Here is a 102453-nt window from a genome sequence, read left to right as displayed (position 1 = left end):
CCCGCACGCCCCGCTTCAGCGAGCCCGAGGCCCCCGGCCCCGAACCCAGTGGCAGCTCCGAGCGTTTCGGCGCCGAGCCCGCCGACGACCTGGTCTGGGGCCGTCACCCGGCCCAGGCCGCCCTGGAGGGCGATCGTCCGATCCACCGCATCTGGTGCACCCCGGAGCTGCGCTTCGCCCCACGCTTCCTGCAGCTGCTGCGCGATGCCAAGGCCAGCGGCGTGCTGGTGGAGGAAGTCACCTGGGCGCGGCTGGGACAGATCAGCGGCGGCGCCGTGCACCAGGGGATCGTGCTGCAGGCGGCGGCGGCGGAAACCCTGGATCTGGCCAGCCTGATCGACGGCTGCAGCTCCATCGGTGAAGCGCCCCTGCTGATGGCGGTGGACGGCCTCACCGATCCCCACAACCTGGGGGCGATCGTGCGCAGCGCCGAAGCCCTCGGCGCCCATGGCCTGGTGCTGCCCCAGCGGCGCAGTGCGGGCCTCACCGGCTCGGTGGCCAAGGTGGCGGCCGGCGCCCTGGAGCACCTGCCCGTGGCCCGGGTGGTGAACCTCAACCGCTCGATCGAGCAGCTCAAGGACGCGGGGTACCGCGTGGTGGGCCTGGCCGAAGAGGGCAACGTCAGCCTGATGGAGGCCGACCTGGCTGGCCCCCTGGTGGTGGTCACCGGCTCGGAGGACCAGGGCCTTTCGATGCTCACCCGCAAGCACTGCGACCAGCTGATCCGCATCCCCCTACGCGGTGCCACCCCCAGCCTGAACGCCTCGGTGGCCACCGCCCTGCTGATCTACGAGATCGCCCGGCGCGGCTGGATGAAGAACATCAGCGGCAACGCCCCGGCACCGCGGCTGGTGCGCCCCCAGGTGCCCACCACCGCCGCCTCCAGCAACAGCAGCAGCAACAGCAACAGCAACAGCAGCAGCAGCAGCAGCAGCACCCAGGCGACCACCGCCAGCGATACCGACGCTGCCGTTGAACCCGACCTGGAGAGCGCAATCCCGGATCTGGAGTTCTCAATGCCGGACGCGGACACCTCAGCTCCGGAGCCGGAAGCCGGCGCCTCGTTCGATCCCCCAGCTCCTGAGGAGAGCAGTGAGCACCAGGCGGTGGTTCAGGACCTCGAGCTGATCGAGGAGACCAGCGAGGAGCAGCTTCAGGCCGGGCTTGAGCAGGCCGAGCTTGAAGGCGAAGCCCAGGGGGGCCATTCAGCAGCGGCTGCCGAGGCCCAAGCTGCTGAAAATCAAGCTGCCGAGAACCAGGATCCTCAAGACCAAGTTGCTGAAGAGCAGGGCCCTGAACTGGAGCTGCAGGTGGCCCTGCCCGAAGAGATCGAGATGGGCTTCACACCCACCACCGGCTCGCCCTTCCAGGGGGACATCCGCCTGTGAAGCCAGGGGCCCTTTGATCGGCACAATGGTGCGGTTCGCCAAGGTTCGATGAACCCCTTGATTCGGCTGCTCAGAGGCATGGCCAACGGTCTTGGGGTCGCCTGGTGGGCCCGGGTGGAAACCCAGGCGCCGCATGTCATCTACTGGTTCGGGCCCTTCGTGCGCCGGGAGCATCTTGAGGCGAAGCTTCCCGTTTTTCTCGGCGATGTCAGCAGCGAGCAGCCGGGCTCGATGGAGCACGAACTGCTGCGGGTCCGCCGCGGTGAACCCCTCACCGAAGTCCTGGACCCTGGCTGATAGCGTCGCTCGATCGAGGGCAAGGGTTGATGGGAATCGCTGAGTGGCGCGGGCAACTGGAGCGCGGCGAGGTGTCTGCCCGGGAGCTCACCGATCAGCATCTGGCCCGGATCGAGGCCGTCGATGGCACCCTCCACTCCTTCCTGGAGGTCACGACGGAGCGGGCCCGAGCCGATGCCGACCGCATCGATGCCGCCCGCGCCGCCGGTGAATCGTTGCCACCCCTCGCCGGCATCCCCCTGGCGATCAAGGACAACCTCTGCACCAAGGGCATCCGCACCACCTGCTCCAGCCGGATGCTGGAGCAGTTCGTACCGCCCTACGAGTCCACCGTCACCGAGCGGCTGTGGCAGGCCGGTGGAGTCCTGATCGGCAAGACCAACCTCGATGAGTTCGCCATGGGCAGCTCCACCGAGACCTCCGCCTTCGGCCCCAGCCGCAACCCCTGGAACCCCGAGCGGGTGCCCGGTGGCAGCTCCGGCGGCAGTGCCGCCGCCGTGGCCGCCGGAGAATGCATTGCCTCCCTCGGCTCCGACACCGGCGGCTCGATCCGCCAGCCGGCCGCCTTCTGCGGGGTGGTGGGCCTCAAGCCCACCTATGGCCGCGTCAGCCGCTGGGGCCTGGTGGCCTTCGCCAGTTCCCTCGATCAGGTGGGGCCGTTAAGCACCAGCGTGGCCGATGCCGCCGAGCTGCTGCAGGTGATCGCCGGTGAGGACCGCCGCGATGGCACCTGCCTCAAAGCCCCCGTTCCCGACTACTGCACCGCCCTGCAGGCACCGGTGAAGGGCCTGCGGGTGGGTCTGGTGAAGGAGTGCTTTGAGGCCGACGGCCTCGATCCCCAGGTGAAGGCCTCGGTGCTGGCGGCCGCCGCCCAGCTGGAGGCCCTCGGCTGCGAGCTGGTGGAGGTGAGTTGTCCCCGCTTCAACGACGGCATCGCCACGTACTACGTGATCGCCCCCTCGGAGGCGTCGGCCAACCTGGCCCGCTACGACGGCGTGAAATATGGCTACCGCTCCGAGCAGGCCGGCAGCCTGGCGGAGATGACGGCCCGCAGCCGCGCCGAGGGCTTCGGAGATGAGGTGCAGCGCCGCATCCTGATCGGCACCTATGCCCTCTCGGCCGGCTACGTGGATGCCTACTACAAGAAGGCCCAGCAGGTGCGCACGTTGATCCGGCGCGATTTCGACGCCGCCTTCACCACGGTCGACGTGCTGCTCACGCCCACTTCCCCCACCACCGCCTTCCGCTTCGGCGCCCACGCCGAGGATCCCCTGGCGATGTACCTGGCCGATCTGCTGACGATCCCGGCGAACATGGCCGGCCTGCCGGCCATCAGCCTGCCCTGCGGCTTCGATGACGGCGGCCTGCCCATCGGTCTGCAGCTGATCACCGGCGTGCTCGAGGAGCCCCGCCTGCTGCAGGTGGCCCACCACTACGAGCAGGCGGCCCGGGTGATGGACAGCCGGCCCGAAGCCGCGCTGGTGGCCTGAGTCAGTCGCCGGCCGACACCACATCTGGTGGCCGGTAACGTGACAACACCCCGTGGTGGCGTCTGACGCCTGAGCCCTTGGCCTTCGTACCCCTCCACAACCACAGCGATTACAGCCTGCTGGATGGCGCCAGCCAGCTGCCGCAGATGGTGGAGCGGGCCGTAGCTCTGGGCATGCCCGCCCTGGCCCTCACCGATCACGGCGTGATGTATGGCGCGATCGAGCTGCTGAAGCTCTGCACCGCAGCCGGCATCAAGCCGATCATCGGCAATGAGATGTACGTGATCAACGGCTCGGTCGATGATCCCTGGGTCAAGGGCGAACGCCGCTATCACCTGGTGGTGCTCGCCAAGAACGACACCGGCTACCGCAACCTGGTGAAGCTCACCAGCCTCAGCCACCTACGCGGCATGCGCGGCCGGGGCATCTTCTCGCGGGCCTGCATCGACAAGCAACTGCTGGAGCAGCACAGCGAGGGGCTGATCCTGGCCACCGCCTGCCTGGGCGGTGAGATCCCCCAGGCGATCCTCAAGGGCCGCCTGGATGTGGCCCGGGATGTGGCCCGCTGGTATCAGCAGCGCTTCTCCGACGACTTCTACCTGGAGATCCAGGACCACGGCTCACCGGAGGACCGGATCGTCAACGTGGAGCTGGTGCGGATCGCCCAGGAGCTGGGCATTCAGCTGATCGCCACCAACGACGCCCACTACCTCAGCAGCGCCGATGTGGAGGCCCACGACGCCCTGCTCTGCGTACTCACCGGCAAGCTCGTCACCGACGTGAAGCGCCTGCGCTACACCGGCACCGAATACATCAAGAGCGAGGCGGAGATGGGCCGCCTATTCGCCGATCACCTCGAGCCGGAGCTGGTGGCCGAAGCGATCGCCAACACCGCGGCGGTGGCGGAGAAGGTGGAGGCCTACGACATCCTCGGTCGTCAGCAGATGCCCCGCTTCCCGATCCCCGACGGGCACACGGCGGTGAGTTATCTGGCGGAGGTGTCTGAGGCGGGGCTGCGCCAGCGGCTGCACCTGGGCAGCGCTGATCCGATCGATCCCCTCTATGGCGAGCGGCTGGCCTTCGAGCTGCAGGTGATGGAGCAGATGGGCTTCCCCACCTACTTCCTGGTGGTGTGGGACTACATCCGCTTCGCCCGCGAGCAGGGCATTCCGGTGGGGCCGGGCCGGGGCTCGGCCGCCGGCTCCCTGGTGGCCTATGCCCTGGGGATCACCAACATCGATCCCGTCAGCAACGGGCTGTTGTTCGAGCGCTTCCTCAACCCCGAGCGCAAGTCGATGCCTGACATCGACACCGACTTCTGCATCGAGCGCCGCGCCGAGGTGATCGAGTACGTCACCCAGCGCTATGGCGAGGACAAGGTGGCACAGATCATCACCTTCAACCGCATGACCTCGAAGGCGGTGCTCAAGGATGTGGCCCGCGTGCTGGACATCCCCTACGGCGATGCCGACCGCCTGGCCAAACTGATCCCTGTGGTGCGGGGCAAACCCGCCAAGCTCAAGGAGATGATCGGCCCCGACTCGCCAGCGCCGGAGTTCCGAGAAAAGTATGAGAAAGATGCCGAGGTGCGCCGCTGGGTGGACATGGCCCGACGCATCGAGGGCACCAACAAGACCTTCGGTGTGCACGCCGCCGGTGTGGTGATCGCGGCTGAACCGCTGGATTCGCTGGTGCCGCTGCAGCGCAACAACGACGGCCAGGTGATCACCCAGTACTTCATGGAGGACGTGGAGGCGATGGGGCTGCTGAAGATGGACTTCCTCGGCCTCAAGAACCTGACGATGATTGACAAGACCCTCGATCTGGTGGAGCAGTGCAGCGGAGAGCGCGTCGATCCCGATGACCTTCCCCCCTGCGATGAGGCCACCTTCGCTCTGCTGGCCCGCGGCGACCTGGAGGGCATCTTCCAGCTCGAATCCAGCGGCATGCGTCAGATCGTGCGCGACCTCAAGCCCTCATCTCTGGAGGACATCTCCTCGATCCTGGCCCTCTACCGGCCGGGCCCGCTCGATGCTGGTCTGATCCCGAAATTCATCAACCGCAAGCATGGCCGCGAAGCGATCGATTTCGCCTGTCCGGCCCTGGAGCCGATCCTGAAGGAGACCTACGGAATCATGGTCTATCAGGAGCAGATCATGCGCATTGCCCAGGACCTGGCCGGCTATTCCCTCGGCGAAGCTGATCTGCTGCGGCGGGCGATGGGCAAGAAAAAGGTGTCGGAGATGGAGAAGCACCGCAGCCAGTTCGTGGAGGGGGCCACGGCGCGAGGCGTCAACGCCACGGTGGCCGAAGCGCTGTTCGAGCAGATGGTGCTGTTCGCCGAATACTGCTTCAACAAGAGCCACTCCACCGCCTACGGCGCCGTCACCTATCAGACGGCCTACCTCAAGGCCCACTACCCCGTGGCCTACATGGCCGCCCTGCTGACGGTCAATGCCAGCAGCACCGACAAGGTGCAGCGTTATATCGCCAATTGCCAGGCGATGGGCATCGAGGTGATGCCCCCCGACCTCAATGCCTCCGGCATCGATTTCACCCCGCAGGGCGAGAAGATCCTCTTTGGTCTCTCGGCGGTGCGCAACCTCGGCGATGGCGCCATCCGCCAGTTGCTGGAGGCCCGCGTCCAAGACGGCCCCTTCGCCTCCCTGGCCGACCTCTGCGATCGCATCCCCACCACATTGATGAACCGGCGGTCGCTGGAATCACTGATCCACTGCGGCGCCCTCGATGGGCTGGAGCCCAACGCCAACCGCGCCCAGCTGATGGCCGACCTGGATCTGGTAATCGACTGGGCCAGCTCCCGCGCCCGGGACCGCCTCAGCGGCCAGGGCAACCTCTTCGATCTCTTCGCCACCCCCGAGGCCGCACCCGCCGCAGCGGGATCAGCCGCCGCCAGTGCCCCGATCATCCCAAGCACCGCCCCGAAGGCCGCGCCGGTGGCCGACTATCCCCCTAAGGAGAAATTGCGCCTGGAGAAGGAGCTGGTGGGCTTCTACCTCTCCGATCACCCGCTGCGCCAGCTGGCGCGGCCGATCCGGATGCTCTCGCCGATTAGCCTCGGGCGGCTGGAGGAGCAGGCTGACAAGGCCAGGGTGAGTGTGGTGGCGATGCTGCCGGAGGTGCGCCAGGTGACCACCCGCAAGGGCGATCGCATGGCCGTACTGCAGCTCGAGGACCTCAGCGGCAGCGCCGAATGCGTGGTGTTCCCCAAGGCCTACGCCCGCCTCAGTGACCACCTGATTGTGGATGCGCGCCTGATGATCTGGGGATCCGTGGATCGCCGCGACGACCGGGTGCAGCTGATCCTCGATGATTGCCGCGCCATCGACGACCTCGATGTGCTGCTGGTGGAGCTGATGGCGGACCAGGCCAGCGACATCACCGTGCAGCACCGCCTGAGGGAGTGTCTGGTGCGTCACCGGCCGGAGCAGGAGGAGGCGGGTGTGCGGGTACCGGTGGTGGCGAAGGTGCTGCTCCACAACCAAGCCCGTTACGTGCGCCTCGGCCACCAGTTCTGCGTACGCGACGGGGCCGCCGCACTCAGCACCCTCACCGCAGCAGCCTTCAGCGCCCAGCTGCATTCAGCGCTCCAGAACACCTAGAACCTGAGCCTGAGCCCTCAGGCGTCGCTGCCGCTGCCCTGGCGGACCGCCTTGATCGAGGCCTTCATGCGGGCCAGGTTGGTGCCGATCTGCTCTGTGCCCAGCAGGCTGCCGGGTTGCTGCTCCCAGCTGGCGGAGAGAACGCCGTAGCTGAGGCCAAGCACCCCCAGCAGAAACAGCCCACCGGAGCCCGCGAGGGTGATCACGGGCGGCACATCCATGATGCCGCGGCTCACCAGCAGATAGCTGCCGATGAACACGCCCATTCCCAGGACAGATGGAATGCCGCTGGCCACCCCGATGCGGCGGGCCATGCGATTGGCCACGGCCGGCGGAATCACCTGAGATCCCCTGGGCTGAGCTTTGGCTTTGGCGGCAGCCTGAACTTTCGCGCCAGCTTTGGGCTGGCGCTCGGGCTTGAACGGCAGGGGCTTGGGCTTGCGCTTGGCCGCCATGGCTGCGCTCAGCCCCGGATGCCGAGTTTGGCGATCAGCTGGCTGTAGCGATCCTCGCTTTCGGCGCGCAGATAACCGAGCAGCCGCTTGCGGCGGCCGATCATCTTCAGCAGCCCCTGACGGGAGGAGAAGTCGTGCTTGTTCTTCTGCAGGTGACCGGTGAGCTGGGTCACCCGCTCGCTCAGCATCGCCACCTGGACCTCAACCGAACCGGTGTCGGTGCCGTGGGTCTGGTGGGAATTGATCAATTCCTGCTTTTTGGTGGTATCGAGCGGCATGCCGGCGTCGGGCCCTGACGGTGCAAACAATCAACCTAATGCCTCAAGGTGCTGGCCACCAAGCAAGCCCTCCCCATCAGGCCGCTTCGCGGGCGAGCCAGCGAAGGCAGGCACTCAGCCAGGCCTCGGCGCCCTGATCCGGATCCAGACCCTCCCGGCCGAGACCGCGCAGGGCCCGGCTGATCTCCAACGGCTCATAGCCCAGGGCCGTGAGCGTGAGCTGCAGCTCTTCACGGGTGGAGGCCGCTGGCCCCGGATCGCCGCTGCGGCCGCCGTCCGCCCCATCGAGGAGGTCGTCATCGCCGGCGGCGGCGGCCGCCCCGAAGCTCTCCGCCAACTTGCCGCGCAGCTCCACCGCCAGGCGCTCGGCCGTGCGCTTGCCCACCCCCGGCGCCCGGCAGAGACGGCGCAGATCGGCCTGAACGATCGCCTGCACCAGCTCCTCGCAGGGCATGGTGCCCAGCAGCGCCAGGGCCATCTGCGGGCCCACACCACTCACGGCCACCAGCAGGCGGAACAGATCGCGCTCGTGGCGGGCGCCGAAGCCGAACAGGGTCCAGCCGTCCTCACGGATCGACTGGTGGGTGTAGAGGCTCAGGAGACTGCCGGCCGGGGGCAGCAGCTCCCAGTGGCGGCGGGTGAGGTGCACTTCGTAGCCCACGCCGGCGCAGGCCAGCAGGAGACCGCAACGGTTGCCCTGCTGCCACGGCTCTGCCACATGGCCTTGCAGCCAACCGATCATGGAGACCACTCCTGAACCGATCCATGCTGCCCGGTCCGCCAACCCCTGCCAGCCGGTCTGTGGCCATCCCCCTCCCAGCGCCCCCGTGGCTGAACGCCCTGCTAGCTCTCCTGCTGAGTGTGGGGCTGCTGGGCCTGGGGGGCTGCCAGGCGGCGGGCCAGCCGCCGAGGGCGGTGCTGCTGCAGGCGCTGGGGCTACAGATCGAGCTCACCCAGCAGGCCATCGCCGATGCCCTGGAGCTGGAGCCCAGCGGCGGGCGACCGCAGGTGAGCCGCGTGCGCGTCGATCACCAGGAGGCCGTGGCGATCGGGCTGGGCGAGGGCCTGCACCTCACCGGCCAGTTCGACTGGCGCCTGGCAGACGATCCCTACCGGGTGGACAGCCCCTTTGAGCTGTATCTGCTGCGGGGGGAGCGGGGCGAGAGCTGGCGGCTGGCCCGACCGATCGGGGCGGCCGAGGACAGCCTCAGCCAGGAGTGGCTGGTGGATCCCCTGCCCCTGGAGCGTGACCGGCCGACCTGATCAGCGGCCACGTCGCCCGGAGAACACCGAAGCCGATCATCGAGTGTCATCGGCCATAAAGTTAACTCACGCAGATTCGCAAGCCAATCAAAGACTTCCAAGCCAGATCTTCATTCCAATCAGCCTTCGGATCTGTCTTCGGATCTGTCTTCGGATCTGTCTTCAGATCACAGCAAAAGTGGTCACAAAGGTCGCTCCTGGGGTCACCACTCCAGCGACGACGACAACTATGCCTTCGCCGATCTCTCCGCCGGAATGCCGAAGCGCCTGTTTCCGGCCAGGGAGAGAGCTCCCAGAGCTGATTATGCCGCCATTCATGATGAGTTAATGCTCGATGGCAACTCCCGCCAGAACCTGGCCAGCTTCTGCCAGACATGGCTGGAGCCGGAAGTTCATCAATTGATGAATGAGTGCATCGACAAGAACATGGAGGGCAAGGACGAATACCCCCAGACTGCTGAGATTGAAGCCCGCTGCGCCCTCATGCTGGCGGACCTCTGGAATGCCCCCTCGATCGATGGGGCGGTCGGCTGCTCCACCCTGGGCTCCAGCGAAGCGCCCATACTCGGCGGCATGACGATGAAACGCCGCTGGGTGGCCCGGCAGCTCCAGCCTGGCAAATCCACCGACCGGCCGAATCTGATCACCGGGCCCCTGCGGATCTGCTGGCACAAGTTCACTCGCTACTGGGATATCGAACACCGCCAAATCCCGATGGAGCCAGGCCGCCTGCTGATGACTCCCGAGCCGATGCAGGAAGTGGCCGCAGTCCTCGATGCCTTCGAGCAGCAAACCGGCCTCGACATCCCGATCCTTGTGAATGGCGCCAGCGGTGGATTCCTCGCCCCCTTCCGCCATCCGGATCTGCTCTGGGATTTCCGCCTGCCCAGGGTGAAGTCGATCAATGCCTCTGGCCATAAGTTCGGCCTGGCGCCGCTGGGAGCCGGCTGGGTGCTGTGGCGGGAATCCAAGGATCTTCCCGGAGATGGTGTTCTGGGTGAATGACCTCGGCGGCAACACGCGCGACATCACCTTGAACTTCTCTAAGCCAGGCGGTCAGATGATCTGCCAGTACTACAACTTCATCCGGCTGGGCCATGAGGGCTACCGCAAGATGCACAACCCCTGCTATTCCAACGCCCAGCATCTGGCGGCAAAAATTGAGGCCCTCGGTCCGTTTGAGATGATCTATGGGGGTGATGCCAAATCGGGCATCCCCTCGGTCTGCTGGGGGATCAAGGACGGTGAAGATCCCGGCTTCAACCTCTTTGAGCTGGCGGATCGCCTGCGGCGATCAGGCGGTACAGCGCATCTTGGTGCGCCATGGCATCAGCCATGACCTTGCCGACCTGCTCCTGGTGGACATCAAGGGAGCCATTGATCATCTCCGGCGCCATCCCGTCAGCACCCCGCTGAGCAGCCAGGAAGCGTCGGGTTTTCATCACTAAGGAGCTCAGAGCCCTCCAGCGGCCGGTGCTGGGCGGGCCCGCAGGCTGAGCAGAGTGGCCAGCAGCACCAGCAGCGCCGAGAGACCGGCCCGGGCAGGCACCGCCTCGCCGAACCACCACACGCCCCACAGCGCCGCCAGCGGCACCTGCACGTAGCTGATGGCGGTGGCCCGGGCGGCCGCCATGCCCATCAATCCGTAGGTGAGGGCGATCTGGCCCAGCTGGGTGAAAACTCCCACCCCCAGCAACCAAGCAAATTCAGGGGCCGTGGGGGCCACCGGCTGCAGCAGCACCAGCGGCAGGCTGAGCGGCAGGGCCATCAACGGGAAATAGAACACCACCACCAGGGGATGCTCGCTGTTGCGCAGGGCGCGCACGCTCACGTAGGCCAGGGCCGAGAGCAGGGCACCGGCCAGGGCGAACAGCAGCGGCAGGGCCGGCAGACCAGCGCCTGCCGCAGCGCCAAAACCGGCACCAACCGCCCCGGCCCCGTCCGGGACCACAAGCACCGCCACCCCCAGAAGACCCAGCAGCACGGCGCCCCACACCCGCCAGCCCGGCCGCTCGGCCAGCAGCGGCCAGGCCAGCAGGGCCGTGAAGGTGGGGTGCAGGTACTGCAGCACCGTGGCCGCTGCCAGCGGCAGACCGGTAAGGGCCAGATACACGCAGTAGAGACCAGCGGTGCCGAGGATGCCGCGGCCCACCAGCAACCCCCGCCGCTGGCCCCAGGGGTTGAGGCCAGCGCACCGCAGCATCCACCAGCTGATCAGCAGGCTCACCACCGCCCGCGCCAGCACCACCTCCGCCACCGGCAGACGGCCGCCCAGGGCCTTGACGCACACCCCCATCAGGCTGAAGGCCAGGGCGCTGGCGACCATCCACAGGCCAGCCCGCCAAGCCGGCGGCTGCCCATGGGCTGAATCGCCCCACTTCTGGTGTGGTGGGGCAGAATGGGGCCCAGAGCGACCCCAGCGGTAGCGCCATCCCTTGAGCCAATCCCAGCCCCACGCCCGCCTCCACCCCCGCACGATCGAAGCGGTGAAAGAGCGCGCGGACATTGTTGATGTGGTGGGCGAGCACGTGGTGCTCAAGAAGAAGGGGCGGGAGTTCGTGGGGATCTGCCCCTTCCACGACGACAAATCGCCGTCGATGACGGTGTCGCCCGCAAAGCAGTTCTACTACTGCTTCTCCTGCGGGGCCGGCGGCAACGCCATCAAGTTCCTGATGGAGCTGCAGCGCACCAGCTTCAGCGAAGTGGTGCTGGACCTGGCGCGCAAGTACCAGCTGCCGGTGGAAACGCTGGATGGGCCGCAGCAGGAGCGGCTGCGCAAGCAGCTCTCCCGCCGTGAGGTGCTGCAGCGCGCCCTGGGCCTGTCGGCGGGCTGGTTCCGCAGCCAGCTGCGCAGCCCCGAAGGCGCCGGTGCCCTGGCCTACCTCACCGAGGAGCGGGGTCTGAGCGAGGGCACGATCGACGCCTTTGACCTGGGCTATGCCCCCGAGCGCTGGGATGGGCTGCTCAACCACCTCGGCCAGGTGGAGAACCTGGCGCCGGAGCTGCTGGAGGCGGCCGGGCTGGTGGTGCCCCGCAAGGGCGGAGATGGCTTCTACGACCGCTTCCGCCACCGGGTGATGGTGCCGATCCGCGACCGCCAGGGCCGGGTGATCGGCTTCGGCGGTCGCAGCCTCGATGGCGGCGAACCGAAATACCTGAACTCCCCGGAAACGGAGGTGTTCGAGAAGGGCAAGCACCTGTTCGGCCTGGATCGAGCCAGCAACGCCATCCGCAAGGACGACCGGGCTGTGGTGGTGGAGGGCTACTTCGATGTGATCGCCCTCCATGCTGCCGGCATCACCAATGCGGTGGCGTCGCTGGGCACGGCCCTGAGCAGCCAGCAGATCACCCAGCTCTGCCGCTGCTGCGACAGCCGCCGCCTGGTGCTCAATTTCGACACCGACGGTGCCGGCGTACGCGCCGCCCAGCGGGCGATCGGCGAGGTGGAGCAGCTGGCGCTCCAGGGCCAGCTGGAGCTGCGGGTGCTGCACCTGCCCGCCGGCAAGGACCCCGATGAGTTCCTGCGGCAGCACGGCGCCGGCGAGTATCGGGCCCTGCTGGATCAGGCGCCCGTCTGGCTCGACTGGCAGATCGAGCAGGCCCTCGACGGCAAGGATCTGGCCCGCTCCGACCAGTTCCAGCAAGCGGTGGCGGCGCTGGTGGAACTGCTGGGCAAGCTGCCCCAGAGCGCCGTGCGCAGCCACTACCTTCAGCAGGTGGCCGAGCGGCTCAGCGGCGGTCAGGCGCGGCTGGCGCAGAAGCTGGAGGAAGACCTGCGCCAGCAGGTGAAGGGCGAGCGCTGGCATGGCCGGGCCAGCCGCTGGGAGCAACCCGGCGAGATCGGCCTGCGTGAGCGCGCCGAAGCGGAGCTGCTGCGCCTCTACCTGCATGCGGGCCGCCACCGCGGCGCCATCCGGCGGGAACTGCGCCAGCGGGAGCTGGAGGATTTCGCCATCGCCCACCACCGCCTGCTCTGGGCGAGCATCAGCGAACTGGAGGAAGACAACCTCGGCGTGGGCCGGCTGGAGGCGATCAACCGGGGCAGTGATCCGGGCGACGATCTGGCCGACCTCGACCTGCCGCGTCTCCTGAGCGACCGGCTGCTGGTGGAGGAAAGCGAGCTGCTGAACAGGCTCACCCCCCTGCTGGAGCCGAGCGAACTGCAACGCATGGCCTTGGCCGAACCCTTGCTGCAGCTGCGCGGCACCACGGCGGTGCTGGAGCGCCAGCGCAGTCTCAAACGCTGCCGCCATCTGCTCGATGCCTGGGGCTCGCAGCGGCTGGAAACGCTGGAGCGCTGCATCGCCAGGCTGCTGGAGGAGAGTGAGGCGGAGGCGTTGGCCTCCGCCTCACTGAGCATGGAGAGCCGGATTGATTCGATGTTCAGCGAACTGAACGGCGATGCCCTGCGCTTCCAGGAGCTGTACTACAACGAACGCCGACACATCAGCCACCTCGACCAGCAACGCTGCGCCGATCCCCTGGCGGCGGCGCGGCTGGCCAGCTGAGCTGCACTCGCCTTCACCCCGTAACCCCATGGCCCCTGGCATTCCGCACTTCCGCATCGGCCCGGCGTCCCTGGGCACCGCTGTCGCCCTGCTGGCGCTGGCCGGAACCCTGCAGAAGGCATCAGCCCAGCTGAGCGGTCCAGCCCCCCGGATCCGTCAGACCGTGGCTCCGATCGCCACACCGAACCGCGTCCTGGAGGAGGCCCTGCGACAGGAGTTGTTTCCCGTATCGGTACCGGACGACCAGGGCCATGGCCCCGACCCGGGTTCAGCCGAATGGCACCAGGCCAAGGCTTTCCAGCGCCGCAACGCCTGCAGCGCAGCTGGCCCCTTGCGCTATGCCTACAACCGCATTGATCTGAACGCAGACCGACAAGACGAGCTGGTGGCCACCTTGATCGGCCCCTACACCTGCGGCACCGGCGGCTGCAACCTCTACGTGTTCCAGAGCGGACCCAAAGGCAAGGGTCTGCACCTCGTCTCCAAGATGTCGCTGTTCAAGCCGCCCCTAGTGGTGAGCGACCAGCGCCACAATGGCTGGAGAGACCTGATCAGCCGGGTACGGATCGATGCGGGCCACGGCTACTACGCCCGTCTGCCCTTCAACGGCCGCGGCTATCCGAGCAACCCTTCAACGCCCCCGGCCGAGCCCCTGCGCCAAGCGGTTTCGGGCGTGGCCCTGCTCGACACCAACGACGACGCCAGCCCCACCCATCCAATTCCCTGCGACAGGCCCGCCATCGCCGCGCCTCCACGCGGCCAGTGATCGTTGCAACGCCTGGCTGAGAACTGCTGGTCGTACATACCCGGACACCGTCTGATCGTGGCCCTGGTCCTGCTGTGGGCCTCCCTGGCCTGGGGGTGTAAACCGCCTGAGAATGGCTGGTGCAGGTCCTCCAAGCGCGAGCAATCAAAATGTGTATGGCACACCTAATCTCTACACATCAAGGCAAGTGAGCCTTGCGCACGAACATCGTCATCGACGACCTGCTGATGCGCGATGCGATGCAGGCCAGCGAAGCCCGCACCAAGCGGGAAGCCGTCGAGATCGGCCTGCGCACCCTCGTGAGGCTGGAACAGCAGAAGCGCATCCAGGCCTTCCGAGGCCGGCTGTCCTGGAAGGGCGACCTGGAGAACCTCCGCCAGGACCTGCCCCCTGCAGAGGCCGAACCAGCGTGATCGTTGTCGATTCGTCGGTCTGGATCGACTTCTTCAATGGCGTCAGCACCCCCGAGGTGGAGCGCCTTGATGGCCTGCTCGGCAGCACGCCGGTGGCGATCGGTGATCTGATCCTGGTGAAGGTGCTGCAGGGCTTCCGTCACGACCGAGATGTCGCCACAGCCCGCCAGTTATTTCGCGCCATGCCCCTGCTGGCGATGCTCGGGCCCCAGAACGCCTACAAGGCGGCGGAGAACTACCGCAGCCTGTGCAGTCGGGGCATCACGGTGCGGAAAACGATCGACGGGATCGTCGCCACTGCCTGCATCCAGGCGACTGTGCCCCTGCTGTTCAGCAATCGCGACTTCCAGCCCTACGAAGAGTATCGACGACATTCTGAGCCAGAGCCTCGTACCCAGAGACATTCTTATCTGTGTTCACTTGGATCTGGATGATGGCTGTCTCAATCGATAGTGGGCGTCATGAGCCCATTTCACCATTAGCTAGATCCATAAAAGATACCAGCCATGGCTTCACATCCCGTACAAGACGCTGCCTTGAATACCCGGACATCCGGAAGAAACAGGCCAGCCAGCGGTCATGGAACTGGAGAGGTAGGCGTCAACTCGGCTGTGGGAGCGTGTTCGAGCACGGTGATCGGCTTCCCCTTCACCCCCGCGTAAACCACCACGATCTCGGCGGGTTCCGTGCCGTTGTTGCTGCCGTAGTGAGGCTGATTCACCATCTCGATCAGCCCTTCCCCCGCCCTCAGCTGCAAGCTGGGGCCCGCCTCGCTGATCACCAACAGCTGCCCGCGGGCCTGACAGCAGCAAGCCGCAGCCGAGCAGGAGCAGGGCCAGCCTTTCGCGGTTCGGTCTACCCCAGAATCATCGGCGAAGGGACATCTCGTCGGCTGAAGCGGTTGTTAGGCATCTTTCCGCGCAATGAACTGAACAACGGAAGCCATACCCGTATGGCCTTCTCCCTCGGAAACTTCCCTTTCAATTTCACGCAAAAGCACTGGCTCGCAATTCGGGAACTCCCTACGGAGCTTATCAACAGTCATTAGCATGTCTAAATCCCTTGGACCGCCTCTATCTCGCGATAGCTGATTCTCAGAGTGGGCTTCCAGAATGATGGTTCCAGCAGGTCGAAGTGAGCGCTCTAGCAATGGATAAAGCCTATTTCGAACTTTGCTCGGAAGATGCGCCGAAATTGAGACCACCGAGCCATAATGGGCTTCTTCTGGCTCAAACGTTTCCAAGTCACAAACCATGGTCGCGATTTCTACGCCGCGCGATTTGGCCAGCTTCTTCGCCTTTTCCAATGCGACCGCCGAAACATCGACACAGACGACCTCTAATCCATGTGATGCCAGAAAAACAGCATTACGACCCTCTCCCTCTGAAAGGGACAAAATAGGCCCACTGAGAAACCTATACTGTTCTGCAAGGAATGAATTCGGCTCTGTACCGTATAGGTAGTCATCGCTGGCGTAGCGCTTGTTCCAGTATGCTTCGTCATACATGATGCTCCTCCTGATGCCTAACGCTGCCCCTGAGTGGCAGGCAAGTAGCTTTTGCTAATGGAGCAGACTAGTCAACGGCCTGTCCACTCCAGGAGCCTGTTCGAAGGTGTCGCATCAGCATAGGCAGCGCTTGTGGGCCTTTGCTTCGCCATCAGTGCTCAGGTCACCTCCTGTCGAATGAACAATCTGGCGCTCAGCTTCAGCCCCAAGGCCATACCGAGCTTGAGAATATTGCTCACGCTCATGGTGCATTTTTCAGACCGTGCTTTCTAGAGTCACTCTCTTGATTCCTCTCCACGGACCTGCTGAGACGATGTGCAACTGATAGGCCTGTCTCTACCGCTCAAACGAAAAGATCTGCTTCCAGTCATTCTTCATGCTGATGACGATCCAGCCTTGTTTCTTGGCCATGTCATACATCGCCTGACTGAATGTGCCGACCTTGGTATCGGGCAGCCCTTGGGCGGGGCCATAGGCATACTCTCGCTTTGCATCATCGTGCAACACTGCCACCGACAACCGTGCCCCCTCACCTGCATTTGTGAACTCCAGCATTTGCTGGTCGTCGGAGGAGGAATTCCCGAACGCTGCATGAGGCCGGTGTCCGTACAACAACCAGAAGTTTTCGAGCTTTCCGGCTTCCATGTTGTTGAGGACCACCTTTGGTTCCCTGGTGAGTATGGGCTGTTGGTTCTTGTCGTAGCCGTACAAGTACGGCTGCGCGGTACCGGCCACCTGCTCGGGCGGAATGCCGTAAACCCGGTCGGAATAAGCTCGCACGAAGCCCGCGCTGCCGCCGGTCGCGATGAAGGTCTTGTAGCCGTTGGCGCGAAGGTACTTCAGCACTTCCTGCATCGGCTGATAGACCAATTCGGTGTAGGGGCGCTTCCAGCGCGGGTCCTTAGCCGTGGCCAGCCACTGGTTCACCTCGGCGCTGAACGCTTGCGGAGTCATCCCGCTCTGGGTGGCGACCACGATCTTGAACAGATCATCGATCGATAGCTTCGCCATTGCCTGGCGGTTGCCGGAGAGCACCGTCTTGAACGGTTCGACGTTGGCCAGTTCTGGCTTCGCCTTGACCAGCGCCGGGACGCGCTCGATGTTGTAAGTCACCTGCGTGTATATCGGATGTTCAACCCAGAGCGTGCCATCCTGGTCGAATGTGGCAATACGCTCCTTGGGCGGCACGAATTTCGGGCTAGATTTATCGGTTGTTACTTTGACGAACTCGACGATCGCCTGTTTAGCAGGGCCGTCGTTCCACGAGGGTAGGGGGTCGCTGGATTGGGCAGTAGCCTTAGCAAATGGTATATAACCACCCAAGACTACAACCAACAGCAGAATGGATAGGGCAAGAAACAGGGTATTTCGCAGGAACTTTTTCATTGATCGATTCCTACATGAGCCTTAGGAAGGGTTTAGACAAGGGCGAACGGCCTTCGCCCTTACAATTGGCAATCAATGAATTTAGGATTCTCTGATCCTATTTAAGATCTCCCGCTGCAGCAAGGGATTGCTTGGCGTTCTTGAAAATGACTACAAGACTCACCCCTGTCATGATCAGATTGATCCCGACCAACAGGCCGAGAAGCGTCAAGGAGTCGAGCGGCCATCTGCTCCAGATCAGAATGCCGAGGATGATGCCGGCAATGCCGTTCAGCAGTGGCCATTTGCGATGCTCCTCTCTCCCTTCAAAGGCATGGATCACCTGGACCGATCCCTGGATGACAAAAAGAATACCGATCACCAGCGTGAGATCCAGGATCGAGAAGACTGGATGGCGCAGGATCCAGAAGCCCACCATCAGATAGAAGATGCCGATCAGGCTGGTCAGCAGATGCTGGCCCAGCCTGGCTTTGCTGAGCTGAAAGCCATGGAACAACTGAAGAAAGCCGAACAACAGCAATACGAAGCCGATTACGTTGAACGTGAAGACCGTGGCGAACAGCGGATAGATAATCGCCAGTACACCCAGCACGATCATCAATACTCCCATTGACCGTGAGGCCTTGAGGCTTTCATCTAGGCCTCGAGTTGGATCGGAAATGAGGTTGGACATGATGACGAATTGTGCTTGGGATAAGAGGCGGGGAAAATGTTGTCTGTCAGTCTCCCTTGGTGCTAGCTGCTTGAACTTGCTTCAGGATGCCATCCAGGTTGTAGGTCTCTGGCGCTTGCAGTGGTGGGAACGTCTTGTAGGACATGAGTTCTTTTTCCCACAACTGCTGACCAATGGGCAGCATATTCCAGTCGTACAGGTAGGCGGTAACCGGGCCGCCCAGCGCGCCGCCAATGCTCATCGCCGACTTTTGATCCGTGCCAACCGCCTGCTCGAAGGGATCGCGTTTGATGTTCTGAACCAGAGTCCAGTGGAAGGGGACCAAGGGCAGGAGCCAGCCATCCGCTCCGGATTGGGACATCGTGTAGTACATCTTCCAGTTCTTGTAGCGCACCGCCGAGGGCGTTGAGCCCGAGTAGTAGAAGAAGACATCCCGCGCGGACTTCTCAGATTTGCCTTCGAGGTAGTCGCGCTGATTGACACCATCGAGCGTCGTCTTGACGATGCCGGGGTAATTTCCGGCTTCGATCTGCTTCTTCAGCGTGTCGCCTTTGGCCCCTCCGGCGATATCCACCAAGGTCGGCAGCCAGTCAAGGGCGGCGAACAGCTGATCTTTCACTGTGCCTGGCTTGATGTGACCGGGCCAGCGGACGACCAACGGCGAGCGGTAGCCGCCTTCCCATGCCTCGCCTTTCTGACCCTTGAAGGGTGTGATGCCGCCATCGGGGAAAGAGATCGTCTCGGCACCGTTGTCGGTGGTCCAAACGATCAGGGTGTTGTCGAGCTGGCCCATGTCATCCAGCTTCTTGAGGACGTAGCCGATGTTGTCATCCATCTGCTTCATGCCGGCTTCGTTGATCCCCCAATCCTTGCCGCCCTTGGCCCCCACCATGTTCATGTACTTATCCGAGAGAACGGTGGTGACGTGCATGCGGGCTGGGTTGTACCAGACGAAGAACGGCTTGTTGGTCTTTTGGGGATCGTTGCGATCGAGGAAGTCGATCACCTTGGCGGAGGTCTCCTCGTCCACCATCTTCGATCGCTCTAGGGTTAATGGACCCTCATCCTTACAGGTCTGATTCTTTTGCGTGCCGTCGGAAGACTTGCACCAAATGACCGGACGCGGAGGGGTGAGGCAGGTGGTGACCTTGGGGTCTACAGCACCGGGAACCGGGGGGAGTCCGGGGACCTGAGTGTTCAGGCAAGGCGGCGCGATTGCCTGCTCGGTCGGACTTTTATTGATGTCGGGGAAGCTTACCCCTTGCATCGCATCTAAGTGATACAGCCAGCCCCAATATTCCTGGAAGCCGTGCGCCGTCGGCAGCGACTCGGGATTGTCACCCAGGTGGTTCTTGCCAAATTCGCCAGTGGTGTAGCCGCGATCACTCAGGAACTTGGCCAGAGCCGGGGTGCCTGGGCGTAACCACGATGGGCTGCCCGGTAACTGCGGCGGGATCATGCCCGTACGCAGCGGGTACATCCCCGTGAAGAAGGCATTGCGGCCGGAGGTGCAACTCTGCATGGCCACGTAGTCCATGAAGATCGCGCCTTCGTTGCCGATGCGATCGATGTTGGGAGTCTCTCCCACCATCAGGCCCCGGTGGTAGATGCCCGGCTGCATCCAGCCGATGTCATCGCCCATGATGAAGAGGATGTTGGGCTTCTCCGCGAATTCCTTGCTGGGCATCCCCATTGCTCGCTCCACCGGCTGGCCGGTGGGCATGGCCGTGGGGTTGGCGGAGGCCTTCGTGAGGTCCGGGCCCTTCTCGCCACAGGCCACCAGGGAGGCGCTCAGAACGAGAGCCAGGAGGAGAGTGGTGAACCGACGGAGCATCGATGCGTGTGGGGCCATTGGGGGGTGTTGGGGACCGTGTGACGGCCCTGGCCCTCAAGGGGTGGAGACCTAAGCCCCCTAATAAACCACTTTTCGGGGGGGGGGTGAGCGGAATTAGTTTTTGTTGGAATCTGTACGAAAAGCAGCCTGCATCGGTTGCAGCGACTACGCCTTGGGCGGGCCCATCCCACCGGTGGCCTCAGCTGGCCCTAAAGGGCCGGAGACCAGACGAAAGCCGATGTGGGCGGTGCCCGTATCCGGTTCCAGGGCTTCCCGGGCTGCCGGCCGGTAGCGACTGCAGTAGTTCTTCGCGCAGAGGTAGGAGCCACCCTTGATCACATGCTTGGCGATTCCCGGTTCGCGGGGATCGAAACTCTGCTCCACCTGGCTCACGGCAGGGTTCACCTGGTTGGCCATCCCCTGGTGGCCAGGCCTGTACCAATCCTGTGTCCACTCCCAGACGTTGCCCGTCATGTCCTGGAGCCCGTAGCCATTGGGAGGAAAGCTTCCCACTGGCGCCGTGCCGAAGTAGCCATCCTTCTCCAGGTTGTGGATGGGGAACTCCCCTTGCCAGGTGTTGGCCTTTTTCACGGAATAGGTGTTGCCCCAGCTGAACACCTGATCCATCAGGCCGCCTCGGGCGGCGAACTCCCACTGGGCTTCGCTAGGAAGCGACTTCCCAGCCCAGGCCGCATAGTCCTCGGCATCCCTGAAGGCGATCTGGACGACCGGATGGTTGTCCTTGCCGTCTAGATCGCTGCCGGGGCCCTGCGGATGTTGCCAGTTTGCCCCGGGAGTCCAGTGCCACCAGCTCAGGTAGGTGACCTCGGCTCCGGCAGCGGGAGACTCGAAGACCAGGGCACCCGGCGCCCGTTGATCCTCGGCCAAACCGGGATACTGGTCTCTGGGGATGGGCCGTTCCGCGATGGTCACATAGCCCGTGTCCTTCACGAACGACGCGAACTCGGCATTGGTGACCTCGTGAGTGGCCATGCAGAAGCCCTCCACCGTCACCGCCTCAGCGGAGAGCTCGTCTGGGTAGTGATCATCCGATCCCATCCGGTACGTGCCGCCGGGGATCCATTGCATTCCGGCCGCACAAACGGGCGATGCCTGCATGGCACCCGCCTCTAACGGCTGGATCAGCAGGCCAAGGATCAGCAGGGCCGTGGCCAACAGGCGCAGGATCATGAGTCTCTCGCTGGGGTGAGTTGAGGCACTCTTGCCATGGTGGGGCAAAGCATCCGGCCATGGCTCCATCGCTGGCTGGTATCGCTTTCGACATGTAGATGGTCAACGACCCATCCGCGTTCTTCTTCATGTCCGGGTAGTCACTCCCCAATACGTACAGACTGATCGGATTGGCGACGGGGTAGTAGTTGGTGGCGTCGAACATCCGCAGCGCCCAGAAAGCGGGCTCGATAAACGGACCCGGGCTCTTGAATGTCTGAGCTTGATGGTAGCGTGTGCATTGCTGTCTAACGCCGCTGAACCGGTTGTTAGCTGGCCTGAGACTTGACGTCACTTTACGATCTCGACGACCGGCGGCTTCCATGTGCCGTCGAGAATGGCCTGCTCGGGCCAATATGCGCGAAGCCAGATTGAGAACTTCCCTGCTGGCGCCGGCAGCCAGTTGGATTCCTTCGTCTTGCCCGGCGACTTGTTGCCGAGGTAGATGGTCAAGCTACCGTCGGAGTTGTTCTTCAGCGTCTTGTTCTTGGTGCCAAGCGCAAACCGGTTCAGGGCATTCGGGGCGAAGTAGTGCTCGGGGTCGTACATCGTCAACGACCAGAAACCCTTCACGGGCGGGAGCTGCCCTTTCGCAAAGGTGACCGCATACGCCGAACCACCCACGAGCTGCTGCCCCTTCGTGTCGTTGTCGGTGTAGAAGTACATTGTCTCGTTGCGCTTGTTGTCGTAGGGATCGGCCTTCACCGCGCCCATGCGGTGGACATAGTCCGTGCCGAACGCACCGTTGTTGGCCGGCGATGTCCAGCCATTGCCCGCCGGCTGGCCGTTGTAGCGCCATTGCATCATCGGGGCGACCAATTCCTGGTCGGCCGAGAGAGCCGTTTCCCGCAGCGTCGTCATGACTTTCGGATCCTTGGCAGCTGCATCGAGCACGCTGCCGATCCACTTGTAGAGCGCCTCTTCGCCGGGCATCGGCGGCACTTCCTTCATGACGACCGGCAGTTGCTCGAAGAACGTCGCCGGGTCTACCCAGGGCGGTTGGGTGGACGAATATCTTGGCTTGGTCTTTGGCGCCGGAAAACTGGGGAGCTTGCTCCAGTCCTTGGTCTTCATCTTGCCGTCGAACTGGCTCAACACGTAGAAGAGCGTCTGGCTGAGTGACGGCTGGATGGCCGCGCGATCCTCAGGGGTGTCAGCGAGGAAGATGCGCGGCATCGCCGTGGCATAGTTGGTGGATGAACGCACAACGCCGGATATACCAGCCGGGGTCGCGCCATTCCAGTTCGGTCCCACGATCATGTAGAAGCCTGGCTTCGTGCCGTATTGCCGGCCGAGCTCGTTGATCTGGTCGGTGCGCCCGTCGTAGACCGGCAGCGTCCAGAAGCGGTCACCGTAGTCGGGCACTTGAACGATCACGGGTTCCTTCTCAAGCGACAAGAAGCCGACCCCGTACACCACGTCCTGGTTCGGGTCTCCGATGAACCTCTCGCCCGGAGAGATGTAGCCCGTCAGCATGGCGACCTGATTCATCGGCGCGATGGGAAGAGCACCGGCGAGCAGACCTGGCTCGGGAGCCTTCGTGAGCTGCGTGCGCTGGTTATGCACATAGACCAGCGGCCAACCCCAGACGTAGGCCATCCGACCCATCATCTGCACATACGCTTGGGTCATCGGGCCGGGCGCCGGGCCGGGAACCTGCGCGGCAGTTTTCGGAATCGGCACCTGCTGTGCGTGCGCGCCGGTCATCAGCAGCAAGCCAACGAGCGCGGCGGCAAAGTACTTCAGCCTGTGTGTGGTTGTCATTGGGGTCTCCTATCTGACGTCGTGAGTCAAAGAAGTCGTGAGTTAAAGAATATGTCATGGCCAGCTAAAAGCCCAAGCTCAGCGACTCGGCCCACGAGGGCGTTTGATTGCAACCGCGACGTGATGGCCCAGTTCGCTACAGCGCATGGTTGGGCGTTGCGGTCATGATTAAACGGAAACCGATTCATACTTCCGAAGCCGACGGTTGGTTGAGGTGCAAGCGGCGGGCAAGCCTTGCCACACGAAGCCCAAGCATCTCCCCGGTCAATTTGTCTTCCGTAGAAGGCATTTCTGATGGTGGTTCAAGTAGTGCACATCCTGCCGCGCCAAAAAAGATGCCAAGCCGATTGAATCCTTCTCCCGTCACCGGAGATTCAGCGACGCCGACCCAGACCATTCCGTGCTGCATAGCGAACATAGAGCACGTAACCAGAGTGTTCAACTTGTCACCGCTTGGCGAGCCGAACACCGTGAAGGCCGCACCAAGCTTATCGACCCATTTTCGCTGCAGGTAGCGGGGACTCGTCGCATCCATGAATGCCTTCAATTGCGCAGAAACGCTGCCCATGTAGGTGGGCGACCCGAAGATAATCGCATCAGACTCATCAAGTTGCTTAAGCACCTCTTCGTTCAGCCAGCGGCTGCCCTTGAAATCTTCGTCCCGAATCAGGTGTTCCGCAACGGAGACCCCTCCAGCGGACAACACACCTTTGGCGACGGCACGTGCCATCGCGGCAGTATGTCCACTGCCAGAGTGGTAGATCATAGAAACTAAAGGCATGGCTTTTAATGACTTGAGTTTGTTCATAATAGGGTACATTCGCGCAGAACCATGGGAGACGCTTGAGCAACGCCTAACCCCTCAATTCAGCGCTCCGCTCCGTCAGGTATTTTGGTACCGATACGAGCTATATCCAGCGCTTCACTGCCTCTGCCGTGTCACTCGGTTTCGTATTGAAGCAGATTCGCGCAGCCGGCGCATGCTCATGAATAATATTAATTAGCTTTTCAAACAGGAGAAAATTAGGAGCGATTGTGCGAACACCTGCACCAATGAGAATACAGTCATAATCCTTCTCACTAAGTTTTTCTCGGATAACCGCCTCTGCTGTTTCGCCGAAGTCGGTAAGGCAAAGCTTCGCGTCGTATCCCATTGTATTCAGACTGAGTTGATCGGCCGTCAGAGCAGCCGTCACTTTGGCCCCATCGAGGCCGGGGAATGCAGCATATGCCGGATCTGAGAAATCAATAAGTTCAGGACGGAGCCCGACGAGAAGGACGCACTTCTTTGCTGTCATGAGTATTTCCTGTTGGTTGGAAGAAAGGTAGAAGCTGGTGAGGGCGTTGGAGGGTTGGAGGGTTGTCTTCTGCAATGCCTAACGCCCAAGATCAGCGGCGGGAAGAAGCCCAGTGCATTCATCAGCCATCTTTGGCGCCGGCCGCTGAATTTTGATGTTGGACAGCCGTTGAGTTCGTCATAGAAGATCTTGCAATTCAGTTCTTGAGAGCTTGACATCACGAAGGATGCTTGCCAAGAGGCCAGGCCCCAAAGTTTCATTCGAATGAACGGGAACAACTGTCGTTCTTCCGTCCAGGTGCTTAAGGAAACGGTGGCTACCTCTTACCCTGATCTCTTCAAACCCAATTCCCTTCAAGGCTGCGATGAGGGTCTTTCCTGAAACCGCAGAATATCTCGTCACACTTCTACGGTAACTCGCTGTACTCCTACAAAGTCAAGTGACTCAGGATCTGTGCCTGCGACCTCAAGGCAAAGCTCAATGGCTTCCTTGATTCGCTCCATTAATTGATCCAGCGATTTAGCTTGCGTATGGCAACCGGGTAGAGCAGGGACGGTCGCCACGAAGAACCCTTCTGAATCCTTTTCGACTACTACATCAAACTGTCTAGACATTGAAGTCACCTCCTCAAGCCACTGTAGCTGCTTAGCCGCGGGCTGGTACAGGGGCCCTGCTTACCGGTCGGTCCAACGCTCCGGTTCAGCGGCGAGATCATGAGTTAGTCCTTCGGCCGGGTCGCGAGCGCTTCCAAGTAGGCTTTCCTAGTCAGGCGCTCGACGACACCGGGCAATACTCTATTGATGGCGATGCGCAATCGACCCCCGAAAGGCGCAACGATCATGCCCTTGTTTTCTTCGATCTGCCTCAACGCATAGTCGACAAACTTGCCGACAGGATAGGGCGGCCCCCCAACTCGAGTCAGGTATGACCGTATGTCGGGGCGCCACGAGGCGCCGAGATCGCGCGAAATATCCGTCTCGAGAAGCGGAGTTTCGATGGCCATCGGACACAGAACGTTCAGCTGAACGCCGTGCTCGGCCGCCTCGAATCTCAGCGCATTGCTCAAGCCGACGACGGCGTGCTTGCTCATTGAGTAGGGTGCCAGTAGGGGCAATCCCAGAAGGCCAGCGGCCGAGGCCGTGTTGACGATAATTCCACCACCCTGCGCTTTCATGTGAGGGAAGGCAGCCATGACGCCGTGGATCACGCCACGAATATTCACGTCGATCGAACGGTTGAAGTGAACCAGGTTCAGCTCGCGAATGTCACCCCCGACACCAATGCCAGCATTGTTGAACACCGCATCGATGCGGCCATGCGCATGCACGACTTGGTCGATATGCGATGCCACGGAGTCCGCGTCGGTGACATCGAGCACGAGGGACTGCGCGTCACGGCCGATCTCGCTGGCGGCTTCAGCTGCGGAGTCGCCGTTGATATCGCTCAGCCAGACCCTGGCACCCCGTTGCGCGAGCCCTGCGCCCAGGGCTTTGCCGATGCCGGAGCCGCCACCCGTGATGACTACGCTCTTGTTCTGCCAGAAGGTCATCGGGCATCCTTCTTCCATTCGTATGAGTACGCGCCAGCGGGATTCAGCAAGACAGCCCGCGTGACGAAGAGCCAATCGATATGGTCATGGCCCTCCGCACATTCGCCAGTCGCTAAGGACTGTGCGCTCCCGTCGCCCAACGCACTCACCGCCAACGACGCGGCGCGACGTACTATCTCAGCGTTCTTGTGCATGAGCTTTTCTCATAACCTCTGTTGAACTGTTGTCTGTGAGCATCACAACCGGGCTTCCTACAACCGCCTAACGCTGAAGATCAGCGGCGGGTGGAAGTTCCATGCGATTAGGAAGCATCACTGCTCCCGCCTGCTGGATCTTGATGTTAGACATCTCTGAATACTTACAAGTAGCCATCGATATCCGACTTGTTTCTCAGCGACAACGACACGCCTCCATCAGTTAAGATAAATCCCTTTTCAACTAATGCTTGAAATGATGATTCGTAAGTCAAGATATTCTGACAGTAGTGATTTCTCAGAGTTTCTGAAGAGACAGTTCTCTTGCCCCAGAGATTCTTTCGAGACAGCGCAAGCAGGATTTGACGAGCGCCAATGTCAAGGTCAACTTTTTGAGAGAACCCAATCAATGATTCTCCGATATCTCCAAGAACAGCATCTCTGTTTTCCACTCCAAAGTAATGACTGTGTGTTTGCCGAACTGTCGCAACATTTGAGGAGCCAAGAAGAACGACTTCGTATCCCATTTCCGAAGAAAACTCTTTCTCATACTTAACATAGATGCCAATTGCTTCACCAGGATCTCTGCTGACACTATCCCAGTAAATGAACGAGCCAGTATTCCAGTCGAATACCAGAATCCAGTTATTAAGTCCCTGTCCAAGCCTTTTCTCTTTTTCAATGAGTGTTTTAATAATCCCTTCGTTGACATGGCTATCGAAGGTTGAACCCCTCTTCGAGGCTCGAATAATCTCCTCACTCTTTTGCTTAAGATCTTCTAGGTCTATGCGATGAGCAGGACTTAGCCTTCTGCCCGACTCAAACTCATAGAATGCGTTGGATAGCTGTTTAAAATAAGTTAGAACTGTTTGATCACCCTCCCCTTCCTTTAGATAGTAACCGTAAATAACTGAGGTTCTTTCTATTGTTTCGGACCAGTAGTGCTGTTGCTTGCTTCGTATCTGTAGTTCAATGGAAAATCCCTCCCTTTCAATCAGAAAATGCACAGCCCTGTAGCCTGTGTCATCTCTCCCCTGGCCTCTGTAGTCGGTTTCTCTCCTAACTTCAAAATTTTGATTTTCACTTACCTTCAGCCGCAGAAACCTCAGAAGTTCATCAACAGAATAATTATTCTCAACAACAATCCGTAGACCAGCAATATCTTGGAGTTGGCTGAGCCTTGTGTTTAGGCGTTTGAGCTTGCGCACAATCTGAGGCTTACGCTTAAGGCGCTGTGCAATACAGTATTCGCCTTCTTCTGCCGCTAGCCAATTCTGTATTTCTAGAGTTGTCAATGACAGCGGAGCTAAATGTAGCTTGCGGTACTCGTCAAATACTTCTTCCAGGTCAAAATATTCTTCTTCAGAGCGGTACTCATCTCTTGCTAGTGCTCTACCTGCTTTATCAATCCTTGTCTTTGAAAAGTTCATGATGTTGGATGCTGATGACCGGCCTTAATCATGTCTAACTTGTCATTGGACGGTTCTGAGAACCACCAGCCACCGTCTCCCTCATTCCGTGAACCACTTGCCTAGCAGCATCGGTGATGCCATGAACTCCTGATGAGGCCTAGGTTTTGTACACCGGTCTCAGAACGGTAGTGGTGGTTCACGGACCCGTGAACCACCTGTTCACTGGGATACATTCCACGCGGCCTGATCATCGGATTACTCCTCCAGGAGGGCCTGCTCGATGCGTCGATCGGGGATGATCCAGATCAGGGCCACGAGCAGGTAGATCGCTTGCGCCAGCCATGGCGCCGCGAAGGCAACGAGCACGGCCAGTACATAGAGCAGTTGCGACAGGCGGCCCTTCCAGTCGCGGCCGATGGCCCGGCGCAGCGGTGAGGTGTCTCCATCGTTGCTGATGATCGCCTGCTGCAGGATCCAGTAGGCCACCGCGGCCAGCAGCAGGTTGACGCCGTAGACCGCGGTGGGCAGGGCGGCGTAGTGGTTTTCGCCGATCCAGCGGGTCGCGAAGGGAACCAGCGACAACCAGAAGAGCAGATGCAGATTGGCCCAGAGCACTCCACTGCTCACCCGCCGGCAGGCCTGCAGCAGGTGGTGATGGTTGTTCCAGTAGATGCCGATGTAGAGGAAGCTCAGCACATAACTGAAGAAGATCGGTGCCAGCGCCAGCAACGCCCCCACACCTTCACCTTCAGGGCTCTTGAGCTCCAACACCATGATCGTGATGATGATGGCGAGCACCCCATCACTGAAAGCTTCGAGGCGGCCGCGACCCATGGTTGAACTCCGGCTGAATCAGTACAACGATGAACAGGTGCTGGTATTGGTGAGCTTCATCAGCGACCACAGCGCGCCGTATTGAGCCTGGGAGAGCGACAGCTCGGTTTGCATGCGCTTGCCCATCGGTGAACCTGGTGCGGCTGTGGCCCCCAGCTCGGCGTTGATCACCGCAAGGCCTTGGCACATCTTCTCGATATCGGGGTTGAGATCGCTGCTGGCCCGAGCAGGGAGGGCAGACAGGACCAGGAACAGGAGGCTGATCACCAGGCCCGCCCATGGAGCCTCTAAACCCGCATGGCGCCGGCTGAACATGCTCATGGGGCTGGTTTGGCCAGGGGCAGAAGGCACTTGTCGGAATCGCAGCCGGCAGGACCAGCTTCCACCAGTTCGCCCTGGTCGTAACGCTGCAGCGCCTCGAAGAAATCAGCCGTGCGGCGGCGGGCGGCCACCTCCTGCTGCAGGCGGGTGTAGGTGGCCAGATCGATCGGCTCGAACGGCAGCCGCGGAAAGGTGGCATTGGCATCGAAGCGGGCCAGCAGCGCCGCTGAGATGTAACCCTCGCCGCCATCGATCGCCTGGTGGATCGCCTCGGCCAGCCCTTCGATCTCGTTCTCGCGGAATTCCACCGTGGCGGAGGTGTTGTGGGCCGTGTAGTGCTTCTGCACCTGCATGTAGAAGTCGAACTGGGCCAGGGCCGAGAAGTTGTTGATCTCCACCGCATCGGCGCCCGGGATGTTCGCCCAGCTCACCTCGGTGGGGATCTCCACCAGCCATTCGCCGCAACGGGGATCAAAGGGATCATCCAGCAGGCGGCCGTTCTCATCCTTGTCCGACTGGCTCGGCACGATCGTGTAGCCGTAGTCCAGGCAGGCCAGGGCCACCGGATCGTTCTTGCGGAAGGTGATGCGGCGGATGAAGCGCTGCGCCTTGGGCGGATGCCAGCCGGGGCTGGCGCCGGTGAGCAGGCTCTTGGTGCCGGCCGGTTGCACGGTGGTGCAGCGGTTGGGACGGCGCAGGCCGTGGCGGTCGCAGTAGTCCCACACCGCCTCGTTCACGATCTGCTTCCAGCGGCCCAGATACTCCGCTTCCTGGGCCTTGAAGGCCAGGCCTTCCTCCGTTTCAGGGCGGCCCTGCTCCCACCAGCGCAGCCAGGGCGTGCCGAAGGCATGCACAAAGAAGTCGAACAGGCCGGTGAAGCTCACCCCCACGATCGGATCCCAGGCGCGGCTCTGGCGGTAGCGCTCCACTTCGAAGTCGTGGTTGAGCAGGCAGGCCACCGCCAGCCCACCGGCCCTGAAGGCATCGGCCTGGGCCTGGTGGTCGGCTGGATCGATCCGGTTCAGGTGGATTTCAGCCAGGTTGCAGTGGAAATCAGCGCCGAGGATCTCGCCGCAGGGGTTGAGCCCGTAGCGCCCCAAGCGGTGCTCCAGCTCGGCGGCGCTGATCTCGGGGTGGTGCAGCTGCAGCCAGCGGCCGGCTTCCTCGCGGCCCTGATCCACATAGATGTCGATGAACTCACTGCGCAGCTCAGGGGTGGGCAGCAGATCGGCATTGGAGCGGGCGATGGCTTCGGGAGCGAACTGGATCGCGCCCTCGCCGCTCTGGAACTGCTTGACCACCGCCTCCAGCACCACCTCCTTGCTGGGGCGGCTGTGGAACACCCGGGTGTGGTTGGCCATCCGCAGCGCATCGCGCTCGGGGTCGATGCTCCAGTTGCCGCTGGCGTCCTGCTGCCAAAGGTTGTCCTTGGCGCCAGCGGCGGAGAGATCCTCGGCGGCGAACTGGCGCATGCCGGCGGAGCGGCGGATGTTGCCGGCCACGATCGTGACCGCCGCCTCATCAATCAGCAGGCAGCATTCCACCGAGGTGAGCCGGCGGCCGATCGCCTTGTTGAGGATCTGGGCCACGCGGCCGTAGAGGTCCCCCAGCTTCACAGGATTGGCCATGCCGCCGAAGCCCTTGAGCGTTTCGCCCACCGGCCGCACATCGGAGAGATCCACGCTCACCGTGATCGGCGTGGCGGCGTCAAAGCGCTCATCACTGCAGAGCTCCAGCAGCAGCTGGTAGCTGTCGACCCAGCCGCGACGGGTGTCACCCACCTTGATCTCGACCCGCTGGCCCTCGACGCTGTGGCTGGTGGCCTCCTGGCGCGCTCCGGCGGGGGTGAGGCCAATGGGCGTGACGCCCTCGATGCGCAGCTGATTGCGCACCAGGGGCAGCCGCTCGATCAGGCGGGGCTCGATGATGGCGCCGGTGCCGCAGCCCATCATCGCCAGGTCCATCATCAGACCGAAGGCTTCCCAGTCGATCAGGTTGGTGGAGGTGCAGTTGTAGGCACCGGAGAAGTTGTGGCGCTGCTGAATCCAGGGGGTTCCGCCGATCCAGAGCCAGCGCCCCGAGGGCAGGGCCTGCTGGTGCTTCTGCATGCGCCGGATCAGCTCCACCTCCGCCCCATTGAGGTGACCCAGCTGGCGCAGACCCTCCAGGTTGCGCTCGGACACCTGGTACCAGCTCTCGCGGCCGGCCTCGGTGCGGCGGGAGTAGGTGCGGTAAAAAACGGGGTTTGCCGCCGGAGCGGTGGGCGGGAAATCGGGCTCCAGCAGGCCATTGGCTCCGATCTGGCCGCCCTGCAGGCGCACGGCCTCAGCCCCTGGGCCCGCGGTCCCGGCGGGATCGATCAGATCGGGGCGCGCTGGGGTGAGGGTCACGGCGGAGGGTGTGGTCAGGTTGTTGAACCATACCGCCACTGGTGGGGGGTGCAAGCGCGCCCGGCCACCAGTGGCAGCGCCCTGGGGTGGCCTGTCAGGCTGAGCCCATGACCAGCAGCAGCACAGGGGCCCCACAGAACGCGGCCGCAGACTCCGAGCAGCAGGCCCTGGCTGAGGCCGTGGCCCGGCGCCGCAATTTCGCGATCATTTCCCACCCCGACGCCGGCAAGACCACCCTCACCGAAAAACTGCTGCTCTATGGCGGTGCGATCCAGCAGGCCGGGGCGGTGAAGGCCAAGGGCGAGCAGCGCAAGGTGACCTCCGACTGGATGGAGCTGGAGAAGCAGCGCGGCATCTCGATCACCTCCACCGTGCTCCAGTTCGACTACGACGGCAGCACGATCAACCTGCTGGACACCCCCGGCCACCAGGACTTCTCCGAAGACACCTACCGCACCCTGGCCGCCGCCGATAACGCGGTGATGCTCGAAGACGCCGCCAAGGGCCTTGAGCCCCAGACCCGCAAGCTGTTCGAGGTCTGCCGCATGCGGCGGATTCCGATCTTCACCTTCATCAACAAGATGGATCGGCCCGGGCGAGAGCCGCTGGAGCTGATCGATGAGATCGAGAGTGAGCTGGGGCTCACCTGCTGGCCGGTGAACTGGCCGATCGGCAGCGGCGACCGCTTCCGCGGTGTGATCGACCGCCGCAGCCGCGATGTGATCCTGTTCACCCGGGCCGAGCGGGGTCGCCAGGCCGCCGAGCAGCGCCTGGCCGCCGGCAGCCCCGAACTGGCCGACCTGGTGGAGCCGGAACTCCTGGCTCAGGCCCTGGAGGAACTGGAGCTGCTGGATGGCGCCGGTGCCGACCTCGACCTGGAGCTGGTGCATGCCGGCGAGCTCAGCCCAGTGTTCTTCGGCTCGGCGATGACCAACTTCGGCGTGCATCCCTTCCTCGATGCCTTTCTGGAGCTGGCCCAGCGCCCCGTGGCCCGCACCAGCCAGGGCGGCCCCATCGATCCGCTACGGCCCGAGTTCAGCGGCTTCGTGTTCAAGCTGCAGGCCAACATGGACCCCCGCCACCGCGACCGCATCGCCTTCGTGCGGGTCTGCTCAGGCCGCTTCGACAAGGACATGAGTGTGCGCCATGCCCGCAGCGGCCGCACCATCCGCCTCTCCCGCCCCCAGAAGCTGTTCGGCCAGGACCGGGAAGTGGTCGAAACCGCCTATCCCGGTGATGTGATCGGCCTGAACAACCCCGGCATGTTCGCCATCGGCGACACCCTTTACGTGGGCCCGAAGGTGGAATACGAGGGAATCCCCTGCTTCAGCCCGGAGATCTTCGCCTGGTTGCGCAACCCCAACCCTTCGGCCTTCAAGAGCTTCCGCAAGGGGGTCAATGAGCTGCGCGAAGAAGGGGCGGTTCAGATCCTCTACGACACCGACGCCAGCAAGCGCGATCCGATCCTGGCGGCGGTCGGTCAGCTGCAGATGGAGGTGGTGCAATACCGGCTGGAGAACGAATACGGGGTGGACACACGCTTGGAGCCCCTCGGCTTCAGCGTGGCGCGCTGGGTGGTGGGCGGCTGGCCGGCGCTGGAGAGCGTCGGGCGCATCTTCAACTGCAAGACCGTGCGTGACGCCTGGGACCGGCCGGTGCTGCTGTTCAAGAACGAGTGGAACCTCAACCAGCTCAAGGAGGATCACCCCGAGCTGGAGCTCAGTGCCGTGGCGCCGGTGGTCAGCGGCGTCGAACCGATCGCGATCTGAGCCACGGCCCGCCGCCGGCCTCGCCAGAATCATTTACAACGAAAGGTCAAGGTAACGGCCATGCCTCAGCCGATCTGGCTGGTTCGCCCCCGCCGGGATGGAGGCTCCGACTACGTGCGTTTCCTGCCCAGCCAGGAAGCCGTGGAAATCCGCGAAGGCAGCCACCTGCCCCCCCAGATGCCCCTGCTCAAAAGCCGCCACTGGCTGGCGATCGACGAAGCGGAGGCCCGGCGCCTCGAGCTGCAGCAGGACGCGGGCTACCACTGCAGCGAGCCCCTGTTCTGAGCCCCGTCGTCAGCTCCGGCAGGTCTCATTCACCACCTCAGGCACAGCCGCAAGCCCTTCGCCTCGATACGCTCGGCGCACGACACAGCCCCACGCACCGGAGGCCATGACCAACGGTTCTGAACCCGCCCCCAACGCCAGCCCCTACGAACGGCTCGGCATCACCCCCGACGCCAGCTTCGATGAGGTGCAGGCCGCGCGCCAGCATCAGCTCGCGGCGGTGGCCACTGATCCCCAGGCCTGCGCCAAGGTGGAGGCCGCCTACGACGCGGTGCTGATGGAGCGCCTGCGCGAGCGACAGCAGGGCAAGGTGAGCAGCGCCGCGGTCACCGCCTCGAAGCGCGAGGAGGTCAAACCGGCGGCAGCAAGGGTTCCCTCGCGGCCGTCCCTGCCCCAGCTGCCCTCCCTGCCCCAGTTCAGCGGCGCCAACAAGCTGCAGGCCCCCAGCCTGTCGATGCCCACCATCGCCCTGGCCGAGGGCCGTGAGCGCTGGTTTCCCCTGGTGGCCGATGGTCTGCTGCTGCTGCTGGTGCTGGTCACCCCGCCCGGCTCGGCGGAGGTGGTGCTGGCCCTGGCCACGGGCGTCACCGTGATCAATCTCAGGCGCCGCAACGGCCGCTTCCTGGCCGCCGTGGGCTGGAGCTTCGCCCTGCTGAGCGTGGGCCTGCTGCTGGGCGGTCTGCTCACCATGGGCCTGGATCCAGCCCTGCCCCTCGGTCTGCCGCTGGCCCTGAATCAGGTGCAGAGCCTGCCGGCCCTGATCCTGCTGCTGCTGGGCGCTCTGCTGATCGCCTGAGCCATCAACTGTGGCTTAGGCCTGAGCCACGGAGAGCTCGGCGATCAGCTCGCGCAGTTCCCCTTCCTCCACCCCGTACACCTCGTTGCAGAAGTGGCAGGTGAGCTCGGCGCGGCCATCTTCCTGCAGGATCGAGGCCAGCTCCTGCTGGCCCAGCAGCCGCAGGGCATTGACGCTGCGGCGGCGGGTGCAGGGGCAGTGGAAGGTCACGTCCTGACGGGCCTCAGCGTCCTCCAGCAGCTGGGGATCGAGGTCGGGGAAGATGTCCTCCAGCAGCAGCTTGAGGTCGTCCTTGCAGGCGGCCAGGCGCGAACTGAAGCCGCTGATCTCCCGGCAGCGCTCCTCCAGCAGCGCCACCAGCGCCGGCTCCTGCGCCGCCTTCGGCAGCACCTGCACCAACACCCCACCGGCGCAGCGCACGCCGCTGCTGTCGATCTGCTCCCCCACGAACAGCGCTGAGGGGGTCTGCTCGGAGTGGAGCAGGTAGGAGGCCACGTCATCGCCGATGCCGCCACTCACCAGCTCCACCGTGCTGCTGAACGGCTCCCCCTTGCCCTGGTCGCGCACCACGTGCAGGTAGCCGGTGCCTGTGGCCTGACGGAAATCGAACTGGTGCTGGCCGTCGGCCTCCTCCAGCAGGTCGAGCTCCAGGCCCGGGTGGCCCACGTAGCCGCGCACACTGCCGTCACGGCCTGCATCCACCATCAGCCCGCGCAGGGGCCCATCCGACTGGATGCGCAGGTTCACCCGCCCGTGGGCCACCTTCATCGAGCTGGCCAGCAGCAGCCCGGCCGTCATCGCCCGCCCCAGCAGCGCCGTGGTGAGGTACGAGAGCCCATGGCGCCGCCGGGCGTAGCGGCTGGTCACCGTGGTGAGCGCCGCCACCAGACGGATTCCCCCATCGGCCGCCGTGGCCCGCACCAACTGATCGGGCATCGCTGCGCCCTCCGCCAACTCAGGGCATCGTACGGAGCGCCGGCAGGGACTGAAGGGCCCCGTCGCTGAGGAGCCAGGCCTGGCCCACCAGGCTGCGGAACAGCTCCGGCTCATGGGTGACCACCAGCAGGGCCCGCTGGCGGCCCAGCTGGGCGATCAGCTGCAGCACCTCATGGCGCACAGACCAATCCAGCCCGGCGGTGGGTTCATCCAGCAGCAGCACCTTCGGGTCCCGCAGCAGCTGCACCGCCAGGGCCAGTCGCCGCTGCTGGCCGCCGCTGAGCCGCTCCGGCGCCTGCTGCAGCGACACCCCCTGCAGGCCCACCTGAGCCAGCACCGCCTCCAGCCGCTCGCTCCCCAGGCGGCGCTGGCCCAGCTTCAGCTCCTGACCCACGCTCAAGCCAAGGAAATGGCGTTCGGGGAACTGGAACACCAGGCCGCTCAGCCAGCGGCGCGCTCGGCCCGTCACCGGCTGGCCCTGCCAGAGGATCGTGCCGCCAGTGGGGTCCGCCAGGCCGCTGATCAGCTCCAGCAGGGTGCTCTTGCCGCTGCCGCTGCGGCCCGCCACCAGCACCGGCTCGCCCACGGGCAGGGTCAGGCTGAGGTCGCGCAGCACCGGCTCAGGGGTGGTGGCCGGGTGATAGCAGACCGATCGGAGCTCCAGCATGGGGGACCACGGACCGCACCAGCTTGCAGCAGCCGCCACCGAGTTTGATAGGGGTCACCAGTCAATTCTGGAAGGAGCAACGCCCATGGACATTCGCTTCCGCGAGGTGGATCCGTTCAACTGCTGGATCTGGCTGCGCTTCCCCGATCACCCCGGCCAGGGGGAGCGGGGCTACGTCGACACCGTCTTCGACAGCTGGTTCTTCCTCGGCAAGCTGGGGGGCTTCAACGCCGAAAGCCTGCAGGTGCATGAAGAGGGCATCGACCTCAGCGCCATGCACTACGACATCGAGGCCGCCGAGGCGACCCTCCCCGCCCTGATGCACAGCATGGGCGAGCCGGAATACCGCGACGCCTGGTGCCGCTGCTGGGTCGACCTGGGCACCAGCGATGGGGTGGCCCTCGATGTGTTGATCAATGCTCTGCGTCAGCTCAACAACGACTTGGTGGAGATCGAGGAGGTGCTGATCGGCGGCGTCAATGAGGACTGGCCGGTGGAGGAGGTGCCCGACGCCCTCTTCCCCCACGGCGCCAACTGAGGCCGGTGGTGCGCGAGCTGCGCCGCCTGCTGATCGCCCCCGAGCGCCTGGCGGCCGGCACCACCCTGGCCCTGGCCCCCGAGGAGAGCCGCTACCTCAGCCGCGTGCTGCGCTACGGCCCCGGAGATCGCTTCGCCGTGATCGACGGGCAGGGCCAGCTCTGGAGTGCGCTGCTGCTCGATGGACCCCAGGCCCGGCTGGAGCAGCCGCTGGATCAGCCCCTGCAGCGCCAGCCGGTCGCCAGCCCCTGGCTGGAGCTGGCGGTGGCCATTCCCCGCCTCGACTTCGACGTGGTGGTGCGCATGGCCTGCGAGCTGGGGGTGGATCGGCTCCAGCCCCTGGTGGCCGAGCACGGCGCGCGGCACGGCAGCTGGAAGACGGCCCGCTGGCAGACGATCCTGCGTGAGGCCTGCGAGCAGTGCGAACGCCTCTGGCTGCCGCAGCTGCTGGAGCCGCTGGCGGCGGTCAGCTATCTCGCTGAAGCGCGCTCCGGCCTGCCACTGCTGGCCAGCACCCGGGAAGAGCAGCTGCCATTGCTGACCGCCGCCCTGGCGCAGTCACCAGCGGCTGCCCTGGCCGGAGCGAGCCCTGGAGTGGCCCTGGCGATCGGCGGGGAGGGTGGCTGGAGCCCAGCGGAAGCCACCGCCGCCGACACGGCCGGCTGGCAGGGGGTGAGCCTCAGCCCCCACATCCTGCGCACCTCCACGGCGGCCGTGGCCGGGCTGGCCACGCTGGTGCAGTGGCGGGCTGCGCTCAGCGGCCGAGCATGCCGGTGGCCATCTGCTTGAACACACCCAGATTGGCGCCTGCCAGGCGGCGGGCGCGGGGCAGCGCACCGGAGGGGATCAGGCACTCAGGCGAGAAGGTAACCACACTGGGGGCCGGGCGATTCTCCTGCTCGCGGCGCAGTTCGGCGGCGATCGCCTCGGCGGTGGTGAGCACCGGGACAGCCGACTCTGACTCGGCACTCGCGGCAGCCGCGCCGCCTGAACCAGCGCTGGTTGGACCGGCGCTGGCTGCGGCCGGTTCAGCCTTCGCAGCCTTGCCCCCCTTGCCCTGGACAGACCTGGCCGCCACGGGAGCCACCACGGCCGGCTTGGCGTCAGCCTCCTTGTCGAGGTTGAGGAAAAACCCCTTGGGCTTGAAAATCATGACGCCGGCCAGCCAGGACGTGTGGGCTGATTATCCGTCGCGACGGCTCCACCACTGCCTGCCCGTTGGGGAGTGCAACAGAGACCTGGGGCGCAGCCGCAGGAGGCAGGGCCCGGGCGCCGGGGAAACTGGTGATCGCCTGCTCCTGCGCCGTGCTGCCCGCCCTGCCCCTTGCACCGCCGCCTGCGGCCCAGTGGCTGCTGGCCGTTCTGGTCAACGCCGTGCTGATCGCCCTGGCTCAGCGGCTGCCGCTGCTCACCAGGGCCGGCTGGGTGCACGCCGGCATCCTCGGCAGCCTGCTCTGGGGCTGCCTGGGCTGGCGCGGCTGGCTGGCGGTGGTGATCTACCTGGCCCTGGGCTCGGCCGTGACTCGGCTCGGGATCCGGCGCAAGCGGGAGCAGGGGCTGGCGGAGGGCCGCGGCGGCCGGCGCGGGCCCGAGAACGTCTGGGGTTCGGCCGCCACCGGTGCCGTGCTGGCCGCGCTCACCACACTGCCCGGTGCCCCTGCTCCGCTGCTGATGCTGGGCTTCGCCGCCAGCTTCGCCGCCAAGCTCGCCGACACCTGCGGCAGTGAGATCGGCAAGCGCTGGGGCCGCACCACCGTGCTGATCACCAACCTGCGGCCGGTGCCCCCGGGCAGTGAAGGGGCCATCAGCCTGGAGGGCACCGCCGCCAGCCTCGGCGGCAGCGCCGTGATGGCCGCTGTTCTGCTGGCCCTCGGTCTGCTGCCTTCCGCCGCCGCGGCCCTGCTGGTGACGGCGGTGGGGCTGGGGGCCACCCTGATCGAGAGCCTGATCGGCGCCACCCTGCAGGGGCGCCTGGCCTGGCTCAGCAATGAACTGGTGAACGGCCTGCAAACCTTGATCGCCGCCCTGCTGGCGATGGGACTGGCCACGCTGCTGGGGCCCTGAGTGCCGGTGCGTGCTGGCGCCGGCGCAGCGGCCAGACCGGCGGCGCCTGGCGGCTCTGCAGCAGCTGATCGATCTCCTCACGCAACAGCAGCACAAGCGCCTCGAAGCGCCGCTGGGCGGCCCGGGCGGTCAGCCCCTGATCGGCCCCCAGCCGCCGCCAGGAGGCGCCCTGCAGCACCCGCTCCAGCACCAGTTGGCGCAGGCTGGGATCAAGGCGCTCCAGCCGGTGCTTCAGCCAACGCTGGTTGTCGCCTTCACAGCACAGCGATTCCCCCTGGTGATCGGCGCGCCAGGGGTGCGGCCGCTCCCGCGCCGGCAGCCGCTCCAGCAGCGTGCCGCCGCGCTCCTCTCCATCAGCGGCGGGGGCATCGAGGCTGCGCAGCCTCAGGGCCTGTTGCAGCTGCTGCGCCTCACACCAGCGCTGCGGCGAGCAGCCCAGCGCGGCCGCCAGCTCCTCCTCCCCCAGCGCGGGCAACTGGTGATGCTGACGCTGCTGCATCAGGGCCTGGCCGCGGCAGTGCAGCTCCCGCAGCTGACGGGAGCAGCGCAGGGGCTGCTCGTGATCGCGCAGGTGGTGCTGCATCGCCCCGCGGATGTAGGGCACCGCAAAGCTGCTCAAGCTGGTGGAGCGGGACGGATCAAAGGCCTCGATCGCGCGGATCAGCCCCAGACAGCCCAGCTGCACCAGATCGTCGAGCGGCAGCCTGGTGCTCGCGCTCTGGCGTGCGGCCACCTGGCGCACCAGGGGCAGATTCAGCTCCACCAGTCGGTTGCGCAGGCGGTGGTCGCCGCTGCGGTGAAAACGCTGCAGCAGCTCGGCATTACGGCTGTGGAGGTCCTGGTCCTGGGAGGGCTGGGGGCGTGGGCTGGGCATGGCGGGGACAGTGGCGGGTCCGTGTTTCCACCCTCAATCGACTGGGCCAGGTCGCGCTTCACCCCAACCGGTGAACTCACCTCCCCCAAATGGGTGAGGGAGCACAAGCGAGGACAACAGGCCGGCGAGCTCAGTGGACCGGTGCGCTCAGTGGGCCGGTGTGCGGGCCAGCCTCGACTCCAGCCCCGCCCAGGCCAGCAGCGCCGGCCACTGGCGCATCAGCTCGTAGATCCGGTCATGGCCGTCGGCATTGAGATGCAGGCCATCGGCGCTGAGCAGCCGGCTCCAGTGGGGATCCTCCAGCAGGGGGTGCAGCAGCGGCAGGAAGGGCACATCGGCCTCCAGGCAGGCCTCCTCCAGCAGCCGCTCGTAGCGGTGCACGCTGGCCTGCTCATACCAGAGGCAGCCGGCGAAGGGCATCACCGCCTCATCCACCGGCGTCAGCCCGATCACCAGCACCGGGGCCAGCCGCACCGCCTCGCGCAACAGCTGCTGCCAGCCGAACAGGAACGCCTCCGGCGCCAGCTGGTGGCGGCCGTCGGACCGCCCGACCCGGGCGGTGTCGTTGAGGCCCACGCTGAGCACGATCCCCTGCGGTGCCTGACGGCGCAGCTCCCCCCGGCAGCCCACCTCCCGATGAAGGCGCGCCGCCAGCCGCTCCAGGCCATCGCCGCGCACGCCGAGGTTGTAGAGCACGGGTCCATCGGGCAGGCCCATCCAATGGCGCCGCAGCCGCTCACACCAGCCACCGCCATCGGGGTCGCCCCAGCCGTACACCCCGCTGTCCCCCAGCACGATCAGCTTGCGCGGTGTCGCGGTCACGGCCATGGGCTCGGGCGTCAGGCCGCCAGCAGGCGCCGGCGGAGGCGGTCGCTGAGATCTTCTCCCATCAGGGTCAGCACCACGTAGACCGCCACCAGGGCGATCAGCTGGTCGATGGCGAAGGAACTGAGGGCCTCCAGCAGCAGGCTGCCCAGTCCGGCGGCACCCACCAGACCCACCACCACCGTCTCGCGCAGGATCACATCGGCGCGGTAGGCGCCGTAGGCCAGATAGGAGCGGGCCAGGGCGCTGAATCGGCCGTAGAGCAGGGCCAGCCGCGGCCCTGCTCCAGCGGCGGCCAGGGCCTCCTCCGCCTGCAGCGGGGCCGCTTCCTCCGCCTCCAGCAGCAGGCGACCCAGGATGCCCAGGTTGTGGAAACCAAGGGCCAGGGCCGCCGTGAGCACCCCGGGCTGCAGCACGAACAGCAGCAGCAGGGCGGTGAGTGGCGGCGGCCAGAGGCGCCCCAGCGCCCAGATGGCCTGCATCAGCGCCCGGCCCCAGGGCCAGGGGGCCATCAACAGCAGCAGCAGCGGTGCACTGCCCACCGCCAGGGCCGCCGCCAGCAGGGTGAGCGCCAGTGTGGAGCCGATCAGCGAGGGCCAGGGCAGCGCCGCCACCGCCGGCCAGTCGGCCGTCCAGGCGGGCAGGGGCTGAAGCTGCCCCAGCTGCAGCGGGTTGACCCCCAGGGCCACGGCCACCAGCACCAGCAGAGGCAGCAGCAGCAGAGCGCCGAGAACCACCTCACGGCCACCGCGCCCCACGGAGCGGCGGCTGAGGCCGAAGCGGGCCGGCATCCCCCAACGCTGGCGCAAAACCCGCAGCAGGGCCTCCAGCACCAGCATCACCAGCAGCAGCATCCACAGTCCGCTCCAGAGCTCACGGAACTGCAGCGACTGAAGCGTGAGCCGCAGATCAGTGCCCAGCCCGCCAAGGCCGAACACCCCCAGCAACGTGGCGCTGCGCAGAGCGCATTCCAGCCGGTAGCCGCCGTAGCTGATCACCCCCGGCTGCAGCGCCGGCCCCAGGGCGGTGAGCAGGGCCGGCCCCGCCGGTGCACCCGCCAGGCGCAGTCCCTCCAGGCCCGCGGTGGGCAGGGCGTCGAGCAGATCACTCACCACGCGTGCCACCAGGGCGGCGTAGGGAATCGTGATCGCCAGCACCGCCACCACCGGCTGCAGGCCCAGCAACTGCAGCAGCAGCAGGCCCCAGAGCAGCTCGTGCACCGCCCGGGGCACCGCCAGCAACCGCCTGATGCACTCCGCCGGCAGGGCACTGCCGGTGGCCGTGCGCCACACCGTGCGCGAGCTGAGCACTCCCCCCACCAGACCCAGCACCAGGCTCAGGGCCCAGCCCAGCAGGGCAATTCCCACCGTGACCCCCAGGCCAGTGAAGGCCGAGCTCAGCACCAGCGGATCCAGCGACGGCTTGAAGGCCGCCCCGGCGAACTGACCGATCAGGTCCCAGCCGCCACCGTGGCTGAGGCCAGGAAGCAGCAGCAGCACCGGCAACCAGACCAGGGCCGGCAGCAGCGGCAGCAGTGGCGGGGCCAGGCGCAGCGCCCTCCAGCTCCAGGCGGAGGCGGCCGTCATGGTTCCGAGCGATAGAGGGCCGCCAGCTGGGGGCCCGCCAGCGCCGTGGGTGCCGCGTCCAGCACCACACGGCCCTGGCGCAGGGCCACCACCCGATCAAAACCATCGAGCAGGTCGGGCCGGTGCAGGCTGAGCAACAGGGCCCGGCGGCCGCTGGCCTGCGCCAGCAGCAGGGCCAGCAGCTCCCGCGCCAGGCGTGGATCCAGGTGGGCCAGGGGTTCATCCGCCAGCAGCAGCAGCGGCTCCTGGCGCAGCAAACGGGCCAGGGCCAGGCGCTGGCGCTGGCCGCCGGAGAGGGCGGTCACCGGTTGCTCCAACAGGTCAGCGCTGAGGTCGACCCGCGCGAGAACAGCGGTGTTGGCGGCGGTCTCGAGCGGCAGCATCAGGTTGAGCAGGGCCCTCGGCCAGCCCCAGCGGGCCAGCCGCGCCGCATTCAGGTTCTGCTGAACGGTCAGCTCCTCGATCAGGCGCAGGTCCTGCCAGAGGGTGCCGATCAGGGCCTGCTGCCGCCGGCGCCGGCGCCTGGAGCGCGCCGGGGCGACACCGTTCCAGAGCACCTCGCCGGCCTCAGGCCTGAGCAGCCCATTGGCCACCGCCAGCAGGCTGCTCTTGCCCGCGCCACTGGGACCCACCAGGGCCACCCGCTCCCCCGGCCTCAGCTGCAACGACACATCATCCAGCCGCGGGGCGGTGCGGCCCGGCAGGCGAATGGAGCGCAGCTCCAGCAGAGGATGGTCGGGGGAGCTGATCAAGGCAGAGGGCTCAGGCCGGATGAGAAGGGGACCCGGACCCTGACATCCTGGGGCTCAGGGGAGCACGGCCTTCAGGGCCGCCTCCAGATCCAGCCGCTGGGCCGGGTCACCCACCAGGCGCAGTTCACCTCCGCGGGGCCACCAGTTCAGGCGGACGTTGGTCTCCTCGTCGTCGAGAACGTACATCTCGAAGGCTCCCTGGTGCACCCAGTGGCCCGGTTGCCCCAGCTTGGCGACGAGGGCCTGAAGCTCCTCCAGACTGCCGTTGAAGCGCATGCCATCTCTGGGATCTGGGCCCAGGCTAAGGGGACCCCAGGGGCGTGGCTCAGCGGATCTTGCCGATCTCGCGGCCCACCTTCTCGATCGAGTCGTACAGACGCGGAGGAGCAGGAATGAATCGCTTTGCACCGAAGAGGTCGAGGATCTGGGCCTGCTTGGGATTGCTGGCGCGCAGATTCAGGAAGGTGGATTGAAGCCTGGTGGTGAAGCCCTTGCCGAAGCGTTGGTCGAGATTCGGCTGGGCGAGCCAGTGGTAGTTGGCGTAACCGGGGGTGCGCCAGATCACGATCACCTTCTTCGGGTCGGTCTTGCCGGAGCTGAGGCTGCTCTGCCACACCTCCTCGTTCACCACCCCCGCCTGGTAGGCGCCGCTCTGCACGAGGGCGATCGTGGCGTCGTGGCTGCTGCTGAAGCCCGGGGCGCCGCCGGCGAAATCAGTCAGCCGCACGCCGGCCTGGCCGAGGAAGTACTGGGGCATCAGCCGACCGGAAGTGGAGCTCTCCGAGCCGAAGGTGAAGCGCTTGCCCTTGAGCACACTCAGCCCCTTCTGGTTGGCGATGGGCTTGATTCCACTAGCAGTGTTGGCGATGAAGAAGCTCTGGAAGGAGGCGTCGATGTCGCGCTGGGCGATCACCTTGGCGCCGGGCTTCTGCAGCCGGGCCTGAACACCGGTGAGGGCTCCGAACCAGACCAGATCCAGATCGCCGCGGCGGAAGGCACTCACGGCGGCGGTGTAATCGGTCACCGGCACGTACTTCACCGGCACGCCGAGGCTGCGGCTGAGTTCGTTCGCCAGCAGGGGGTAGAGGCGGTTGAGGGTTTCCGGTTTCTGATCAGGAATGGCGCTGATCCGCAGCAGCTTCTGCTGGGCCTGGGCGCCGGCTAGCTGGGGTGCGGCCTGCTGCAGCTGGGGCGGCAAGGCCGCTGGCATGAGGGCCAGGGCGAGGCCTGCCAGCAGAGCCAGGCGAAAACCGGTACGCGGAAGGCGTGGGGGGAGGAGGGGCAAGGGAGCCATGGGGGTGCTTCGATTTACAGGGATGTGAGGAAGTGACCGAGCCGGCCCAGACCATCGCGCAGGGTGGCGGGGGAGGCGGCGCAGGAGAGGCGTACGCAGCGGTCGTCACCGAAGGCGATCCCCGGCACCAGGGCCAGACCCACCTCGTTGAGCAGACGGTTGCAGAAGGTCATCGAATCGAGCCCATGAGCGCTCACATCCGGGAAGGCGTAGAAGGCCCCCTGCGGTGGCTGCAGGGTGAGCCCCGGCAGGGCCGCGAGGCCCCCATGCAGCAGGGCACGCCGCTCACTGAACTGGCGCGCCATCTCCACGACGCAGTCGCGCGGGCCGCTCACCGCCGCCAGGGCACCGAACTGGGCGAAGGAGCAGACGTTGCTGGTGCTCTGGCTCTGCAGTGCGATCGCGGCACTCACCACAGCAGTGGGACCGGCCAGGAAGCCCAGCCGCCAGCCCGTCATGGCCCAGCCCTTGGCGAAGCCATTGACGATGAACACCCGATCGCTGAGGTCGGGCGCCACTGCCGCGAAGCTGTGGTGTTCATGGCCCGGGGCCAGCAGGAACTCATAGATCTCGTCGCAGACCACCGCCACCTGGGGATGGCGGCGCAGCACCACGGCGATGGCCTCCAGCTCCTGGCGGCTGAACACCATCCCGGTGGGATTGGACGGGCTGTTGAGCACCAGCAGGCGGGAAGCCGGGGTGATCGCGGCCTCCAGCTGCTGGGGATCGAGGCGGAAGCCGTGCTCGGCGTCGCTGGGCAGCAGCCGCACCGTGGCGCCGGCCAGCTGGACCATCTCCGGGTAGCTGAGCCAGTAGGGGGCCGGCAGCAGCACCTCATCGCCGGGACCCAGCAGCACCTGGAAAAGGTTGAACAGAGCCTGCTTGCCACCATTGGTGACCAGCACCTGCTCGGCTTTGGTGGCAACCCCGTTTTCCTCGCTGAGCTTGACGGCGATCGCCTCGCGCAGGGCCGGCTCGCCGGCGGCCGGGCCATAGCGGGTGGCGCCGGCCTCGAGGGCATCGATGGCCGCCTGGCGGATGAAGGGCGGGGTGTCGAAGTCGGGTTCGCCCGCGCTCAGGCTGCAGATGTCCTGGCCCTCGGCGCGCAACTGCTTGGCGCGGGCCGCAATGGCCAGGGTGAGCGAAGGCTGCAGGGCTTCGGCCCGGGCCGAGAGCTTCAACGGGCGGGGCATCGGCGGGGGCGCGGCCGACGGCCGCAGCGCGAAGCGGCCACAAAGGGCCGCGGCGCTCCGAAAAAGAAGCGCCAGGGAGAACTTGCATCCTGCCTGACGCCCTTCCTGGGAAAGGTTCGAGCGGGCACCGTCGCGCCCGGCACCTGGACAGGTGACCCCCGCTGCCGCCAGCCTGGGAGCTCAGCTCCAGGGGAGACAGAGGGTGGAGGGTGATCCCAGGGCGGCACTGCAGCAGCTCGCCCAGAGCTGCGCCGAGTGCCGCCGCTGCTCCCTGGCGGAGGCCCGCCAGCAGGTGGTGGTCAGCCGGGGGAATCCCCGCGCCGCCCTGATGGTGATCGGCGAGGGCCCTGGCGCGCAGGAAGACGCCAGCGGCTCCCCCTTCGTGGGCCGGGCCGGGCAGCTGCTCGATCGGATGCTCGAAAGCGTCGGCATCGACAGCAACCGCGACGCCTACATCTGCAATGTGGTGAAGTGCCGTCCGCCTGAGAACCGCAAACCCACCCTCCAGGAGATGACCGCCTGCCTGCCCTGGCTGCAGCAGCAGGTGGAGCTGGTGCAACCGCAGGTGCTGCTGCTGGCCGGCGCCACCGCCGTGGAAGGGGTGCTGGGGATCAAAGGCGGCATCACCCGCCTGCGCGGCCAGTGGCAGCGGTGGCAGGGGCGCTGGTGCCTGCCGATCTTTCACCCCTCCTATCTGCTGCGCAATCCCTCGCGGGAACCGGAGACCCCCAAGTGGCACACCTGGCAGGACCTCAAGGCGGTCAGGGACCGTCTTGAGCAGCTCAGGGCCGCCCCTGAGGCCACGGTGGATTCGTCAGGCGACCCCTGATCTGTGGCAGGGTTGGCCCACTTCCCGGCCCCCCTGGTGATGACCGGCACCCTCGCCCGCCCCGACACCAGCCGTCCGGGCCTCCCAGCCGACTGGGCCAGCAACCCCCGCTACGACACCCTGATCCGCCGCCGCAAGACCCGCAGCGTCAGGGTGGGCGACATCTGGGTGGGCAGCGAGCACCCAGTGGTGGTGCAGTCGATGATCAATGAGGACACCCTCGACATTGCGGGCGCCACCGCCGGCATCCGACGCCTGCATGAGGCCGGCTGCGAGATCGTGCGGCTCACCGTGCCCTCCCTGGCCCATGCCAAGGCGGTGAAGGAGATCCGCCAGCGCCTCCAAGACAGCTACCAGCCGGTGCCCCTGGTGGCCGATGTGCACCACAACGGCATGAAGATCGCCCTGGAGGTGGCGCAGCACGTCGACAAGGTGCGCATCAACCCGGGCCTCTACGTGTTCGACAAGCCCGATCCCAACCGCAGCGAATTCACCCCCGAGGAGGTGGCGGCGATCGGCGAGCGCATCCAGGCCACGCTCGAACCGCTGGTGAGTCTGCTCAAGGAGCAGGACAAGGCCCTGCGCATCGGCGTGAACCACGGCTCGCTGGCCGAGCGGATGCTGTTCACCTTTGGAGACACGCCCCTGGGGATGGTGGAGAGCGCCATGGAGTTCATCCAGATCTGCGATCGTCTCGATTTCCACAACATCGTGGTGTCGATGAAGGCCTCGCGGGCACCGGTGATGCTGGCCGCCTACCGGATGATGGCCGACCGCATGGACGCCGAAGGCTTCCAGTACCCCCTGCACCTGGGCGTCACCGAAGCGGGCGACGGCGACTACGGCCGCATCAAAAGCACCGCCGGCATCGCCACCCTGCTGGCCGAGGGCCTCGGCGACACGATCCGGGTGTCGCTCACCGAAGCACCGGAGAAGGAAATCCCGGTCTGCTACTCGATCCTGCAGGCCCTGGGCCTGAGGAAAACAATGGTGGAGTACGTGGCCTGCCCCAGCTGCGGCCGCACCCTCTTCAACCTCGAGGAGGTGCTGCATGTGGTGCGCAACGCCACCTCCCACCTCACCGGCCTCGACATCGCCGTTATGGGCTGCATCGTCAACGGCCCCGGCGAGATGGCCGACGCCGACTACGGCTATGTGGGCAAGATTCCCGGCACCATCTCCCTCTACCGCGGCCGCGACGAGATCCGCCGGGTGCCCGAGGCCGAAGGCGTGGAGGCGCTGATCACCCTGATCAAGGAGGACGGCCGCTGGGTGGATCCCTGAGCGGGTCACATCCTGACTTGCCTGTGACCGTCCCCGATCCCTCGCCCAGCCCTGCCTAGCGGGCTAGCGTGAGGGCACAGTCAAACTCCAGGAAATCAGCCAATGGGCAGGGGTCGCACCGGCATCGCCGTACTCGCCGGATTGGGTGCCTGCGCCACCGCCGTGATCGTCGGCACCGACTGGCTGGGCTCCCCGAGCGCCGCCTCGCTGATCACCGACAGCCCCAAGGAGGTGATGGATCAGGCCTGGCAGATCGTCTTCCGCGACTACCTCGACACCACCGGCAAATACACCCCGGATCAGTGGCGCAAACTGCGCCGCGACCTTCTGGCCAAGAGCTACGGCAGCACCAAGGAAAGCTACGAGGCGATCCGGGGGATGCTCGGCACCCTTGATGATCCCTACACCCGCTTCATGGATCCGCGGGAGTTCAAGGAGATGCAGATTGACACCTCCGGGGAACTCTCCGGGGTGGGCATCCAGCTGAGCCTCGACAAGGAGACCAAGGAGCTGGTGGTGGTCTCACCGATCGATGGCTCGCCTGCCTCTGAGGCAGGCGTCCAACCCAAGGACGTGATCGTCTCGATCGATGGCAAGAGCACCAAGGGCATGACCACCGAGGATGCGGTCAAGCTGATCCGCGGTCAGGCCGGCACCACGGTGACCCTGGAGCTGCGTCGCAACAGCAAAGTGGTGTCTGTGCCGCTCACCCGTGCCCGCATCGAGCTGCATGCGGTGGAGCACCAGATCAACACCGGCCCCGACGGCGTCAAGGTGGGCTACATCCGCCTGAAGCAGTTCAACGCCAACGCCGCCAAAGACATGCGCGCCGCCATCCGCGACCTGGAGCAGAAGGGTGTGCAGGGCTACGTGCTTGACCTGCGCAGCAACCCCGGCGGCCTGCTGATGGCCAGTGTGGAGATCGCCCGCCAGTTGCTGGATGAGGGCATCATCGTCTCCACCCGCACCCGCGACGGCATCCAGGACGTGCGCCGCGCCAACGGCCGCGCCCTGACCAAATCACCGATCGTGGTGCTGGTGAACGAAGGCTCCGCCAGCGCCAGCGAAATCCTCTCCGGCGCGCTGCAGGACAACAAGCGCGCCGTGCTGGTGGGCCAGAAAACCTTCGGCAAGGGCTTGGTGCAGTCGGTACGTGGTCTCTCCGATGGCTCCGGCATGACCGTGACCATCGCCAAGTACCTCACCCCCAGCGGCCGCGACATTCACAAGCACGGCATCGACCCGGATGTGTCGGTGAAACTGAGCGAAGCGGAGGCCGCCAAGCTGAAGCTGGAAGATCTGGGCACCTCGAAGGATGTGCAGTACCGGGCGGCTGAATCCACCCTGGTGAAGAAGTTGCGGGAAACCAGTGCGTCCCGCACCACCTTCAACCCCACCAGCGCCAACCTGCCGGCTGCCCTACCCATTCAGCGATAGGGCGCCAGCCCAAAACCCTCGCTCTGGCTGGGGCTCCTGCCGGAGCTTCCAGGCCAGGGGGCAACGTGCACAGGGCGGGTGAAGGTACGGCTCCCACTGCGATCGAGGCGGGTCATCAGGGAGCGACAGCCGCCGGCAGCCCCGATGGCTTGCCCCACGCGGCGGGGGTCGATCGAGCGTTCCCAGCTCGCCGGCCAGCCGCGGCGGCGACCCTGCTGCTCAATCAGGGCACTGGCGTCGCCTTCACCGAGGCGGCCCTCCTCATTGAGGCACTGGACCACGGCCAGTATGTCGGCCGGCAGTGAACCGGAACCCTGGCTGGAGCCATAGCCCGGTGCCGGCAGACCGCCACCGAAGCCGCCGCCGAAGCCACCACCGAAACCCCCGCCGAGACCTCCCACCCCGCCGAACTGGCCGAGTGCGCTCAACAGAAGTGAAAGAAGAACGTTGTTCATCGCAGGGAAGGGGTGCGAAGGGCGAGGCCGGCAGAGGTACGCCGACCGCAGTAGCGGTCGAACAGCTGGATCACCTGCTCGGGAGGCAGCTGGGCGGTGTAGCGCGCCTCCAGTTCGCTGAGGCGCTCCCGGGCTGGGTAGCTCTGCAGGGATCGCCACTCAAGCGGCGCCCGGCTAGCCAGAGTGGCCGCCATCGCTCTGTGATGACCGGGATCCGTGATCAGACCGCCGCGGCAGGCCTGCATCCGATGGGTGGCTTCATGGGCCAGGGTGTTCCACACCGCGACCGGATCCCGGTGCACGCGGCACACCAGGATCGTGTCGCTGCTCGGGTGATAAAGACCCTGGAGGCCACGCTGCCCGCAATCTCGCTGCATCACGCGCACGCCGTTGGCGGAAAGCCGCTGTCGCAAGACGTCGATGGACTGCCAGTAATCGAGAGCTCCTGCCGGTGCCGGCGCCAGGCACATCAGCGGGGCGGCAAGGCAGGCAAGCCCAACAAATCCGGGCCACTGGCTGTGGACCAGACGATCAAGGGTTAAGGCGAGTGGTGAAGGAGCCACGGAAGGAACGCATCACCCATTCACCATGACTGTCAGTGAGTGCCAAATGATGACCAGGGTTCCTCCAGGTTCTGACCGGATGTGTCCGGCTTGTTGGAGACCCAGCGCCTGAAAGCAGGTAAGGCTCAGGCTGCGCCGCTGACCGGCTGCATCAGCCCGCCACCGGGGTTGGAATCGTCGTCGTCGTTCTCCTGGTCGTTCTGGAACAGGGCAAACAGGCCGAGGGCCAGCACGCTGATCAGAGCTGAAGCGAGCGCGTAGCCGCTCTGAAGACCAGCCGTGACGCCGCCGTATCCACCCACCAGTTCGCCCATGCCCATGTTTCAATTCTTCGCACTGTAACGAACTTTTGCGGAGGTGAGACGGAAGACATTCTGAAGCCTTCCTTAACCCGCCCAGCTGGGGCAAGCCCCAGCACCAGAAGCCCAGCCGCCCTTCACCACAACCGGTCGTCCCCACGGCGCAGGGACTGCACCTTCCTCTCCAGCACCACCAAGGCCGGGACCAGGGTGAGGGCATTGGCGACGATCAGGGGCCCATCACCGGTGAGCAGGCCATAGATCCCCCAAGCCGTGATCCCCAGCGTGAACAGCAGGTACATGCGCAGAGAGATGCCGCGGGTATCGCCGCTGCGGACGGTCTTGATCGCCTGAGGGAAGAAGCTCAACGTCGTAAGGGTGGCGGCTCCGTAGCCCAGAAGCGTCACGGGCAGGGGCTGGGTCATGGCTGGGGCGGGAACCGAGCGAATTGTCTCCGACGCGGTTTCTCCCTCCACGTTTCTCCCACCCTCGGCAGCCGATGGCGCATGCACCAGGGGGCGGGATCGTCGTCGTGATCAGCCAGATCAGCAGGTTCCTCGTTGGTCGGCTCGCCGAACGCCGGTGGACAGCAACCGTTCGCTAGCACCCCTCCCGGGCTACACCACCAGCACGGCGGCGTTCTTGGCCGCCGCCTGCTCCATCCGCTGGGCGTCGGTGAGGCCATCGGCTCCGGCGATCTGCTCGGCCATCGCCTGCAGCCACTCCTTGAGCATCTCGAGCTGGCGATCGGCCGCCAGCACATTCAGGCCACGGGCCAGCACCTTGGCGGTGCTGCCACCGCCGCCCTGATACACCAATCGGCCATGCAGATGCTGGGGCAGACCCTGGCGCAGCAGCCGGAAGGCGGGTTCCTCCATCGGGGTTTCCAGCACGAGGTTGGGCTTCTCCAGGCGGATGCGCGAGAAGCCGCAGCGCCGCGCCAGCAGCTTCAGCTCCATCAGCTGCAGCAGGCTCGCCACCGGAGAGGGCAGGGAGCCGTAGCGGTCCGCCCAGTCGGCGGCCAGCTGCACCAGCTCCTCGCGGGCGCGGCAATCAGCGGCGGCGCGGTAGGCGGCGATCTTCTCGTCGCTCTCGGGAATCCAGTCGGCGGGGATGAAGGCGGTGATCGGCAGATCGATCTGGGTCTCCTCCACCACCGGGATGTCCTGGCCCTGGATCTCCGCCAGTGATTCCTGCAGCATCTCCATGTAGAGATCAAAGCCGATCACTTCCATCTGGCCGCTCTGCTCCACCCCCAGCAGATTGCCCACCCCACGGATCTCCATGTCGCGCATGGCCAGCTGGTAACCGGACCCCAGCTGGGCGAATTCCTGAATCGCCCGCAGCCGCTGCCGCGCCGCTTCACTCAAGGAGGCATCACCGGGATAAAAGAGCCAGGCGTGGGCCTGCACGCCGCTGCGGCCCACCCGACCGCGCAACTGATAGAGCTGGGCGAGGCCGAACCTGTGGGCGTCCTCCACCAAAATCGTGTTCACCCGGGGGATGTCCAGGCCCGATTCGATAATCGTGGTGCAGAGCATCACGTCGGCTTCCCCGGCGTTGAAGGCCACCATGGCGCTCTCCAGCTCCCCCTCGCCCATCTGGCCGTGGGCCACCAGCAACTTCAGACCCGGCAGCATCTCGCGCAACTGGCCCGCCACCTCCTCGATCCCCTCCACCCGCGGCACCACATAGAACACCTGACCGCCGCGGTCGAGCTCCTGGCGGATGGCGCTGCGCACCGCCTCCTCATCCAACGCCGCCAGGTGGGTCTTGATCGGCCGGCGCAGGGGCGGTGGAGTGGTGATCAGGCTCATCTCCCGCACCCCCGAGAGGCTCATGTAGAGCGTGCGCGGAATCGGTGTGGCCGAGAGGGTGAGCACGTCCACGTCCTTGCGCAGCGCCTTGATCTTCTCCTTCTGGTTCACACCGAAGCGCTGCTCCTCATCCACCACCAGCAGACCGAGCTTCTCGAAGTGGGTGCCCTTACTCAGCAGCTGGTGGGTGCCCACCACCACATCCACCGTTCCATCCTTGAGGCCCTCGAGGATCGTCTTGCGCTCACTGGTGGTGCGGAAGCGGTTGAGCAGCGCCACCTTGAGCGGATAGGGGGCGAAGCGTTCGCTGAGGGTGCGCCAGTGCTGCTGGGCCAGCACTGTGGTGGGGGCCAGCAGGGCGCATTGCTTGCCGGCGGTCACCGCCTTGAACACCGCCCGGATCGCCACTTCGGTCTTGCCGAAGCCCACATCGCCGCACACCAGCCGGTCCATCGGCTCAGGCTTCTCCATGTCGCGCTTCACCTCGGTGATCGCCCTCAGCTGATCGGGCGTGGGCTCATAGGGGAAGGAGTCCTCCAGCTCCCCCTGCCAGGGGCCATCGGGCGGGAAAGGGAAGCCGGCCGCCTGCTGACGCTCCGCATAGAGCTTCACCAGGTCCATCGCCACCTTGCGCACCGCCTTGCGGGCGCGCTCCTTGGCCCGGGTCCAGGCCACACCGCCCATGCGGTTCAGCTCCGGCGGGCTGTCGGTGCTGGCGCGGAAGCGCCCCAGGCTGCCCAGCTGATCGGCCGCCACCCGCAGCAGCCCATCGGCGTACTGCACCACCAGGTAGTCACGCGACTCACCGCTGATCGCCAACTTCTCCAGCCGCAGGAAGCGGCCGATGCCGTGGTTGCGGTGCACCACGAAATCGCCGGGGCGCATTTTGTTGGGATCCACCGTGCGGCTGGCAGCCTTGCGGCGCCGGCGCACATAGCCCGAGGCGGCCAGGCTGTGCTGGCCGAAGAACTCCCGGTCGGTGAGCAGCACCAGCCGCCAGGCGGGCAGCTGCAGACCCTCCAGCTCAGCGGTGCCACGCAGCTTCAGGGCCACCGGCGTGGCCTGCTCGATCAGGCGCTCGATCGCCGGAAAATCGTGGGGATTGGGAACGAAGCGGGTGGGGCAGTCGTGCTCCTCCAGCAGCGCCACCGCCCGGCTGGGCTGGGCTGACACCAGCCAGACCCGGGCCTTCTCCTGCTGGTAGCCCTTCACCAGCGCCGCCAGACGGCCGAAGGCGTTGGGGTGTGCCGGCACCGGACGGCTGGAGAGATCGAAGGTGTTGGGGTGCCGATCGCTCTCGTGCAGTTCGGCCAGATCGAAGCCGGCGAAGTGATCGGAATCCGCCAGGGCGGCCACCACCGACCGGTGCAGCGACGGCGGCAGGCAGTCCGCAGGCAGCGCAGCGCTCAGCTCGGCGTGGTGGTCGCTGGCGTGATCGAACCATTGCTGGCCATGGGCAAGACCCTGGCGCCGCTCATCCACAGCGATCAGCGTGGCCTCAGGCAGGTAGTCGAGCAGGGAGGCGGGCTGCCCCCAGGCCAGGCCCATCAGCCGGCGCATCCCCTCGGGCGTGCCCCCCTCCAGCAGCTGCTCGAGGGCCTCGGGAGTCAGCAGCTCGCTGAGGGCCTCCGGCATCGACTCGCGCAGGGCATCGGCGATCAGCGGGGCATAGCCCGTGGGGGTGAGTCGCACCGCCTCGATCGCATCGAGGGAGCGCTGGCTGGCGGGATCGAACTCCCTGAGCTTCTCCAGGTCTTCCCCGAAGAACTCCAGCCGCACCGGCAGCTCGGCGCTCACCGGATACACATCCACGATGTCGCCGCGGCGGCTCCAGCTGCCCTCCTGCTCGATCGTCGGCACCCGCTCGTAGCCCAGGCGGGTGAGGGTATCGGCCAGCTCCTCGAGGTCGACGCTGCTGCCCTTGCGCAGGCTCAGGCATCGGCCGGCCAGGGCCTCGGGCGGCGGCAGGTGGGGCTGCAGGGCCCTCTCGGTGGCCACGATCGCTCCCGACCAGGAGCGGCCCGTGCCATCGATCAGCTCGCTGATCACCTGCAGCTGGCCCCAGGTGATCTCGCTGGTGGGATCAAAGGGTTCATAGGGGGATCCCTCGCTGGTGGGATAGAGCTGTGCCGTGGGCCAGCCCATCAGCTCCAGCAGGGCCGTCCAGCGGCCGGCCTCCTCCAGGGTGGGCACGATCACCACCAGCGGCCGGCCGCCGCGACGGGCCAGGGCACTGGCGATCAGCGCCCGCGCCGCCCGGCCCGCGCCACTGAGCCGCAGGCGCTCAGGCCGCCTACTGCGCTCCAGCACCTCTCCGGTGAGGGGCACCTGCTCGAGCTGGCGCACCAGGGCGGTGAGGGGCATCGGAGGGCAGGCAGGCGCGGGGATCGATCTTCGCAAGCGGCGGCAGCGGCCGCGGTCTCCCGCCAGGATTCCCCCCAGGCGCCAGGACCAGAGTCCTGAGACCATCCGCTCCAACCATTTGCGCGCACCTGGCGCCGTCATGAGCAACGCCCGCCGTCCCTCGCGCCGTCCCCGCCCAGCCCGCAGTGGCCGCCGCCCCAGACCCCGCCCAGCCGCCGCTGGCCTCCCGGCGGTTCTGATCGGCCTGGTCCTCAGCGCCGGCGGCGCTCTGGCCGCCCTGGCGCTGCTGCCGCCCCAGCCCCGCGCCAACGACACCCTCCTGGCCCTGCAGGACTTCAGCCTCCAACTGCAGGAGGTGGTGCTCGCCAGCCGTCCGCAGCCGCCGCGACCCGGCGATCGGCTGCTCACCAGCGCCGCTCTGCCAGGACTGCTGGCCCAACTGGAGCGGGCAGATCAGAGTTGGCTGCCGCGGGCTGAACCCCTCGGCAATGGACGCATCCGCTATCTCTACAAGCGGCGCCTGGGGGATCCGCCGTTGAGCATCGCCCAGATCGAGGAGCTGCGCCGCAATCCCCCCAGCCACCAGCTGGAACGGGACGCCATCGCCCGGCTGCTGACCATGCTGGAGCGATCTGGGGTGCAGGTGGTGATCGGCCCACCCCGCAAATCCAGGGCCGCCGGCGAATGGGAACCGGCGGCCCGCACCCTGCGCATTCGCCCCGATGTGATCGAGAAGGGAAGCGTGGAGTTCGCCCGGGTGCTCAACCACGAAGCGATCCATGTGGCCCAGAGCTGTCGCCGGGGTGGCCTGGGGGCACGGCCCCAGCTGCTGGGGCTCTCGATCGTGCTGGATCCCATCAACCGGCGCCACCTGGAGGACCCCGTCTATGCCAGGGCCAGCCCCACCGAGATCCGCCTGGAGCAGGAGGCCTACGCCAATCAGGACCAGCTCAGCCTGGGGCCGGCCCTGCTGGCGAAGGAATGCCGGGCTCCCGGCTGGGCGCGCTGGGGGTCTCCAGCTGCTGCGCCAGCAGGGCGTTGAAACGCAGCAGGTCGTCGTCGCTGAGCTGCTGACGGCTGGCCAGGCTGAACTCGCGCTCCAGTAGGGCGCGCCCCTGGGCCGCTCCCCAGCCCAGGCGCTCCAGCAGCCCATCGGAGCGGCGCAGCAGGTCGGAGCGGCGCTGGGGCAGGGCGGCCTGGGCCGGATCCAGCCCAGGCTCCAGCTGGCGCAGGGCGGCGAGGTAAGCGAGCAGATCGGCGTAGCGGATCAGGCGGCTGCGGCTGGCGTGGCCGAAGGCCCGCTGCAGGTAGATCGACTCCTGCTCCCGCCCCCAGCCCAGCTGGCTCAGCAGCCGCTCCAGCTCCGCCAGCTCTTCGCTCCAGTCGTCGGGATCGGCCAGCGGTTCGGCTTCCGTCGCAGCAGGGGCGGGTGCTGGAGCAAAGGCGGGTGCTGCGGCCGGCCCTACCGGGGCCGTGACGGTCGCGGGCTCGAGGGCCTGAGGTGATGTCGGGGCTGGGGCTGGTGGGTGAACTGGTGTTGGAGTTGCTGCTGGTGTTGCTGCTGCCGGCGCTGCCGGGCCCTGCAGCCGCCGCAGCAGCCGCTGCAGGGCCCGGTCTTCGGCGGCTTCGGCGCTGGGAGCCTCCCCGAGGGCACTACCCAGACAGCGGCCGTCATCCCAGGCACTCACCTCCACCACCCGCTGGCCGGAGTCGGCATGGGCCAGTCGCGCCCGGAGCTGCATCACAGGGGAGTCGGTGAAGGGGACTTTCTAGAGTGGCGCCACCGAACCCGCTGCAGGCCAATGGAAGCGGAGTCGATCTCCTCCCTCACACCCCTGATACAAGAGGCGGATCAATGGGGAGAGCTGCTGCTACTGCTGCCGCTGCTGGTGGCTCTTGAAGCGGTGCTCTCTGCCGACAACGCCATTGCCCTGGCGGCCATCGCCAGGCGGCTGCAGGATCCACAGCTCCAGCGTCAGGCCCTCAACCTCGGCCTCGGTCTGGCCCTGGTCTTCCGCTTGGGGCTGATCCTGCTGGCCCGCTGGGTGCTGAACTTCTGGCCCCTGCAGCTGGCCGCCGCTGCCTATCTGCTCTGGCTGAGCGGCTCCAATCTGCTGCGGCCCGGAGATGAGGCCAACCGCGATGGGCCTTCACCCGCCACAGGCGCTGCCGCGGCCATGGATCAGCAGGGCCCTCAGGCGGCCACCAGCTCCAGTGGCCCTGCCTCAGCCGTGGGGCTGGGAGTGGGGCTGGGGTCCGTGGTGGTCACCCTGGCAGTCACCGACCTGGCCTTCTCCATCGACAGCGTGGCCGCCGCGGTCGCTGTGAGCGATCGGCTCTGGCTGGTGATGACTGGCGGAGTGATCGGCGTGATCGCCCTGCGCCTCACCGCCGAGCTGTTCATCCGCTGGCTGGGGATCTACCCCAACCTGGAGCGGGCCGGATACCTGGCTGTCGGCCTGGTGGGGCTGCGCCTGCTGCTCCGCCTCGGACTGCCCCAGCTGGTGCCCCCCGAATGGACCCTGCTGCTGCTGGTGGCGCTTCTCTTCCTCTGGGGCTTCTCCAGGCGTGTCAGCAACGCGGCCGGTGAGGTGAACCCCTGAAGGCCCTGCGCATCGAACTTCGCCAGGCCGGCAGCGGGCAGTTGCTGGCCCAACTCGAGCTGGAGGACCTGGCTGAGATTCCCCAGCCTGGCCGCTGGTTTCTCCATGGCCACCGCAGTTTCCTGGTGCTTCAGCGGCACCACCGCTACCAGCTGCGCAATGGCCGCTATGAACTGGCCAGCATCGCCCTGCAGGTGAAAGCCGAGCGTCAGCCCAGGGAGGCGCGCTGGTGGAACGGTGGCTGGGTGATCGGCGATCCCAGCTGTCGCTTCAATGCCCGCTCACCACTGTTGCGCTGCGCCGTGTTGCCCGATGGCCCCTGCGAGCGCTGTGCCCACCACAGCGGGCGCCAGGGCTGAGGGCAGCCCTGAGCCCTGCGGCACAAATGGATCTGGGGCTCTGGGCAGTGGCCAGAGCCCCAGATGCTGACCCTCAGCCCAGGGCCTGCTTCAGGGCCACCACGGCGAATGCCAGGAACAGGCCCCCACTGAGCCGGTAAAGCAGGCGCTCAGAGAGCAGCTGACCGACCCATTTGCCCGCCCCCACCGCCAGAGCGGTGACCAGGGCATGGCCCGCCAGGGTGCCCGCCAGCAGGGCGTTGAAGGTGAACCCCGGCGCGGTGGCCAGAAAAATAGTGGCGAACTGGGTGCGATCCCCCAGCTCGGCCATGAACACCAGCAGGAAGGCTTCTCGCACCACCTGCCACCCCCCCGTCCGGCTCTGGCGGCTCTGGTCCTGGTTGGTTTCGGCGGCATTGACCAGATCCTCGGCCGCCTGGGCCTCCTGCTCTGCGGCCTGGGCACCCATGGCCTGGGCGTCGATCAGCAGCTTGAGGCCGAACCCGCCGAAGAGCAGGGCCGCCAGCCAGGGCACCAGCTCCTGCGGCAGCAAACTGCGCAGGCCCAGGCCCAGGGCCAATGAAATCAGCGTGACCGCCGCCAGGGCAGCGAAGGCCCCCAGGAACACCCAGCGGGCCCGGTGGCGAGCAGCCAGAAGGAAAGCCACAAAGAAGGTCTTGTCCCCCAGCTCTGCCAGGGTGATGGCGGTGAAGCTGGAGCCGAACGCGGCGATGGTGGGATCGCTGGCCATGGAGGAATGAGTGGCTGGTGCTCAGAAGGGTTCGGCCTGGGACACGAAGCCGACGCCTCCGTAGTACTCCAGGATCGGCCGGAGCCCCTTGCGAAGGGTCTCCAGCTCCTCGATGGCACAGAACACGATCACGTGAACGTTGGCGCCCAGGCCGCTGAATTCCATCGACTCCGAGACGGAGCCATGGGGACCGCGGCCGGTGACATGGCGGATCACCGAGTAGCCCGGAGCTCCGGCTTCATCGATTAGGTGCACCACCCGCTCGAGTTCCCGTTCACTGCAGATCAGATCGAGGCGTTGCATGGCTGGGAACGGTGAGTCAGAGAGGGGTTAGGCGGCAGGGATGACCAGCCTCACCATCGCCATGTAGAGCGGAATGCCTACGACGATGTTGAACGGGAAGGTCACCCCCAGGGCGGTGGAGATGTACAGGCTCGGGTTGGCCTGGGGCACCGTCATGCGCATCGCCGCCGGCACGGCGATGTAGGAGGCACTGGCACTGAGCACCATGAACAGCAGCGCATCCCCCTGGGGCAGGCCCAGCAGCCAGGACACCGCCAGGCCGATCCCGGCATTGAACAGCGGCATCAGCACGGCGAAACCGATCAGGAAGGCCCCGGCCCGCCTGAGATCTCCCACCCGCTGGGCCGCGACGATGCCCATGTCGAGCAGGAAGAAGCTGAGGGCTCCGTAGAAGAGTTCACCGGTGAAGGGCTCCATCTTCCCCAGCCCCGACGGACTGAAGGCCGCCACCAACCCACCGATCACCAGGCTGCCCACCAGCAGCAGCACGGAGCTGTTCAGGAAAGCTTCATGCAGCAGCGAGCCCCAGCGGATCCCCTCCCGGGGTTCCTGCTGCGCGTCGCTGGAGGCCAGCTTCACCAGCAGCAGGCCGACGATGATCGCCGGAGATTCCATCAGCGCCAGGGCCGCCACCATGAAGCCGTCGTGGGCCATGCCCGTGATGCCCAGGAAGCTCTCGGCGGTGATGAAGGTGACGGCACTGATGGAGCCGTAGGTGGCGGCAATCGCCGCTGCGTTGAAGGTGTCGAGCTGGCGCTTCAGTACCAGGAAGCTGTACAGGGGCACCAGGGCCGACATCAGCATCGCCGCCGCGATCGTGCTGATCACCTGGGGTCCGAGGCCGCTGTGGAGCAGCTCCACCCCCCCCTTGAAGCCGATCGCCAGCAGCAGGTAAAGGGAGAACAGCTTCGGCAGGGGTGCCGGAATCTCCAGGTCGGATCCCACCAGCACGGCGATCACCCCGAGGGCGAAGAACAGCACCGGCGGTGAAAGCAGATTCTGCAGAACCAGGCTGGTCTCCATTCCGGCGCCCGGTGGGTAATCGACTCTTGAGCCCGCACAGTACCGAGGGCAGCACCAACCAAGGCCTGGCGATGCGTTTGTTCGCACAGTGGGGCTGCTTCAGCCCTTCACCGCATCGCCGCTGGCACTGGGGAGGATGTAGCGCTGCAACAGCACGAACAGCACCAGCACCGGCAGGATCGACACCACCGATCCAGCTGCCACCAGACGCCAGTCGAGGGAGAAGCTGCTGGCCAGTTGCTGCAGCCCCAGGGGCAGGGTGTACAGCCTGGGGTCGTCGAGGATCACCAGCGGCCAGAGGAAATCACTCCAGGTGCCGATGAACACAAACATCGCCAGGGTGATCAGATCAGCCCGCGCGGCGGGAATCATCACGTTCCACCATTCGCCCACCGGCGTGCAGCCATCGATGCGGGCCGCTTCCTCCAGTTCCACCGGCACGCCTAGAAAACTCTGGCGCAACAGAAAAATGCCGAAGGCCGTGGCGGCCTGGGGAATGATCAGGGCCCAGAGCGTATTTCGCAGACCCAGCTGCACCATCATCAGGTAGAGCGGAATCATCACCACCTGGAAGGGAATCAAGATGGTGGCCACCACCAGGGCCAGCACCAGGCCGCGGCCGGCGAAACGCATGCGCGCCAGGGGATAGGCCGCCAGCGAACAGAACAACAGGTTCCCCAGCACCGCCAGCAGGCTCACCACCGTGCTGTTGAAGAGGTACAGGCCGAGGGGATAGTCGGCGAAGAGACGGCTATAGGCCTCCAGGCTCGGCTGGGATGGGATCAGCGCCGGTGGGGTGGAGAAGATGTCTTCAGCGGGGCCCTTGAGCGAGGTGCTCACCAGCCAAAGCAGCGGCACCAGCATCAGCAGGGCCAGCAGCAGCAGGGCCCCCAGTTGCAGGGCGCTCGCCCAGAGAGGCCGCTGCTCCTTCACAGCCGCGGCAGCTCCGCCACCGGCAGAAACGCCTTCTGGGGGTGCAGGGGCTGGCGCTCCATCCCGTGCACCAGGCGGTTGAGGGCATTGACGAAGGCCTGGGCGGCGGCCACGACGATATCGGTGTCGGCGGCATGGCCGGCGTAGAGCACCCCCTGGTGGCGTAGGCGAATCGTGACCTCCCCCATGGCGTCAATGCCTTCGGTGACCGACTTGACACTGAACTCCACCAGCTCGTTGGGCACCCCCGCCAGGCTGTTGAGCGCCTGGTAGACGGCATCCACGGGACCGGTGCCGATGGCGGCCTCGGTGAGCTCAGCCCCATCGCTGGTGGTAAGGGTGACGGTGGCGGTGGGTCTCAGGTTGGTGCCCGTGCTCACCTGCACCAGCTTGAGCACGTAGCGGGCCTCGGTCTGCTGGGCCTGATCACTGACGATCGCCTCCAGATCCCGGTCGGTGATCTCGCGCTTGCGATCGGCCAGCTCCTTGAAGCGGGCAAAGGCCTCGTCGAGGTCGTCGCGCTCGAGGGTGTAACCGAGATCCTCCAGGCGCGCCCTGAAGGCACTGCGGCCGCTGAGCTTGCCCAGGGAGAGGCGGTTGTCGGCCAGGCCGATGGTGCGGGCATCGACGATCTCGTAGGTGAGGCGGTTCTTGAGCACACCGTCCTGGTGGATGCCCGATTCATGGGCGAAGGCGTTGGCCCCCACGATCGCCTTGTTGGGCTGCACCGCCATGCCGGTGAGGTTGCTCACCAAGCGGGAGGTCTTGTAGATCTCTTCGGTGCGCACCCCCGTGAGCGGCTCTGTGCTGCTCGCTTCGCGGCCGAGGAAGGGGTTGAAGTAGGCCCGACGCACGTGTAGTGCCATCACCAGCTCCTCGAGGGAGGCATTGCCGGCCCGCTCGCCGATGCCGTTGATCGTGCACTCCAGCTGGCGGGCGCCATTTTTGACCGCCTCGAGGAAGTTGGCCACCGCCAGGCCCAGGTCGTTGTGGCCGTGCACCGAGATCACCGCCTGATCGATGTTTGGAACGTGGGCCTCGATGCCGGCGATCAGCCCCCCGAATTCAGCCGGCGTGGTGTATCCGACGGTGTCGGGGATGTTGATGGTGGTGGCGCCAGCACTGATGGCGGCCTCGATTACCTCATAGAGATAGTGGGGATCGGAGCGACCGGCGTCCTCGCAGGAGAACTCCACATCCTCAACAAGGGAGCGGGCGTAGGCCACCATCTCGGCGGTGATCGCCACCACCTCGGCGCGGGTCTTGCGCAGCTTGTGCTCAAGGTGAATGTCGCTGGTGGCGATGAAGGTGTGGATGCGCCGCCGGGCGGCGGGGGTCACCGCTTCGGCGCAGGCCTTGATGTCACCGCGGGCGGCCCGGGCCAGGCCACAGATCAACGGCCCTTCGGGGGTACCGACGGCGGCGGCGATGCGCTGCACCGCATTAAAATCACCGGGGCTGGCGAAGGGAAAGCCGGCTTCGATGATGTCGACCCGCAGGCGAGCGAGCTGGTGGGCAATCGCCAGCTTCTCTTCCAGGTTGAGGCTGGCCCCGGGGGATTGCTCACCATCCCGCAGGGTGGTGTCGAAGATCAGTACGCGGCCGGGGTCCTTGGCCATGACCGTTGCAAGTCGATGTGACTATGAGTTGAATCGATCCTAGAGGGGCGGTGCGATCACCACCTCGAGCGGACTGCTTTCCTGACGCTCCTGCGGTCGCCGCACCAGCTCGCGACTGAGGGGCTCAAGTCGCATGGAGCTCTCGTTGGCCCGATGGAACACCGGTGGCTGGGTCGCTTCGGCCTTCTCCAGCTGCTGGCGGTGCCCGGCCAGGTCCAGGAAGACATCCACGGCATTGCGCAGCTCCCTGGGCACCATGCCATCGGTGTTCAGCAGCGTGATGCGCACTCCCCTGGCCCGCAGGGTTTCGACCACCCGCTCCAGATCCCGGCTGCCACTCAACAGCCACACCTCATCAAGACGGTGGGCCACCAACATCAGATCCAGACAGATCTCCACATCCAGATTCGCCCGGGCGAACTGGCGGTGCTCAGGGTCGGCGCCGAACTCCCGCAGGGGCTTGCTGCGAACCGTGAAGCCCAGGCTGGTGAGGGCATCGCGGAAGGGCCGCTGATCCGTGGGATCCTTCAGGCCCAGATACCAGTAGGCGCCATCCAGTTCCACGCCGGGCCCGGCGCCGGCCATCTCCAGCAGGCGGCGGGGATCGAAGAACCAGCCCAGCTTCTGCTGGGCATAGAACATGCCGTGGCCATCGACGATCACCACACGCCGGATCTTGCCCTGATCCACCCCAAACCCATCGCGGCTCATCCCTTCAGAGTAGAGACGTGTGACCGTTCCAACCCTTACGGGCAGGCCCCGTAAGGTGGCTTGATTGATGGATGGTCGATGGCCACAGGCACCCTGGCCCTGGTCCTTCATGCCCATCTCCCCTTTGTCCGGAACAGCCAGCCGGGCTCCCTGGAGGAAGACTGGTACTTCCAGGCCCTGCTGGAGAGTTATCTGCCGCTGCTGCAGATGCTGGAAGCCAGTCGGAATGATCCTTCCCAGCGCCCCCGCCTCAGCCTCGGCCTTTCACCCACCCTGCTGAGCCTGATCAACGATCCAGTGCTTAGCGCGCACTTCCCCCACTGGCTGGCCCAGCGCCAGCACCTGTTGGCGGCGGCCCCGTCCAGCCACCGTGCCGCCGCCACCGCCCTGGCCGACACCCTGGAGAGCACCCGCCGAAGCTGGATCGAGAGCGGCGGCCAGCTGTTGCAGCGCTTCCGGCAATTGCAGCAGGACGGGGTACTGGACCTGCTCACCTGCGCCGCCACCCACGGCTACCTGCCGCTGCTGCGCCACAGCCCCGAAGCGGTGCGGGCCCAGCTGATCAACGCCGTGCGCGAGCACCAGCGCCTGCTGGGGGCGCGACCCCTGGGCATCTGGCTGCCGGAGTGCGCCTACTACGAGGGCCTTGATCAGCTGCTGCGGCAGTGCGGACTTCGCTACGCCGTGCTCGATGCCCACGGCCTGCTGCATGCCCTGCCACGGCCGCGCTATGGGGTGTACGCCCCGATCTGCTCGCCGGCGGGCATCGCCTTCTTCGCCCGCGATGGCGCCGCCACCCTGCCGGTGTGGTCGGCGTCGGAGGGGTATCCAGGCGATGGCAGTTACCGGGAATTTCACCGTGACCTGGGCTGGGATCTGCCCGAAGCCAAACTCCAGGCCCAGGGCATCACCAGCTCCAGGCCCCTGGGCCTGAAACTGCACCGGGTCAGCAGCCAGGACTCACCGCTCGATCAGAAGCTGCCCTATGAGCCCGAAGCGGCGGCCCGGCGCACGGCGGAGCACGCCAGCGCCTACCTGGCCGGACGCCGCCAGGAGCTGTCTGAGCTGGCGGTGGCCATGGCCCGCCCCCCCCTGCTGGTGGCACCCTTTGATGCGGAGTTGTTCGGCCACTGGTGGTACGAGGGGCCCCTGTTCCTGGCCGAACTGTTCCGCCAGGGACCTGGCGCCGGCGTGGCCTTCAGCAGCCTGCGCGGCGCCCTGGAGCGGCAGGAGTCCCTGCAGATCTGCCGGCCCTCCCCCTCCAGCTGGGGGCAGGGGGGCTACCACCACTACTGGCTCCACCAGAGCAATGCCTGGGTGGTGCCGGAGTGGCATCGGGCCTCCGCGGCCATGGTGAAGCGGGTGAACGGCGGCGTGGCCAGCGAGCGCCAGAGGCGGCTGCTCACCCAGGCTGGACGGGAGCTGCTGCTGGCCCAGAGTTCAGACTGGAGCTTCATCCTGCGGGCCGGCACCACCACCGGCCTGGCCCGGGAGCGGATCCACCGCCATCTCGATCGCTTCTGGCGGCTGATGCATGCCATCGACACCGGCGCAGCCCTGGCCGATGGCTGGCTGGAGGCCATTGAAGCTGAAGATTGTCTACTCCCCCAGCTGAACGCGGCGGACTGGGCCAGCGTCAAGACCCAGCAGCCCCCTCCCCCCACCGACGAGCGACCCCACATCCATGCCTGAGCAACAGCCGCCCGGGAGCAGCCCTCCAGCCGCCCTGAGCCCACCGCCCCCGGGCCAGCGGAATCAGGCCATCGATCTGATGCGGGCCGGCTGCATCCTCTGGATCGTCGGGTTCTGGCACCTGCTGGGCTACGCCGAATCGATCGATGGCTACAAGAACGACATCACTTACCGACTGACGGTGGTGGTGCTGGGGCTGTTCGTGCTGATTTCCGGGTACCTGATCGGCAGATCCCGGATCACCAACACCGCCGATCTCTGGCGGTTCTACCGGCGGCGGATGATCCGGATCTACCCCCCCTACCTGGCGGCCCTGCTGCTGTTCGATCTCTGCGGACTGCTCAAGCCCGGGCAGTTCGTCGGGGCGGCGCTGCTGAGCGCGAGTTTCAGCCTGGAGCCACCCCTGACCCTCTGGTACATCTCGATGATCGTGGTGTTCTACCTGCTGGCGCCGTTGCTGCTGCTGCTGGTGCACAGCCTGGCTCAGAGGCCCTGGCGCTGGGCCTCAAACCGGCTGGTGGTGAGCGCCGGGATCATCGGCCTCAACGTGCTGCTGGGCAAACTGCTGGATGGAGTGGATTCGCGCCTGTTCCTCTACTTCCCGTCCTTCGTGGCAGGCCTTGTGCTGGCGCCAGCGCTGGTGGAGCCACGGGTGAGCCAGCGCAGCCTCGCCTTCACGGCGCTGGCCACGGTGGCGGCCACCCTGTTCTCGTTCCATCACCAGGCCCGCATCGACTCGAGCCTCAATGCCATTCCCCTGGCGGTGTTCGCTCCACTGTTGACCTTCCTGGTCTGTGAACGCTGGGGCCGCAAGCTGCGTCTCCCTCCCCTGGTTCTGGCGATCAGCACCGCCAGCTTCTTCATGTATCTGTTTCACCGACCCATCTTTCTGCTCTTCACCAGCCACGGCTTTCCCAGCAGCGCGCCCCTTCAGCTCGCCGTGCTGCTGCTGCTGGCCCTGCCGGTGATCGTGGCAGTCTCCTGGAAGGGGCAAGTGCTCTACGACGCCGCCGTGCGCCGGCTCCTGCCCCGCCCCTCGCCCATCGCCAGCTGAGGGGGGCTGGGAGCAGCCCAGGTACGCTCGTTGGAAAGGTCTTCCTTGGGCTGGCTCTGCCCCGGGCCCGCAGCCATGTACTCCCATCTGCTCGTTCCCATCGACGGATCCGACGTCTCGGTGAAAGCCGTCCAGGGGGCCGTGGCCTTCGCCAAGGAGGTGGGGGCGCGCATCACCTTCTTCAATGCCCGCAGTGTTCTGCCGGTGTCGATGGTGGGCACCGGCACCATGCTCGATGCCGGCACGATGGAAAACCTCAGCGTGGTGGCACGGGAGAATGCCGAGCGAATTCTCGCGGACGCCCAGGGGGTGGCTGAAAGCGCCGGCGTGCCCTGCAGCAGTGATGGGGTGGTCAACGACCTGCCCCATGAGGCCATCATCGAGGCGGCAGCTCACCACGGCTGCGATCTGATCTTCATGGCCTCCCATGGCCGCCGGGGCCTCAGTGGCCTGCTGCTGGGCAGCCAGACCCAGCGGGTGCTGATCCATGCCCCCCTGCCGGTGCTGGTGTTCCGCTGAGGTTGAGCCGGACCGGCTATCCCCGCAGGGCTCGCCACAGCAGGGCCGTTTCGCGTCCCTTCAGCTGCATCAGTCCCCAGCGCACAGCAGCCGGTGCCTGGGTAAACAGACGCAGCATCGCAACCACCAGCTCGCTGAGGCTGAGCGTGTTGGTCAAAAATCCATACCACTGCCGCTCGGGCAGAGCAAAGAAGGTGCTGAAGAACTGGCGCAGCTCCTGCTCGGAGAACCGCATCAGCTTCTCCAGTCCGAACTGGTAAATGCCGTGCTTGCGCACCAGCTCCGGGGTCCAGAGGGCGGCCCAGGCCAGCTCGGCCACTTCGGCAGCGTCGAGGTCGGGCCGTGCCAGACCTGAGGCAATGGCAGCCGCCAGGCCAGGGGCGCGCCGCAGCAGGGAGCCCACCAGGTAACCCGAAGCGGGGTGCACCAGGCTGGCGGCCCCTCCGAAGCCCAGCACCCGCTGGCGGAGGTCGGGCAGGGGCAGGTTCATCGGAAACAGGCAACGCTCCTCGTGCTCCTGCTGCAGCACCGCCACGCCCCGGTGGGCCAGCCGCCGCCGCAGGCGGTCCTGAAGCACCTCGATGGGCACCGGTGGCGCCAGGGCCAGGGAGGTTTCCTCCACGAAGAAGCGCCCCTCGCCCAGGTCCATGGCGTAGAGGAACGTGGGGGGGGCCTGGCGCTCCTCAGGGCTCAGATGCTCGCTGCGGTAGTCCATCAACACGAACTGGCCCGGCGGCACCGGATCCGCCGTGAAGGTGCCCACAATTCCGTAGGCCGCCTGGGCCGCCACCGGCCCCAGGGATGGCCGTTGAACGAACACGGGATTGTGGCCCGTGGTGTCGATCACCAGGCGGGCCCTGAGCACCTCCCCCTCCTGGGTGGTCACCTGGGAGCCCTGATCATCGTGGCTCAGCCCAGCCGCCAGTCCCCGCCGCCAGTCCATGCCGGAGCAACGCCCCAGCCAGTGGCGCTGGAGTTTGCCGGGATCAAACAAGCCGTAGTCGCGGCTGAGGGCCACAGGGTCGGCGCCGAAGTAGCTGACGCAAGTCGACCAGCGGTGTTTGAGCAGATGGGACAGGTGAAGCTGATCCAGCTCCGCCGCCCAGATGCCGTAGGTGTTCGGCCAAGGGCTGGTGGGATCGTCTGCCGAGAGCCCCATCACCCGCAGGCCGAGGGGGACAAGCTCGCTGGCGATGGCCAGCCCCGCAGGACCGGCCCCGAGCACCAGCACATCGACTGCTGGGGCTGGTGTCAGGGGGACTCCGGTGGCGACAGGATCTCAGGGCTGTCTGCGCTGGTAGCGGTATCAGTGGCCTCAGCGACATCGCCGACTTCTTCGTCATCGGGGGCCGGGGGAACGAGCACCACCTCGCTGAGACGATCACCGCTGTCGAGCTTCTGCAGGCGCACGCCCGTGGCAGCCCGCGATTGCTGGGGGATGTTGTCGGCCTGCATGCGCACGATCACCCCCCGCTCACTCACCAGCAGCAGTTCCTCGCCGGCGCCCATCACCGTCAGCCCCACCAGCACGTCGCCATCGCGGCGGAACTTGATGGCGCGCAGGCCCAGACCGGCCCGGCGCTGCAGACGGAACTGGGTCACCGGCACCCGCTTGCCCAGCCCACTGGCGGAGGCCACCAGCACCCAGGGACCTTCGGCGCTCTCACCGGCCTCCGGAGTCTCCTCCTCCTCCCCTTCCGAAGCCGACGAGCTGGCCACTTGATCGGCCAGCTCAGCCGGCAGCACATCCATGCTCACCAGCTCATCACCGCTGCGCAGGGCCATGGCGCGCACCCCCCGGGCAGTGCGGCCCAGGGGCCGCAGTTCGCCATCGGTGAGGCGGAAGTGGATCGTCATTCCCTTGAGCGAGCCGATCAGCACGCTGTCGCCCGGCAGGGCCAGCCGCGCCCAGCGCAGGGCATCACCCGCCTCGAGGCTGATGGCGATCAGGCCGTTGGAGCGGATGTTGGCGAAGGCCGACAGCCGGGTGCGCTTGATGTAGCCGCCGCTGGTGAGCATCAGCAGCTGAACATCGTCGTCGAAGGCACTCACCGCCACCAGGGACGTGATCTGCTCTTCGCGGGGAATCGGCAGCAACTGCACCACCGGAGTGCCCTTGGCACCGCGGCTGCCCACCGGCACCCGATAGGCCGGCACGGCATAGACCACGCCGCGATCACTGAACAGCAGCAGGGTGTCGTGGTCGTTGCAGCTGATGAACAGGCGCACCGCCTCCTCTCCCTGGCTGCGGGTGCCGGCCTTGCCGCGGGTGCCACGGCTGGTGGCCTCGAACTCGCTCACCGGCATGCGCTTGAGGTAGCCGTTCTCGGTGAGCAGCACCACCGACCGCTCATTGGCGATCAGGTCGATGTCTTCGAGACCGCCCTCCAGATCAAGGATCTCGGTGCGGCGCTCCGATGGGTAGCGCTCGCGCAGCTGAACCAACTCCGCTTCGATCAATCCGAGCACGCGCTCACGCCGGCCCAGAATGTCTTTGTAATCGACGATCTTGGTGACCAGATCCTCATGCTCAAGGCGGATCTTGTCAGCCTCAAGGGCTGTGAGCCGACGCAGCTGCATCTGCAGAATCGCGTCCGACTGGATCTCACTGAGGCCATGGCGCTCCTGCAGCTGCAGGCGGGCCGTGGCCGCATCCGAGGCCGCCCGTATCAGGGCAATGATCGGATCGAGCTGGTCGAGCGCCAGCAGCAGACCCAGCAGGATGTGGTCCCGCTCCTCCGCCTTGCGCAGCAGGTAGCGGGTGCGCCGCTCGATTGTTTCGATGCGGAATTCGAGGAACACCTCAAGCATGCGCCGCAGGGTGAGCAACACCGGCTCGCTGTTCACCAGGGCCAGCATGTGGGCACTGAAGTTGCTCTGAAGCGGCGTTAGCTTGAACAGGTTGTTGAGCACCACCTGCGGGTAAGCATCACGGCGCAGCTCAATCACGATGCGCATGCCATCGCGATCACTCTCATCGCGGATGTCGGAGATGCCTTCGAGCTTCTTATCATTGACCATCTCGGCGATGCGCTCGATCAGCGCCGCCTTGTTGGTTTGATAGGGGAGTTCGGTGATGATCACCGCATCACGATCGGGGCGGCCGGGAATTTCAAGGGTTTCGATCGCGGCCACCCCGCGCATGGTCACTGAGCCGCGGCCGGTGGTGTAGGTCTCGCGGATGCCGCGGCGGCCGAGAATCTGACCGCCGGTGGGGAAATCAGGCCCGGGGATCAGCGCCAGCAGGGCCCTCTCCTCAAGATCAGGATCAGCGATCAGAGCCAGCAGGCCATTGATCAGTTCGGTGAGGTTGTGGGGAGGGATGTTGGTGGCCATGCCCACCGCGATGCCCGAGGAGCCATTCAGCAGCAGGTGCGGAACCCGCGCCGGCATCACCGTGGGTTCCTGTTGGGAGCCGTCGAAGTTGTCGATGTAATCGACGGTTTCCGCTTCGATGTCCTCCAGCAGGCTGTCGGTAGTGAGCGCCTGCAGCCGTGATTCGGTGTATCGCATCGCCGCCGGAGGGTCGTTGTCGACCGAGCCGAAGTTGCCGTGACCATCGATCAGCGGCATGCGCATCGAGAAGTCCTGGGCCATGCGCACCAGGGCGTCGTAGACGGCCGTATCGCCGTGGGGGTGGTATTTGCCGAGCACTTCGCCCACCACCCGGGCGCATTTGCGGTAGGGCCGGTCGCTGGTGAGACCGAGCTCGTACATCGCATAGAGGATGCGCCGGTGCACCGGTTTGAGCCCGTCGCGGGCATCGGGCAGAGCCCGGCCCACGATCACGCTCATCGCGTACTCCAGATAGGAGCGCGACATCTCAATGCGCAGGTCGGTCTGGATGATCCGCCCGTCGGATTCGCCGGGACCCGTTGGATCCGCCATCTCGCACCACACTGCCGAAGGCCAGGTTAGGCGAGGCTGGGTCCACCGTCTTCAGGCTGCTTGCACTGATGGGCTCCGCCCCCCCCAGCCCCCGCAGCGAGGCGCAGCTGCTGGAGCGCCAGAGCGCCGGCGACCTGGCGGTACGCAGCGGCGCGGAGTTCCGGGCTCTGGTGGCCGCCGAAGGGCTGGAGGCGGCTTACGCCGACACCGATGTGGTGGTAGCCGCCAACGCCGAGTTCAGCGATCAGGCCACGCTCCAGTTCAGCCTCGGACCCTGTGATCCACCGATGCGCCTGCGGGAGGCGCGACTCGACGGGGTGCTGGCCCTGGGGGCCAGCGGCAGCGGTGGCCTGACCCTGCCCATCGGCGGCGGGATCACGGACCCGGTGCGGCGGGGCGGCGCCCAGGTGCTGGCCAGGTTGCTGGCGGGCCTGGAGGTGGAACTGGTGGCCAGTGGTGAAGGCACGGCCCTGCATCCCCGCCGTGAACTGCAGACCCGTCTCCAGCTCGAACGTCTGGGTGTGGCGCGCCTGCTGCTGCATCGGGCCATCAGCGAGAACGGCATCGTGGCGGTGAGCAGCGCCGAGGGGGTCACCCACAGCCCCTACGGCCCCCTGCTGGGCCCCTACGGCAGCGCCCTTTACAGCAGTGCCGGCTGCCGCAGCATCGGCCTGACCATGCCTGGCCTCAGCCTGCTGGGCCCCGGCTCGCCCGTGCTGGTGGCCGGGGCGATCGGCTGGGTGATCGGCGCCGGCAGCGGCCACCAGCCCCAGATCCGGCGGCTGCCCAGCGGCCATGCCCGCGGGCCGGGAGCCGTGGCGGCGGTGAGCGTCGATCTGGCGGATCTGAAGGCCGAGTGGATCCGCCCCTGCCACTTCGAAGGCCATGGCAGTGCCCTGCTGGTGGCGATCGCGGCGCCTGTTCCCCTGATCAACCTGGCCGTGGCCCACCAGGCGGCCTGCGGCGACGATCAGCTGGAAGCCCCCGTGCTCGATTTCTCCATTCCCCGCCGGATCCGGCCAAGCTTCGGTTTCGTTCCCTACAGCCACCTGCTCGCCGGTGAGATCCAGGTGGACGCCCGCAGGCTGCGCTGTGCCCCGGCCCACAGCCCTCGGCTGGCCGAGGAGGTCGGCGCCGATCTGATCCAGCGCCTGCGTGAGGGCTCGTTCCCCCTGCGGCTTCCCCTCCTCCCCCTGAGTGAGCGTCCGGGCCTGATTCCCCTTGAGGGCTGAGGGCAGCAGGGCCGTGACCAAGTCCGAGGAGTCGGCTTAAGCTCCACCGGCGATTTTGCGCAATAACCGGTGGTCGAGTTCCCAGCTGAATCCCAGGAGCCCGAGCAGGGCCAGGATTTACCATCCCCGCCGCCGCCGGCAGGGGAGGATCAAAGTGCCGAGCCCACAGGGGAACGGCAGCAGGACCCTGAACCTGAGCCAGCACCAGCCCCTGAGCTCGAACCCGAACCGGATCCCCAGCCAGACAACGAGCCTGAGCCTGAACTTCAGCCTGCGCCTGAACCTCAGCCTGAACCTCAGCCTGAGCTTCAGTCGGCCGCCATCGTTGACCCCCCGGCCGATCCAGCCGTGGCCAGCACCCTGTTCATTCCCGCCACGGGCGAGGCCGAGCCCAGCGAAGGGGGAGGCGAGTGGGAGCTGCTCAGCGGCAAGCTGCGTGACTGGCTCAGCGGCGCTGACGTCCAGCAGCTGATGCAGCGATACAGCGGCCCCCTGAAGTTGCTGGCTGGCTTTGTGGCCCTGCTGCTGCTGCTGCGGATCTACGCCGCCCTGCTGGGAGCGATCGAGAGCCTGCCCCTGGTTCCAGGCCTGCTGGAGCTGGCCGGGTTGATCTGGCTGGGACGCTTCGGGCTCACTCACCTGGTGCGCAGCAGCGACCGCCAGACGCTGCTGGCCTCGTGGCAGCAGCGCTGGGCGGCGTTTCGTGGACAGCCCTGAACTGAGCCCCTGAGGGCACAACCGCCGTCGGGTTCGCCTCAGCCTGGACCCGGCCAGTCCGGTTGATAGCTTGGCCCGACTGCAGAAACCCCAGTGGTGTCCATTCAGTTAGGCCGTTCTCGAACCGTCCGCCGCGCCTACGGGATCGACGAGATCGCCTTGGTGCCCGGCTGTCGCACCGTCGATCCCGAAGTCACCGACAGCCGCTGGACCATCGCTGGCATTGAGCGGGAGATCCCGATCATCGCCAGCGCCATGGACGGTGTGGTCGATGTGGCCGTGGCGGTGGAACTCTCCCGGCTCGGGGCCCTGGGGGTGCTGAATCTCGAAGGGGTCCAGTGCCGCTACGACGACCCCAACCCGATCCTGGACCGCATGGCGGCGGTGGGCAAGGACGCGTTCGTGCCCCTGATGCAGGAGCTCTACGCCCAGCCCGTGCGTGAGGACCTGATCCGTCAGCGCATCGCGGCGATCAAAGCCGGCGGTGGCATCGCCGCCGTCAGTGCCACCCCGGCGGCGGCCCTGCGCTTCGGTCAGGCGGTGGCCGAAGCCGGCGCCGATCTCTTTTTTGTGCAGGCCACGGTGGTCTCCACCGACCACATTGGTCCAGCCGGCCGCGAAACCCTCGATCTGGCCGCCCTATGCCGTGATCTCGGCATTCCGGTGGTGATCGGCAACTGCGTCACGTATGAGGTGGCCCTCCAGCTGATGCGTGCCGGCGCCGCTGCGGTGATGGTGGGCATCGGCCCCGGTGCTGCCTGCACCTCAAGGGGCGTGCTGGGGGTGGGCATCCCCCAGGCCACGGCCGTGGCCGATTGCGCCGCCGCCCGCGACGACCACGAGCGGGAGACCGGTCAGTACGTGCCGATCGTCGCCGATGGCGGGATCGTCACCGGCGGCGACATCTGCAAGTGCATCGCCTGCGGCGCCGATGCGGTGATGATCGGCTCACCCATCGCCCGGGCCAGCGAAGCCCCCGGCCGTGGCTTCCACTGGGGCATGGCCACCCCCAGCCCCGTGCTGCCCCGGGGCACCAGGATCAACGTCGGCACCACCGGCAGCCTGGAGAAGATCCTGCGCGGACCCGCCAGCCTCGACGACGGCACCCAGAATCTCCTCGGCGCCCTACGCACATCGATGGGAACCCTTGGTGCGCGCACGATCAAGGAGATGCAACGGGTGGATGTGGTGGTAGCCCCATCCCTGCTCACGGAAGGAAAGGTGTATCAGAAAGCCCAGCAGCTGGGCATGGGCAAGTAGTTCTGCGCACCTGCGCCTTCGCGTGGGGGGAAACCACAGAGTCTCAGCGGAGACGGGCGTTAACCTGATGCTGTGGGGGCTCCGGCTCGCACACTCCTCACACCAACCCGCCCGGCGCGTCCGGGCATTTTGTCTTCCTACGGTCCCCCCGCCGAACTGGGGGATTCAGGGCCCTCGTTGCTAGATTCCAGGTACCTTGTCCCCTCCCTCGGATGTCCAGCGCCACCGCCGTCACCGATGCTTCCTTTGAGCTGGACGTGCTCAAAAGTGACGTGCCCGTGCTGGTTGATTTCTGGGCCCCCTGGTGCGGTCCCTGCCGCATGGTGGCCCCGATCGTCGACGAGATCGCCAAAGAATTCGAAGGCAAGTTGAAGGTCTACAAGCTCAACACCGACGAGAACCCCAACGTCGCCAGCCAGTACGGCATCCGCAGCATCCCCACACTGATGATCTTCAAGGGTGGCCAGAAAGTGGACACCGTGGTGGGCGCGGTTCCCAAGAACACTCTCTCAGGCACGATCGCCAAATACCTCTGAGCAGTTCCTCAGCTCCAGCCTCCGCCATTCCAGTGATGTCCAGCGCCCCCCCCTCCCTGGAGCGGTTGGGCCAGTCCCTGGTTGATCATCCCCATCGCCTGCTGATCGAGCGCTCGCTCCACTCCATTCTGGAGATGGCCCGCATCGCCGATGACACCGACGACTGGCAGCTGATCTCCGGTGCCCTGAGCGACCTGCATGACGCCCTAGCTGCCTTCCATCCCCACCGCAGCTCGCGCAAGGTGACGGTGTTCGGCTCGGCCCGCAGCCTGCCCCACAGCTCCACCTATCAGCTGGCCGAGCAGGTGGGGCGTGAAGCGATGGCCGCCGGCTTTGAGGTGATCACCGGCGCTGGCGGCGGGGTGATGGAAGCGGCGAACCGGGGAGCGGGCGCAGACCACAGCTTCGGGCTCAACATTCAGCTGCCCTTTGAGCAGGCCTCCAACCCCTATGTGACGGCGGCAGGGAATCGCCTGGTCGATTTTCGCTACTTCTTCACCCGCAAGCTGTTCTTCCTGCGGGAGAGCGATGCCCTGGTGGTGCTGCCCGGCGGCTTCGGCACCCTCGATGAACTGTTCGAGGCCCTCACCTTGATCCAGACCGGGCGCACGGCACCGATTCCGGTGGTGCTGCTGGCGCCTCCGGGCCATGAGCTCTGGCAGCACTGGCCACAGGACCTCCTCCATGGGCTGAAGCGCGAGGGATTGATCGGCCCAGACGACGGTGGCCTGATCAGCCGGGCCGACAGCGCCAGCGAGGCGATCGAGCTGATCCGCCACTTCTACCGGGTGTTCCACACCACCCGCGTCACCGACGACGGACTGGAGTTGCTGCTGCACGTGCCCCTGGCGGAGGCTGATCTGCTGTCCATCCGCTCCGGCTTCCCGGATCTGCTCAGCAGCGGCACGTTTGAGCTGGGGGAGAGCTGCGACGACAACGATCGCCTGCGACCCTGCCTGCGCTTCGACTTCGATCAACGCTGCGTCGGCCGCCTCTACCAGCTCATCGCCGCCATCAATGCCCTCGATCTGGCCCGCTGCGACGACCTGCTGCACCCCGAACAACGCACCTGCCTGGAGTCACTGCCATGAGCCGTGCCATGAGCCATCGGATCGGCCTAATCGATTACGGCATGGGCAACCTCCATTCGGTGGCCCGGGCCGCTGAGCGCCTCGGCGCCGAACTCATTCCCGTGCTGGACGCCCCGTCGATGGAGGGCTGCGACGCCCTGATCCTGCCGGGGGTGGGATCCTTCGATCCAGCCATGGAGCGCCTGCACCAGGCCCGCCTGGTGGATCCCCTGCGAGAGTGGAGTGCCAAGGGGCGTCCCCTGCTGGGGATCTGCCTGGGGTTGCAGCTGCTGTTCGAGGGCAGTGAGGAGGGGGAAGCCACCGGCCTCGGCCTGCTCAGGGGCCAGGTGCGGGCCCTGCCCTCCAGCCCAGGACATCCCATTCCCCACATGGGCTGGGCGCCGTTGATCTCCACCAACCCCAGCCCCCTGCTGCCAGCGGGCCATCCAGCGGCCTGGGTCTATTTCGTGCATTCCTACGCCGCCGTTCCCGCGGATCCGGCCTGCAGCACTGCGGAGGTCCTCTTCGCTGATCAGCCGGTGACAGCGGCGGTATGGCAGGGGGCCCTGGCGGCCTGCCAGTTTCACCCCGAGAAGTCCGGACCCCAGGGGCAGCGCATGCTCGGGCGTTGGCTGGACTGGCTGGAGCGGAGCGGGGCATGAGTCTGAGGCTCAGTGGCGGGCGCAAACTGCTCAGCCCACCGGGACAGCAGACCCGTCCCACCAGCTCAAGGCTGCGGCTGGCGGTGCTCAACCTCCTGGCTGCCGAGCTGGGCGGATGCCGCTGGCTCGATCTCTGTTGCGGCAGCGGCGTGATGGGCTGCGAAGTCCTGCAAAGGGGTGCCCAGCAGGTGGTGGCCGTCGATCATGACCAGGCCACCCTCGCCATCGCCCGGCGCAATCTGGAGGCCGTCAAGGCCAGCGTCAATCCCGCCTGCGATCTGCGGGTGATCAGGGCCTCCCTGCCGCTCTGGCTGGGCCAGTGCCCGACACAACAGCTGGGAGAGAACGCAGCGGCGGGCTTTGATCTGATCTACGCCGACCCCCCCTACGCTTCAGCCCTCTACGTGCCGATCGCTGAGGCGGTGGCAGCGGCTGGCTGGCTGGCCGTGGGCGGGCGTCTGCTCTGGGAATGCTCCAGCTGCTCTTACCCAGAGGTTCCCTCCGGCTGGAAGCTGGTCGACCAACGGCGCTACGGCAGCTGCGGCCTGATGATCCTGGCGCCCGCGAACTGACTCAGCCTCCCAGGGCACTGCCCCGGCGGTACTGGTTCCAGGCCGCCACGAACAGGCCCACCAGGGTGATCGGGATCAAACCCAGAACGATGCCGCAGAGAAGGGGTTCGATCATCGGGAGCCGGAAGTTGTGCCTGACGCAATTCTCCCACGGCCAAGGCAGGCTGTGTGGGTCTTCCGAGTGATCCGTGACCGGCGATCCTTCCACCGTCCTGGAGGCCACCCCGGCGCCGGTCCAGCGCCAGGGCCTGATCACCGCCCTGGTGCTGCTGGCCGCAGCCGGCTGCATCCTGATGCTGCTGTTCGTCCTGCCGGCAGCCCGCAGCGACCCCTACACCCGGCGCACCCTGGCGCTGTCGGGCTCGGTGGAGACCGGCGGCCGCCTCTTTCGCATGAACTGCGCCGGCTGCCACGGCATCGCCGCCCAGGGGCTGGTGGGGCCCAGCCTGCTGGGGGTAAGCCAGCGCCACAGCGATCGCCAGCTGATCCGCCAGGTGGTGAGCGGCCGCACGCCACCGATGCCGCGCTTCCAGCCTGAACCCCAGGCCATGGCCGACCTGCTGGCCCATCTCCGCAGCCTGGAGTGAGCGGCAGCACGTCCCTGGCCCTGGTACTGGTGGAGCCCGCTGGGCCCCTGAACGTGGGCAGTGTGGCCAGGCTCTGCGCCAATTTCGATCTTCACGACCTGCGGCTCGTGGCCCCCCGCTGTGATCACCTCGGTGAGGAGGCCAGGCGCATGGCGGTCCATGCCGGGGCCCTGCTGGAAGGTGCCCGGCTCTATCCGGATCTGGCAGCGGCCCTCAGCGACCGCACCCGGGTGGTGGCCGCCAGTGGGCGGGTCGACTCGCAGGCTCTACCCATCGAAGGCCCCGCTGACGCCATCCCCTGGCTGCTGGAGCCCCAAGCCTGCCCAGGGGATGGCGATCACCAACCCAGCACCGCGGCGCTGGTCTTCGGGCGGGAAGACCGGGGCCTGAGCACCGATGAGCTGCTCCAGGCCGGTCGCATCCTGCGAATCGGCACCGACGCCGGCTACCCCTCCCTCAACCTCTCCCATGCGGTGGCCATCAGCCTGCACGAGCTGCGCCGCTGCCAGCAGGCAGGAACCACGGCTCATCCCAGCGATCCGGCGGCGGTGACCGGGCCCGAGCCCGCCGTCCGGGAGCGGCTGGAAGCCGCCCTGGTGGACGCCGAAGACCTGCTACTGGAGGTGGGTTTTCTGCTGCCGCACACGGCCCATGCCCGCATGGCCAAGTTGCGGGCGTTGCTGCAGAGGGCCCAGATCAGCGCCGAAGAGGTGGCCCTGGTCCGGGGCATGGTCCGTCAGCTGCGCTGGGCCAGCCAGCGGGGAACCCCCTAAGGTCCTGCCATCTCCGTCCCCCCCGGCTGCATCGTGCCTACGGGTCGCTCCCCCCGTTCTGGATCCCCCGGCTGGTTCCAGCCCTTCGCCCTCGTCCTGCGCCTGCTGGTGATGGGCCTGGGCCTCGGGGTGCTCACCGGCACCGCCTTGAAACAACTGGCACCGAAGCTGGCCCAGGGGGCGATGGAAGCCCCCAAGCCCAGCAGCGCCAGCTCACCGGTGCCCACCCCCAAGGGGGGCCTGGCCCTGGGCCGCTTCGAGCCGCGGGTGGAGCTCACCAAGCTCAGCCAGCGCTGGAAGGCCCTGGCCGCCGAGCAGAAGGATCTCAAGGTGGGCGGCTTCCTGCTGGTGCTGGATGACGGCCGCTACGCCCAGCTCAACCCCGACACACCCCTGCCGGCGGCGAGCTCGATCAAGACCCCGATCCTGCTGGCGGCCCTCGACGACCTCGATTCCGGCAAATTGCGCTGGAACGAGCCGCTGCCACTCACCAAGGAGGTGATGGGCGGTGGGGCCGGCTGGATGGCCAGCCGGCCCCTAGGCACCCGTTTTCCCTTTTACGAAGCCGCCACCGAGATGATCCGGGTGAGCGACAACAGCGCCACCAACCTGCTGATCAAACGCCTCGGCGGCAAGGCCGCCGCCAATGCCCACTTCCAGGCCCTGGGCCTGCCGGCCACGGTGATCAACAACTGGCTGCCCGACCTCGAAGGCACCAACACCACCAGCCCCCGCGATCTGGCCCGCTCATTCGCGGTGGTGGACATCGGCGAGAAGCTCAGCCCCCGGGCCCGAGACCACTTCCGCACGATCATGGCCACCTCCCGCACCAACACCCTGCTGCCCGCCGGGCTGCTCAAGGGTCTGGGGGGCAACTCCAGCGACCCCGACAGCGAGCTGATGGCCCGTGGACTGACCGTGCTCAACAAGACCGGTGACATCGGCATCGCCTACGCCGACGCGGGCCTGATCGAGCTCCCCAACGGCAAGAGAGCTGTGGCAGGGTTCATGGTCAAAGGCCCGTTCAACGACCCCCGTTCCACCGATCTGATCCGGGCCATGGCTGCCGCGGTGAGCGAAACCCTCGTGGGTCGCAGCGATCCCTCTCCCCAACCCCGCTGACGTTGATGCTCCTCCTGACCATGGCCGCCGGCCTTCTGCTCAGCGCCGGCGCGGCCCAGGCCAAAGCTCCCGCCATGGTCCCGGCCGCCGCATCAGCAGCTGCGGGGACGGCAGCCACCGCCACCACCACCGTGCGGAGACCCCAGCAGGTGCGTCCCCTCAGCGGCGGGCTCGACCGGGTGGCGGTGATCAACGACAACAACCCTGAGCTGATCATCCAGCCCGGCATCCTGCTCTCCACCTTCAACGGCAGCGGAACCCTCGCCGGCCAACCGTTCTCCAGCCCTGAGGCCCACCTGAACGTTCCCCTGCAGGGACGCTTCGACCTGTTCAGCCACCACGTCTACGCCGGCCGACCGGAAACCCTCGACTCCGTGCTCTGGCTGGGGGTGGTGGCCGCCCCCGTGAACGGCAAACCCGTGCGGCTGCGGGTGCTGGGGGGATCCACGGCCCTGTCCCAGTCGAGCGATCCAGCCCAGCCGGCAGCTCCTTTCCTGCCCCTGCCGCCCCTGATGAGCCACGACGGCACGTCGGTGTATGCCGGACCCGGCTCAAGGGTGGCCGCCGAAATGCTGCAGAACCGCCGCGGCGTCGGCATTCCCCAGGAGTGGAGTCTGGCCCCGGGTCAGCTCACCACCCTGCTGGCCCTACCGATTCCCGTGAAGGGGCTCGACCCCCTGCTCAATGGTCGCAACCTGCAGCTGCGGCTAGAGAGTGATGGCCCGGTGCAGCTGGCCACCCTGGCCGCCTTCGGAGCTGAGCGTCCACCGGAGCCGGAAGTCTGGAGTCGGCTGCTGCGGGCCGGGCTCAGCGCCAAGGAGCATGTGCCCACCCCCAGGGGGCAGAGCGGCGGCATTATCTATTCGCGGGTGAGTGGTGTGCAGACGGGCAGCCGCTGGAGCGCGAAGCTCAGCGATCCCGGCAGCAAGGTGCTCTCCGTGCGCAGTGCACCGGTGTCCTGGCCGATCGCCTCGCTGGAGCGGGGCAGCCTGGGCAGCGGCCAGGTGCAGACCGCCGAGCTGCGGGCCTTCTACCCCGGCACCGCCTGGGCCGCCCACGGCAACTACGGCGTGGAGTACGACCTGACCCTTCCCCTGGTGAATGACACCAAGGCCCCGGTGGCCCTGGATCTGGCCCTGGAATCCCCTCGCAAGACCGACAGGCCCGAGGGGGGCCTCCTCTTCAACCTCACCCCACCACGGGCGGTGGTGTTTCGCGGCACGGTGGAGGTGAGCGGGCTGGATGGTCCGGAGGGCCGCCCCGCCGGCCGGCGCTGGTTCCACCTGGTGCAGCGCCAGGGCGAAAGGGGCCCCAGCCTCGGGCGCATCAGCCTGGCCCCTGGCCAGCAGCGGCAGCTGAGGGTGCGGCTGATCTACCCCGCCGACGCCACGCCCCCCCAGGTGCTGAGCCTGCTGCCCGCGCCGACGCTGGGCCAGCCAGCTGTGAAACAATCCGAATCCGTGCCGGCAACCCGTCCGTGAGTCAGACCCGCCAACGCAGGGCCTTCCCCTTCACAGCCATTGTGGGCCAGGAGGAGATGAAGCTCGCCCTGCTGCTGAACGTGATCGATCCGCGCATCGGCGGGGTGATGATCATGGGCGACCGGGGCACGGGCAAGAGCACCACGATCCGCGCCCTCACTGATCTGCTGCCGGAGATCGATGTTGTTGCCGGCGATCCTTACAACAGCTCCCCCAGCGACCCCGACCTGCAGAGCGTCGAGGTGCGCCAGCGGGCGGAGAGTGGCGAAACGCTACCGGTGGAGCCGCGCCAGGTGCCGATGGTGGACCTGCCCCTGGGGGCCACCGAAGACCGCCTCTGCGGCACGATCGACATCGAAAAAGCCCTGAGTGAGGGCGTTCGGGCCTTTGAGCCGGGCCTGCTGGCCAAGGCCAACCGCGGCCTGCTCTATGTCGATGAGGTGAACCTGCTCGACGACCACCTGGTGGACGTGCTGCTGGATTCGGCCGCCTCCGGGTGGAACACGGTGGAGCGGGAAGGGGTGTCGGTGCGCCACCCGGCCCGCTTCGTGCTGATCGGCTCGGGCAACCCCGAGGAAGGGGAACTGCGGCCCCAACTTCTGGATCGCTTCGGCATGAGCGTGGAGGTGCGCACGGTGCGTGATCCGGAGCTGCGGGTGCAGGTGGTGGATCAGCGCACCGGCTACGACAGCGATCCCGAGGGCTTCAACAGCCACCATCTGGGCGCCCAGGAGGCACTGCAGCAGCGGGTGGTGGAGGCCCAGCAGCGACTGCCCCAGGTGCTGATCGACCCCGATCTGCGCATCCGCATCTCGGCGGTCTGCGGTGAGCTCAATGTGGACGGCCTGCGCGGCGACATCGTCACCAACCGGGCGGCCCGGGCCCTGGCCGCCTTCGAAGGCCGCACCGAAGTGAACGACGACGATGTTGCGCGGGTGGTGGCCTGCTGCCTGCGCCACCGGCTGCGCAAGGATCCGCTGGAGCAGATCGATTCCGGTGATCGGGTGATCAAGGTGTTCTGCAAGATCTTCGAGATGGCCGACACCGCCCGCGACGCCTTCCAGCTGGCCCTGGCGGCCTGAGGCCTTGCGCATCCTCGGCATCGATCCAGGCCTGGCCCGCGTCGGCTATGGCCTGATCGAGACCGGCCCGCCCCAGCGCCTGCTGGATTGCGGAATGATCCGCACCGAAGCCGGCACTCCGGAGGGGGAGCGGCTGGTGGAGATTGCCCGCGACCTGCGCTGGCTGGTGCGCCGCTGGCGTCCTGAGCTGGCCTGTGTCGAGAAGTTCTTCTTCTATCGCTCCAGCACCACCATTTCGGTGGTGCAGGCCCGGGGGGTGGTGATGATGACCCTGGCCCGCCTGCGGGTGCCGGTGGTGGAGTTTCCGCCGATGCAGATCAAGCTGGCCCTCACGGGATCCGGTCATGCCGACAAGAACGACGTGCTCGACGCCGTGATGCGTGAACTGGACCTGGAGACGCCCCCCCGCCCTGATGACGCCGCCGATGCCCTCGCCGCCGCCATCACGGCCTGGTTTCAACGCTGATGGCGGGCACACCGGGGCCGGGCGACCCCAAACCCCTCTGGAGGCGGCACTTCCGCCAGCAGCGCGCCCAGCAGCCCGAGGAGCAGCGGAGGCGGCTGCTGGAGCAGGCTCAAGCTGGGATCCCCAGACTGATCGGGGCCGACCAGCGGCTGGGGCTCTACTGGCCCCTGGCGGGGGAACCCGATCTGCGGGATCTGGCCAAAGCGCTTCCAGGCCGGCTGGCCCTGCCCGCCATCCGAACTCCGCAGGGAGCGGGGAGGCTGGGTTACGAGATCTGGCAGCCCGGGGATCCGCTCCAGCCCGATGCCGCGGGGGTTCCGGCGCCGGCGCCGGCGGGCAGGCCGCTGCCGGCGTCGGCCCTTGGTCTGCTGCTGGTGCCGGCCCTCGCCTACGACCGCCGCGCTGTCCGCCTGGGCTATGGGGGTGGCTGGTTCGACCGGCTGCGGGCCGATCCCGCCTGGCGCTCGGTGCCGGCCCTGATTGTGGCCTCCGCCGCCTGTGCCGTGGAGCAGCTGCCGCTGGATCCGTGGGACGTTCCCTTCGACGGCTGGCTCAGCGAACGGGGGATCGAATGGTTGCAACCTGTTGAGAGGCCTGCACTCTGATGACCCACGTGCCGATTTTTTGCCAGGATCACCTGGTACGAGCCCCTGTTTCCTTGGACCTCAGCTTCGATCAGTCCCGCCCCTCCCCCGCCCGGCGCGTCGGCGCCTACGCCATCGGAGCCGGCACGATGCCCGAGCGGGTGATGGCGGCGGAGCTGGGCCACCGCTCCCAGCCCAGTGAAGCCCTCTCGATGATGGTCAGCTCGATGGTGCGGATGGTGCAGGCCGGCAAGGGCCAGGCCGCAGGCAGACGCTGGTCAGCCTCCTGATCGCGCCTTAGCGTTGGGGTCAGCCCCTTCGCAAGCGACCAGGCCTTGGCGATGACCACTTCCCGCTTCACGCGGCTCTGCAGCCTGCTGGCACTCCCGGCCCTCGGGGCAGTGGTGGCCATGGCCGTCGCTCCAGGTCCTGTGGAGGCCCACGCAATTGAATCCAGCCTGGATCGGCTCGAATCCCTGCGCGACGGGCTGATGCTCGAAAGCCGCTTCTCTAACGGCGAACCCGTCAAGGGCGCCCTCGTGCGGCTGGTACCCCCTCATGGGGGACAGCCCTTGGACGTGGGTCAGATGAATGCCCAGGGGCGCCTCAGCTTCTCCATGCCCAAGGGCGCCGATGGCGACTGGGAGCTGCAGGTGGATGCGGGCCCTGGACACCGCGACTTTCTTGAGGTGCCCACCCAGGCAGGCCAGGCCCAGCTGGATCGGGTGAGCAGCAGCGATCAGAGCCCGATGCCCTCGGTCCTCTCAGCGCATCAACGTCATTCTTTGCTGCTGATCGGCGGCGTCACCGGCCTGGGCGCTCTGGTGAGTGGGCTGGCGGTGCAGCAGCGCCGCCGCCGCTGAGGGCAAGCGCCACACTGGGGCCACTTCCGCCCTGGCCCCATCCATGAGCACCGGCAGCGACAGCCTTGACGCGATCGTGGAGCGCCTGCGCGGCACCAGTGACCCCAAGCGCCGCTACGAGTACGTGCTCTGGCTGGCCAAGAAGCTTGCGCCCTTGCCCGACGAATTCCGTCAGGAGGTGTTCAAGGTGAAGGGCTGTGTCTCCCAGGTGTATGTGGTGGGGCAGCTGGTCGACGGCAAGCTCCACTGGCAGGGAGATTCCGATGCCCAGATCACCAAGGGGCTGCTGGCACTGCTGATCGCCGGCCTGGAGGGCCTGGAACCAAACCAGGCCGCTGGGCTGGACCCCGGTTTTCTGGCTGAGACGGGCCTTAAGGCCAGCCTCACCCCGTCCCGCGCCAATGGATTCCTGAACATCCTGAAGATGATGCAGGCCCAGGCCAGGGGCCTGGCGACGGAATGATTTCTAGGATCATCGGTTTCGCGGCACAATCGGCATGACCATCGGCATCGGCTTGCTCGGTCTGGGCACGGTGGGAGCCGGTGTCGCGGAGATCCTCACCTCCCCGGACGGGCGCCATCCGCTGGTGGCGGAGCTGGAGCTGCGGCGTATCGCCGTACGCGATCTCAGCCGGCACCGGCCCGTGGCCCTGGCTCCCGAATTGCTCTGCACCGACCCGGCCGAGGTGGTGAACGATCCCTCGGTGGAGATCGTCGTGGAGCTGATGGGGGGTCTGGAGCCAGCCCGCACCCTGATCCTCGCGGCCATTAACGCCGGCAAATCAGTGGTGACGGCCAACAAAGCCGTGATCGCCCGTCATGGCGAGGAGATCGCCGATGCCGCGGCCCGTCAGGGGGTCTATGTGCTGATCGAAGCGGCTGTGGGTGGCGGCATTCCCATCATCGAGCCCCTCAAGCAATCGCTGGGCGGCAATCGCATCCAACGGGTGAGCGGCATCATCAACGGCACCACCAACTACATCCTCAGTCGCATGACGGATGAGGGGGCCGCCTACGCCGAGGTGCTGGCAGAGGCCCAGCAGCTGGGGTACGCCGAGGCCGACCCCGCCGCCGATGTGGAGGGGGATGACGCGGCCGACAAGATCGCGATCCTCGCCGGCCTGGCCTACGGCGGCACGGTGGAGCGGGCGTTGATCCCCACCGTCGGCATCAGCGACCTGCAGGCGCGGGATGTGAGCTATGCCAGCCAGCTGGGCTACCGCGTGAAACTGCTGGCGGTGGCCCAGCATCTGGGCACTGCGGCCGATGGCAGTGAATGCCTCGATGTGCGCGTGCACCCCACCTTGGTGCCCACCGACCATCCCCTGGCGGTGGTCAATGGGGTCAACAACGCGATCCTGGTGGAGGGAGATCCCGTGGGACGGGTGATGTTCTACGGCCCTGGCGCTGGGGCAGGGCCCACCGCCTCGGCGGTGGTGGCCGACATTCTCAACATCGCCGGCATCCGCCAGGCAGCCGGCACAGGCGGCCGACTGGATCCACTGCTGGCGGCCAGCCGCTGGCGCCGCTGCAGCCTGGTGGAGAGCTCCCGCACCCGGCACCGCAACTACGTGCGCCTGCAGACCAGCGACCAGGCCGGGGTGATCGGCCGCATCGGCAGCTGCTTCGGCCAGGCGGAGGTGTCGATCCAGTCGATCGTGCAGCTGGAGGCCAGCGGCGGCCAGGCTGAAATCGTGGTGATCACCCATGAGGTGGAGGAGTCCCGATTCCAGGCGGCGCTGGCGGCGATCCGTGCCCTGCCAGAGATTCAGAGCGTGGCGGCCTGCCTGCGCACCCTCTAAGTGCATCAGCAGACCTGCTGACAGCCAGAACGAGTGCTCATGCCGCGGCTGTTGACGGGCCGGGGGCTGGCAGGGTCAAGATGGATTCATTCCGCATCCCCCCGGATGCTGATGCCCTCACCTGAGCCGGCCCGTTGTCCAAATTGAACTCCAGCTCAGACACCCTTGCGGAACCCTTGGCCCACAACGGCCTTTCCCCACTCCCCCTCAGCGGCCCGGTACCCAGCCCTGACCCCCATCTCTGCCAGCCCTGATCAGGGCTGCCGTTCAACCCGCCACCCCGCGACCGCCATGACCCTCCATCAGGGTGACTGCGTTCACCTCACCACCGATGTGGCCATCAGCGCCGGTCTCCCGAGTGGCGAATCCGCGTCCACCTGGACCATCGGCGAGCCAGCCCATTCCAGTGTGTATCAGGTGATCGGTGTGGATGCACCCCGCGACCGCTGCTGGGTGCGGCGCTGGCCCCTGGCACGAAACGGCTCTCCGGTGTTTGAGGTGTCGATCCGCCAGGTGGAACTGCACCATCTGGCCCAGGCCCAGAGCTACCCGTCGCGGTCTTGAATGGGCGCCTCTGAGCACTCAGGAGCATCCTGCACGCTTTGCCTGCCTTGAAGGGGTTGCGCTCGCTCTCCCTGCTGGCCGCCCTGTTGGTGCTGCTGCTGGGATGCCAGCCCCAGCGGCCCAGTGGGAGGTTGGTGGTGGGCAGCCGCACCCGGATCGACTCGGTGGACCCGGCCGCCACCTACAGCTTCGGGGCCCTGCAACTGATCAGCGCCCTCGGTGATCCGCTCTATGCCATCGATGCCAGGGGCGAGCTGCAGCCCCGTCTGGCCACGGCTTTGCCGCGGATGAGCCCAGATCGGCTCACCGCCTGGGTGCCACTGCGGCAGGGGGTGCGCTTCCACGACGGCACCCCCTTTGATGCCGCCGCCATGGTGTTCACCCTGGAGCGCTTTCTGGCGATCGGCAAGCTCAGCTACCTGCTGGGGGACCGGATCGTTGCGGTGCGCGCCAGCGGCAGCCATGAACTGGAGCTGAAGCTGCGGCGCCCCTTCACCGCCCTGCCCCAGCTGCTGAGCGCCGTCAGTCTCACGCCCCTCTCCCCCACCGCCTACCGCAGCCACGACAAGCGCTTCCTCAATGATCGCTTCGTGGGCACGGGCCCCTACAGGCTCACCTTCTTCGCCGACCAGCAGCAGCGTCTGGAGCCCTTCAAGGACTACTGGGGAGAGCCTCCTGCCAACAGCGGGCTGGATCTGGTCAACCTCAGCAACTCCACCGCCCTCTACGGGGCCCTGCGCAGCGGCGAGGTGGATGTGCTGCTCTCGACCAGTCTGGAGGGCGACCAGCAGCTCTCCCTACACCAGGACGCCCAGCGGGGGCGCCTGCTCGAAGGGGTGGGTCCGGCCCTGGAGATCGGCTACCTGACCCTGCTGAGCGACCAGCCGCCCCTCAAGAACCCGCTGGTGCGCCGTGCCATTGCCCACAGCCTCGATCACGAGCTGATCAGCCAGCGGGTGACCCATGGCCTGCGGCCACCACTGCGGGATCTGGTGCCCCCCAGCCTGAGCGGCTCCGAACCCGAGGCCTGGCCCGCCTTTGACCCGGCGGAAGCCCGACGGCTGTTCGAGCAGGCCGGCTACTGCCGGGGCAAGACGCTGAACCTGCCCTTCACCTTCCGCTCCAACATTCCCGCCGACAAGCTCTTCGCCCTGATCTGGAAGGAACAGCTGCGCCGGGATCTGGGTGACTGCATCGTGCTGGAGGTGAGCGGAATGGAATCCACCACGGCCTACCGTCAGCTCGGCGAGGGGGCTTTCGCCTCGATCCTGCTGGAGTGGATGGGCGACTTCCCCGACGCCGACAACTATCTGCAGCCACTGCTGGGCTGCGACAAGGCCGTGGGCCAGCGCTGCCTGGAGGGTCCCAGTGCCGCGAGCGGCAGCTTCTGGACCCGCCCCGGCCTGAACGAGGAGCTGCGCCGCAGTCAGAGCCTGCAGGGACGGGAGCGAATAGAGCTGCTGCAGCGCCTGCAGCGTGAAACCGCCGCCGCCGCCCCCTACATCCCGGTCTGGCTGGTGGCGCCGCGGGCCTGGGCCCAGGCCGGACTGAGCACCCCGGTGTTCGATGGCTCCGGCCGCGTGGTGCTCAGCCAACTGCAGCAGCGGCAGTCAGCTGCGAGGCCAGCGCCATGAGCCGTCGCCGCCAGCTGCTGGGCTATCTGGGCAGTCGGCTGCTGCTCGCCCCAGTGATGCTCTGGCTGATCGCCACCCTGGTGTTTCTGCTGCTGCGGCTGGCCCCGGGGGATCCCATCGACGCCCTTCTGGGCACCCGGGCACCGGAGGCGGCACGGCAGGCCCTGCGCCAGCAGCTGGGGCTCGACCAACCCCTGCCCGCTCAGTACGGCCACTTCCTCGCCGATCTACTCAGGGGCAATCTGGGCGAATCGCTCACCAACCAGACCCCGGTGCTGGACGTGATCCGCCAGAACCTGCCGGCCAGCCTGGAGCTGGGGCTGTGTGCGCTGCTGATCGCGGCGGTGCTGGGGCTGGCGGTGGGCTTCAGCGGCATCGCCCGCCCCGAGGGCAAGCTCGACCTGGCCGGACGCCTCTACGGCATCGGCACCTACGCCCTGCCGCCCTTCTGGGCGGCGATGGTGATCCAGCTGATCTTTGCCGTCTGGCTGGGGTGGTTTCCGGTGGGCGGGCGCTTCCCCGCCACTCTGATGCCCCCCAGCGGCAGCGGCTTCTACCTGCTCGACAGCCTGCGCGCCGCCAATCTCCAGCAGCTGGCCGGCAGCCTGCGGCACCTGGTGCTGCCCGCCTCCACCCTCGGCCTGCTCCTCAGCGGTATCTTCGCCAACGCCCTGCGCCTCAACCTGAGGCGGGTGCTGCGTTCCGACTACGTGGAGGCGGCCCGCAGCCGTGGCCTCAGCGAAACCCGGGTGGTGCTACGCCATGCCCTGCCCAATGCCCTGTTGCCCGTGCTCACGATCACCGGCATCACCGTGGCTTCGCTGATCGGTGGCGCCCTGCTGATCGAGGTCACCTACTCCTGGCCCGGCATCGCCTTCCGGCTGCAGGAGGCCATCGGCCAGCGCGACTACCCCCTGGTGCAGGGCATCGTGGTGGTGGTGGCGGCCTTGGTGGTGCTGGTGAGCGTGACGGTGGACATGCTGGTGGCAGTGCTGGACCCTCGCATCCGCTTCTGAGCGGCGCCTTCTTCAGGGGCCGATCCGGCGGCGCCAACGCCGGGCATTGGCGCCATCGAGCACGTAGGCCGTGACGCCATCACGGCTGCGCCGCTGCGGGGCCATCGGAATAGTGGCGTCCACCGACGAGAGAAAATCGGAGGTGAGGCTGAGCAGCAACTCCTGAACCCGCACCGGCTCCACCCCCACCAGGCCATCGCCGAGCCGCCAGAGGGCCTGCTCCTGCTCCTTGACGCGCACCACGGAAAAATGGCTGCCGCCCTCCACCATCACCAGGCGGCTGCGGGGATCGGGGTGCTGCAGAAACAGCGCCAGCTGTTCGCTCACCGGCGGGGTGACCAGATCCAGCCCACCGCCGGTGATCAGCAGCGGTGCCTTGAGGCGTTCCAGACCGCGGCCAGGCCAGAGCAGACTGCCGAAGCCATTGAAGCTCACCACGGCGGCCAGCATTACGGGCCGAGCGCTCGCCAGCTCCGGCAGGGGCACCTCCTGGAGCTGGCACTGCAGCAGCCTGGAGATGTTGATCAGGGGGATCACATCCAGAGCCCGCTCGCAGCGGCGGGCCAGGCCCGGAGCCGGGCGCAGGCCGCTGGCCAACAGGGCCGAAAGCCCTCCCAGGGAGTGGCCCATCAACACCACGGAGTCTCCAAGTCCAGGGATCTTTCCCTGCCGCTCTGCCCCCAGCACCGCCTCCACATCAGCCAGGCGATCGGGCAGGGTTTCAGCCCCCGGCGGGGGGCGCTGGCCATCGAGCATCTGGCGCACCGCCGCCTCGTTGCTGCCTGGGTGCTCGATCATCAGCACCGGCCAGCCCCGGGCGGCCAGGCCCCTGGCCAACCAACCCAGCTGGGCGCTGCTGCCCCCGAGTCCCGGCATCAGCAGCACCCAGGAGCGCTGGCGGGGTGCGACGGCCGGCCAGAGCTCCAGCTCCAGCGGGACTGGCCTGTGGGACACCGTCAGGGCGATGGCCCTGGGCCTGGGGTCGGGCTGAATCGCCGCCAGCTTTGCACCGGTCTCCGACTCCTGGCGGAGGCGCAGCGGCAGGTCCCGCAACTGCTTCAGCGCCAGCGTCTGCTCCTCCAGCTGCCGCCGCCAGAGGGCCGCGAGCTGCAGCAGACCATCGAGATCAAGGGTGAGCTGGGGCGTGGGCACCGCCTGCAGCAGGTCCACGAACCGGATTGGTTCGGGCCGCAGCAGGCGCTCGCGCAGGGTGTTGAGCAGCAGCACGCCACTGCCGGGCTTGCCACCGGCGAACAGTTCCCCCACCGCCTCGAGCACCTGACGGCCCGCCCAACTCTGCAGCAGCTGCAGGGCGAAACCGCGATCGGGCAGCAGGGGGGATCGCAGCAGGCTCAACAGATCCTCGCGGCTGCTGCTGTCAAGCAGCTCAAGCCAGATCCCCAGTTCATTGCGGCTGCCCGTCGGATCGAGGCTCCAGGCCTCGAGCTGGTGCAGGTCGATGGGCAGCGAGAGGCCATCGAGCCGCACATCAAGGCGGTCGGCCGCCCGGGCTGGGGCCAGCAGCAGCGGCGACGCCGTGCCCAGCAGCAGACTGGCCAGCAGTGCCAGCCCCCGACGAACGTGTTGTGACAGAGCCGCAGGCAGGAGCAAGTCAACCAATCTGGTGGCTCCAGTTTCCCGCGCCGCTGCGCGAACTGACCGTGATCCGCCTGGTGGGCAGCTTCGGGGCCGGCGGGATCCTCTATCTCACGCCGGTGGTGTTCCATCAGGCGCAGTTCTCGGCCCTGGCGGTGGGTCAGGGGCTGGCCGCCGCGGCCCTGGCCGGCACCGTCGGGCGGCTGCTGAGCGGCTGGTGGCTCGACCATGGCCTCAGCACCACCCGGCCGGTGCTGCTGGCGGCACTGATCTCGGTGGTGGCCGACAGCCGGCTGTTCAGCGCTGACACCTTCGCCGCCTATGTGCTGGGGCAGTTGCTGCTGGGACTGGCGATGGGGATCTACTGGCCGGCAATCGAGCTGGCGGTGCCCCTGAGTGCGCCACCCCTGCCCAGCAGCCGCGCCTATGCCCTGGTGCGCACCGGAGATGCTCTGGGTGCAGCCCTGGGGGTGCTGCTGGGAGCCCTCCTGGCCGGCAGCCAGCACCTGCGCGGCATCTATCTGCTCGACATCGCCTGCATGCTGGTGGTGATCAGCCTGCTTCTGCGCTCACCCCTGCCCATGGCGGCAGCCGCCAGCCAGCTGGAGCGCCGGCTTCCCTGGCGCCAATGGGTGAAACCACTGCTGCCCCTGCTGGGGGTGACCCTGCTGGCCACAGCGATGCTGTCGCTGCTGCAGAGCGCCCTGCCACTGGATCTGGTGCGGGGCGGGCTGGCGCGGGCGCCGCTGAGCGAGAGCCTCGGGGCCCTGCTGCTGGGCCTGCAGCTCAGCTTGCTGCTGCTGCTGCAGTGGCCCCTGGGGCGTTGGCTGGCGCAGCGGCCGGTGGCCTTCGGTCTGGGCTGGAGCCTGCTGGGCTTCGCCCTTGGCAGCCTGCTGCTGGCCCTCTCCGCCCTGGGCTGGCAGAGCCTGCCCCTGCTGGTGCTGGCCCAGCTGCCTCTGGCGGCAGCGGCGGCGGCCTTCCTGCCCACCGCTAGCGAAGCTGTGATCGAGGTCACCCCGGCGTCCCATCAGGGGATGGCCCTGGCCCTGTTTTCCCAGTGCTTCGCCATCAGCTCCTTCGTGGCCCCCCTGGTGGGTGGCTGGTTGCTGGAGAACCAGAGGCACGGGGCCGGCCTCTGGCTGCTGATGACGCTGCTGAGCCTGCTGGGATTGCTGTTGGTGGGTGAGCTGAGCCGCTTCCATCCCCATGCCGCTCAGCGGCAGATCCAACCAAGGCCCTGATCCCCGTGGACGTGGGGAGCCCTCAGGGCTCATCGACCTGGTCGTTGACCTGATCGTTGACCTGGGTCTTGGCCTTCTGGGCACGGATCCAGGCTTCCGACTCATGGGGCAGCGGCTCAGTGCCGTATTCCCAGTCGTCGTAGTCGGGGTCATTGCGGATCCGCTGGTGCAGTTCCTTCTGGACCTCGAAATTGTGGGGGTGATCGGCGGGAGCGGCCGGATCGATGGCCGCTTCAGGGTCGTTGGCGGGGGACGTCTGGGATGAGGGCATCACCGGCCACTGCAGCTCATGACATTGTCCCCCCTGACCGGGGGCGTTGCCGGCACAGACGCAGCGGCGGGCGCGCCGCAACAATGGTTCGGCCTTAGGGATGAGCCGGCCGTGACCTATTGCGTGGGCATGCTGCTGCAGGAGGGACTGGTGATGGCCTCCGATTCACGCACCAACGCCGGTGTCGATGATTTCGCCAGGTTCTGCAAGATGACCACCTTCGAGCGGCCCGGTGATCGGGTGATCGTTCTGCTCAGTTCCGGCAGCCTGGCCGGCACCCAGGCGGTGGTGAGCCTGCTGAAGCAACGGGCCAGCCGCAACGACGCACCCGCGACCCTCTGGACCGCCCAGACCCTGTTCGACGTGGCCCTGCTGGTGTCGGATGCCATGCGCGAGATCGAGCTTCGCGACGCCCCCTCCCTGGAAGGCAGTGCGCTGACCTTCAACGCCTCCTTCATCCTCGGCGGCCAGATCAAAGGAGAAGCCCCGCGACTGTTCCGCATCTACGCCGAAGGCAACTTCATCGAAGCCGGCGAGGACACGCCCTTCCTGCAGACCGGCGAAGCCAAATACGGCAAGCCGATCATCGACCGAGTCATCACCCCGGCCACGACGATGGCGGATGCCACCAAGTGCGTGCTGGTGTCCTTCGATTCCACCATGCGCAGCAATCTGTCGGTGGGCATGCCGATCGATCTGATCTGGTACAGGCGCGACAGCCTGGCCATTCAGCACCGGCGCCGCTTCCTCGACGGTGACCCCTACTTCGCCGCCCTGAGCAGCGGCTGGAGCAGTGGAGTCCGCCAGGCCTTCCGCGGCCTCCCCGACCTGGAGTGGTCCTGAGTGCTGGAATCCGGTCACAGGGGTCTCGAGCCCGAAAGACACGAGCGCCGAGCCTTCGACTCAGACGTTGAAGAGGAACTCCATCACATCGCCCTCCTGCACCACATACTCCTTACCCTCGCTGCGCAGCCAGCCGCGGTTGCGGGCTTCCGGCAGGGAGCCGGCCTCCAGCAGCTGGGCATAGGCCACGGTCTGGGCGCGGATGAAGCCGCGCTCGAAGTCGGTGTGGATCACCCCGGCGGCCTGGGGGGCAGTCATGCCGGCGGTGATCGTCCAGGCGCGGGTTTCCTTCTCACCGGTGGTGAAGTAGGTGCGCAGGCCCAGCAGACGGTAGGTGGCGTGGATCAGGCTCTGCAGGCCGCCCTCGCTCACCCCGAGGCCCTCCAGGTAATCGCCGCGCTCGGCCTCACCGAGCTCGATCAGTTCCGCCTCCACCTGGGCTGAGATGCGAACGGCGCCGGCACCTTCCCGGCCGGCCAGCTCCTCCACGGAGCGGCTGAATGCATTGCCGCCGGCCAGGTCGTCTTCCGAGACGTTGGTGGCGTAGATGATCGGTTTGGCGGTGAGCAGCCCCAGGGGCTTGAGCATCGGGGCCTCCTCCTCCCCCAGCTCCACGTTGCGGGCGGCACCGCCCCGCTCCAGCTCCGCCTGGATCCGCGCTAGCGCGGCATCCTCGACCTGGGCCTCCTTACTGGTGCGCGCCTGTTTCTTGAGGCGCTCGCGGCGCTTCTCGATCTGGCCGAGATCGGCCAGGCCCAGCTCCAGGTTGATCACTTCGGCATCCCGCACCGGAACCACATCACCCGACACGTGGATCACGTCGTCGTCCTCAAAGCAGCGCACCACGTGCACGATCGCGTCGACCTCGCGAATGTTGGCGAGGAACTTATTGCCCAGGCCCTCCCCCTGGCTGGCCCCCTTCACCAGCCCGGCGATGTCGACGAACTCCACCCGGGTGGGCACGATCTCACGGGAGCTGGACACATTCGAGAGCATCTTCAGCCGCGGATCAGGCACCGCCACGCTGCCCACGTTGGGCTCGATCGTACAGAAGGGGAAATTGGCCGCCTGGGCCTGGGCGTTGGCCACCAGGGCGTTGAACAGGGTGGACTTGCCCACGTTGGGCAGCCCCACGATTCCGGCTTTGAGCATGGCCTGGAATCTAGACGGGCCCCCCTCCATGGACCGGGGCCACAGTTGGGGACAACACCAGGAAGACTGGTCTCAGTCAACGGAGCACGTCCATCGCCACGCGGATGCTCGAACAACCCCCAGCCCCGAAGCCGCTACAGGCTCCGCTGCCCTCCGGATTGAGCGCGGGCGCCCCAGGGACCGGCGGTCTGGCTCCGCGCCGCCATTGGCGGCGCTGGGCGGCCGGTGCTGTGGCCCTGGTGCTGGTGGTGGGCGGCGTGGCCATCTGGCAGCGCCAGCGCCAGGCCGCCAAACGCAGCAACCTCGCCGATTTCACCGTGGTGGCCCAGCGGGGCACCCTGCCGGGGGTGGTGAGTGCCAGCGGTGAGCTGGAGGCGGGTCGCAGCGTCAACGTGAGCCCCAAACGCGGCGGAGTGCTCGAATCGCTGTTCGTGGATGAAGGCGACCGGGTGAGCAAGGGCCAGCCCATCGCCCTGATGGACAGCGGTGACCTGCGCCAGCGGGAGCTGGAACTGGGGGCCCAGGTGCGCCTGGCGGAAGCCGAGGAAATCCGCGCCCGCTCCGACTACGAACGCCGCCTCAAGCTGTTCGCCGAAGGGGCCATCAGCGAGGACGACATCGTTTCGTTCCGCACCCGGGCCCTCACCGCCGGGGCCTCCCTCGACGCGGCTCGCAAGCGTTTCAGCCAACGCACGGTGGAGAGGGGGGAACTGACGATCCGGGCCCCCTTCGATGGCTTGATCACCCAACGCTTCGCCGATCCCGGCGCCTTCGTGACCCCCACCACGTCCGCTTCCGCCAATGCCGGTGCCTCCAGCTCCTCGGTGGTAGAGCTGGCCCAGGGGCTGGAGGTGGTCGCCAAAGTGCCTGAGAACGACATCGGCCGCATCAGCATCGGCCAGAGCGCCAGCGTGCGGGTGGATGCCTTCCCCGACAAGCGCTTCGCCGCCCGGGTGATCCAGGTGGCACCGCGGGCGGTGAAGAACAACAACGTCACCTCTTTCGAGGTGAAGCTCTCCCTCAGCGACCCCAACAACCTGCTGCGCATCGGCATGACCGCCGACATCAACTTCCAGACCGGCACCCTGCCGCCCCAGACGCTGGTGCCCACCGTGGCGGTGGTCACCGAGGAAGGCAAACCGGGCGTGCTGCTGGTGGGCAAGGACAACCAGCCCCGCTTTCAGCCGGTGACCCTGGGCTCCAGCAGTGGCCGCAACACCCAGATCATCACAGGGCTCGAGCAGGGCACTCGGGTGTTCATCGATCTGCCCCCGTGGGCGAAGAAGCGGGACTCCTGATGGCCCCGATCAGCCCACGGCGGCTCTGCTCAGGAAGTTGCGGCTGGCCTCGAGGATCCGGCCGCTGGCCTGACCATCGCCGAAGGGGTTGTGGGCCTGGGCCATGGCCGCATAGGCCTGGGGATCGTCCAGCAGCCGGCTGGCCTCCTCCACGATTGAGGTGCTGTCGGTGCCGATCAGCCGCGCCGTTCCAGCTGTGACCGCTTCAGGGCGCTCAGTGGTGCGCCGCAGCACCAGCACCGGCTTGCCCAGGGCCGGCGCCTCCTCCTGCAAGCCACCGGAATCGGAGAGCAGCAGGGTGCAGCCGCGGATCGCCCCCACCAGCTGGTCGTAGTCGAGGGGTTCGCAGAGGTGGGCGCGGGGATGCTGACCCAGCAACTGCTGCAAGGGTTCACGCACCGTGGGGTTGCGGTGCAGGGGCAGCAGCAGGGCCGTGTCGGGGTGGCGATCCAGCAGCTGGCGGAAGCCCTCGGCGATGCTGGTGAGCCGCTCGCCCCAGTTCTCGCGTCGGTGGACAGTGGCCAGGATCACCCGCTGCCGCTCCCAGTCGAGGCCGGGGATCTGGGGCAGGGGGGCCGAGGCGGCCCTCAGCAGCAGTGCATCGATCACCGTGTTGCCCGTGACCAGGATCTCCCCCACCACGCCGGAGGCTTTCAGGTTCGCCTCGGACACAGTGGTGGGTGCGAAGTGCAGCTGGGCCACCTGGGAGATCAATCGCCGGTTCGCCTCCTCGGGGAAGGGATCCAGGAGGTTGTCGGTGCGCAGGCCGGCCTCCACATGGCCCACCGGAATCTGCTCGTAAAAGGCCGCCAGGGCCGAAGCGAAGGCGGTGGTGGTGTCGCCCTGCACCAGCACCAACTGAGGGCGGTGCTCCAGAAACTCCTCCCGCAGACCCTGAAGGGCCGCACAGGTGACATGGGTGAGGGTCTGCTTCGGGGCCATCAGGGCCAGGTCGCGGTCGGGGGTGAGCCCGAACAGATCCATCACCTGAGCCACCATCTCCCGGTGCTGACCGGTGAGCACAACCCGGGTGCGGAAGCCTCTATCGCGCTGGAACGCCAGGATCACCGGTGCCAGCTTGATCGCTTCTGGCCGGGTGCCCAGCACGATGCTCACGAGCGGTGCGGTGGCGGTCAAGGGGGCGAGGCGGTGGCTGGGATCTTAGGGAAGGGCCCCGGGGTTACCCCATGACAGGAGCCCAGTTTCGAGCAATGCTGAGCACACAGGCCGCCGCCCAACCGTGAATCCACTTGAGAGCAGCCATGCTCCCCAGGCCATGGGGGAGGCCACTGCAGTCAGGCTGCCGCCCCCACCTCCGCCGGCGCCCGCATCAGGGGCCCCAGCGCAAACCAGCCCAGCCCAGAAATGGCCCAGCTTTGGCGATCTGCCCCCCAGCCTGGAGGCAATCGTGGCGATCGCCGAAGCCAGGACCTACTCCGACGTGCACATCGGGGTGGGGGAATCCCCCCGTTTCCGAGGTCAGGGAACGATGCTGCCCACGGGCTGGCCCATCACTGACCGGGAGCAATTCGGGCGCTGGCTGGAGGAGATTCTCGAGCCCGGCGACCTGGATCGCTTCCGCAGCGACCTCGACTTCGACGGGGCCCATGCCTTCCCCTTCGCGCGCATCCGCATCAACCTGCTGGAGAGCCTGCGCGGCCCGGCGATGGTCCTGCGGCTGATCCCCCTGCAGGTGCCGAGCCTGGATCAGCTGGCCATGCCAGCGGTGCTGAAGGAACTGGCCACTTACCCCAAGGGGCTGGTGCTGATGACCGGTCCCACGGGCTGCGGCAAGAGCACCACCCTGGCCGCCATGATCGATTGGATCAACCGAACCGCCGCCAAGCACGTCATCACCATCGAAGATCCGGTGGAATTCGTGCACACCAGCCGCACCTGTCTGATCAAGCAGAGGGAGGTGGGGCACCACACCAAGCGTTTCCATACGGCACTGCGGGCAGCGTTGCGGGAAGACCCCGACGTGATCCTGATCGGTGAAATCCGCGACCGCGACACCCTCTCCACCGCCCTGGAGGCCGCCCAGACCGGCCACCTGGTGTTCGGCACCCTCCACACCAATTCAGCTGTTCGCACCGTGGATCGGGTGATGGGCCTGTTCGATCCGGGCAGCAAAGAGCAGATGCGCCGGGAGGTGGCGGAATCGCTGTTGGCGGTGATTTCCCAGGGGCTGATCCGCACCAGGGATGGGAATCGCACGGCCTATCACGATCTGCTGGTCAACAACGAAGCCTGCCGCGACTACATCCAACGGGGGGACCTCGATGAGGTGGAGCAGATCATGGCCCGTAGTGCCTTCGACGGCATGCAGACCATCAACCAGTCGCTGGCAGCTCTGGTGGAGGCCGGAACCGTAGATCCCAGCGAAGCGCTCTCCCACAGCCTCAAGCCGAACGAACTGGCCCAGACCCTGCGCGGCCGGATCGGCTAAGCCCTGGGGTCAGCTCAGGCCATGGTCGCCACTCAGGAGCGGGTGGCCAGACGAATCAACAGCAGACTGGCCAGACCCAGTGACAGGCCGAGCATGGCCAGACGTCCGTTCCAGATCTCGGCCTGGGGGGTGAAGCCGCGGCGCCAGGCATTGAGCTCCTGCGGGTCGACATCGACGGGCTCAAGCCGGTTCTCACTGATCTCAGCAAGGCCCATTTGTTGTCGTCCCAAGACACAGTGGAGATCACTCTAAAGCGATTAACAACCCGCCCGCGTTTCGTAAAGGCTGCCCGCCTGATCCAGCGGCAGCCTGGCCTGGACCCCCAGATCGCAGCTGCTGCGGGCTCCGACGGCCAGGCGGGCCGCTGCCGCCACGCCGATCATGGCGGCGTTATCGGTGCAGTAGGCCAGCGGCGCGACACGCCACTGCAGGCCGAAGGCAGCGCAACGCTCCCCCATCATCTGGCGGAGGCGGCGGTTGGCCGCCACCCCGCCCACCAGCACCACGGTGTCCAGCCCCTGATCCAGGGCGCAACGGCAGCTGCGCTCCACCAGCACCTCCGCCACCACCCGCTCAAAACTGGCGGCGATGTCGGCCAGCGGCAGCTCCGGCGGCTCCTGCTCCAAGCGCTGCACCAGTCGCAACACGGCGGTCTTGAGGCCACTGAAGCTGAAGTCGTAGGGATGGAAGCCGCCCTCGGGCCGCGACACCCGGCCCTTGGGCAAGGGGAAGCGCTGGGGATCACCGTCGGCCGCCGCCACCTGGATCGCGGGGCCGCCGGGATAGCCCAGTCCCAGCAGTCGCGCCACCTTGTCAAAGGCCTCGCCGGCCGCGTCGTCGTGGCTGCGGCCGAGGCGCTGGTAGGCCCCGATCCCCTCCACCCGCACCAGCTCGGTGTGACCGCCGCTGACCAGAAGCACCAGGTAGGGGCCGGGCGGCAAGGGCTCCCCCAGCTGCACCGAGCAGAGGTGACCCTCCAGGTGGTGCACCCCCAGAAAGGGCAGGTCGTGAAGACGGGCGAGGGTGCGGCCGGTGACCGATCCCACCAGAAGGGCCCCCACCAGACCCGGCGCCACCGTGGCGGCGATGCCATCGAGATCGCCGTAGCTCAGGCCCGACTCGGCCATCACCTGCTCCACCAACTGGGGCAGGGCTTCCACATGCCGCCTGGAGGCGATTTCCGGCACCACACCCCCCCAGCGGGCGTGCTCCTCCACCTGGGAGGCCACTGCGCCGGCCAGCACCGTGCGATCGCGCACAATCGCAGCCGCTGACTCGTCACAACTTGTTTCGAGGGCCAGAACCGTTGGCATGGCGCCCAAGGAGCTCCCTTACTGTCCGCGTGTGACATCCTGCCCCGCGGCCCCACGCCGATGCAGGGCTCCGCAGGGCACTCCCCCCGGCTTCTACCCAGGCTCTCCATGCGACGTCTTCTCCCCCGCCTGTGCGCGGTTCTGCTCTCGGCCTTCCTCCTCGTCGGCTTTGCGCCTGTGGCCTCGGCCGAGGCCTCGCTGGCCGGGCTGACCCCCTGTGCCGAGAGCGCCCGCTTCCAGCAGCGGGCCTCGGCTGCCCAGACCGACCAGGCCAAGGCACGCTTCAACGTGTACAGCCAGTCGCTGTGCGGTGATGACGGCCTGCCCCGCCTGATCGTGGATGGCCGCTTCAGCCATGCCGGGGATTTCCTGATCCCGGGCCTTCTCTTCCTCTACATCGCTGGCACGATCGGCTGGGCCGGCCGCGCTTACCTGATGGCGATCCGCGGCAGCAAGGACGCCACCATGCGTGAGATCCAGATCGACATGCCCCTGGCGTTCAAATCCACCCTTGCCGCCTCCGTCTGGCCCCTGGCCGCCTTCAACGAGTTCGTCGGCGGAAAAATGATTGAAGCCGACTCCAAAGTGACCGTTTCCCCCCGCTGATTCCTGGAACCATGAAAAAATTCCTTACCACCGCTCCCGTCGTTGCCGCCGTCTGGTTCACCCTGACTGCCGGAATCACCATCGAGGTCTTCCGCTTTTTCCCCGACCTGATCCTCCGCCCGCTCTGAGGGAACGTTCACCCTTCAGTCGTCGTGCTCAGCTGGGGTTCCAACGACTGATCGACAGGACCAACGGATGTCTGCCCGCGATGTCCTGTCGTTCTGCCACCCGGCTTCCGACTGTCATTCAGATTCAATCAGCGGCCCCCCGGGGCCGCTTTTTTATGGCGGCTGTCAGCCTGCGGCCAGGCCAAGGGCCGCTTCCAACTCAGCCACGGCTGCGTCCAGAGCACCATTCACCAGCACCGCGTCAAATTCCGCTTCAGCCGCCAGCTCCTGGTGGGCGCGCGCCAGCCGCCGCTGGATGGCCTCCTCGCTGTCGGTGCCACGGCCGCGGATCCGCCGCTCCAGCTCCTCAAAACTGGGGGGCTTGATGAACACCTGAAACCCTGCGGGAAAACTCCGCCGCACCTGACGGGCCCCCTCCAGCTCGATCTCCAGCAGCACCGGTTGGCCCAGGGCCAGGTGCTCCTCCACCGGCGCCCGTGGCGTGCCGTAGAGATTGCCGGCGAACTCGGCCCACTCCAGGAAGCCATCCGCCTGCACCTGGGCCTCAAAACGCTCACGATCGAGAAAGCGATAGGTGCTCCCATCGACCTCAGCGGGCCTGGGGGCCCGGGTGGTGGCCGACACCGACAGCCAGAGGCGGGGATGGCGCTCCAGAAGGGTCGCCACCAGCGTGCCCTTGCCCACACCACTGGGGCCGCTGATCACGGTGAGCCGTCCAGGCGTTGAAGGGGATCCCATGGGGGTTTTCGGCTGGCCAGCAGAGTAGGGGGATCCAAGCGCACGCTCCGGCGTGAAACGGCAGCCCATGGCGCCCCAGACCCAGCCCAGCCTGGCCATCCAGGCCATGGATCTCACCACCCTGCGGGCGGTGCTGGCGGAGCTGCGTCCGCTGCTGGTGCCGTCGCGCTTCGAGAAGGCCCAACAGCCCAATCCCCACACCCTGCAACTGGGGCTGCGTGGCCTGAGTGGACTGCGCTGGTTGGAGATCAGCTGGCTGGCGGCGGCCCCCCGGCTGCTGGCGATCCCGCCGCCGCCCAGGCAGGGGGAGGGCAGCACCCTGGCCCGGGTCCTGCAGCACGGCCTCGGGGGGCTGGCCCTGGTAGCGATCGAGCAGGAGGGTTTCGAGCGAGTGGTGGATCTGCATTTCGCGCCCCGGCCCGGAGAGCCCAGCGGCCGCCGTCTGGTGGTGGAACTGATGGGTCGCCACAGCAACGTGTTCCTGCTCGATGACCATGGACGGGTGGTGAGCCTGGCCCGCCAGGTGCGGGAGCAGCACTCACGGCTGCGGCCGATCACCAGCGGCTCCTTCTACGGGCGCCCACCGGCCCTGCAGTCGGATCCCCCCAGCCTGAATGAATCCCAGGAACGCTGGCGGCGGCGGCTGCAGCTGGTGCCGGTGACCCTGAGCCAGGCCCTGCAGCAGGCCTACCAGGGGATCAGTCCGGCCCTGGCGCTGCAGCTGGCCGCTGGAGCACAGGAGCCGGCCCCTGAGCTGCTGGCCCGGCGGGTGGACACGCTCAGCCAGGCCCACTGGGATCAGCTCTGGGAGCACTGGCAGCGCTGGCTGCGCGATCTGGAGCAGGAGCGCTTCGGCTGGGACGTCGATGACGCCGGCACTGGCCCCAGCCACTACCGCTGCTGGGGCACCGCCACCAACGGCCCCGTGAACGCCCCCCTGACGGCCTACTACCGCCAGCGCCTGGGTCAGGGGGAGCTGCAGCGACGCCGGGCGAGTCTGGAGCTGAAGCTGCTGGCCGCCCGCGAGCGAGAGGACCGCCAGCGCCAACAGCAGCAGGACCTGCTCGATCAGGTGGAGAGTGGGGATGAGCTCAGTCGCGAAGCCGACGCCCTGCTGTGCCTGGCGGCCCCCAGCCGCGAGCAGGTGGCCACAGCCCAGACCCTCTACAAGCGGGCCCGGCGGCTGCGGCGCTCGGTGGTCTCGATCACCCCCCGGCTGGAGCTGCATCAGCGGCAGCTGATGCAGCTCGACGCCAGCCTGGCCTTTCTAGCGATGCACAGCCTTGAGCTCAGTGCCGGCCCCGGCAACGGCGCTCAGGCCGGGGATCTGGAGGAGGCCCTCAGCCAGCTGGAGGCCCTTGAGCAGGAGAGCGAGGAGCTGCTGGCCCGGCGAGGCCCCGATGGGCGCCAGCCTCGCCGCCGCGCTCCACCGCGCTCTGCCGCGGCTGGCGGGACCCCATCCCCCCTGGAGCTGCTCACCCCCGGCGGCCTGCAGGTGCAGGTGGGCCGCAACCACCGCCAGAACGAATGGATCAGCCTGCGCCAGGCGCGGCGTGGCGACCTCTGGTTCCACGCGCAGGAATGCCCCGGCAGCCACGTGATGCTCAAGGCCTCGTCCGCGGCGGCCGCGGAGGCCGACCTCCAGCTGGCCGCTGATCTGGCCGCCCACTTCAGCCGAGCCCGACACAATGGCCGGGTGGCGGTGCTGAAGGTGCCCTCGGATCAATTGCAACGAATTGCCGGGGCTTTGGCCGGCACCGTGAGCCACAGAGGGGGTGAGGTGGTCTGGGCTTCACCGCAGCGGGCCGCCCACTGGCTCGCTGCGGTGGAATCTGTGTCTAAGGTCCCAGCGGAGCCTGGGCCATGAGCGAACCAACCCCATCCACTGCCAGCGTCGCAACCGGCAGCAGCGCCAGCGGAACGGCCCTGCCCGAGCCGGCACCCATCCGCGTCAACCGTCCGGACGAGTTCCCCGGCGAAGTGGAGATGAGCCTGCTGGAGCACCTGGAGGAGCTGCGGCGGCGGGTGCTGCGCAGCCTGCTGGCCCTGGTGGTCTCCGCAGCCGTCTGCCTGGTGCTGGTGCGCCCCCTGGTGCGCCTGCTGCAGGTGCCCGCGGTGGGCATGCGCTTCCTGCAGCTGGCACCTGGGGAATTCCTGTTCGTCTCCCTCAAGGTGGCCGGCTACGCCGGTCTCACCCTGGTGCTGCCCTACGTCCTCTATGAGCTGCTCTCCTTCGTGCTGCCTGGCCTGACCCGGCGCGAGCGACGGCTGGTGGCCCCGGCGGTGGCCGCATCGGCGGTGCTGTTCCTGGTGGGGCTGGCCTTCGCCTGGTGGGCGCTGGTACCCGCGGCCCTGCGTTTCCTGGTGAACTACGGCGCCGATGTAGTGGAGCCGATCTGGTCGATCGAGCGCTATCTCGATTTCGTGCTGCTGCTGATGGTCGCCACCGGACTGGCCTTCGAGCTGCCGGTGCTGCAACTGCTGCTGGGGGCCTTCGGTTTGGTGGGATCCCGCACCATGCTGGGGTCCTGGCGCTGGGTGGTGCTGGGCTCCGCCCTGGCCGGAGCGGTGCTCACCCCTTCCACCGACCCAGTGACGATGCTGCTGCTCACCGGAGCGATCACAGCCCTGTTCCTGATTGGGGTGGCCCTGGTGGCCCTGGTGGAGCAGGTGCGGCCCGAGCCCACCTGAACAGCGAGGCTCGCGGCCGGGCTCAGAGCAGAAATTCGCTGCTGCGACCGTCCGCGGCCGGCTCCAGGGCCAGGCTCATGGCCTTCCCCAACCGCGGCCGGTCCCTGGTGGTGCTGAGCCAGCTCCGCACCTGCTCCGCTACCTGAAGGTTGTTGAGCACCTCCACCAGCTCCCGCAGGCGGGCTTCATAGCCAGCGGCATCCAACGGGAAAGACTGCTGCTCCAGGTAGGCCCACATCACCTGCAGGTACAACCGCCCGCGGCGCTGGACCAGCTGCAGGTCGTAGGAGGCCTGCCAGCGGGAGCGCAACAGAGCGATCACCTCCTCATAACGGAGGGGCGCGGAGGCAGAGGGGGTGACGGGATCGGTCAACGGCGAAGCCGACGGCAGAGACAACAGCATGTTGCGGCAACCGCTCAGACCCCCGGTCTGTCCCCCGGTGGACGGAGGGGCAGCGGTCATAATGGGCGGCACGTTGGTTCGGCACCAAGGAACGCCTCGTATGACCCAGATCCCTGTGAGCGATGTGCCCGGAATGGGTCGTCGGCAGTTCATGAATCTGCTCACCTTCGGCACGGTCACGGGGGTTGCCCTGGGCGCTCTGTACCCGGTGGTCAACTACTTCATCCCCCCCAAGGCCGCCGGCGGCGGCGGCGGCACCACCGCCAAGGACGAGCTGGGCAACACCGTCACCGCCACGGGTTGGCTCTCCACCCACAAGGAGGGCGACCGCAGCCTGGTACAGGGGCTCAAGGGTGATCCCACCTACCTGCTGGTGGAGGGTCCCGAGGCGATCGGCAGCTACGGGATCAACGCCATCTGCACCCACCTCGGTTGCGTCGTGCCCTGGAACAGCGGCGCCAACAAGTTCATGTGCCCCTGCCACGGCAGCCAGTACGACGCCACCGGCATGGTGGTGCGCGGTCCAGCCCCGCTCTCCTTGGCCCTGGCCAACGTCACGGTCGACAACGACACCGTGTTCCTGAGCCAGTGGAGCGACACCGACTTCCGCACCGGCGACAAGCCCTGGTGGGCCTGATCCCCCCCCTTCTCACTCCCCTTCGTCGCCCGCTCGCCCAGTGCTGATCGGGCTGGTGCTGGCCACGCGGCTGGGTAAGGCCCGGCAGATCGATCCCGTGGTGATCGCCGACCTGCTGCCCCTGCTGGTGC

General features: G+C 66.7%; 110 protein-coding genes. 56 read left to right on the top strand and 54 right to left on the bottom strand.

The features are described from left to right. The 4 genes from rlmB to KBY67_RS03795 all read left to right on the top strand — a co-directional run. The coding region (rlmB, locus tag KBY67_RS03810; RefSeq protein WP_255108897.1) for a 23S rRNA (guanosine(2251)-2'-O)-methyltransferase RlmB at nucleotides 1-1388 on the top strand (1388 nt) is incomplete at its 5' end. A 48-nt stretch (nucleotides 1389-1436) separates the two neighbouring features. Continuing rightward, nucleotides 1437-1685: a DUF1816 domain-containing protein gene (locus KBY67_RS03805; protein WP_255108895.1), complete on the top strand. Its 249-nt coding sequence runs from the start codon at nucleotides 1437-1439 to the stop codon at nucleotides 1683-1685. A 29-nt stretch (nucleotides 1686-1714) separates the two neighbouring features. Next, the gene (gatA, locus tag KBY67_RS03800; RefSeq protein ID WP_255108893.1) at nucleotides 1715-3175 is read left to right on the top strand and encodes an Asp-tRNA(Asn)/Glu-tRNA(Gln) amidotransferase subunit GatA; all 1461 of its coding nucleotides are present in this window, start codon (nucleotides 1715-1717) and stop codon (nucleotides 3173-3175) included. 77 nt (nucleotides 3176-3252) lie between these two features. Beyond that, nucleotides 3253-6798 carry a DNA polymerase III subunit alpha gene (locus KBY67_RS03795; RefSeq protein WP_255108891.1) on the top strand — a complete coding sequence of 1182 codons (3546 nt, stop codon included), beginning with the start codon at nucleotides 3253-3255 and terminating at the stop codon, nucleotides 6796-6798. Between the two features lie 17 nt (nucleotides 6799-6815). On the opposite strand, the gene KBY67_RS03790 is transcribed toward KBY67_RS03795, so the two are convergent. The 3 genes from KBY67_RS03790 to ruvA form a co-directional block, all read right to left on the bottom strand. Then, on the bottom strand, nucleotides 6816-7253 hold the full coding sequence (locus tag KBY67_RS03790; RefSeq protein WP_255108889.1) for a PAM68 family protein: 438 nt from the start codon (nucleotides 7251-7253) through the stop codon (nucleotides 6816-6818). An 8-nt stretch (nucleotides 7254-7261) separates the two neighbouring features. Then, nucleotides 7262-7531 carry a 30S ribosomal protein S15 gene (rpsO, locus tag KBY67_RS03785; RefSeq protein ID WP_255108887.1) on the bottom strand — a complete coding sequence of 90 codons (270 nt, stop codon included), beginning with the start codon at nucleotides 7529-7531 and terminating at the stop codon, nucleotides 7262-7264. 76 nt (nucleotides 7532-7607) lie between these two features. Beyond that, on the bottom strand, nucleotides 7608-8273 hold the full coding sequence (ruvA, locus tag KBY67_RS03780) for a Holliday junction branch migration protein RuvA (protein WP_255108885.1): 666 nt from the start codon (nucleotides 8271-8273) through the stop codon (nucleotides 7608-7610). A 23-nt stretch (nucleotides 8274-8296) separates the two neighbouring features. Here ruvA and KBY67_RS03775 point away from each other — a divergent pair, with 23 nt between their 5' ends. The 3 genes from KBY67_RS03775 to KBY67_RS03765 all read left to right on the top strand — a co-directional run bounded on the left by KBY67_RS03775 (nucleotide 8297) and on the right by KBY67_RS03765 (nucleotide 10133). Next, the gene (locus tag KBY67_RS03775) at nucleotides 8297-8794 is read left to right on the top strand and encodes a hypothetical protein (protein ID WP_255108883.1); all 498 of its coding nucleotides are present in this window, start codon (nucleotides 8297-8299) and stop codon (nucleotides 8792-8794) included. Nucleotides 8795-9121: 327 nt separating this feature from the next. Continuing rightward, nucleotides 9122-9799, top strand: a complete 678-nt coding sequence (locus tag KBY67_RS03770) for a pyridoxal-dependent decarboxylase (RefSeq protein WP_255108881.1) — start codon at nucleotides 9122-9124, stop codon at nucleotides 9797-9799. After that, on the top strand, nucleotides 9780-10133 hold the full coding sequence (locus KBY67_RS03765) for a pyridoxal-dependent decarboxylase (RefSeq protein WP_255108879.1): 354 nt from the start codon (nucleotides 9780-9782) through the stop codon (nucleotides 10131-10133). The genes KBY67_RS03770 and KBY67_RS03765 overlap by 20 nt, the downstream gene beginning before the upstream one ends. A gap of 114 nt (nucleotides 10134-10247) precedes the next feature. Here the strand turns inward: KBY67_RS03765 and KBY67_RS03760 are convergent, their stop codons facing one another. Next, complete coding sequence (locus KBY67_RS03760) at nucleotides 10248-11120, bottom strand: DMT family transporter (RefSeq protein ID WP_255108878.1); 873 nt, start codon at nucleotides 11118-11120, stop codon at nucleotides 10248-10250. A 109-nt stretch (nucleotides 11121-11229) separates the two neighbouring features. On the opposite strand from KBY67_RS03760, the gene dnaG reads away from it, so the two are divergent. The 4 genes from dnaG to KBY67_RS03740 all read left to right on the top strand — a co-directional run bounded on the left by dnaG (nucleotide 11230) and on the right by KBY67_RS03740 (nucleotide 14915). After that, nucleotides 11230-13302: a DNA primase gene (gene dnaG, locus KBY67_RS03755; protein WP_255108876.1), complete on the top strand. Its 2073-nt coding sequence runs from the start codon at nucleotides 11230-11232 to the stop codon at nucleotides 13300-13302. Nucleotides 13303-13330: 28 nt separating this feature from the next. Beyond that, entirely contained in the window at nucleotides 13331-14068 is a 738-nt protein-coding gene (locus KBY67_RS03750) for a hypothetical protein (RefSeq protein WP_255108872.1), read from the top strand. A gap of 194 nt (nucleotides 14069-14262) precedes the next feature. After that, nucleotides 14263-14481: a type II toxin-antitoxin system VapB family antitoxin gene (locus KBY67_RS03745; protein ID WP_255108871.1), complete on the top strand. Its 219-nt coding sequence runs from the start codon at nucleotides 14263-14265 to the stop codon at nucleotides 14479-14481. After that, nucleotides 14478-14915 carry a PIN domain nuclease gene (locus KBY67_RS03740; protein WP_255108870.1) on the top strand — a complete coding sequence of 146 codons (438 nt, stop codon included), beginning with the start codon at nucleotides 14478-14480 and terminating at the stop codon, nucleotides 14913-14915. The genes KBY67_RS03745 and KBY67_RS03740 overlap by 4 nt, the downstream gene beginning before the upstream one ends. Before the next feature lie 143 nt (nucleotides 14916-15058). On the opposite strand, the gene KBY67_RS03735 is transcribed toward KBY67_RS03740, so the two are convergent. From KBY67_RS03735 to nrdJ, 17 genes are all read right to left on the bottom strand, one after another. Continuing rightward, nucleotides 15059-15265, bottom strand: coding sequence for a hypothetical protein (locus KBY67_RS03735; protein ID WP_255108869.1), 207 nt, complete (start codon nucleotides 15263-15265; stop codon nucleotides 15059-15061). Nucleotides 15266-15385: 120 nt separating this feature from the next. After that, nucleotides 15386-15988, bottom strand: a complete 603-nt coding sequence (locus KBY67_RS03730; protein ID WP_255108860.1) for a class I SAM-dependent methyltransferase — start codon at nucleotides 15986-15988, stop codon at nucleotides 15386-15388. Nucleotides 15989-16324: 336 nt separating this feature from the next. After that, nucleotides 16325-17374 (bottom strand): HAD family phosphatase, encoded by a 1050-nt coding sequence (locus KBY67_RS03725; protein ID WP_255108858.1) that lies wholly within the window; start codon nucleotides 17372-17374, stop codon nucleotides 16325-16327. 97 nt (nucleotides 17375-17471) lie between these two features. Further along, nucleotides 17472-18047: an HdeD family acid-resistance protein gene (locus KBY67_RS03720; protein WP_255108856.1), complete on the bottom strand. Its 576-nt coding sequence runs from the start codon at nucleotides 18045-18047 to the stop codon at nucleotides 17472-17474. A gap of 46 nt (nucleotides 18048-18093) precedes the next feature. Next, a complete protein-coding gene (locus KBY67_RS03715) occupies nucleotides 18094-19881 on the bottom strand; it encodes an arylsulfatase (RefSeq protein ID WP_255108854.1) in 1788 nt (595 codons plus the stop codon). A 165-nt stretch (nucleotides 19882-20046) separates the two neighbouring features. Next, entirely contained in the window at nucleotides 20047-21000 is a 954-nt protein-coding gene (locus tag KBY67_RS03710; RefSeq protein ID WP_399213854.1) for a formylglycine-generating enzyme family protein, read from the bottom strand. After that, nucleotides 20927-21436: a DUF1214 domain-containing protein gene (locus KBY67_RS14840; protein WP_399213852.1), complete on the bottom strand. Its 510-nt coding sequence runs from the start codon at nucleotides 21434-21436 to the stop codon at nucleotides 20927-20929. Before KBY67_RS14840 ends, KBY67_RS03710 begins: the two co-directional genes overlap by 74 nt. Continuing rightward, on the bottom strand, nucleotides 21403-22875 hold the full coding sequence (locus KBY67_RS03705; protein ID WP_255108850.1) for a DUF1254 domain-containing protein: 1473 nt from the start codon (nucleotides 22873-22875) through the stop codon (nucleotides 21403-21405). Before KBY67_RS03705 ends, KBY67_RS14840 begins: the two co-directional genes overlap by 34 nt. A gap of 184 nt (nucleotides 22876-23059) precedes the next feature. Then, nucleotides 23060-23683 carry a flavodoxin family protein gene (locus KBY67_RS03700; protein WP_255108848.1) on the bottom strand — a complete coding sequence of 208 codons (624 nt, stop codon included), beginning with the start codon at nucleotides 23681-23683 and terminating at the stop codon, nucleotides 23060-23062. Nucleotides 23684-23783: 100 nt separating this feature from the next. Beyond that, the gene (locus KBY67_RS03695) at nucleotides 23784-24248 is read right to left on the bottom strand and encodes a hypothetical protein (protein ID WP_255108846.1); all 465 of its coding nucleotides are present in this window, start codon (nucleotides 24246-24248) and stop codon (nucleotides 23784-23786) included. A 102-nt stretch (nucleotides 24249-24350) separates the two neighbouring features. Then, entirely contained in the window at nucleotides 24351-24575 is a 225-nt protein-coding gene (locus KBY67_RS14835) for a type II toxin-antitoxin system HicA family toxin (protein ID WP_399213849.1), read from the bottom strand. After that, entirely contained in the window at nucleotides 24572-24787 is a 216-nt protein-coding gene (locus tag KBY67_RS14830) for a type II toxin-antitoxin system HicB family antitoxin (RefSeq protein ID WP_399213866.1), read from the bottom strand. Before KBY67_RS14830 ends, KBY67_RS14835 begins: the two co-directional genes overlap by 4 nt. 104 nt (nucleotides 24788-24891) lie before the next feature. Continuing rightward, nucleotides 24892-25722, bottom strand: a complete 831-nt coding sequence (locus KBY67_RS03690; protein ID WP_255108844.1) for an SDR family oxidoreductase — start codon at nucleotides 25720-25722, stop codon at nucleotides 24892-24894. Nucleotides 25723-26080: 358 nt separating this feature from the next. Beyond that, nucleotides 26081-27346 carry a RelA/SpoT domain-containing protein gene (locus KBY67_RS03685; RefSeq protein ID WP_255108842.1) on the bottom strand — a complete coding sequence of 422 codons (1266 nt, stop codon included), beginning with the start codon at nucleotides 27344-27346 and terminating at the stop codon, nucleotides 26081-26083. A gap of 237 nt (nucleotides 27347-27583) precedes the next feature. Beyond that, nucleotides 27584-28162, bottom strand: coding sequence for a TMEM175 family protein (locus KBY67_RS03680; protein WP_255108840.1), 579 nt, complete (start codon nucleotides 28160-28162; stop codon nucleotides 27584-27586). An 18-nt stretch (nucleotides 28163-28180) separates the two neighbouring features. After that, nucleotides 28181-28477, bottom strand: a complete 297-nt coding sequence (locus KBY67_RS03675) for a hypothetical protein (protein ID WP_255108838.1) — start codon at nucleotides 28475-28477, stop codon at nucleotides 28181-28183. A 2-nt stretch (nucleotides 28478-28479) separates the two neighbouring features. Further along, the gene (gene nrdJ / locus KBY67_RS03670) at nucleotides 28480-30873 is read right to left on the bottom strand and encodes a ribonucleoside-triphosphate reductase, adenosylcobalamin-dependent (protein WP_399213846.1); all 2394 of its coding nucleotides are present in this window, start codon (nucleotides 30871-30873) and stop codon (nucleotides 28480-28482) included. Nucleotides 30874-30980: 107 nt separating this feature from the next. On the opposite strand from nrdJ, the gene KBY67_RS03665 reads away from it, so the two are divergent. The 3 genes from KBY67_RS03665 (at nucleotide 30981) to KBY67_RS03655 (ending at nucleotide 33723) form a co-directional block, all read left to right on the top strand. Then, complete coding sequence (locus KBY67_RS03665) at nucleotides 30981-32642, top strand: peptide chain release factor 3 (RefSeq protein WP_255108836.1); 1662 nt, start codon at nucleotides 30981-30983, stop codon at nucleotides 32640-32642. Nucleotides 32643-32702: 60 nt separating this feature from the next. Then, the gene (locus tag KBY67_RS03660; RefSeq protein WP_255108834.1) at nucleotides 32703-32927 is read left to right on the top strand and encodes a hypothetical protein; all 225 of its coding nucleotides are present in this window, start codon (nucleotides 32703-32705) and stop codon (nucleotides 32925-32927) included. Between the two features lie 106 nt (nucleotides 32928-33033). Further along, complete coding sequence (locus KBY67_RS03655; protein ID WP_255108832.1) at nucleotides 33034-33723, top strand: CPP1-like family protein; 690 nt, start codon at nucleotides 33034-33036, stop codon at nucleotides 33721-33723. 15 nt (nucleotides 33724-33738) lie between these two features. On the opposite strand, the gene hslO is transcribed toward KBY67_RS03655, so the two are convergent. Both hslO and KBY67_RS03645 read right to left on the bottom strand, forming a co-directional pair. Continuing rightward, nucleotides 33739-34659, bottom strand: coding sequence for an Hsp33 family molecular chaperone HslO (gene hslO / locus KBY67_RS03650; RefSeq protein WP_255108830.1), 921 nt, complete (start codon nucleotides 34657-34659; stop codon nucleotides 33739-33741). 19 nt (nucleotides 34660-34678) lie between these two features. Next, a complete protein-coding gene (locus tag KBY67_RS03645; protein WP_255108828.1) occupies nucleotides 34679-35326 on the bottom strand; it encodes an ABC transporter ATP-binding protein in 648 nt (215 codons plus the stop codon). Between the two features lie 85 nt (nucleotides 35327-35411). Here KBY67_RS03645 and KBY67_RS03640 point away from each other — a divergent pair, with 85 nt between their 5' ends. Then, nucleotides 35412-35864: a DUF3531 family protein gene (locus KBY67_RS03640; RefSeq protein ID WP_255108826.1), complete on the top strand. Its 453-nt coding sequence runs from the start codon at nucleotides 35412-35414 to the stop codon at nucleotides 35862-35864. 8 nt (nucleotides 35865-35872) lie between these two features. Continuing rightward, nucleotides 35873-36652, top strand: coding sequence for a 16S rRNA (uracil(1498)-N(3))-methyltransferase (locus KBY67_RS03635; RefSeq protein WP_255108824.1), 780 nt, complete (start codon nucleotides 35873-35875; stop codon nucleotides 36650-36652). Here the strand turns inward: KBY67_RS03635 and KBY67_RS03630 are convergent. Further along, nucleotides 36618-37016 (bottom strand): hypothetical protein, encoded by a 399-nt coding sequence (locus KBY67_RS03630; protein ID WP_255108822.1) that lies wholly within the window; start codon nucleotides 37014-37016, stop codon nucleotides 36618-36620. The genes KBY67_RS03635 and KBY67_RS03630 overlap by 35 nt on opposite strands. A 152-nt stretch (nucleotides 37017-37168) precedes the next feature. On the opposite strand from KBY67_RS03630, the gene KBY67_RS03625 reads away from it, so the two are divergent. Beyond that, complete coding sequence (locus KBY67_RS03625) at nucleotides 37169-37927, top strand: DUF92 domain-containing protein (RefSeq protein WP_255108912.1); 759 nt, start codon at nucleotides 37169-37171, stop codon at nucleotides 37925-37927. Here KBY67_RS03625 and KBY67_RS03620 read toward each other — a convergent pair. The 7 genes from KBY67_RS03620 to KBY67_RS03590 form a co-directional block, all read right to left on the bottom strand. After that, entirely contained in the window at nucleotides 37845-38801 is a 957-nt protein-coding gene (locus KBY67_RS03620) for a sigma-70 family RNA polymerase sigma factor (RefSeq protein WP_255108820.1), read from the bottom strand. The genes KBY67_RS03625 and KBY67_RS03620 overlap by 83 nt on opposite strands. 147 nt (nucleotides 38802-38948) lie before the next feature. Further along, nucleotides 38949-39629, bottom strand: coding sequence for a GDSL-type esterase/lipase family protein (locus KBY67_RS03615; RefSeq protein ID WP_255108817.1), 681 nt, complete (start codon nucleotides 39627-39629; stop codon nucleotides 38949-38951). Nucleotides 39630-39640: 11 nt separating this feature from the next. Then, a complete protein-coding gene (locus KBY67_RS03610) occupies nucleotides 39641-41212 on the bottom strand; it encodes an ABC transporter permease (protein WP_255108815.1) in 1572 nt (523 codons plus the stop codon). Then, nucleotides 41209-41964 carry an ATP-binding cassette domain-containing protein gene (locus KBY67_RS03605; RefSeq protein ID WP_255108812.1) on the bottom strand — a complete coding sequence of 252 codons (756 nt, stop codon included), beginning with the start codon at nucleotides 41962-41964 and terminating at the stop codon, nucleotides 41209-41211. The genes KBY67_RS03610 and KBY67_RS03605 overlap by 4 nt, the downstream gene beginning before the upstream one ends. A 54-nt stretch (nucleotides 41965-42018) precedes the next feature. After that, the gene (locus tag KBY67_RS03600) at nucleotides 42019-42240 is read right to left on the bottom strand and encodes a hypothetical protein (protein ID WP_255108810.1); all 222 of its coding nucleotides are present in this window, start codon (nucleotides 42238-42240) and stop codon (nucleotides 42019-42021) included. Between the two features lie 49 nt (nucleotides 42241-42289). Beyond that, a complete protein-coding gene (locus KBY67_RS03595; protein ID WP_399213864.1) occupies nucleotides 42290-43174 on the bottom strand; it encodes a putative selenate ABC transporter substrate-binding protein in 885 nt (294 codons plus the stop codon). Nucleotides 43175-43272: 98 nt separating this feature from the next. After that, nucleotides 43273-44451 carry a pyridoxal phosphate-dependent aminotransferase gene (locus KBY67_RS03590; protein WP_255108806.1) on the bottom strand — a complete coding sequence of 393 codons (1179 nt, stop codon included), beginning with the start codon at nucleotides 44449-44451 and terminating at the stop codon, nucleotides 43273-43275. Nucleotides 44452-44653: 202 nt separating this feature from the next. Between KBY67_RS03590 and KBY67_RS03585 the strand changes: the two genes are divergently transcribed. The 3 genes from KBY67_RS03585 to KBY67_RS03575 all read left to right on the top strand — a co-directional run bounded on the left by KBY67_RS03585 (nucleotide 44654) and on the right by KBY67_RS03575 (nucleotide 48001). Next, nucleotides 44654-45280, top strand: coding sequence for a uracil-DNA glycosylase family protein (locus KBY67_RS03585; protein ID WP_255108910.1), 627 nt, complete (start codon nucleotides 44654-44656; stop codon nucleotides 45278-45280). Between the two features lie 39 nt (nucleotides 45281-45319). After that, on the top strand, nucleotides 45320-46564 hold the full coding sequence (ispG, locus tag KBY67_RS03580; RefSeq protein ID WP_255108804.1) for a (E)-4-hydroxy-3-methylbut-2-enyl-diphosphate synthase: 1245 nt from the start codon (nucleotides 45320-45322) through the stop codon (nucleotides 46562-46564). Between the two features lie 102 nt (nucleotides 46565-46666). Then, nucleotides 46667-48001 (top strand): S41 family peptidase, encoded by a 1335-nt coding sequence (locus KBY67_RS03575; protein ID WP_255108794.1) that lies wholly within the window; start codon nucleotides 46667-46669, stop codon nucleotides 47999-48001. Here KBY67_RS03575 and KBY67_RS03570 read toward each other — a convergent pair. The 5 genes from KBY67_RS03570 to mfd form a co-directional block, all read right to left on the bottom strand. Continuing rightward, nucleotides 47992-48456: a hypothetical protein gene (locus KBY67_RS03570; RefSeq protein WP_255108792.1), complete on the bottom strand. Its 465-nt coding sequence runs from the start codon at nucleotides 48454-48456 to the stop codon at nucleotides 47992-47994. The genes KBY67_RS03575 and KBY67_RS03570 overlap by 10 nt on opposite strands. Next, nucleotides 48453-48926, bottom strand: coding sequence for a hypothetical protein (locus KBY67_RS03565; RefSeq protein ID WP_255108789.1), 474 nt, complete (start codon nucleotides 48924-48926; stop codon nucleotides 48453-48455). The genes KBY67_RS03570 and KBY67_RS03565 overlap by 4 nt, the downstream gene beginning before the upstream one ends. 218 nt (nucleotides 48927-49144) lie before the next feature. Further along, the gene (locus tag KBY67_RS03560; protein ID WP_255108787.1) at nucleotides 49145-49339 is read right to left on the bottom strand and encodes a hypothetical protein; all 195 of its coding nucleotides are present in this window, start codon (nucleotides 49337-49339) and stop codon (nucleotides 49145-49147) included. A gap of 116 nt (nucleotides 49340-49455) precedes the next feature. Then, nucleotides 49456-49743 (bottom strand): SemiSWEET family sugar transporter, encoded by a 288-nt coding sequence (locus KBY67_RS03555; RefSeq protein ID WP_255108786.1) that lies wholly within the window; start codon nucleotides 49741-49743, stop codon nucleotides 49456-49458. 192 nt (nucleotides 49744-49935) lie between these two features. Next, a complete protein-coding gene (mfd, locus tag KBY67_RS03550; protein WP_255108785.1) occupies nucleotides 49936-53499 on the bottom strand; it encodes a transcription-repair coupling factor in 3564 nt (1187 codons plus the stop codon). A gap of 139 nt (nucleotides 53500-53638) precedes the next feature. Here mfd and KBY67_RS03545 point away from each other — a divergent pair, with 139 nt between their 5' ends. Then, entirely contained in the window at nucleotides 53639-54541 is a 903-nt protein-coding gene (locus KBY67_RS03545; RefSeq protein WP_255108784.1) for a hypothetical protein, read from the top strand. On the opposite strand, the gene KBY67_RS03540 is transcribed toward KBY67_RS03545, so the two are convergent. Beyond that, nucleotides 54450-55241 carry a hypothetical protein gene (locus tag KBY67_RS03540; protein WP_255108783.1) on the bottom strand — a complete coding sequence of 264 codons (792 nt, stop codon included), beginning with the start codon at nucleotides 55239-55241 and terminating at the stop codon, nucleotides 54450-54452. The two genes, KBY67_RS03545 and KBY67_RS03540, sit on opposite strands and share 92 nt — an antisense overlap. Nucleotides 55242-55301: 60 nt before the next feature. Between KBY67_RS03540 and KBY67_RS03535 the strand changes: the two genes are divergently transcribed. Both KBY67_RS03535 and KBY67_RS03530 read left to right on the top strand, forming a co-directional pair. Then, nucleotides 55302-56102 carry a TerC family protein gene (locus KBY67_RS03535; RefSeq protein ID WP_255108782.1) on the top strand — a complete coding sequence of 267 codons (801 nt, stop codon included), beginning with the start codon at nucleotides 55302-55304 and terminating at the stop codon, nucleotides 56100-56102. Nucleotides 56103-56107: 5 nt separating this feature from the next. After that, nucleotides 56108-56461: a DUF6464 family protein gene (locus KBY67_RS03530; RefSeq protein ID WP_255108908.1), complete on the top strand. Its 354-nt coding sequence runs from the start codon at nucleotides 56108-56110 to the stop codon at nucleotides 56459-56461. Nucleotides 56462-56534: 73 nt separating this feature from the next. On the opposite strand, the gene KBY67_RS03525 is transcribed toward KBY67_RS03530, so the two are convergent. The 6 genes from KBY67_RS03525 to KBY67_RS03500 all read right to left on the bottom strand — a co-directional run bounded on the left by KBY67_RS03525 (nucleotide 56535) and on the right by KBY67_RS03500 (nucleotide 61780). Continuing rightward, nucleotides 56535-57191, bottom strand: a complete 657-nt coding sequence (locus tag KBY67_RS03525; protein ID WP_255108781.1) for a TMEM165/GDT1 family protein — start codon at nucleotides 57189-57191, stop codon at nucleotides 56535-56537. 21 nt (nucleotides 57192-57212) lie between these two features. Then, nucleotides 57213-57494: a P-II family nitrogen regulator gene (locus KBY67_RS03520; RefSeq protein ID WP_255108780.1), complete on the bottom strand. Its 282-nt coding sequence runs from the start codon at nucleotides 57492-57494 to the stop codon at nucleotides 57213-57215. A gap of 27 nt (nucleotides 57495-57521) precedes the next feature. After that, nucleotides 57522-58517: a sodium-dependent bicarbonate transport family permease gene (locus KBY67_RS03515; RefSeq protein ID WP_255108779.1), complete on the bottom strand. Its 996-nt coding sequence runs from the start codon at nucleotides 58515-58517 to the stop codon at nucleotides 57522-57524. Between the two features lie 99 nt (nucleotides 58518-58616). Further along, nucleotides 58617-59381, bottom strand: a complete 765-nt coding sequence (locus tag KBY67_RS03510; protein ID WP_255108906.1) for a carbohydrate ABC transporter permease — start codon at nucleotides 59379-59381, stop codon at nucleotides 58617-58619. A 65-nt stretch (nucleotides 59382-59446) separates the two neighbouring features. Further along, on the bottom strand, nucleotides 59447-61069 hold the full coding sequence (locus KBY67_RS03505) for a 2-isopropylmalate synthase (RefSeq protein WP_255108777.1): 1623 nt from the start codon (nucleotides 61067-61069) through the stop codon (nucleotides 59447-59449). A gap of 39 nt (nucleotides 61070-61108) precedes the next feature. Then, nucleotides 61109-61780, bottom strand: a complete 672-nt coding sequence (locus KBY67_RS03500; RefSeq protein ID WP_315855546.1) for an NYN domain-containing protein — start codon at nucleotides 61778-61780, stop codon at nucleotides 61109-61111. A 78-nt stretch (nucleotides 61781-61858) separates the two neighbouring features. Here KBY67_RS03500 and KBY67_RS03495 point away from each other — a divergent pair, with 78 nt between their 5' ends. The 3 genes from KBY67_RS03495 to KBY67_RS03485 all read left to right on the top strand — a co-directional run bounded on the left by KBY67_RS03495 (nucleotide 61859) and on the right by KBY67_RS03485 (nucleotide 65045). Beyond that, entirely contained in the window at nucleotides 61859-63472 is a 1614-nt protein-coding gene (locus KBY67_RS03495; protein ID WP_255108775.1) for a glycoside hydrolase family 57 protein, read from the top strand. Beyond that, nucleotides 63465-64526 carry an acyltransferase gene (locus tag KBY67_RS03490; protein WP_255108774.1) on the top strand — a complete coding sequence of 354 codons (1062 nt, stop codon included), beginning with the start codon at nucleotides 63465-63467 and terminating at the stop codon, nucleotides 64524-64526. The genes KBY67_RS03495 and KBY67_RS03490 overlap by 8 nt, the downstream gene beginning before the upstream one ends. Before the next feature lie 75 nt (nucleotides 64527-64601). Then, nucleotides 64602-65045: a universal stress protein gene (locus KBY67_RS03485; RefSeq protein ID WP_255108773.1), complete on the top strand. Its 444-nt coding sequence runs from the start codon at nucleotides 64602-64604 to the stop codon at nucleotides 65043-65045. Between the two features lie 16 nt (nucleotides 65046-65061). Here KBY67_RS03485 and crtL read toward each other — a convergent pair whose 3' ends face one another. After that, nucleotides 65062-66300, bottom strand: a complete 1239-nt coding sequence (crtL, locus tag KBY67_RS03480; RefSeq protein WP_255108904.1) for a lycopene beta cyclase — start codon at nucleotides 66298-66300, stop codon at nucleotides 65062-65064. After that, nucleotides 66297-68933 carry a DNA gyrase subunit A gene (gyrA, locus tag KBY67_RS03475; RefSeq protein ID WP_255108772.1) on the bottom strand — a complete coding sequence of 879 codons (2637 nt, stop codon included), beginning with the start codon at nucleotides 68931-68933 and terminating at the stop codon, nucleotides 66297-66299. The genes crtL and gyrA overlap by 4 nt, the downstream gene beginning before the upstream one ends. A 68-nt stretch (nucleotides 68934-69001) precedes the next feature. Between gyrA and KBY67_RS03470 the strand changes: the two genes are divergently transcribed. The 7 genes from KBY67_RS03470 (at nucleotide 69002) to KBY67_RS03440 (ending at nucleotide 74982) form a co-directional block, all read left to right on the top strand. Further along, nucleotides 69002-70165: a homocysteine biosynthesis protein gene (locus KBY67_RS03470; RefSeq protein ID WP_255108771.1), complete on the top strand. Its 1164-nt coding sequence runs from the start codon at nucleotides 69002-69004 to the stop codon at nucleotides 70163-70165. A 348-nt stretch (nucleotides 70166-70513) separates the two neighbouring features. Further along, entirely contained in the window at nucleotides 70514-70882 is a 369-nt protein-coding gene (locus tag KBY67_RS03465; RefSeq protein ID WP_255108770.1) for a CAAD domain-containing protein, read from the top strand. A 96-nt stretch (nucleotides 70883-70978) separates the two neighbouring features. Beyond that, nucleotides 70979-72142 carry a GuaB3 family IMP dehydrogenase-related protein gene (locus tag KBY67_RS03460; RefSeq protein WP_255108769.1) on the top strand — a complete coding sequence of 388 codons (1164 nt, stop codon included), beginning with the start codon at nucleotides 70979-70981 and terminating at the stop codon, nucleotides 72140-72142. Between the two features lie 212 nt (nucleotides 72143-72354). After that, nucleotides 72355-72678, top strand: a complete 324-nt coding sequence (gene trxA, locus KBY67_RS03455) for a thioredoxin (RefSeq protein ID WP_006170349.1) — start codon at nucleotides 72355-72357, stop codon at nucleotides 72676-72678. Nucleotides 72679-72713: 35 nt separating this feature from the next. Further along, nucleotides 72714-73769 carry a TIGR00730 family Rossman fold protein gene (locus KBY67_RS03450; RefSeq protein ID WP_255108768.1) on the top strand — a complete coding sequence of 352 codons (1056 nt, stop codon included), beginning with the start codon at nucleotides 72714-72716 and terminating at the stop codon, nucleotides 73767-73769. An 8-nt stretch (nucleotides 73770-73777) separates the two neighbouring features. Beyond that, nucleotides 73778-74410 (top strand): imidazole glycerol phosphate synthase subunit HisH, encoded by a 633-nt coding sequence (hisH, locus tag KBY67_RS03445; RefSeq protein ID WP_255108901.1) that lies wholly within the window; start codon nucleotides 73778-73780, stop codon nucleotides 74408-74410. Further along, nucleotides 74407-74982, top strand: coding sequence for an RsmD family RNA methyltransferase (locus KBY67_RS03440; protein ID WP_255108766.1), 576 nt, complete (start codon nucleotides 74407-74409; stop codon nucleotides 74980-74982). The genes hisH and KBY67_RS03440 overlap by 4 nt, the downstream gene beginning before the upstream one ends. Before the next feature lies 1 nt (nucleotide 74983). Here the strand turns inward: KBY67_RS03440 and petG are convergent, their stop codons facing one another. Beyond that, nucleotides 74984-75097, bottom strand: coding sequence for a cytochrome b6-f complex subunit V (gene petG, locus KBY67_RS03435; protein WP_006170345.1), 114 nt, complete (start codon nucleotides 75095-75097; stop codon nucleotides 74984-74986). A gap of 73 nt (nucleotides 75098-75170) precedes the next feature. Here petG and KBY67_RS03430 point away from each other — a divergent pair, with 73 nt between their 5' ends. The 14 genes from KBY67_RS03430 (at nucleotide 75171) to KBY67_RS03365 (ending at nucleotide 86956) form a co-directional block, all read left to right on the top strand. Continuing rightward, nucleotides 75171-75569: a cytochrome c gene (locus KBY67_RS03430; protein WP_255108764.1), complete on the top strand. Its 399-nt coding sequence runs from the start codon at nucleotides 75171-75173 to the stop codon at nucleotides 75567-75569. After that, a complete protein-coding gene (locus KBY67_RS03425; protein WP_255108762.1) occupies nucleotides 75566-76342 on the top strand; it encodes an RNA methyltransferase in 777 nt (258 codons plus the stop codon). The genes KBY67_RS03430 and KBY67_RS03425 overlap by 4 nt, the downstream gene beginning before the upstream one ends. A 33-nt stretch (nucleotides 76343-76375) precedes the next feature. Beyond that, the gene (locus KBY67_RS03420; protein WP_255108760.1) at nucleotides 76376-77464 is read left to right on the top strand and encodes a serine hydrolase; all 1089 of its coding nucleotides are present in this window, start codon (nucleotides 76376-76378) and stop codon (nucleotides 77462-77464) included. A 5-nt stretch (nucleotides 77465-77469) separates the two neighbouring features. After that, entirely contained in the window at nucleotides 77470-78945 is a 1476-nt protein-coding gene (locus KBY67_RS03415; RefSeq protein WP_255108758.1) for a DUF3370 domain-containing protein, read from the top strand. Next, nucleotides 78942-80027, top strand: a complete 1086-nt coding sequence (gene bchI, locus KBY67_RS03410; protein ID WP_255108756.1) for a magnesium chelatase ATPase subunit I — start codon at nucleotides 78942-78944, stop codon at nucleotides 80025-80027. The genes KBY67_RS03415 and bchI overlap by 4 nt, the downstream gene beginning before the upstream one ends. A gap of 4 nt (nucleotides 80028-80031) precedes the next feature. After that, nucleotides 80032-80493 (top strand): crossover junction endodeoxyribonuclease RuvC, encoded by a 462-nt coding sequence (ruvC, locus tag KBY67_RS03405; protein WP_255108754.1) that lies wholly within the window; start codon nucleotides 80032-80034, stop codon nucleotides 80491-80493. Beyond that, nucleotides 80493-81098 (top strand): 5-formyltetrahydrofolate cyclo-ligase, encoded by a 606-nt coding sequence (locus tag KBY67_RS03400; protein ID WP_255108752.1) that lies wholly within the window; start codon nucleotides 80493-80495, stop codon nucleotides 81096-81098. Before ruvC ends, KBY67_RS03400 begins: the two co-directional genes overlap by 1 nt. A gap of 53 nt (nucleotides 81099-81151) precedes the next feature. Next, the gene (locus tag KBY67_RS03395; RefSeq protein WP_255108750.1) at nucleotides 81152-81367 is read left to right on the top strand and encodes a hypothetical protein; all 216 of its coding nucleotides are present in this window, start codon (nucleotides 81152-81154) and stop codon (nucleotides 81365-81367) included. A gap of 51 nt (nucleotides 81368-81418) precedes the next feature. Beyond that, nucleotides 81419-81940, top strand: coding sequence for a hypothetical protein (locus KBY67_RS03390; RefSeq protein ID WP_255108748.1), 522 nt, complete (start codon nucleotides 81419-81421; stop codon nucleotides 81938-81940). 43 nt (nucleotides 81941-81983) lie between these two features. Continuing rightward, on the top strand, nucleotides 81984-82403 hold the full coding sequence (locus KBY67_RS03385; RefSeq protein WP_255108746.1) for a SufE family protein: 420 nt from the start codon (nucleotides 81984-81986) through the stop codon (nucleotides 82401-82403). Between the two features lie 34 nt (nucleotides 82404-82437). Then, the gene (locus KBY67_RS03380) at nucleotides 82438-83742 is read left to right on the top strand and encodes a homoserine dehydrogenase (protein WP_255108737.1); all 1305 of its coding nucleotides are present in this window, start codon (nucleotides 82438-82440) and stop codon (nucleotides 83740-83742) included. Between the two features lie 291 nt (nucleotides 83743-84033). Further along, nucleotides 84034-84306, top strand: coding sequence for a hypothetical protein (locus KBY67_RS03375; RefSeq protein ID WP_255108735.1), 273 nt, complete (start codon nucleotides 84034-84036; stop codon nucleotides 84304-84306). A gap of 47 nt (nucleotides 84307-84353) precedes the next feature. Then, nucleotides 84354-85940 (top strand): ABC transporter substrate-binding protein, encoded by a 1587-nt coding sequence (locus KBY67_RS03370; protein WP_255108733.1) that lies wholly within the window; start codon nucleotides 84354-84356, stop codon nucleotides 85938-85940. Beyond that, the gene (locus tag KBY67_RS03365; RefSeq protein ID WP_255108731.1) at nucleotides 85937-86956 is read left to right on the top strand and encodes an ABC transporter permease; all 1020 of its coding nucleotides are present in this window, start codon (nucleotides 85937-85939) and stop codon (nucleotides 86954-86956) included. Before KBY67_RS03370 ends, KBY67_RS03365 begins: the two co-directional genes overlap by 4 nt. A 12-nt stretch (nucleotides 86957-86968) precedes the next feature. Here the strand turns inward: KBY67_RS03365 and KBY67_RS03360 are convergent, their stop codons facing one another. After that, a complete protein-coding gene (locus KBY67_RS03360; protein WP_255108729.1) occupies nucleotides 86969-88567 on the bottom strand; it encodes an alpha/beta fold hydrolase in 1599 nt (532 codons plus the stop codon). A gap of 50 nt (nucleotides 88568-88617) precedes the next feature. Between KBY67_RS03360 and KBY67_RS03355 the strand changes: the two genes are divergently transcribed. Continuing rightward, a complete protein-coding gene (locus KBY67_RS03355) occupies nucleotides 88618-89793 on the top strand; it encodes an MFS transporter (RefSeq protein ID WP_255108727.1) in 1176 nt (391 codons plus the stop codon). A 22-nt stretch (nucleotides 89794-89815) separates the two neighbouring features. Here KBY67_RS03355 and KBY67_RS03350 read toward each other — a convergent pair whose 3' ends face one another. Next, entirely contained in the window at nucleotides 89816-90145 is a 330-nt protein-coding gene (locus KBY67_RS03350; protein WP_255108726.1) for a hypothetical protein, read from the bottom strand. A gap of 30 nt (nucleotides 90146-90175) precedes the next feature. On the opposite strand from KBY67_RS03350, the gene KBY67_RS03345 reads away from it, so the two are divergent. Beyond that, nucleotides 90176-90907, top strand: coding sequence for a peptidase (locus KBY67_RS03345; RefSeq protein ID WP_255108725.1), 732 nt, complete (start codon nucleotides 90176-90178; stop codon nucleotides 90905-90907). A 60-nt stretch (nucleotides 90908-90967) separates the two neighbouring features. On the opposite strand, the gene ychF is transcribed toward KBY67_RS03345, so the two are convergent. Then, nucleotides 90968-92059: a redox-regulated ATPase YchF gene (ychF, locus tag KBY67_RS03340; protein ID WP_255108724.1), complete on the bottom strand. Its 1092-nt coding sequence runs from the start codon at nucleotides 92057-92059 to the stop codon at nucleotides 90968-90970. A gap of 158 nt (nucleotides 92060-92217) precedes the next feature. On the opposite strand from ychF, the gene KBY67_RS03335 reads away from it, so the two are divergent. Continuing rightward, on the top strand, nucleotides 92218-93357 hold the full coding sequence (locus KBY67_RS03335; RefSeq protein ID WP_255108719.1) for an efflux RND transporter periplasmic adaptor subunit: 1140 nt from the start codon (nucleotides 92218-92220) through the stop codon (nucleotides 93355-93357). Between the two features lie 9 nt (nucleotides 93358-93366). Here the strand turns inward: KBY67_RS03335 and wecB are convergent, their stop codons facing one another. Beyond that, nucleotides 93367-94494, bottom strand: a complete 1128-nt coding sequence (wecB, locus tag KBY67_RS03330) for a non-hydrolyzing UDP-N-acetylglucosamine 2-epimerase (protein WP_255108717.1) — start codon at nucleotides 94492-94494, stop codon at nucleotides 93367-93369. Between the two features lie 103 nt (nucleotides 94495-94597). On the opposite strand from wecB, the gene KBY67_RS03325 reads away from it, so the two are divergent. Beyond that, nucleotides 94598-95806, top strand: coding sequence for a type IV pilus twitching motility protein PilT (locus KBY67_RS03325; RefSeq protein ID WP_255108715.1), 1209 nt, complete (start codon nucleotides 94598-94600; stop codon nucleotides 95804-95806). A gap of 32 nt (nucleotides 95807-95838) precedes the next feature. Here the strand turns inward: KBY67_RS03325 and KBY67_RS03320 are convergent, their stop codons facing one another. After that, nucleotides 95839-96021, bottom strand: coding sequence for a high light inducible protein (locus KBY67_RS03320; protein WP_255108713.1), 183 nt, complete (start codon nucleotides 96019-96021; stop codon nucleotides 95839-95841). 42 nt (nucleotides 96022-96063) lie between these two features. Then, on the bottom strand, nucleotides 96064-97119 hold the full coding sequence (gene tsaD, locus KBY67_RS03315; protein WP_255108711.1) for a tRNA (adenosine(37)-N6)-threonylcarbamoyltransferase complex transferase subunit TsaD: 1056 nt from the start codon (nucleotides 97117-97119) through the stop codon (nucleotides 96064-96066). Nucleotides 97120-97227: 108 nt separating this feature from the next. On the opposite strand from tsaD, the gene KBY67_RS03310 reads away from it, so the two are divergent. Both KBY67_RS03310 and KBY67_RS03305 read left to right on the top strand, forming a co-directional pair. Further along, the gene (locus KBY67_RS03310) at nucleotides 97228-97725 is read left to right on the top strand and encodes a Photosystem I reaction center subunit III (RefSeq protein WP_255108709.1); all 498 of its coding nucleotides are present in this window, start codon (nucleotides 97228-97230) and stop codon (nucleotides 97723-97725) included. Between the two features lie 11 nt (nucleotides 97726-97736). After that, nucleotides 97737-97853: a Photosystem I reaction center subunit IX gene (locus tag KBY67_RS03305; RefSeq protein ID WP_255108707.1), complete on the top strand. Its 117-nt coding sequence runs from the start codon at nucleotides 97737-97739 to the stop codon at nucleotides 97851-97853. Between the two features lie 165 nt (nucleotides 97854-98018). Here KBY67_RS03305 and gmk read toward each other — a convergent pair whose 3' ends face one another. Continuing rightward, nucleotides 98019-98591, bottom strand: a complete 573-nt coding sequence (gene gmk / locus KBY67_RS03300; protein WP_255108698.1) for a guanylate kinase — start codon at nucleotides 98589-98591, stop codon at nucleotides 98019-98021. Between the two features lie 106 nt (nucleotides 98592-98697). Between gmk and KBY67_RS03295 the strand changes: the two genes are divergently transcribed. Both KBY67_RS03295 and tatC read left to right on the top strand, forming a co-directional pair. Further along, nucleotides 98698-100458, top strand: coding sequence for an NFACT family protein (locus KBY67_RS03295; RefSeq protein ID WP_255108899.1), 1761 nt, complete (start codon nucleotides 98698-98700; stop codon nucleotides 100456-100458). Beyond that, on the top strand, nucleotides 100455-101282 hold the full coding sequence (gene tatC, locus KBY67_RS03290; protein WP_255108696.1) for a twin-arginine translocase subunit TatC: 828 nt from the start codon (nucleotides 100455-100457) through the stop codon (nucleotides 101280-101282). The genes KBY67_RS03295 and tatC overlap by 4 nt, the downstream gene beginning before the upstream one ends. Nucleotides 101283-101304: 22 nt before the next feature. On the opposite strand, the gene KBY67_RS03285 is transcribed toward tatC, so the two are convergent. After that, the gene (locus tag KBY67_RS03285) at nucleotides 101305-101655 is read right to left on the bottom strand and encodes a DUF3067 family protein (protein ID WP_255108694.1); all 351 of its coding nucleotides are present in this window, start codon (nucleotides 101653-101655) and stop codon (nucleotides 101305-101307) included. Between the two features lie 130 nt (nucleotides 101656-101785). Here KBY67_RS03285 and petC point away from each other — a divergent pair, with 130 nt between their 5' ends. Then, the gene (petC, locus tag KBY67_RS03280) at nucleotides 101786-102322 is read left to right on the top strand and encodes a cytochrome b6-f complex iron-sulfur subunit (RefSeq protein ID WP_255108692.1); all 537 of its coding nucleotides are present in this window, start codon (nucleotides 101786-101788) and stop codon (nucleotides 102320-102322) included. Nucleotides 102323-102453 lie beyond the last annotated feature (131 nt).

It is taken from the genome of Synechococcus sp. RedBA-s, assembly GCF_024345495.1.
GTDB lineage: Bacteria > Cyanobacteriota > Cyanobacteriia > PCC-6307 > Cyanobiaceae > Regnicoccus_A.
The sequence above is the reverse complement of the archived record's forward strand: the minus strand, read 5'-3'. Positions and strand labels throughout refer to the sequence as shown.

Bases quoted from the DNA above. Each gene is read 5' to 3' on its own strand.
- KBY67_RS03535 (WP_255108782.1), top strand. From the start codon at position 55,302: ATGGAAGCGGAGTCGATCTCCTCCCTCACACCCCTGATACAAGAGGCG.
- petG (WP_006170345.1), bottom strand. From the start codon at position 75,097: ATGATCGAACCCCTTCTCTGCGGCATCGTTCTGGGTTTGATCCCGATC.
- KBY67_RS03510 (WP_255108906.1), bottom strand. From the start codon at position 59,381: ATGCTGGTGCCGCTGCTTTGGCTGGTGAGCACCTCGCTCAAGGGCCCC.
- KBY67_RS03390 (WP_255108748.1), top strand. From the start codon at position 81,419: ATGACCACTTCCCGCTTCACGCGGCTCTGCAGCCTGCTGGCACTCCCG.
- KBY67_RS03575 (WP_255108794.1), top strand. From the start codon at position 46,667: ATGGGCAGGGGTCGCACCGGCATCGCCGTACTCGCCGGATTGGGTGCC.
- KBY67_RS03385 (WP_255108746.1), top strand. From the start codon at position 81,984: ATGAGCACCGGCAGCGACAGCCTTGACGCGATCGTGGAGCGCCTGCGC.
- KBY67_RS03725 (WP_255108858.1), bottom strand. From the start codon at position 17,374: ATGAAAAAGTTCCTGCGAAATACCCTGTTTCTTGCCCTATCCATTCTG.
- KBY67_RS03525 (WP_255108781.1), bottom strand. From the start codon at position 57,191: ATGGCCAGCGATCCCACCATCGCCGCGTTCGGCTCCAGCTTCACCGCC.
- KBY67_RS03655 (WP_255108832.1), top strand. From the start codon at position 33,034: ATGACCAACGGTTCTGAACCCGCCCCCAACGCCAGCCCCTACGAACGG.
- KBY67_RS03520 (WP_255108780.1), bottom strand. From the start codon at position 57,494: ATGCAACGCCTCGATCTGATCTGCAGTGAACGGGAACTCGAGCGGGTG.
- KBY67_RS03715 (WP_255108854.1), bottom strand. From the start codon at position 19,881: ATGCTCCGTCGGTTCACCACTCTCCTCCTGGCTCTCGTTCTGAGCGCC.
- KBY67_RS03570 (WP_255108792.1), bottom strand. From the start codon at position 48,456: ATGAACAACGTTCTTCTTTCACTTCTGTTGAGCGCACTCGGCCAGTTC.
- KBY67_RS03640 (WP_255108826.1), top strand. From the start codon at position 35,412: ATGGACATTCGCTTCCGCGAGGTGGATCCGTTCAACTGCTGGATCTGG.
- KBY67_RS03705 (WP_255108850.1), bottom strand. From the start codon at position 22,875: ATGACAACCACACACAGGCTGAAGTACTTTGCCGCCGCGCTCGTTGGC.
- KBY67_RS03680 (WP_255108840.1), bottom strand. From the start codon at position 28,162: ATGGGTCGCGGCCGCCTCGAAGCTTTCAGTGATGGGGTGCTCGCCATC.
- gmk (WP_255108698.1), bottom strand. From the start codon at position 98,591: ATGGGATCCCCTTCAACGCCTGGACGGCTCACCGTGATCAGCGGCCCC.
- KBY67_RS03295 (WP_255108899.1), top strand. From the start codon at position 98,698: ATGGATCTCACCACCCTGCGGGCGGTGCTGGCGGAGCTGCGTCCGCTG.
- KBY67_RS03450 (WP_255108768.1), top strand. From the start codon at position 72,714: ATGTCCAGCGCCCCCCCCTCCCTGGAGCGGTTGGGCCAGTCCCTGGTT.
- KBY67_RS14840 (WP_399213852.1), bottom strand. From the start codon at position 21,436: ATGGAAGCCGCCGGTCGTCGAGATCGTAAAGTGACGTCAAGTCTCAGG.
- KBY67_RS03710 (WP_399213854.1), bottom strand. From the start codon at position 21,000: ATGCAGGCATCGCCCGTTTGTGCGGCCGGAATGCAATGGATCCCCGGC.
- KBY67_RS03645 (WP_255108828.1), bottom strand. From the start codon at position 35,326: ATGCTGGAGCTCCGATCGGTCTGCTATCACCCGGCCACCACCCCTGAG.
- KBY67_RS03560 (WP_255108787.1), bottom strand. From the start codon at position 49,339: ATGGGCATGGGCGAACTGGTGGGTGGATACGGCGGCGTCACGGCTGGT.
- KBY67_RS03440 (WP_255108766.1), top strand. From the start codon at position 74,407: ATGAGTCTGAGGCTCAGTGGCGGGCGCAAACTGCTCAGCCCACCGGGA.
- KBY67_RS03485 (WP_255108773.1), top strand. From the start codon at position 64,602: ATGTACTCCCATCTGCTCGTTCCCATCGACGGATCCGACGTCTCGGTG.
- gatA (WP_255108893.1), top strand. From the start codon at position 1,715: ATGGGAATCGCTGAGTGGCGCGGGCAACTGGAGCGCGGCGAGGTGTCT.
- tatC (WP_255108696.1), top strand. From the start codon at position 100,455: ATGAGCGAACCAACCCCATCCACTGCCAGCGTCGCAACCGGCAGCAGC.
- KBY67_RS03615 (WP_255108817.1), bottom strand. From the start codon at position 39,629: ATGGCCGTGACCGCGACACCGCGCAAGCTGATCGTGCTGGGGGACAGC.
- KBY67_RS03545 (WP_255108784.1), top strand. From the start codon at position 53,639: ATGAGCAACGCCCGCCGTCCCTCGCGCCGTCCCCGCCCAGCCCGCAGT.
- KBY67_RS03540 (WP_255108783.1), bottom strand. From the start codon at position 55,241: ATGCAGCTCCGGGCGCGACTGGCCCATGCCGACTCCGGCCAGCGGGTG.
- KBY67_RS03730 (WP_255108860.1), bottom strand. From the start codon at position 15,988: ATGTATGACGAAGCATACTGGAACAAGCGCTACGCCAGCGATGACTAC.
- KBY67_RS03365 (WP_255108731.1), top strand. From the start codon at position 85,937: ATGAGCCGTCGCCGCCAGCTGCTGGGCTATCTGGGCAGTCGGCTGCTG.
- KBY67_RS03555 (WP_255108786.1), bottom strand. From the start codon at position 49,743: ATGACCCAGCCCCTGCCCGTGACGCTTCTGGGCTACGGAGCCGCCACC.
- KBY67_RS03310 (WP_255108709.1), top strand. From the start codon at position 97,228: ATGCGACGTCTTCTCCCCCGCCTGTGCGCGGTTCTGCTCTCGGCCTTC.
- KBY67_RS03320 (WP_255108713.1), bottom strand. From the start codon at position 96,021: ATGGGCCTTGCTGAGATCAGTGAGAACCGGCTTGAGCCCGTCGATGTC.
- KBY67_RS03660 (WP_255108834.1), top strand. From the start codon at position 32,703: ATGCCTCAGCCGATCTGGCTGGTTCGCCCCCGCCGGGATGGAGGCTCC.
- ychF (WP_255108724.1), bottom strand. From the start codon at position 92,059: ATGCTCAAAGCCGGAATCGTGGGGCTGCCCAACGTGGGCAAGTCCACC.
- gyrA (WP_255108772.1), bottom strand. From the start codon at position 68,933: ATGGCGGATCCAACGGGTCCCGGCGAATCCGACGGGCGGATCATCCAG.
- KBY67_RS03690 (WP_255108844.1), bottom strand. From the start codon at position 25,722: ATGACCTTCTGGCAGAACAAGAGCGTAGTCATCACGGGTGGCGGCTCC.
- KBY67_RS03805 (WP_255108895.1), top strand. From the start codon at position 1,437: ATGAACCCCTTGATTCGGCTGCTCAGAGGCATGGCCAACGGTCTTGGG.
- KBY67_RS03610 (WP_255108815.1), bottom strand. From the start codon at position 41,212: ATGACGGCCGCCTCCGCCTGGAGCTGGAGGGCGCTGCGCCTGGCCCCG.
- KBY67_RS03500 (WP_315855546.1), bottom strand. From the start codon at position 61,780: ATGAGCCGCGATGGGTTTGGGGTGGATCAGGGCAAGATCCGGCGTGTG.
- KBY67_RS03630 (WP_255108822.1), bottom strand. From the start codon at position 37,016: ATGATTTTCAAGCCCAAGGGGTTTTTCCTCAACCTCGACAAGGAGGCT.
- KBY67_RS03505 (WP_255108777.1), bottom strand. From the start codon at position 61,069: ATGGCCAAGGACCCCGGCCGCGTACTGATCTTCGACACCACCCTGCGG.
- ispG (WP_255108804.1), top strand. From the start codon at position 45,320: ATGACCGGCACCCTCGCCCGCCCCGACACCAGCCGTCCGGGCCTCCCA.
- tsaD (WP_255108711.1), bottom strand. From the start codon at position 97,119: ATGCCAACGGTTCTGGCCCTCGAAACAAGTTGTGACGAGTCAGCGGCT.
- KBY67_RS03760 (WP_255108878.1), bottom strand. From the start codon at position 11,120: ATGGTCGCCAGCGCCCTGGCCTTCAGCCTGATGGGGGTGTGCGTCAAG.
- hisH (WP_255108901.1), top strand. From the start codon at position 73,778: ATGAGCCATCGGATCGGCCTAATCGATTACGGCATGGGCAACCTCCAT.
- KBY67_RS03305 (WP_255108707.1), top strand. From the start codon at position 97,737: ATGAAAAAATTCCTTACCACCGCTCCCGTCGTTGCCGCCGTCTGGTTC.
- KBY67_RS03380 (WP_255108737.1), top strand. From the start codon at position 82,438: ATGACCATCGGCATCGGCTTGCTCGGTCTGGGCACGGTGGGAGCCGGT.
- petC (WP_255108692.1), top strand. From the start codon at position 101,786: ATGACCCAGATCCCTGTGAGCGATGTGCCCGGAATGGGTCGTCGGCAG.
- KBY67_RS03765 (WP_255108879.1), top strand. From the start codon at position 9,780: ATGGTGTTCTGGGTGAATGACCTCGGCGGCAACACGCGCGACATCACC.
- KBY67_RS03790 (WP_255108889.1), bottom strand. From the start codon at position 7,253: ATGGCGGCCAAGCGCAAGCCCAAGCCCCTGCCGTTCAAGCCCGAGCGC.
- KBY67_RS03750 (WP_255108872.1), top strand. From the start codon at position 13,331: ATGGCCCCTGGCATTCCGCACTTCCGCATCGGCCCGGCGTCCCTGGGC.
- KBY67_RS03600 (WP_255108810.1), bottom strand. From the start codon at position 42,240: ATGCGCTTCAACGGCAGTCTGGAGGAGCTTCAGGCCCTCGTCGCCAAG.
- mfd (WP_255108785.1), bottom strand. From the start codon at position 53,499: ATGCCCCTCACCGCCCTGGTGCGCCAGCTCGAGCAGGTGCCCCTCACC.
- KBY67_RS03700 (WP_255108848.1), bottom strand. From the start codon at position 23,683: ATGAACAAACTCAAGTCATTAAAAGCCATGCCTTTAGTTTCTATGATC.
- KBY67_RS03665 (WP_255108836.1), top strand. From the start codon at position 30,981: ATGACCAGCAGCAGCACAGGGGCCCCACAGAACGCGGCCGCAGACTCC.
- KBY67_RS03720 (WP_255108856.1), bottom strand. From the start codon at position 18,047: ATGTCCAACCTCATTTCCGATCCAACTCGAGGCCTAGATGAAAGCCTC.
- KBY67_RS03415 (WP_255108758.1), top strand. From the start codon at position 77,470: ATGCTCCTCCTGACCATGGCCGCCGGCCTTCTGCTCAGCGCCGGCGCG.
- KBY67_RS03375 (WP_255108735.1), top strand. From the start codon at position 84,034: ATGACCCTCCATCAGGGTGACTGCGTTCACCTCACCACCGATGTGGCC.
- KBY67_RS03595 (WP_399213864.1), bottom strand. From the start codon at position 43,174: ATGCCAGCGGCCTTGCCGCCCCAGCTGCAGCAGGCCGCACCCCAGCTA.
- KBY67_RS03770 (WP_255108881.1), top strand. From the start codon at position 9,122: ATGCTCGATGGCAACTCCCGCCAGAACCTGGCCAGCTTCTGCCAGACA.
- KBY67_RS03495 (WP_255108775.1), top strand. From the start codon at position 61,859: ATGGCCACAGGCACCCTGGCCCTGGTCCTTCATGCCCATCTCCCCTTT.
- KBY67_RS03515 (WP_255108779.1), bottom strand. From the start codon at position 58,517: ATGGAGACCAGCCTGGTTCTGCAGAATCTGCTTTCACCGCCGGTGCTG.
- KBY67_RS03470 (WP_255108771.1), top strand. From the start codon at position 69,002: ATGGGCTCCGCCCCCCCCAGCCCCCGCAGCGAGGCGCAGCTGCTGGAG.
- KBY67_RS03675 (WP_255108838.1), bottom strand. From the start codon at position 28,477: ATGTTCAGCCGGCGCCATGCGGGTTTAGAGGCTCCATGGGCGGGCCTG.
- ruvA (WP_255108885.1), bottom strand. From the start codon at position 8,273: ATGATCGGTTGGCTGCAAGGCCATGTGGCAGAGCCGTGGCAGCAGGGC.
- KBY67_RS03565 (WP_255108789.1), bottom strand. From the start codon at position 48,926: ATGTGCCTGGCGCCGGCACCGGCAGGAGCTCTCGATTACTGGCAGTCC.
- KBY67_RS03590 (WP_255108806.1), bottom strand. From the start codon at position 44,451: ATGCCCCGCCCGTTGAAGCTCTCGGCCCGGGCCGAAGCCCTGCAGCCT.
- KBY67_RS03620 (WP_255108820.1), bottom strand. From the start codon at position 38,801: ATGCCCAGCCCACGCCCCCAGCCCTCCCAGGACCAGGACCTCCACAGC.
- trxA (WP_006170349.1), top strand. From the start codon at position 72,355: ATGTCCAGCGCCACCGCCGTCACCGATGCTTCCTTTGAGCTGGACGTG.
- hslO (WP_255108830.1), bottom strand. From the start codon at position 34,659: ATGCCCGATCAGTTGGTGCGGGCCACGGCGGCCGATGGGGGAATCCGT.
- KBY67_RS14830 (WP_399213866.1), bottom strand. From the start codon at position 24,787: ATGTCTAGACAGTTTGATGTAGTAGTCGAAAAGGATTCAGAAGGGTTC.
- rpsO (WP_255108887.1), bottom strand. From the start codon at position 7,531: ATGCCGCTCGATACCACCAAAAAGCAGGAATTGATCAATTCCCACCAG.
- KBY67_RS03490 (WP_255108774.1), top strand. From the start codon at position 63,465: ATGCCTGAGCAACAGCCGCCCGGGAGCAGCCCTCCAGCCGCCCTGAGC.
- KBY67_RS03685 (WP_255108842.1), bottom strand. From the start codon at position 27,346: ATGAACTTTTCAAAGACAAGGATTGATAAAGCAGGTAGAGCACTAGCA.
- KBY67_RS03400 (WP_255108752.1), top strand. From the start codon at position 80,493: ATGGCGGGCACACCGGGGCCGGGCGACCCCAAACCCCTCTGGAGGCGG.
- KBY67_RS03775 (WP_255108883.1), top strand. From the start codon at position 8,297: ATGCTGCCCGGTCCGCCAACCCCTGCCAGCCGGTCTGTGGCCATCCCC.